General features: G+C 61.0%; 106 protein-coding genes (2 of these 106 only partly in view). 77 read left to right on the plus strand and 29 right to left on the minus strand.

Annotated features, from left to right (window positions below):
- The 3 genes from ribA to EKN07_RS01445 all read left to right on the plus strand — a co-directional run.
- Nucleotides 1–169 carry the end of a GTP cyclohydrolase II gene (gene ribA / locus EKN07_RS01435; RefSeq protein WP_126145483.1) on the plus strand. It extends 1,343 nt beyond the left edge of the window, so 169 of the gene's 1,512 nt are visible here — the last part of the coding sequence; the start codon falls outside the window, past its left edge; its stop codon occupies nt 167–169.
- The gene (gene ribH, locus EKN07_RS01440; protein ID WP_108715485.1) at nt 162–659 is read left to right on the plus strand and encodes a 6,7-dimethyl-8-ribityllumazine synthase; all 498 of its coding nucleotides are present in this window, start codon (nt 162–164) and stop codon (nt 657–659) included. Before ribA ends, ribH begins: the two co-directional genes overlap by 8 nt.
- A 285-nt stretch (nt 660–944) precedes the next feature.
- Nucleotides 945–1,226 carry a DUF1540 domain-containing protein gene (locus EKN07_RS01445; protein ID WP_108715486.1) on the plus strand — a complete coding sequence of 94 codons (282 nt, stop codon included), beginning with the start codon at nt 945–947 and terminating at the stop codon, nt 1,224–1,226.
- A 376-nt stretch (nt 1,227–1,602) separates the two neighbouring features.
- On the opposite strand, the gene EKN07_RS01450 is transcribed toward EKN07_RS01445, so the two are convergent.
- Nucleotides 1,603–2,580 carry a sugar-binding domain-containing protein gene (locus EKN07_RS01450; RefSeq protein WP_206435645.1) on the minus strand — a complete coding sequence of 326 codons (978 nt, stop codon included), beginning with the start codon at nt 2,578–2,580 and terminating at the stop codon, nt 1,603–1,605.
- Between the two features lie 192 nt (nt 2,581–2,772).
- Here EKN07_RS01450 and EKN07_RS01455 point away from each other — a divergent pair, with 192 nt between their 5' ends.
- From EKN07_RS01455 to EKN07_RS01480, 6 genes are all read left to right on the plus strand, one after another.
- Nucleotides 2,773–3,765, plus strand: a complete 993-nt coding sequence (locus EKN07_RS01455; protein ID WP_108715487.1) for a phosphotriesterase — start codon at nt 2,773–2,775, stop codon at nt 3,763–3,765.
- A gap of 1 nt (nt 3,766) precedes the next feature.
- Nucleotides 3,767–4,420: a 3-dehydro-L-gulonate-6-phosphate decarboxylase gene (locus EKN07_RS01460; RefSeq protein ID WP_108715488.1), complete on the plus strand. Its 654-nt coding sequence runs from the start codon at nt 3,767–3,769 to the stop codon at nt 4,418–4,420.
- Nucleotides 4,417–5,379 (plus strand): L-ribulose-5-phosphate 3-epimerase, encoded by a 963-nt coding sequence (locus EKN07_RS01465; protein WP_126145484.1) that lies wholly within the window; start codon nt 4,417–4,419, stop codon nt 5,377–5,379. Before EKN07_RS01460 ends, EKN07_RS01465 begins: the two co-directional genes overlap by 4 nt.
- Nucleotides 5,380–5,473: 94 nt before the next feature.
- Nucleotides 5,474–6,157: an L-ribulose-5-phosphate 4-epimerase gene (locus tag EKN07_RS01470; RefSeq protein WP_205647338.1), complete on the plus strand. Its 684-nt coding sequence runs from the start codon at nt 5,474–5,476 to the stop codon at nt 6,155–6,157.
- The gene (locus tag EKN07_RS01475; RefSeq protein ID WP_126145485.1) at nt 6,150–7,103 is read left to right on the plus strand and encodes a sugar kinase; all 954 of its coding nucleotides are present in this window, start codon (nt 6,150–6,152) and stop codon (nt 7,101–7,103) included. Before EKN07_RS01470 ends, EKN07_RS01475 begins: the two co-directional genes overlap by 8 nt.
- A gap of 187 nt (nt 7,104–7,290) precedes the next feature.
- Nucleotides 7,291–8,673, plus strand: coding sequence for an MFS transporter (locus tag EKN07_RS01480; protein ID WP_205647339.1), 1,383 nt, complete (start codon nt 7,291–7,293; stop codon nt 8,671–8,673).
- Between the two features lie 145 nt (nt 8,674–8,818).
- Here EKN07_RS01480 and EKN07_RS01485 read toward each other — a convergent pair whose 3' ends face one another.
- Nucleotides 8,819–9,673, minus strand: coding sequence for a hypothetical protein (locus EKN07_RS01485; RefSeq protein ID WP_126145486.1), 855 nt, complete (start codon nt 9,671–9,673; stop codon nt 8,819–8,821).
- Between the two features lie 235 nt (nt 9,674–9,908).
- On the opposite strand from EKN07_RS01485, the gene EKN07_RS01490 reads away from it, so the two are divergent.
- From EKN07_RS01490 to EKN07_RS01520, 7 genes are all read left to right on the plus strand, one after another.
- Entirely contained in the window at nt 9,909–10,274 is a 366-nt protein-coding gene (locus EKN07_RS01490; protein ID WP_108715493.1) for a cupin domain-containing protein, read from the plus strand.
- Nucleotides 10,267–11,115 (plus strand): class I SAM-dependent methyltransferase, encoded by an 849-nt coding sequence (locus EKN07_RS01495; protein ID WP_206435646.1) that lies wholly within the window; start codon nt 10,267–10,269, stop codon nt 11,113–11,115. Before EKN07_RS01490 ends, EKN07_RS01495 begins: the two co-directional genes overlap by 8 nt.
- 337 nt (nt 11,116–11,452) lie before the next feature.
- Nucleotides 11,453–11,722: a hypothetical protein gene (locus tag EKN07_RS01500; protein ID WP_108715495.1), complete on the plus strand. Its 270-nt coding sequence runs from the start codon at nt 11,453–11,455 to the stop codon at nt 11,720–11,722.
- A 242-nt stretch (nt 11,723–11,964) separates the two neighbouring features.
- Entirely contained in the window at nt 11,965–12,258 is a 294-nt protein-coding gene (locus EKN07_RS01505; protein WP_126145487.1) for a hypothetical protein, read from the plus strand.
- Complete coding sequence (locus EKN07_RS01510; RefSeq protein ID WP_126145488.1) at nt 12,255–12,518, plus strand: hypothetical protein; 264 nt, start codon at nt 12,255–12,257, stop codon at nt 12,516–12,518. Before EKN07_RS01505 ends, EKN07_RS01510 begins: the two co-directional genes overlap by 4 nt.
- Nucleotides 12,506–13,243, plus strand: coding sequence for a hypothetical protein (locus EKN07_RS01515; RefSeq protein ID WP_126145489.1), 738 nt, complete (start codon nt 12,506–12,508; stop codon nt 13,241–13,243). The genes EKN07_RS01510 and EKN07_RS01515 overlap by 13 nt, the downstream gene beginning before the upstream one ends.
- A gap of 78 nt (nt 13,244–13,321) precedes the next feature.
- Nucleotides 13,322–14,158 (plus strand): multicopper oxidase domain-containing protein, encoded by an 837-nt coding sequence (locus tag EKN07_RS01520; RefSeq protein ID WP_346426237.1) that lies wholly within the window; start codon nt 13,322–13,324, stop codon nt 14,156–14,158.
- 293 nt (nt 14,159–14,451) lie between these two features.
- On the opposite strand, the gene EKN07_RS01525 is transcribed toward EKN07_RS01520, so the two are convergent.
- The 6 genes from EKN07_RS01525 to deoD form a co-directional block, all read right to left on the minus strand.
- Nucleotides 14,452–15,342, minus strand: coding sequence for a MetQ/NlpA family ABC transporter substrate-binding protein (locus tag EKN07_RS01525; protein ID WP_108715500.1), 891 nt, complete (start codon nt 15,340–15,342; stop codon nt 14,452–14,454).
- Nucleotides 15,343–15,434: 92 nt separating this feature from the next.
- Nucleotides 15,435–16,145: a methionine ABC transporter permease gene (locus EKN07_RS01530; RefSeq protein WP_108715501.1), complete on the minus strand. Its 711-nt coding sequence runs from the start codon at nt 16,143–16,145 to the stop codon at nt 15,435–15,437.
- The gene (locus tag EKN07_RS01535; protein WP_126145490.1) at nt 16,142–17,155 is read right to left on the minus strand and encodes an ATP-binding cassette domain-containing protein; all 1,014 of its coding nucleotides are present in this window, start codon (nt 17,153–17,155) and stop codon (nt 16,142–16,144) included. The genes EKN07_RS01530 and EKN07_RS01535 overlap by 4 nt, the downstream gene beginning before the upstream one ends.
- 93 nt (nt 17,156–17,248) lie before the next feature.
- Nucleotides 17,249–17,497, minus strand: coding sequence for a hypothetical protein (locus EKN07_RS01540; protein WP_126145491.1), 249 nt, complete (start codon nt 17,495–17,497; stop codon nt 17,249–17,251).
- Between the two features lie 181 nt (nt 17,498–17,678).
- Nucleotides 17,679–18,368, minus strand: a complete 690-nt coding sequence (locus EKN07_RS01545) for a metal-dependent transcriptional regulator (protein ID WP_108715503.1) — start codon at nt 18,366–18,368, stop codon at nt 17,679–17,681.
- Between the two features lie 4 nt (nt 18,369–18,372).
- Complete coding sequence (gene deoD, locus EKN07_RS01550) at nt 18,373–19,080, minus strand: purine-nucleoside phosphorylase (RefSeq protein ID WP_108715504.1); 708 nt, start codon at nt 19,078–19,080, stop codon at nt 18,373–18,375.
- Between the two features lie 350 nt (nt 19,081–19,430).
- On the opposite strand from deoD, the gene EKN07_RS12760 reads away from it, so the two are divergent.
- From EKN07_RS12760 to EKN07_RS01565, 3 genes are read left to right on the plus strand one after another with little or no spacing between them, the layout of a single operon-like run.
- On the plus strand, nt 19,431–20,006 hold the full coding sequence (locus tag EKN07_RS12760) for a hypothetical protein (RefSeq protein WP_108715505.1): 576 nt from the start codon (nt 19,431–19,433) through the stop codon (nt 20,004–20,006).
- Complete coding sequence (locus EKN07_RS01560; protein WP_108715506.1) at nt 20,003–20,770, plus strand: HAD-IIB family hydrolase; 768 nt, start codon at nt 20,003–20,005, stop codon at nt 20,768–20,770. The genes EKN07_RS12760 and EKN07_RS01560 overlap by 4 nt, the downstream gene beginning before the upstream one ends.
- 24 nt (nt 20,771–20,794) lie before the next feature.
- On the plus strand, nt 20,795–21,502 hold the full coding sequence (locus EKN07_RS01565; RefSeq protein ID WP_126145492.1) for a vitamin K epoxide reductase family protein: 708 nt from the start codon (nt 20,795–20,797) through the stop codon (nt 21,500–21,502).
- A gap of 154 nt (nt 21,503–21,656) precedes the next feature.
- Here the strand turns inward: EKN07_RS01565 and EKN07_RS01570 are convergent, their stop codons facing one another.
- Genes EKN07_RS01570 through EKN07_RS01580 form a run of 3 tightly spaced genes read right to left on the minus strand, consistent with a single transcriptional unit; the run spans nt 21,657 to nt 24,777 of the window.
- The gene (locus EKN07_RS01570) at nt 21,657–22,604 is read right to left on the minus strand and encodes an ABC transporter ATP-binding protein (RefSeq protein ID WP_126145493.1); all 948 of its coding nucleotides are present in this window, start codon (nt 22,602–22,604) and stop codon (nt 21,657–21,659) included.
- Nucleotides 22,601–23,731, minus strand: a complete 1,131-nt coding sequence (locus EKN07_RS01575; RefSeq protein WP_241228097.1) for an iron chelate uptake ABC transporter family permease subunit — start codon at nt 23,729–23,731, stop codon at nt 22,601–22,603. Before EKN07_RS01575 ends, EKN07_RS01570 begins: the two co-directional genes overlap by 4 nt.
- Complete coding sequence (locus tag EKN07_RS01580; protein WP_206435647.1) at nt 23,728–24,777, minus strand: iron chelate uptake ABC transporter family permease subunit; 1,050 nt, start codon at nt 24,775–24,777, stop codon at nt 23,728–23,730. The genes EKN07_RS01575 and EKN07_RS01580 overlap by 4 nt, the downstream gene beginning before the upstream one ends.
- Nucleotides 24,778–24,969: 192 nt before the next feature.
- Here EKN07_RS01580 and EKN07_RS01585 point away from each other — a divergent pair, with 192 nt between their 5' ends.
- Together EKN07_RS01585 and EKN07_RS01590 are read left to right on the plus strand one after the other, a co-directional pair.
- On the plus strand, nt 24,970–25,992 hold the full coding sequence (locus tag EKN07_RS01585) for an iron-siderophore ABC transporter substrate-binding protein (protein ID WP_240611439.1): 1,023 nt from the start codon (nt 24,970–24,972) through the stop codon (nt 25,990–25,992).
- 151 nt (nt 25,993–26,143) lie between these two features.
- Nucleotides 26,144–27,130, plus strand: coding sequence for a siderophore-interacting protein (locus tag EKN07_RS01590; RefSeq protein WP_164505465.1), 987 nt, complete (start codon nt 26,144–26,146; stop codon nt 27,128–27,130).
- An 87-nt stretch (nt 27,131–27,217) separates the two neighbouring features.
- Here EKN07_RS01590 and EKN07_RS01595 read toward each other — a convergent pair whose 3' ends face one another.
- Complete coding sequence (locus tag EKN07_RS01595; RefSeq protein WP_126145494.1) at nt 27,218–27,658, minus strand: HIT family protein; 441 nt, start codon at nt 27,656–27,658, stop codon at nt 27,218–27,220.
- A gap of 200 nt (nt 27,659–27,858) precedes the next feature.
- Here EKN07_RS01595 and EKN07_RS01600 point away from each other — a divergent pair, with 200 nt between their 5' ends.
- From EKN07_RS01600 to EKN07_RS01630, 7 genes are all read left to right on the plus strand, one after another.
- Nucleotides 27,859–30,792, plus strand: coding sequence for a class I tRNA ligase family protein (locus EKN07_RS01600; protein ID WP_126145495.1), 2,934 nt, complete (start codon nt 27,859–27,861; stop codon nt 30,790–30,792).
- A gap of 379 nt (nt 30,793–31,171) precedes the next feature.
- Nucleotides 31,172–32,260: a helix-hairpin-helix domain-containing protein gene (locus tag EKN07_RS01605; protein ID WP_126145496.1), complete on the plus strand. Its 1,089-nt coding sequence runs from the start codon at nt 31,172–31,174 to the stop codon at nt 32,258–32,260.
- Between the two features lie 27 nt (nt 32,261–32,287).
- On the plus strand, nt 32,288–34,693 hold the full coding sequence (locus tag EKN07_RS01610; protein ID WP_126145497.1) for a ComEC/Rec2 family competence protein: 2,406 nt from the start codon (nt 32,288–32,290) through the stop codon (nt 34,691–34,693).
- 72 nt (nt 34,694–34,765) lie between these two features.
- Complete coding sequence (gene holA, locus EKN07_RS01615) at nt 34,766–35,764, plus strand: DNA polymerase III subunit delta (protein ID WP_126145498.1); 999 nt, start codon at nt 34,766–34,768, stop codon at nt 35,762–35,764.
- 310 nt (nt 35,765–36,074) lie between these two features.
- On the plus strand, nt 36,075–37,604 hold the full coding sequence (locus tag EKN07_RS01620) for a Re/Si-specific NAD(P)(+) transhydrogenase subunit alpha (protein WP_108715514.1): 1,530 nt from the start codon (nt 36,075–36,077) through the stop codon (nt 37,602–37,604).
- Nucleotides 37,605–37,608: 4 nt separating this feature from the next.
- Nucleotides 37,609–39,057, plus strand: coding sequence for a Re/Si-specific NAD(P)(+) transhydrogenase subunit beta (pntB, locus tag EKN07_RS01625; protein WP_108715515.1), 1,449 nt, complete (start codon nt 37,609–37,611; stop codon nt 39,055–39,057).
- 493 nt (nt 39,058–39,550) lie between these two features.
- Nucleotides 39,551–40,855, plus strand: coding sequence for a hypothetical protein (locus EKN07_RS01630; RefSeq protein ID WP_108715516.1), 1,305 nt, complete (start codon nt 39,551–39,553; stop codon nt 40,853–40,855).
- A 124-nt stretch (nt 40,856–40,979) separates the two neighbouring features.
- Here EKN07_RS01630 and rpsT read toward each other — a convergent pair whose 3' ends face one another.
- The 4 genes from rpsT to EKN07_RS01650 all read right to left on the minus strand — a co-directional run bounded on the left by rpsT (nt 40,980) and on the right by EKN07_RS01650 (nt 43,320).
- Nucleotides 40,980–41,246, minus strand: a complete 267-nt coding sequence (rpsT, locus tag EKN07_RS01635) for a 30S ribosomal protein S20 (protein ID WP_108715517.1) — start codon at nt 41,244–41,246, stop codon at nt 40,980–40,982.
- A gap of 155 nt (nt 41,247–41,401) precedes the next feature.
- The gene (locus EKN07_RS01640; RefSeq protein WP_205647342.1) at nt 41,402–42,016 is read right to left on the minus strand and encodes a type II toxin-antitoxin system PemK/MazF family toxin; all 615 of its coding nucleotides are present in this window, start codon (nt 42,014–42,016) and stop codon (nt 41,402–41,404) included.
- A gap of 31 nt (nt 42,017–42,047) precedes the next feature.
- The gene (locus tag EKN07_RS01645; protein ID WP_108716666.1) at nt 42,048–42,575 is read right to left on the minus strand and encodes a PH domain-containing protein; all 528 of its coding nucleotides are present in this window, start codon (nt 42,573–42,575) and stop codon (nt 42,048–42,050) included.
- 61 nt (nt 42,576–42,636) lie between these two features.
- Nucleotides 42,637–43,320: a hypothetical protein gene (locus EKN07_RS01650; RefSeq protein ID WP_126145499.1), complete on the minus strand. Its 684-nt coding sequence runs from the start codon at nt 43,318–43,320 to the stop codon at nt 42,637–42,639.
- 238 nt (nt 43,321–43,558) lie between these two features.
- Here EKN07_RS01650 and lepA point away from each other — a divergent pair, with 238 nt between their 5' ends.
- Genes lepA through hemW form a run of 3 tightly spaced genes read left to right on the plus strand, consistent with a single transcriptional unit; the run spans nt 43,559 to nt 47,726 of the window.
- Nucleotides 43,559–45,418 carry a translation elongation factor 4 gene (lepA, locus tag EKN07_RS01655; protein ID WP_126145500.1) on the plus strand — a complete coding sequence of 620 codons (1,860 nt, stop codon included), beginning with the start codon at nt 43,559–43,561 and terminating at the stop codon, nt 45,416–45,418.
- Nucleotides 45,415–46,461: a tRNA (guanosine(46)-N(7))-methyltransferase TrmB gene (locus EKN07_RS01660; protein WP_240611441.1), complete on the plus strand. Its 1,047-nt coding sequence runs from the start codon at nt 45,415–45,417 to the stop codon at nt 46,459–46,461. The genes lepA and EKN07_RS01660 overlap by 4 nt, the downstream gene beginning before the upstream one ends.
- The gene (gene hemW / locus EKN07_RS01665; RefSeq protein WP_108715521.1) at nt 46,461–47,726 is read left to right on the plus strand and encodes a radical SAM family heme chaperone HemW; all 1,266 of its coding nucleotides are present in this window, start codon (nt 46,461–46,463) and stop codon (nt 47,724–47,726) included. Before EKN07_RS01660 ends, hemW begins: the two co-directional genes overlap by 1 nt.
- A gap of 166 nt (nt 47,727–47,892) precedes the next feature.
- Here the strand turns inward: hemW and EKN07_RS01670 are convergent, their stop codons facing one another.
- The gene (locus EKN07_RS01670; RefSeq protein ID WP_108715522.1) at nt 47,893–49,038 is read right to left on the minus strand and encodes a hypothetical protein; all 1,146 of its coding nucleotides are present in this window, start codon (nt 49,036–49,038) and stop codon (nt 47,893–47,895) included.
- Nucleotides 49,039–49,249: 211 nt separating this feature from the next.
- Nucleotides 49,250–50,146 (minus strand): DUF3097 family protein, encoded by an 897-nt coding sequence (locus tag EKN07_RS01675; protein WP_108715523.1) that lies wholly within the window; start codon nt 50,144–50,146, stop codon nt 49,250–49,252.
- 261 nt (nt 50,147–50,407) lie between these two features.
- Between EKN07_RS01675 and hrcA the strand changes: the two genes are divergently transcribed.
- The 15 genes from hrcA to hisD all read left to right on the plus strand — a co-directional run bounded on the left by hrcA (nt 50,408) and on the right by hisD (nt 67,528).
- Nucleotides 50,408–51,424, plus strand: a complete 1,017-nt coding sequence (gene hrcA, locus EKN07_RS01680; protein WP_108715524.1) for a heat-inducible transcriptional repressor HrcA — start codon at nt 50,408–50,410, stop codon at nt 51,422–51,424.
- Nucleotides 51,425–51,446: 22 nt separating this feature from the next.
- Nucleotides 51,447–52,574 carry a molecular chaperone DnaJ gene (gene dnaJ / locus EKN07_RS01685; RefSeq protein ID WP_126145501.1) on the plus strand — a complete coding sequence of 376 codons (1,128 nt, stop codon included), beginning with the start codon at nt 51,447–51,449 and terminating at the stop codon, nt 52,572–52,574.
- The gene (locus EKN07_RS01690; protein ID WP_108715526.1) at nt 52,571–53,470 is read left to right on the plus strand and encodes a 16S rRNA (uracil(1498)-N(3))-methyltransferase; all 900 of its coding nucleotides are present in this window, start codon (nt 52,571–52,573) and stop codon (nt 53,468–53,470) included. Before dnaJ ends, EKN07_RS01690 begins: the two co-directional genes overlap by 4 nt.
- A gap of 286 nt (nt 53,471–53,756) precedes the next feature.
- Entirely contained in the window at nt 53,757–54,731 is a 975-nt protein-coding gene (locus EKN07_RS01695; RefSeq protein ID WP_240611469.1) for a PhoH family protein, read from the plus strand.
- Nucleotides 54,728–55,234: an rRNA maturation RNase YbeY gene (ybeY, locus tag EKN07_RS01700; protein ID WP_108715528.1), complete on the plus strand. Its 507-nt coding sequence runs from the start codon at nt 54,728–54,730 to the stop codon at nt 55,232–55,234. Before EKN07_RS01695 ends, ybeY begins: the two co-directional genes overlap by 4 nt.
- A 4-nt stretch (nt 55,235–55,238) precedes the next feature.
- Complete coding sequence (locus tag EKN07_RS01705; protein ID WP_108715529.1) at nt 55,239–56,495, plus strand: hemolysin family protein; 1,257 nt, start codon at nt 55,239–55,241, stop codon at nt 56,493–56,495.
- A complete protein-coding gene (era, locus tag EKN07_RS01710) occupies nt 56,492–57,424 on the plus strand; it encodes a GTPase Era (protein WP_108715530.1) in 933 nt (310 codons plus the stop codon). The genes EKN07_RS01705 and era overlap by 4 nt, the downstream gene beginning before the upstream one ends.
- Nucleotides 57,424–59,214, plus strand: coding sequence for an acyl-CoA thioester hydrolase/BAAT C-terminal domain-containing protein (locus tag EKN07_RS01715; protein ID WP_126145502.1), 1,791 nt, complete (start codon nt 57,424–57,426; stop codon nt 59,212–59,214). The genes era and EKN07_RS01715 overlap by 1 nt, the downstream gene beginning before the upstream one ends.
- A 26-nt stretch (nt 59,215–59,240) precedes the next feature.
- Entirely contained in the window at nt 59,241–60,218 is a 978-nt protein-coding gene (locus tag EKN07_RS01720; protein WP_126145503.1) for a protein phosphatase 2C domain-containing protein, read from the plus strand.
- Nucleotides 60,215–60,919, plus strand: coding sequence for a hypothetical protein (locus EKN07_RS01725; RefSeq protein WP_205647343.1), 705 nt, complete (start codon nt 60,215–60,217; stop codon nt 60,917–60,919). The genes EKN07_RS01720 and EKN07_RS01725 overlap by 4 nt, the downstream gene beginning before the upstream one ends.
- Nucleotides 60,916–62,637, plus strand: coding sequence for a serine/threonine-protein kinase (locus EKN07_RS01730; protein ID WP_126145504.1), 1,722 nt, complete (start codon nt 60,916–60,918; stop codon nt 62,635–62,637). Before EKN07_RS01725 ends, EKN07_RS01730 begins: the two co-directional genes overlap by 4 nt.
- Nucleotides 62,638–62,890: 253 nt before the next feature.
- The gene (gene leuA / locus EKN07_RS01735) at nt 62,891–64,648 is read left to right on the plus strand and encodes a 2-isopropylmalate synthase (RefSeq protein WP_126145505.1); all 1,758 of its coding nucleotides are present in this window, start codon (nt 62,891–62,893) and stop codon (nt 64,646–64,648) included.
- 21 nt (nt 64,649–64,669) lie between these two features.
- Complete coding sequence (recO, locus tag EKN07_RS01740) at nt 64,670–65,404, plus strand: DNA repair protein RecO (RefSeq protein ID WP_108715537.1); 735 nt, start codon at nt 64,670–64,672, stop codon at nt 65,402–65,404.
- Complete coding sequence (locus tag EKN07_RS01745) at nt 65,401–66,162, plus strand: isoprenyl transferase (RefSeq protein WP_108715538.1); 762 nt, start codon at nt 65,401–65,403, stop codon at nt 66,160–66,162. Before recO ends, EKN07_RS01745 begins: the two co-directional genes overlap by 4 nt.
- Before the next feature lie 49 nt (nt 66,163–66,211).
- The gene (gene hisD / locus EKN07_RS01750; protein ID WP_126145506.1) at nt 66,212–67,528 is read left to right on the plus strand and encodes a histidinol dehydrogenase; all 1,317 of its coding nucleotides are present in this window, start codon (nt 66,212–66,214) and stop codon (nt 67,526–67,528) included.
- 32 nt (nt 67,529–67,560) lie between these two features.
- Here the strand turns inward: hisD and EKN07_RS01755 are convergent, their stop codons facing one another.
- Nucleotides 67,561–68,325, minus strand: a complete 765-nt coding sequence (locus EKN07_RS01755) for a VIT family protein (protein WP_126145507.1) — start codon at nt 68,323–68,325, stop codon at nt 67,561–67,563.
- Between the two features lie 188 nt (nt 68,326–68,513).
- Between EKN07_RS01755 and EKN07_RS01760 the strand changes: the two genes are divergently transcribed.
- The 17 genes from EKN07_RS01760 (at nt 68,514) to EKN07_RS01840 (ending at nt 83,914) form a co-directional block, all read left to right on the plus strand.
- Entirely contained in the window at nt 68,514–69,374 is an 861-nt protein-coding gene (locus tag EKN07_RS01760; protein WP_126145508.1) for a universal stress protein, read from the plus strand.
- Nucleotides 69,375–69,470: 96 nt separating this feature from the next.
- On the plus strand, nt 69,471–70,589 hold the full coding sequence (locus EKN07_RS01765) for a histidinol-phosphate transaminase (protein ID WP_206435651.1): 1,119 nt from the start codon (nt 69,471–69,473) through the stop codon (nt 70,587–70,589).
- Entirely contained in the window at nt 70,589–71,194 is a 606-nt protein-coding gene (gene hisB / locus EKN07_RS01770; RefSeq protein WP_126145510.1) for an imidazoleglycerol-phosphate dehydratase HisB, read from the plus strand. The genes EKN07_RS01765 and hisB overlap by 1 nt, the downstream gene beginning before the upstream one ends.
- A gap of 41 nt (nt 71,195–71,235) precedes the next feature.
- Nucleotides 71,236–71,907 (plus strand): hypothetical protein, encoded by a 672-nt coding sequence (locus EKN07_RS01775; protein WP_126145511.1) that lies wholly within the window; start codon nt 71,236–71,238, stop codon nt 71,905–71,907.
- Between the two features lie 57 nt (nt 71,908–71,964).
- Complete coding sequence (gene hisH, locus EKN07_RS01780; protein WP_346426238.1) at nt 71,965–72,591, plus strand: imidazole glycerol phosphate synthase subunit HisH; 627 nt, start codon at nt 71,965–71,967, stop codon at nt 72,589–72,591.
- Nucleotides 72,592–72,711: 120 nt separating this feature from the next.
- Entirely contained in the window at nt 72,712–73,446 is a 735-nt protein-coding gene (priA, locus tag EKN07_RS01785) for a bifunctional 1-(5-phosphoribosyl)-5-((5-phosphoribosylamino)methylideneamino)imidazole-4-carboxamide isomerase/phosphoribosylanthranilate isomerase PriA (RefSeq protein ID WP_108715546.1), read from the plus strand.
- Nucleotides 73,446–74,183 (plus strand): SseB family protein, encoded by a 738-nt coding sequence (locus tag EKN07_RS01790; protein WP_108715547.1) that lies wholly within the window; start codon nt 73,446–73,448, stop codon nt 74,181–74,183. The genes priA and EKN07_RS01790 overlap by 1 nt, the downstream gene beginning before the upstream one ends.
- A 361-nt stretch (nt 74,184–74,544) precedes the next feature.
- Nucleotides 74,545–75,246, plus strand: a complete 702-nt coding sequence (gene infC, locus EKN07_RS01795; protein ID WP_108715548.1) for a translation initiation factor IF-3 — start codon at nt 74,545–74,547, stop codon at nt 75,244–75,246.
- Nucleotides 75,247–75,308: 62 nt separating this feature from the next.
- Nucleotides 75,309–75,503 carry a 50S ribosomal protein L35 gene (gene rpmI / locus EKN07_RS01800; protein WP_108715549.1) on the plus strand — a complete coding sequence of 65 codons (195 nt, stop codon included), beginning with the start codon at nt 75,309–75,311 and terminating at the stop codon, nt 75,501–75,503.
- Between the two features lie 19 nt (nt 75,504–75,522).
- Complete coding sequence (gene rplT / locus EKN07_RS01805; RefSeq protein WP_108715550.1) at nt 75,523–75,906, plus strand: 50S ribosomal protein L20; 384 nt, start codon at nt 75,523–75,525, stop codon at nt 75,904–75,906.
- A gap of 144 nt (nt 75,907–76,050) precedes the next feature.
- The gene (locus EKN07_RS01810) at nt 76,051–76,902 is read left to right on the plus strand and encodes an RNA methyltransferase (protein ID WP_108715551.1); all 852 of its coding nucleotides are present in this window, start codon (nt 76,051–76,053) and stop codon (nt 76,900–76,902) included.
- A gap of 137 nt (nt 76,903–77,039) precedes the next feature.
- A complete protein-coding gene (locus tag EKN07_RS01815) occupies nt 77,040–77,621 on the plus strand; it encodes a 2-oxoacid:acceptor oxidoreductase family protein (protein ID WP_108715552.1) in 582 nt (193 codons plus the stop codon).
- Nucleotides 77,614–78,870, plus strand: coding sequence for a pyruvate ferredoxin oxidoreductase (gene porA, locus EKN07_RS01820; RefSeq protein WP_108715553.1), 1,257 nt, complete (start codon nt 77,614–77,616; stop codon nt 78,868–78,870). The genes EKN07_RS01815 and porA overlap by 8 nt, the downstream gene beginning before the upstream one ends.
- Nucleotides 78,867–80,003, plus strand: a complete 1,137-nt coding sequence (locus EKN07_RS01825; protein WP_126145512.1) for a thiamine pyrophosphate-dependent enzyme — start codon at nt 78,867–78,869, stop codon at nt 80,001–80,003. Before porA ends, EKN07_RS01825 begins: the two co-directional genes overlap by 4 nt.
- Before the next feature lie 3 nt (nt 80,004–80,006).
- Nucleotides 80,007–81,665 (plus strand): NAD(P)-binding protein, encoded by a 1,659-nt coding sequence (locus tag EKN07_RS01830; protein WP_108715555.1) that lies wholly within the window; start codon nt 80,007–80,009, stop codon nt 81,663–81,665.
- Nucleotides 81,666–81,901: 236 nt separating this feature from the next.
- Nucleotides 81,902–82,717 (plus strand): GDSL-type esterase/lipase family protein, encoded by an 816-nt coding sequence (locus EKN07_RS01835; RefSeq protein ID WP_126145513.1) that lies wholly within the window; start codon nt 81,902–81,904, stop codon nt 82,715–82,717.
- 96 nt (nt 82,718–82,813) lie between these two features.
- Nucleotides 82,814–83,914 (plus strand): NADH:flavin oxidoreductase/NADH oxidase, encoded by a 1,101-nt coding sequence (locus EKN07_RS01840; RefSeq protein WP_108716668.1) that lies wholly within the window; start codon nt 82,814–82,816, stop codon nt 83,912–83,914.
- A 179-nt stretch (nt 83,915–84,093) separates the two neighbouring features.
- Here the strand turns inward: EKN07_RS01840 and EKN07_RS01845 are convergent, their stop codons facing one another.
- On the minus strand, nt 84,094–85,044 hold the full coding sequence (locus EKN07_RS01845; RefSeq protein WP_126145514.1) for a helix-turn-helix transcriptional regulator: 951 nt from the start codon (nt 85,042–85,044) through the stop codon (nt 84,094–84,096).
- Nucleotides 85,045–85,530: 486 nt separating this feature from the next.
- Between EKN07_RS01845 and argF the strand changes: the two genes are divergently transcribed.
- From argF to EKN07_RS01860, 3 genes are all read left to right on the plus strand, one after another.
- Nucleotides 85,531–86,526: an ornithine carbamoyltransferase gene (gene argF, locus EKN07_RS01850; protein ID WP_126145515.1), complete on the plus strand. Its 996-nt coding sequence runs from the start codon at nt 85,531–85,533 to the stop codon at nt 86,524–86,526.
- 10 nt (nt 86,527–86,536) lie between these two features.
- The gene (gene arcC, locus EKN07_RS01855) at nt 86,537–87,505 is read left to right on the plus strand and encodes a carbamate kinase (protein ID WP_126145516.1); all 969 of its coding nucleotides are present in this window, start codon (nt 86,537–86,539) and stop codon (nt 87,503–87,505) included.
- A gap of 218 nt (nt 87,506–87,723) precedes the next feature.
- Nucleotides 87,724–89,286: a YfcC family protein gene (locus tag EKN07_RS01860; protein ID WP_126145517.1), complete on the plus strand. Its 1,563-nt coding sequence runs from the start codon at nt 87,724–87,726 to the stop codon at nt 89,284–89,286.
- A gap of 213 nt (nt 89,287–89,499) precedes the next feature.
- Here EKN07_RS01860 and EKN07_RS01865 read toward each other — a convergent pair whose 3' ends face one another.
- On the minus strand, nt 89,500–89,793 hold the full coding sequence (locus tag EKN07_RS01865) for a hypothetical protein (protein WP_108715558.1): 294 nt from the start codon (nt 89,791–89,793) through the stop codon (nt 89,500–89,502).
- Between the two features lie 261 nt (nt 89,794–90,054).
- Nucleotides 90,055–90,957 carry a PfkB family carbohydrate kinase gene (locus EKN07_RS01870; RefSeq protein ID WP_108715559.1) on the minus strand — a complete coding sequence of 301 codons (903 nt, stop codon included), beginning with the start codon at nt 90,955–90,957 and terminating at the stop codon, nt 90,055–90,057.
- Nucleotides 90,958–91,220: 263 nt separating this feature from the next.
- Here EKN07_RS01870 and pheS point away from each other — a divergent pair, with 263 nt between their 5' ends.
- Nucleotides 91,221–92,327 carry a phenylalanine--tRNA ligase subunit alpha gene (gene pheS / locus EKN07_RS01875; protein ID WP_108715560.1) on the plus strand — a complete coding sequence of 369 codons (1,107 nt, stop codon included), beginning with the start codon at nt 91,221–91,223 and terminating at the stop codon, nt 92,325–92,327.
- Nucleotide 92,328: 1 nt separating this feature from the next.
- Nucleotides 92,329–94,929: a phenylalanine--tRNA ligase subunit beta gene (gene pheT, locus EKN07_RS01880; protein WP_108715561.1), complete on the plus strand. Its 2,601-nt coding sequence runs from the start codon at nt 92,329–92,331 to the stop codon at nt 94,927–94,929.
- Nucleotides 94,930–94,987: 58 nt separating this feature from the next.
- On the opposite strand, the gene EKN07_RS01885 is transcribed toward pheT, so the two are convergent.
- Together EKN07_RS01885 and EKN07_RS01890 are read right to left on the minus strand one after the other, a co-directional pair.
- Entirely contained in the window at nt 94,988–97,057 is a 2,070-nt protein-coding gene (locus EKN07_RS01885; RefSeq protein WP_240611445.1) for a DEAD/DEAH box helicase, read from the minus strand.
- Between the two features lie 337 nt (nt 97,058–97,394).
- Nucleotides 97,395–98,849, minus strand: coding sequence for an MFS transporter (locus tag EKN07_RS01890; protein ID WP_126145518.1), 1,455 nt, complete (start codon nt 98,847–98,849; stop codon nt 97,395–97,397).
- A gap of 125 nt (nt 98,850–98,974) precedes the next feature.
- On the opposite strand from EKN07_RS01890, the gene aspS reads away from it, so the two are divergent.
- Entirely contained in the window at nt 98,975–100,795 is a 1,821-nt protein-coding gene (aspS, locus tag EKN07_RS01895; RefSeq protein WP_126145519.1) for an aspartate--tRNA ligase, read from the plus strand.
- A 104-nt stretch (nt 100,796–100,899) separates the two neighbouring features.
- Nucleotides 100,900–101,172, plus strand: a complete 273-nt coding sequence (locus EKN07_RS01900) for a GlsB/YeaQ/YmgE family stress response membrane protein (protein ID WP_206435648.1) — start codon at nt 100,900–100,902, stop codon at nt 101,170–101,172.
- 84 nt (nt 101,173–101,256) lie between these two features.
- Here EKN07_RS01900 and EKN07_RS01905 read toward each other — a convergent pair whose 3' ends face one another.
- Both EKN07_RS01905 and EKN07_RS12450 read right to left on the minus strand, forming a co-directional pair.
- Nucleotides 101,257–101,550, minus strand: a complete 294-nt coding sequence (locus tag EKN07_RS01905) for a GNAT family N-acetyltransferase (protein ID WP_164546573.1) — start codon at nt 101,548–101,550, stop codon at nt 101,257–101,259.
- Nucleotides 101,528–101,686, minus strand: a complete 159-nt coding sequence (locus EKN07_RS12450) for a hypothetical protein (RefSeq protein ID WP_164546574.1) — start codon at nt 101,684–101,686, stop codon at nt 101,528–101,530. Before EKN07_RS12450 ends, EKN07_RS01905 begins: the two co-directional genes overlap by 23 nt.
- A 92-nt stretch (nt 101,687–101,778) precedes the next feature.
- Here EKN07_RS12450 and EKN07_RS01910 point away from each other — a divergent pair, with 92 nt between their 5' ends.
- Both EKN07_RS01910 and EKN07_RS01915 read left to right on the plus strand, forming a co-directional pair.
- Nucleotides 101,779–102,663 carry a GNAT family N-acetyltransferase gene (locus tag EKN07_RS01910; protein ID WP_126145521.1) on the plus strand — a complete coding sequence of 295 codons (885 nt, stop codon included), beginning with the start codon at nt 101,779–101,781 and terminating at the stop codon, nt 102,661–102,663.
- Between the two features lie 2 nt (nt 102,664–102,665).
- On the plus strand, nt 102,666–104,726 hold the full coding sequence (locus tag EKN07_RS01915; protein WP_241228098.1) for a M3 family metallopeptidase: 2,061 nt from the start codon (nt 102,666–102,668) through the stop codon (nt 104,724–104,726).
- A 212-nt stretch (nt 104,727–104,938) separates the two neighbouring features.
- On the opposite strand, the gene EKN07_RS13085 is transcribed toward EKN07_RS01915, so the two are convergent.
- Nucleotides 104,939–108,514: a S8 family serine peptidase gene (locus tag EKN07_RS13085; protein ID WP_126145522.1), complete on the minus strand. Its 3,576-nt coding sequence runs from the start codon at nt 108,512–108,514 to the stop codon at nt 104,939–104,941.
- Nucleotides 108,515–108,706: 192 nt separating this feature from the next.
- Here EKN07_RS13085 and EKN07_RS01925 point away from each other — a divergent pair, with 192 nt between their 5' ends.
- Nucleotides 108,707–109,093, plus strand: a complete 387-nt coding sequence (locus EKN07_RS01925; protein WP_108715568.1) for a hypothetical protein — start codon at nt 108,707–108,709, stop codon at nt 109,091–109,093.
- Between the two features lie 91 nt (nt 109,094–109,184).
- On the opposite strand, the gene EKN07_RS01930 is transcribed toward EKN07_RS01925, so the two are convergent.
- Nucleotides 109,185–110,123 (minus strand): aldo/keto reductase, encoded by a 939-nt coding sequence (locus EKN07_RS01930; protein ID WP_108715569.1) that lies wholly within the window; start codon nt 110,121–110,123, stop codon nt 109,185–109,187.
- Between the two features lie 87 nt (nt 110,124–110,210).
- Here EKN07_RS01930 and EKN07_RS01935 point away from each other — a divergent pair, with 87 nt between their 5' ends.
- The 4 genes from EKN07_RS01935 (at nt 110,211) to putP (ending at nt 114,638) form a co-directional block, all read left to right on the plus strand.
- Nucleotides 110,211–111,044 (plus strand): undecaprenyl-diphosphate phosphatase, encoded by an 834-nt coding sequence (locus EKN07_RS01935; RefSeq protein WP_108716669.1) that lies wholly within the window; start codon nt 110,211–110,213, stop codon nt 111,042–111,044.
- Nucleotides 111,045–111,097: 53 nt separating this feature from the next.
- Nucleotides 111,098–112,285, plus strand: coding sequence for a hypothetical protein (locus tag EKN07_RS01940; RefSeq protein ID WP_241228099.1), 1,188 nt, complete (start codon nt 111,098–111,100; stop codon nt 112,283–112,285).
- Nucleotides 112,275–112,988 carry an HAD family phosphatase gene (locus tag EKN07_RS01945; RefSeq protein ID WP_108715571.1) on the plus strand — a complete coding sequence of 238 codons (714 nt, stop codon included), beginning with the start codon at nt 112,275–112,277 and terminating at the stop codon, nt 112,986–112,988. The genes EKN07_RS01940 and EKN07_RS01945 overlap by 11 nt, the downstream gene beginning before the upstream one ends.
- Nucleotides 112,989–113,123: 135 nt before the next feature.
- Nucleotides 113,124–114,638, plus strand: a complete 1,515-nt coding sequence (putP, locus tag EKN07_RS01950) for a sodium/proline symporter PutP (RefSeq protein WP_126145524.1) — start codon at nt 113,124–113,126, stop codon at nt 114,636–114,638.
- A gap of 48 nt (nt 114,639–114,686) precedes the next feature.
- Here putP and EKN07_RS01955 read toward each other — a convergent pair whose 3' ends face one another.
- A protein-coding gene (locus EKN07_RS01955) for a PD-(D/E)XK nuclease family protein (protein ID WP_126145525.1) crosses the window boundary here: on the minus strand, nt 114,687–115,343 show its 3' portion. The gene runs 165 nt beyond the window's last position; only the last 657 of its 822 coding nucleotides appear in the window; its start codon lies off the right edge, out of view; the stop codon is at nt 114,687–114,689.

The raw sequence follows: 115,343 nt of genomic DNA on the forward strand, positions 1-115,343 counted from the left end.
CTTGACGAACAACCCGGACAAGGTGACGGGATTGCGCGACGCCGGTATCGACGTCGTTGGCGTCGTTCCGCTTGAGGTTCCCGCTCGCCCCGAAAACATCCGCTATCTGCAGACCAAACGTGATCGCATGCACCACCTGTTGCATGTGGAAGGAGTACAGAATGTCTAATCAAGGGATGCCGCAGACGGCTCTATCACCCAGTGATGGGCGGCATGCTGACGGTAGTGCGATCCGTCTGGCAATTGTTGCGGCACAGTGGCATAAGCAAGTGATGGACGGATTGTTGGCAGGAGCACTGCGAGCTGCGTCTGATGCCGACATTAGGGCCGACGTGATCCGGGTGCCGGGCAGTTTCGAACTGCCGTTGGCGGCGCAGGCGGCAGCGGCTCGGCACGACGCCGTGGTCACCTTGGGCGTGGTTATTCGCGGTGGAACACCCCACTTCGACTACGTCTGCGACGCCGCAACCATTGGGTTGACGAATGTGGCGCTGCAAGAGAGCACCCCCATTGGTTTTGGAGTGCTCACGTGTGACACCGTGGAGCAGGCGTTGGATCGCGCCGGACTGGAGAACTCCTCGGAGGATAAGGGCTATGAGGCGACTGTCGCAGCGCTGCAGATGGTGCGGGTATTGGATGAGGCCTCGCGGGACGCCTAGCTGCTTGGGGCGATGGCGTAGCTGGTCGGGCGGCTGGCGGCGCGGTTGCTCAGGCTGGTGGTGTAGCTGGGCGGGCTGGTAGTGCGGCGAACTATTGTGCGCGATTTTCCTTGTCTAATTCGGTGCTTGATTCCGCTTGATATGCCGTTTTGTGCGGCGCTCCGCGGTTTTGCTGTGGCGAGAACGTAAAGTCGGGGAGGATAACCTGCCTGGTCGTCGGACCGCGGTGGTCGTAGCGTCAAAGTGTCAGACGCGTGATTCCTGCTATCGAAAGGGGAAACGATCATGAGCATTCCCGCTCCCGTGACGACCTGTTCCGTGACCAGCTGCGCGTACAACAATGGTGGATGCTCAGCCTTCGCCATTACCGTGGCTGGTTCCGCAGCTCAGCCGAATTGCACCACTTTTGTGGCACTCGACGCCCGCGGAGGCCTTCCTTCTCCTAACGGTCAGGTCGGTGCCTGCCAGCGCCTCGAATGCGCATATAACGATGACCTCATGTGTACGGCCGAGGGCATCACCGTAGGTGGCGAGACCGCCTCCTGTATGTCCTTCACCGTGAGGTAAGCAGCGGTTCAAACAGTACTTGTGACCGGCAGTCGCACGTGGCGGCTGCCGGTCTTTCTGTTGTGCCGGTGCGGTTGGTGACCTGCTGGTGCGGTGGGGGTGGCGGAGGGATGACTACCTACTCGTGTGGTGAGTGGTTTGCCGGTGGTGCGGCCGCCTACCTGCTGGTCAGTGACCTGATGGTGCGCCGGGTGCCCTGATGATGCGGTGGGTAGTGTGCCGGAACAGTACACCGGTGGGCCGCGCTTGAGAACCAGTCGTCGGGTTGGAGGACGAACTCACATGCCAGGCCGATGCTGTTCTCCGGGTTTTCCGCCAAGCTCCGCATTATTCGCGGAAAACTGGGGATAACCCGGAGAATCGTGCGTTGTGCACGTCAGGCGGCGTCGTCAAGTGCCAGCACGGCATTGGCAGTGCGCATATCGGTGACGAGATGGCTCACGAGCCCGCCCCGCAGCGCCCCGAGAATGGCTGGCACCTTCTCCTCCCCCCAAGCGACGGCGATAACATCCGAGGAGTCGCGGATGCGGTCGAAGGGAACCCCGAGCAACCGACGGCATAGGTTGCCGTCGGTGTGCTGACCAGAGGCATTGAAGTGATGTCCGCCTATATGACCGACGGCCCCCATGCGCAGCAGTTCTGCAATTTCCGCCGAACCGTACCAGAGATCGAAGATTGCGCCGGCTCCTGCGCGTGTGGTGGCGCCGATGCCGGTCAAGATGATGTCGGCATGTGACGCCATCGAGATAGTCAGTGAGATGGTTGATTCGCGCCGCAGTGCCGAGGCTGCATGCGAGTCGTTGACATAAAGAGGCGCGGGAAGGATGCGGTAATTCCCGCCCAATACAGCGGCCAGGCGGCGGCACAGATCCGGGGAATCAACCATGTGGTTGTCTCGCGCTATGGCGCCAATGGCTTGTACCACGGTGACCTCGTGGTGTCGCGATGTGGGCAGCGCCGCAACGACTCCGGCGACCGCACGGCCATTTGTTACCGCGACGACGGAGTCTGGCTTGAGCATCGATAAGAGGAGTTCAGCGCCCAGGGAGAGGACGGGTGCCGTTGACTGCGGATCGGCGTCGTCGGCGAAGGCTACGTGGGCGCCCGCAAGGTTAAAGCGACTCACCAGTTGCTCTTCCGCCTCGACTGCGCGACTGAGCGGGTGCTGAACAGAAATGCGGACGACACCGCGCTCTCGCGCCTCCTGCAGCAGGCGCGAGATCTGCGGGCGAGAATAGCCGAGTTCGCGAGCGATATCGGCCTGTGAGGCGCCATCGACCCAATACCGTGTTGCAACCTTGAGGAGCAACTCGAGTCGACGTCGCTGCCTAGCCATCGCTATTGATGCACACATGTGTATATTTCCACTTCTTTTCGGAATCAAAGCGCAGAAAATCGGGGATTTATGCTGACGTGGTTAGCACAACGATAGCACAGATGTGCATTGTAGGTGTTCATTTCCGGCTTGCTCAGGGTGACAGTAGATGTGTCGCAGCCAGATGCGACAACCGCAAAGGACGCGGACCGACAAGTGAAAGGAAAGTCAATGACAATCGTGCGAACTATCGACGGCGATGTTGCACCGGAGACCTTGGGAGTTGTGAACGCCCACGATCATCTTATTCGCGTTGGTGCTGGAGAGGTTTACATCGACCCGGACCATCTACTTGACGACGTTGAAAAGGCTGCCCAAGAGGCCAGCTACTTCGTCGATGCGTCGAAGAACTGGGCGGGCGGTGGAACAGTCATCGACATGTGCCCGGCCTCATCCGGCCGTGATGTGCTCAAGCTTCGCCAAGTGTCAGCAAAGGTGCCCGATCTGCAAATCGTTGCTTCCACCGGATTCCACCAGCAGAAGGTATACCTCGAATGGCGGCAGAGCTGGGTGAACCAGTACACGGTCAACCAAATCGCCGATCTCTTGATCGCGGACATTGTTGAAGGCATTGACCGCTATGACTACATGGGTCCAATCGTGGAGCGAACGGATGTGAAGGCAGGTGTGATCAAGTGGGCAACCGCCTACGGCAAGATCACAGACTGGGAGGTGAAGACCGGCAAGGCCGTCGCCATTGCATCGAAGGAGACCGGGGCGCCAATCAACACCCACGTCACGGCCGGCACCTGCGGACCGGAACAGGCTCGTTTCCTGGTCAATGAGGGCGTGGCACCGGAGAAGATCGCCATCGGTCATATTCAGCGCAACTGGGATCCGTGGGTACAGGAGCAAATCACCAAGCTCGGCTGCTACGTGGAACTGGACGGCACCAACCGCATCAAGTACGTGCCGGATAACGCCCGGGTCAACCTGCTCAAGGTTCTCGGCGAGAAGGGATACGGCAAACAGATCCTGCTTGGCACCGATTCCGGCAAGGCCTCCTACCAAAAGGTTTATGGCTCGGTTTCCGGCGTGGACTATGACCCAGCAGTGTTCGCGCCGCGCCTGGTGGAGGACGAGGGCTTTGACCGTGGCTACGTGCAGGACCTACTGGTGAACAATGCGGCCACCTTCTTCGCCTGGGATCCGGTGAGGGGCTGACGTGACACCGCGCTTGCAAGTTGCACTGGATACTTACGATCTTCCCAGCGCTCTCGGTCCGCTGCAGAAGGCGGCGGATGAGATTGACATCATCGAATGTGGCACCATTCTCGTGCTTTGCGAGGGATACCATGCCGTGCGCATTGTTCGTGCCTTGTTCCCGGACAAGAAGATTCTGGCCGATGTGAGGATCGCCGAAGCCGGCGAGAAGATCTCACGCTTAGCCTTTGAGGCCGGGGCAGACATGGTCTCTTGCGTAGCCGGCGCATCGCTGACCACCATCCAGCAAGTCTGCAAAGTTGCCGCGGAATTCCACGGCGAGGTGCAGGTGGAACTGGCAGACGAATGGTTCGATGCCGACCGTGCCCGCAAATGGCGTGAGGCTGGCGTGGAACACGTCATTGTCAAGCGTTCCCGTGACCGGGAGGCGGCCGGTGACCTTTCCTGGAAACCGGAGGACATGGATCGCGTCGATGAACTGGCCGATATGGGATTCACCGTCACTATAACTGGCGGAGTTTCGGCCAAAGATCTTCCTGCCTTCGCCGACCGAATGGTGGGCATCGTCATCGCCGGCAGGTCCATTGTGGCGGCAGACAACCCCCAAGCCGCAGCCCACGAGCTGCGCACAACCATCGAACAGGTGTGGTCATGAGCCTCGCCGCGCAGAGCACGAAGGCAGAGCAACACCCTGCCGATGATCCGTTGCGCGATGGTGTAAGTCTCGGTATCTACGAAAAGGCGCTGATCTCGAACCCGTCTCGCGCGGGAGCATCCGCCAGCGAGGCACTGGGTTCAGTTCCGATCACCGGCGACGAGTGGCGTGCGTATTTCGAGCAAGTACCGGCAGCCGGCTTCTCGTTCCTCGACTTGTCAATCGATGAGTCAGCGGAACGTGAGGTGCGCCTGGATTGGGACGCGACGACATGCCGTGAAGTACGCCACGCGGCCGAATCGGTAGGAACAATGATCGGTGGAATCTGCCTGTCCGTCCATCGCAAGATTGCGCCAGGTAGTAGCGATCCGACGCTGCGGCGGCGCGCCCGGGAAGTGATGGCGCGCGGGCTGAAAGTGTGTCACGAACTGGGTGTAGGCGTGATCCAAATTGCCGGATACTACTGCTACTACGAGGATCCCAATCCGGACGCCGAACACTGGTACAAGCAAATGCTTGCCGATGCAGTTCCGTTGGCTGCACGCCTCGGCGTTGTCATGGGAATTGAGAACGTCGACGGCGCCGATGTCACCTCGATTTGCAAGGCGATGGAGTTCGTCTCCGCTATCGATTCGCCGTACCTGCAGGTGTATCCGGATCTGGGCAATATTGCTGAACAGGGCCTAGATCCGGCGACGGAACTGGCAGCGGGGCGTGGGCACATGGTGGCACTGCATGCCAAAGACGTTCGGTGCGGCGAGCCGCGACGGGTCGATATGGGTACCGGCATCGTGGACTGGGATCGCAGTTTCCAGCTCCTGCGCGAGCAGGGGTGGGTCGGCCGCCTGATGATCGAGATGTGGAACGACGACGCCCCGGACTCCGTCGACAAGGCTCGCATTGCCCGCGACTTCATCGCCGCGCGTGTGACCGCTAATGGAATGGCGGTGGTGCCGTGAAAACAGCTGCCACAGTGTAAGCAACGATCTCGCCACACCGTATGTGCGGCGGAGCCGAACTGCGGCGCATGCGCCGCGCAATACTAACCAAGAAATGAGGAAGATAATGCTTGAGGAACTCAAGGAAGAGGTCTGCGAAGGCAATCTTGAACTGCCCCGGCATGGCCTCGTTACGTGGACGAGCGGTAACCTCTCGGCCCGCGACGAAGAAACCGGACTAGTGGTCATCAAACCATCCGGAGTGCGGTACGAGAAGATGACACCCGCGGATATGGTGGTTGTAAATCTGGATGGGAAAGTCGTCGAGGGCGAGCGGGGCCCGTCGTCGGACACGGCTTCACATCTGTACGTCTACCGGCACCGTGAGGATGTACGGTCTGTCATTCACACTCACTCAAACTACGCGACGGCGTGGGCGGCAACCGGACAACCTATCCCGTGCGTGCTAACCGCGATGGCCGATGAATTCGGCGGGCCGGTGCCCTGCGGAGGGTACGCCTCGATTGGAACTGAACAGATAGGGGAGCAGATCATCGAGCACATTGGACACTCGCCCGCCATTCTGCTGGCGAAACACGGCGTGTTCACAATCGGGCCTTCAATAGAAAAGGCCATCCAGGCAGCCGTCATGGTGGAGGATGTCGCACATACCGTGTCCATCGCGATGCAGATCGGGACGATAGAACCTCTGCCGCAGGCCGACATTGACGAAAACTACGAACGATACAGCCACCGCTATGGAACGGCGGCCGCCTCACAAGGAGTAAGCCATGCCTAAATTCGATCTCACAACCATTGGTGAGGGGCAGATCCGCCTCACCTGTTTCAAAGGTGATCGTCTCGTCTCAGCCAACCAGTTGCGCATGAGCGCCGCGTGCTCCGAGGCGAATGTCGCCGGTCTGCTGTCACAGCTGGGGCGTAAGACCTCCTGGGCGTCGAAGCTACCCAGTGGCAGCCTCGCCACCCGCATCTTGCATGAGTACCGGAGTGTGGGTGTTGATGTCAGCAACGTGGTACTCGCGGAAGGGGGCCGCACCGCCCTCTACTTCATGGAACCGGGGGAGTATCCCATGCCCTCCCGCGTTACCTACGACCGTGAGCACACGCCCTTCCGCGATATTACGATTGACGACTTCGCCTGGGAGTCGATGCTGGACACCGAGCTCGTGTTCGTCACGGGTATCACGGCCGCACTGACACAGAGTACGGCAGATGTCATCACGTATTTCGTCGATCTGGCGTACGAGCGCGGCATCAAGATCGCGCTCGACGTCAACTACCGTTCGCTGCTGTGGACGGCGCAGCGGGCGCGTGAAGTTCTGGGACCGATTGCGCAGAAGTCGTCCATTCTCTTCTGCTCGCGCAAAGACGGTCAAATCGTCTTCCATGCCCAGGGTGAAGGAGTCGAGGTGTGCCGCGCTCTGCGCGACAAGTTCGGTGTGAAGACGGTTGTCTCTACCGATCAGATCGACGGCGTATACCTCTCCGACGAGGAACTGGGAGATCAGGTCTTCGAAGTCACCCAAGTTCCCGTCCTTGACCGGCCCGGGGCAGGCGACTCCTTCGTTGCCGGAGTGATCCACGGTTTTCTGCACGACGACGTCGTCCAGGGCATCCGTTACGGTCAGCGCACATCTGCTCATGCACTCACGCATTACGGAGACCTGACACGAGTCTCTGCGGCGGAACTGAGCATCCCAACCACGACGGATATCGTCCGTTAACTAGACCCGAATGCGTCGGCCGCGCGCATCGGCTGTCGTGTTGTGCCATGCGACGGCCGACGGTTCGGGATTCACACCCCGGCGAAGAGTATGGCGAAGCGCGCCTTCGGATGGGGGTCGTCCGCAGTGCCTGGCCTTCCACCACGCACTCGCTGACAGTCCTTCGACTTGAGATTGGCTACAACTTATGGCTACTACTATGCAGGCTCCCGCGGGAGCAACAGCTGCAGAACAAATTGACAATCATCGACTAACGGGACATCAGAAGTCCCTTATTGGTATGGCGATCGTCGGGAATGTGTCGGAGTTTTTCGATATGTTCCTCATTGGCTTCATCGTCAACCTTCTTATCGAGACACCGGGATGGAACCTGACAGGATTCCATTCGGGCGTGATTTTGGCAGGTGCGGGTTTGGGCACAGTGCTGGGTTCGATTACCTGGGGGCGCCTGGCCGACATCTTCGGCCGTAAGCACGCCTTCATCTCCTGCATCATTGTGTTGGTCGTCTTTACGGCCGCATCGGCCTTCACCCCCGTCAACGGTTGGATTCTTCTGACAATTCTGCGCACGGGTGTTGGATTCGGCGTTGGTGGTCTGAACATCACTTCCGTGCCCTTCGTCCAGGAATTCGTTCCTGCCAAGCAACGTGGGCTGCTGGCCGGACTGACAAGCGTTTTCATTCCGGCGGGTATCTTCCTCGGCGGCCTTGTCACCAAGTATTTTGGCGATACGCTGGGCTGGCGTGGCTTAATTGCGGTCGGCTGCATACCGATCATCCTGCTCGCTTGGGCGCGTTTCATACCCGAGTCGCCTCGTTTCCTGCAGTCGCGCGGACGTGAGAAGGAGGCCAAGGAGGCCTACGCTTGGGCGATGGAGATTCCGGTGGAGCAGGTGGCGGACCTGCCGGAGATCAAGGAGTCCTCGTCGGCGTCTTACTCGGTTATCTTCCAGAGGTATCCAAAGCAGTTGCTCGTTGTGGCAACCGGTTCCTTCTGCTTCATCCTCGGCTCCTTCACCGTTCAGTCCTGGGGTCAGACTCTGCTCGGTCAGTCCTTCAAGTTCGATACCGGCATGGTCGCTACGCTGTTCATGTTCGTTTCCCTCGGCGATCTGCTCGGACGCCTTGGGTCGGCGTGGATCTCCGACAAAATCGGAAGGCGCTGGACCATGTTCGGCTGCGGCATGATTGGCGCTATCGGTGCCCTGATAGCAGCCTTTTCGACGCGGATGGTGGATGGTGACAACGTTGGCAACGCCGGCTATGTCTTCTTCGCGGGAATCTTCATCATCATGATGTTCGGCGACGGCGCTTTTGGCATACTCAATGCCTTCGGTGGCGAGCAGTTTCCGACGGAGGCACGTTCGACCGGCCTCGGATTGGGCTACGGCATCGGAGCCATTGCCAAGGTGGTGGGTCCCTACTTCGTGGGTGCGTTGATTGGTTCGGCAGAACTTTCGGCCGAAGTCGTGTTCGTACCGTTCACCATCTTCGCGGCGCTACTCTTCCTCGGCGGCATTATCTATCTGTTTGCAAAGGAGACGAAGGGCGTCTCCCTGGAGGACGTGTAGCTCCGCGGAGCACCGTGTCGCAATTGAGACATTAGGGTGGCTGCGCGTATGAAGTGACAAATGAGACTGGGACCCCGCATTGCGGGGTCCCAGCTCCGTTATCCCGGCGCATGTCAGGCGCGCATAGTGCGGTGCCGGGACACGTCTACAGCGCGGCAAGTGCCTCGGCGAGTTCTACGCTCGTCTCAACTTGCTGCGGAAAGGGTACGAAACCGGTGAGGGCTTCGTCGTCGTCGATACGCATAAGAGTGAGGCCGGTGCGGTCGATATCCAGGCAGAGAACTGCTGGAGCGGACATTTCAACATTGATATGCACGGGTTGGCGAGACATCAGGGCGCCGGAGATCTCCCGTCGACGCATGGCTTGGAACAGTAATGTGGGAATTGTGCAGTTGAGAGCACTGATCCGTTCGAGAGCGGTCAGTTCGCCATACGGTGAGTTGAATAGCGCACCGGGGCAGGGCGGTTTTTGGCATCTCTGGCGATGAATGTCTGCAATGGCGGCGAGGCTGACCGGTGTGACACCTCCTGCGTCGTGAAGCAAGACCCGCGTACCCTCTAAGCGTGCGGTCCGGGCCTGGGGAGCGGTTGCGATCTCGGCAACGCGCGACGGGAGGAAGCTGCTGTAGAGCAGGTCGAGGATTTCGTCGCGTTCAAGCCACTGTGCGGTTGCCAACGCGTGAACTGCGCAAGCTGTGATTTGCACGCTGGGGTCTGGGGCCTGCTTTTCAATGGATAGGCGCACGTCCATCGGTTCGTCGCTACACAGATCGGTGAGGGATGCATCGTCCGCTGCTGTCGCCGCGATATAGACGCTGCCATCGGCACCCAAGCCATGCGCGAGGGAGGAGATGGTAACAATTGGGCCCACGTGGTAGGCGACGAGGGTGGCCTTCCCCGCTCCGGCTAGAAGACGCTGGGCAATTGACAGGCTGCGGGCTTCCCACACGTGGGTGCATACCGCGCTGCGGTCGGGCGAGAGCGTCAGATCAGGATTCACCGCTCAGCCCTCGCTCGCATTCGAGTAGTCTCCATAGGGTAAGGCTAGCCTGACTGGGTAGGGTGCCGTCAAGGCGTCGCACGAATTTGGTCATGAAGAGTAGCTTTCCTGTACTCTATGGAAGAATTAACACGGAAAACACCGCGTTTAGCCGGTAGGGCAGGCGTATTGGTTGTGTGGTGAATCGCAGCGGATTGTCTCCGCGTCGGTTTGTCGCGAGTTCAAAGGAGGGGATATGGCAAAACGTACACCGGTCGCCGAGGCCAGTCTTCACGGCAATATAGCCGCGGAGGTTCCGGTTGTCAGGGAGTCGACGACGTCGCGGGTGGTTCTGGACAACCGCCTGCTGCGAGTGGTCGAGTTTACCTTCGATGCGGGCGAATTACTCACGGAACACTCTTCGCCTCGCGCGGTGGTCGTCCAGCTGCTGGAAGGCGAGATGAGTTTCTCGTTGGAAGGGGAGCAGCGAACGCTTCATCCCGCCGACGTTGTTTACCTCGCGCCCGGAGCCAAGCATGCGCTGGTTGCCAAGACTGCGTGCCGGATGAGTCTGGTCATGGTGGATGTCACCGAGGTGCCGGAAGAGGTTCTTCATGGCTGAGGCCGAAGCTGATCACAAACTGCAAGGGCATTGGCTGCTGGCGTCTCTCGGGAAGAGGGTGCTGCGCCCGGGTGGGCTGGGGTTGACCCGCAGACTGTTGAGTGCGGCGGCTCTGGGTGGCAATGACAGAATCGTGGAGTTCGGTCCGGGTGTCGGCAAGACGGCAACCTTGTTGCTTGAGGCGCATCCTGCCTCATATGTGGGTGTCGATCCGAATCCGGAGGGTCGTCGGCAACTGGAAGCCGTGCTCGCCTGGCACTCCAACGCGCAGATCGTGGTTGCGGACGCCGCCGAGACGGGACTGCCGGACGGAAGTGCGGATCTCGTTCTGGGAGAAGCGATGCTCACCATGTGCGGGCCGGAGGACAAGGCTGCGATTGTCGGTGAGGCCGCGCGCATACTGGCTCCCGGAGGTCGCTACGCCATCCACGAGCTAGCACTGACCGATACTGCGCCCGACCCGGAACCGTCGACGGATCGGGGTGAAACAGGGCGTGCCATCTCGCGTGAGATCAAGGTGGGGGCGCGTCCCCTGAAGATTCAGGCGTGGAAGAAGCTTCTGGAGAACGCGGGGCTGACCGTTGAATGGTCGGGGACCGCACCCATGCACCTGCTCGAACCATCGCGGCTGGTTGCCGACGAAGGAATTCGCGGTGCTGCGCGCTTTGCCTGGCGCCTCATGCATCGGCCCGAAGCGCGAAAGCGAGTGTTTGCCATGCGGCGCAGCTTCCGCGCCCACGGGGATGACCTGATAGCGGTGGCAATCGTGGCGCGAAAGGTGCAAGTGAAGGCAGAGGCGGGGGATACCGCTGGGGACGCGGCCGCGGCGCGTCGAGAGTAGGCATCGCCAGTAGCGGCAGCGCTTGTTGGCGTCGCGTGGGTTCGGGACGGTTGCAAGGTCGAAGTTCTTCAGTGGCGACCGGGCTTCCCACGCGACGCCAATGTACGGCTGCGAGAGCTCGGCCGCCCCGATCAGAGCGCGGTGTGGGTAATGCGGACGATCCGGTGCTTGGGGCCGCTCAATGGCAGGTTCTGAGCGTGGAGTTCCTCGGGCATGATGATTCTCCTTTGCTGTGACGTTACGAGGGTGGACGATAACTTCCTAATTTATACGATTAGAGCCGTGAAAAAACAATAGCGTGGGCTATCACTCCTGCGCCCACGGAAGTATCCTTCTCGTGACCGCCGCCGTCATTGGACTGGGCGGTTTGGCTGCGAGACTCACGCGCCTGGGAGTGTGGAGTTCTGTTACCGGTGCTCGCCTGGCCGACCATCACGGCACCCTTGTTCTCGGGTTCGTCGGTATCCTAGCCGCTCTGGAAGCGGCGAAGGCGCGCTGGGGGTACGCGGCGCCGGAGGATATCGCACTGTGGTGGGTGGCCTTCGTGGTGCTGCTACTGGTCGGCGCTATAGAGCATGCGTTGCACGACGACGAGCGCGCGTTTTGAGGTACCCTGGCCGTGCTCGTAGCAACGGCATGGTCCGCCATCGCCGCAAGTGGGACGCGGGCCCTGGGAGCCTGTCTGCTTGCCCTGGTCGGCTTGGCTCTTGTCGGCAACCGCCGCGCGCTCGGTGCCGAGTCCCCTCCTTCACCCGGAGAGACAATCTCAGCCGCACAGAGAGGCCACACACCGCCACGCTCACAACACCTCGCAGCGTAACGCTCGGTATCCTCAGCGGCTATCTGCGGGTGACGGTTGCGGCGGGGGTGCTGCTGTTATCCGATGACTGGCGCACCGGATATGACATAGTCATTCAGGTGATCATGCTCGGTTTCCTCGGCTCTATGATTCTGGCCAGGGTTCCCGACGCCGCGTTGACCAGAAGAATCCTGGTGCCGCTGCTGCTACTCGACGGCGGGGTGAGTATCCGAATCATTGGGGCCCTCACGGGATCGGTGGGTGCCATGCGCGAAGGAGTCATAGCCGCCGCTTTCGGATTCCTCGCCATTCTCGTTATCGCCGTACGTCAGGAGAACGTATGAAGCTGCCTGGCGCACGCTGGCATCGAGTCACCTGGGTGGTCACCAGAATCGGGATCGTTATGTTGGTCGCAGCACTTGCGGCACAAAGCGTGCTGCCCACTCCGCGTTGGTACCTCATCCATGTGGCAGGCCTTGGTGTTATCAGTAGTTCTATTCTCATATGGACGTGGCATTTCGCCGACGCCCTCACCCGGCGCAAACAGTCGCAGGCACGTCGGCTCATCCGGCTGGGGATGCTGGGGTCGGGATGGTGCTCCTAGCGGTTGCGCTCGGCATCAGCGGCCCCCAGGGCGCGTTTTGCGCGTTGGTGGGTGCGGCCCGGATTCTCAGCGGTTTCACATGGCACGTGCTCGCGCTGCGGCGTGCACTGCGTTCCAAGTTCGCCAGTGCTGGGGCGGTGACACTGCGCTGCCACTTCGCGGGAGCTACCCAGTTCGTTTTCGGTGCTTTGCTGGGACTCATCATGACAATTGATGTCATCGAGCGGCAGTGGGCAGTGGCGTGGTGGCCGGTGCTCTATTCGCATCATGATGGCATGGCCATCGCGCATGCCGCTGCCATGGCCATCGGATTTGTCGGGATGACGGTGCTGGGTACGCTTGTGACCTTCGGGCCCACCGTGGCCCGCACCAGAATGGCACCGGGCGGCATACACCAGGCGGTGCGCCTCATGCCATGGTTGGTGGGCGCCATCGTCGTCGCAGCACTCGCCGCCGTGCTCGGGTTTCCCCGCGTTACCGGGCTCGGAGTGCTCCTGTGGGTTGTGATGGGAGCCGGGGAGTTCTCCTTCTGGTCCTATCGGCCTGGAGGGGTTCCATGCTTGCCGTGGGCGACGGCTGGTTCATGGGTGCGGGGATCTGCTGGATGGAGCTCGCGGCGCTGCTGTGGGGCTGGCAACTCCCTAATGCAGATAGCGCAGCAGCTGCGCGAAACGTGGCGGGTGGCGCATACGCGCTTCTCCTGGCGGCGGGCGCCTTGCAACTGATCCTCGGCTCGCTGACGTACCTATTGCCCGTGGTTCTCGGCGGTGGCCCGGCACGTGTGCGGGCAACGATTGAACGCATTGAACCGAGCGCGGGAGGAGGAGCGTGAGGTTGCTCCCGGACGCACACAGACAACTTGGACCTTCAACGGCACTACTCCCGGCCCGATACTGCGCGGCAGGGTCGGCGACACTTTCGTCATTGCCTTGACCAACAGCGGTTCGATGGGCCATTCGATCAATTTTCATGCGGGCGACGTTTCCCCCGATGACAATATGCGTACTATCGACCCGGGAGAGTCCCTTAGCTACACCTTCACGGCGAAGCGAGTCGAGATTTGGTTGTATCACTGCTCAACTGCGCCCATAAGCGTACATATCGCCAATGGAATGTTCGGTGCCGTCATTATTGACACGGAGGAGGGGTTGGATGAGGTCGATGAAGAATACGTTCTGATTCAATCGGAGCAGTATTGGTCCGATGGCCTGAACGTCGGCACCGATGCCACGAAGGTGGTAGCGGTCCAGCCCGATGTTGTGAACTTCAACGGCTACCCGTTCCAGTATGACCACGCGCCGCTGCGGGCTGCGACCGGTGATCGAGTGCGAATATGGGTGTTGGATGCCGGGCCGAATCTCGATTTTGCTTTCCATATTGTCGGAACACAGTTCGACACTGTGTGGTCGGAAGGATCGTATTCCCTGCGCCGCAGATGTTCGAATGACGCCGCGCTCACCGGTGTTGATTGCGATCCGCAGGTGGGAGGAGACTCGGCGGCTCAGGTGTTGCCGCTACAAGCAGCGCAGGGAGGATTCATTGAGTTCGTTCCCGTGGAGGCCGGACACTACTCGATTGTCAACCACGCGATGAGTTATGCGGAACGCGGCGCACACGGAACTCTTGAAGTCACCGATTGAGCGGGTGGCGTAGGTGATGGACTGACCGACACATGTCCTCGTTGTAGTACTGGCAACTCCGCAGGCGGGTGCCGTAAGTGATGGATTGACCGCGAACACATGGTGGGGCAGTCAGGCGTGCCGCCTGGGCCTCGTGCGGCAATGGTCGTTGTGTACGGAACCGTCGGCGCGGTGCGCGTCCCCCGCTTTGCACCGCTGCCGGGAGCGGCGGCTGTGAACGTAAAGGTGGGTGAGAGCCTATGCGCTCCCACCCACCCGGATGTTGTAACAAGCCGTCTTAGAGACTCCTAGAGCTAGAAGGCGGGGATAACCTCGCCATTGGGCCAAGTCTCCTCGATGTACTGTGCGACCTCATCGGAATGCAGAAGCTCGTCCAGCTTCTGAACCGCTGCCTTGGTCTGGTCATCGGTATTGGCATTCCACGCCAAGATATTCGCGTACGGGTTGTCAGCACCGGCCTCCAGGTACAAAGCGTCTGTGGAGGGCTCGAGACCATTTTGCAGGGCGTAGTTGCCGTTGACGATTCCGATATCGTAATCGGGTAGAAGCTTCGGCACCGACGGCGCATCGGCTTCCTTGAACTGCAGATTCTTCGGGTTGGAGGCCAGATCGTAGATCGTTGGCGACTCAACATCCTCCAGTTCAATCAGATCGTTGTCCACCAGCAGCTGGAGGGCACGGGCTTGGTTGGACGGATCGTTGGTGATAACCACAGTGGCACCATCCTTGAGGTCCTTCAGGTCGGTTATCTTCTCGGAGTAGATTCCATACGGTTCGATATGGATGCCATCACCGTGCTCGAAGTCGTAGCCCTCGTCCGCCTCTTGGGCCTCCAGATAGGGCAGATGCTGGAAGTAATTGGCATCGATATCGCCATTGTTCAAGGCTACGTTCGGCTGCACGTAATCCTGGTACTCCACCACTTCGATGTTAATCCCGGCATCGGCAGCGAGATTCTCCTGCACATAGTCAAGGATCAACTTATGCGGGGTAGGGGAGGCTCCAACGGTGATGGTGACGGGGCCATCTGCGGTGGAGTCGGCAGCGGTGGTATTGCCAGAAGTGCTGGTAGATGTATCGCTGGACTCATTCGTTCGCTCGTTGGAATCGTTCGAGGAGCCGCAACCGGTGAGAGCCAGTGCTCCTACACCGAGAATAGCGGCAAAGGATCGAATGCGTTTCATGGGTCTTCTCTTTCCAAAGATGTTGTGATTGCGTGTTATTTCAGATATGTGCAGTGATGCTGTGGCTTCGTGGGTTCCCGGCTGGCAGTGCCTCAGCGGTGATCTACCAGCCGGCTGAGCATGTCACCACACATCTGGACAATGGCAACAATGGCCACGATGACGATGACCACAATGGTGACAACATCGACATTGGAGTTGTAGTAGCCCTGGTTGACCGCGAGAGAGCCAAGGCCCCCGCCTCCGATCGATCCGGCCATGGCGGAGTATCCGATCAGGGTGATGATGAGGATCGTGACGGACTGGATTAGCGCCGGCATGGCTTCACGCACCAGTACCCCGCCCAAGATACGCATGCGCGAGGCACCCATCATGAGTGCGGCCTCAACCTTGCCGGACTCCACGCCGGAGAGATTCGATTCAACGAGGCGGGCAAAATACGGAATTGCCGAAACCGCCAGTGGCACTGCGGCGCCGCGCCAACCGGAAGACGTTTGCACGATGAAGCGTGTGACGGGAATCATCCAGAACATGAGGATGATGAAGGGAATCGCGCGTCCCAGGTTCACGGCGAGCCCGAGGACTTGGTTGACGGGCCGGTTGGGAAGCAGTCCATGAGGTCGTGTGGCCGTGAGGATAACTCCGAGTAAGAGGCCGATGACGATGGATACAAGAGCTGAAGTGGAGACCATCAGGAGGGTCTCCTTCACGGCGCTTCCGAGCTGTTGTTGGATTGCCGGACTGTTGAACCAGGTGCGGTCATTATCCGCAGCGATGACGGCGAGATGGGCAAGGTAACTCATAACACCGCCACCTCCTGCTGCAGAACTGCGCTGACACCTGGTAGCTCTTGGAGCGAGGCCATTGCCCGTCGAGCCTCCGCCGTCGGCACGGTCAAAGACAGCCGGGCGACCTGTGTTGCACCGATAGTTTCGAACACTCCGGCGCCGATGTCTGCCCCGAGTGTGGCGGCATGAGTCATCACACGCGATCCGGTCGGTTCGCCGGGGTGAGAAGTGAAGGAGACGTCAATTACCGCCTGACCGTCGACTGGGTCGACCGCTGGAGGTGGAATGATCCGCAGCCCCAGTGGCGAGTTAACGTCAGCGACAATGTCGGCGACGGATCCCGATTCCACCACACGGCCGTGATCCAGTAGCGTCACCGAATCGCATATGCGCCGCACAACGGACATTTCATGCGTAATGATGAGGACCGTCACGCCATACTGATCACGAACCGACTTGAGCAGGTCGAGGATTTGGTTCGTTGTCTCCGTATCCAGCGCCGAGGTCGGCTCATCGCACAGGAGTACCGAAGGGGAGTCCGCCATGGCGCGTGCGATGCCGACACGCTGGCGCTGGCCTCCGGAAAGCTGGGATGGGAAGGAACTGGCACGGTCTGTAAGCCCCACCAGCGCGAGCATCTCTTCCACGCGCTCGCGGATAGCGGCGCGTGACTGCCACTGGGAAGACGCGGAGGTTATTTTCAGCGGGTAGGCAATATTCCCGGCGGCGGTGCGTGAATCAAGCAGGTTACCGCCTTGGAACACCATACCGATGGAACGCCGCACATCGCGTAGAGCGGTGGGTGCCAGAGTGGTCAGGTCGATGTCATTGAACAGGATGCGGCCGGATGTGGGCCGTTCCAGTGCCGTGAGGCAGCGAATCAGGGTGGACTTGCCGGCTCCGGATTCTCCGACGATGGCGTGGATATCGCCGTCCGGCACGGTCAGAGAAATGCCATCAAGCGCCATGACGTCGTCCTGTCCGCGGCGCGGATAGACTTTCACGACGTCTTGAAACTCGATCATATTCCCTCCATCGATCGTGGCGGAAGCACCCGTCGAGCGGGTTGCTGCAGTGTCGTTGAGCCACGTCTCTCAGCTGCTCTTGATGAACGGCTACTAGAAAACCACGATGACGGGGTGTTGCGCAACACGGGCCACGTTGTGAGCAGAAATTGCGCGATGAGCGAAGGTGTGACCCGTATTTCGGGCACCCGTCTGCGCAGTGCCGCGGCGCGGGGGGAGGCGGGAAAGCAGGGTCGGTCGAGGCACCCACTTGGTCGACGACGGTCGGAGCCGCAGGTTCTCCGGACCGTAGCCGAGCAGGGCGGCGTTTGTGAGGAAGAAGGTGTCGGAGGCCCCTGTCATGATGGAGGCATGAACATTGACTGTGTCTGGCTGGAGCGCGACAACGCCATACTTGGCAGGCCGCAGGCGATATATGCCTGTGAGCTGCGATTCATGCCTTTCCGTTGCTGGGTCTTCGTGTGAGCACTACGCGGCTCCGGCGTCATGCGGTACAGGTCTTGCGGCAGGGGCACCTGCAGGATCAGTGCGCGGCGTCGCGGTCAACCGCAACCAGGACAACCTGTGCGGCGTTCAAAGCTACGTCGAACTCCCGGTCGGAAACCGTCACCCGAACAATTCCGACCCCGCGCCGTACCCCGGTCACGCGCAGTCGCGTGCCGGGGACGACTCCAAGTTCATCGAGGTAGACGAGCACGTCGGAATCGGTGTCTGAGACTCGCTCGACTCTGCCGCCCTCCCCGACGGCCAGATCGCACAAAGGTATCTGTTCGTCGGGCGCGGCGACGGCGTCAGGAATCTCACCACTGGGCAGGGGAATGATATCGCCGTGTGGATCACGTTGCGGATGCCCGAGCGCCGCATCCAGACGCTCGATGAAAAGGTCGGAGACGGCGTGCTCCAACTGTTCTGCTTCGGCGTTGACCTCGTCCCAGGAGTAGCCGAACAGTTGCACGAGGCCTGTCTCCAGCACCCGGTGGATTCGCACCATGCGGGCAGCCTGCTTTCGCCCTTCATCCGTTAACGAGATGGCTCCATACGGTGCATGCCGCACGAGGCCCCGGGAAACAAGTCGGCTCACGCCTTCCGAGACCGTTGACGGAGATAGACCGAGTGCGCGGGCCAACTCTCCCGAGGTGGCGGGGTGATCCTGCCACTCCTCGAGCTTCCAAATGGCCCGGAGATAATCCTCGTTAGACGCCGTAAGACCCATGAAATCAGCTCAGAGCTGCGGCGACAGCGAGAGACAACGCGGTCTGGAACTTCGTTTCGCGATCTTCTGCGCTCATATCCTTGGAGGGATCAAGCAGATGATCGGAGACCGTCAGGACCGCCAGTGCCTCCTTGTGAAGCTGGGCAGCCAGCCCGTAAAGCGCCGCCGCCTCCATCTCGACGCCGAGTGTGCCCAGTTCCGCCAGGCGCTGCACTTGCTCGGGAGGATTGTCGTAGAAGCGGTCGCGGGAGACAACGGGGGCGACCTTGACGCTGGCGTCGTCGCCAGCGGCGTCGACGGCTGCCTTCAGCAGGTTCCACGATGCAGTGGCGGAAAAGTGGATTCCCGGGCAGAGGGCGTCATTGAGCGAGGAATCCGTATGCGCGCCGATTGCGACGACGACGTCGCCGGGCTCAACGTCCGGAGAGAGTCCGCCGCAGGTGCCGACGCGGATAATGCGCTCAACACCGAAGAAACGGTAGAGCTCCGTGGCGTAAATGGATAAAGATGGCTGTCCCATCCCGGAGGCCATAATCGATAGCGGCTTGCCTTGGTAGGTACCGGTGTAGCCTCCTATGCCGCGCACATCCGTCACTTTACGGGCGTCGGGCATAAGCTGCGCGGCCATGCGCTCGGCGCGGCGGGGATCGCCTGGCATGAGGACAGCGGGGGCGAAATCCCCGGGTTCGGCGGAAATATGCGGCGTGGACATGTTTCTCCTCTCGGCTGGTGGCCGTGATCAAGCGACGCGAGCCCGGTGCTCGCGCCGTTCAGCAACACACTGATATGACGACCAGTGTAATGGAGGCCACGCACAGAAGGGGAACGCGCGGATGAGTTCGTGTGGCCGATGCTGCTAGGGTAAGGACGGTCGCTTTGCTGCGGCAGCGTCTAGCGCGGGTCATTGAAAGCCGTGAAGACTCTCACAACAGCATCCAAATTGTTGTCAAATCGGCTCAAAGTACGGGATGCTCGGCAGGAGGATTCGCAATTCGCGCGGGAATGCCGTGAGAATAAGGCGGACACAGGAATACGCGCTCGCGTATCCGGAAAGGAAAAGTAATGTCTCAGCCGTCCACCCCGGAAAATCAGCAGAATAACCCCCAGGCATACACCGACCAGCAGTATGCACAGGGGTACCAGAACCAGGCGTGGGCCCCGTCCGCTTACTCCGCTCCGGCGGCCGGCCAGCCGGGCGCCGATCCGAACATTTACGGTCAGCCGCAGCCCGGCTACGACCAGGGGTATGCCTACGGCCAGCCTGCTTATGGCGTTGCCGCTCCGCAGCCGACTCGTAGCACTGGTGGCTTCGCTGGCCTGTTCTCCACGAACTTCAAGGTGCGAGTCTCCAGCTCGATTGCCGGGATTGTGCAGCTATTCGCCTTGATTGCTGGCGGCATCGTCGTCGTAAAAGAACTGTTCACCTTCATTCGGGTTGCAACCAACGACGGCGCAGTGTATGGAGGGGCGAGCGCTCTCGCCATTTTGGAGGAGCTGTTCCAGTTCGCCTACGTCTTGGGAGTGGTTGTGGTCGCGCTCGGACTCGTCCGCGCCATTCTGGAAATCGCCGTGAAGGCGGACCAGGACGCCACCAAGGTTGAAGCTGAAGCCGCGCAGGCATCACAACCGCAGGCATGAGCCAACTGTACTCGCTGGTCGCTTTCGACCTAGACGATACACTTGCTCCCTCAAAGTCGCCGCTACCCGATCGGATGGCGGCGGCTTTGCGTGGACTGCTTGATGTGACGCAGGTCTGCGTCATCTCCGGTGGTCAGTTCGGACAATTCGAATCGCAGGTGCTCGCACATCTGGACGCCGGCGAACAGCAGCTCGGCGCACTGCATCTCATGCCCACGTGCGGCACCCGCTACCTTGTGCACCGCGATGGACGGTGGCAGACGGTATATGCCCGTGATCTGAGCAACGAGGAACGCGCAGAGGCTCGGGCCGCCGTTGAGGAAGAGGCCCGGCGGCTTGGACTATGGGAAGAACACACCTGGGGTCCTATTTTGGAAGACCGTGGTTCGCAGATCACCTTCTCCGCTCTCGGCCAGCAGGCGCCTCTGGAAGCGAAGAAGGCATGGGATCCCGATGGCGGCAAAAAGGAGCGGCTGCGCGCCGCCGTCGCCGAACGTCTGCCCGGTCTGGAGGTACGTTCCGGTGGGTCTACCTCAGTGGACATCACCAGGCGGGGCGTCGATAAGGCATACGGGATCGCCGAACTTTCACGGCATACCGGTATTCCCATCGAAGATATGCTGTTCGTTGGAGACAGGCTCGACGAAGGCGGCAATGACTTCCCCGTGATCCGCCTGGGGATTCCCACCCACGCGGTCACGGACTGGGAAGATACCGCGGCATTTGTGGAAGGCTATGTAGCTGCAGCGCACACTACCGTGTGATAACTGCGGAACTTGGAGGCTGTTGTGTCTAGTGGCGACGAACGCACGGGCGACGGCGTGCTTGCGCAGATGAGCGACGCTGAAGTGGAGGGTTACCTGACCGGGCTGCAGCGGCGGAAGCAGGCGTTGCCCACCGCGGAGCAGGAGGATGGCGGGGCAACGCGCGGATTCGCGCTTCTCATGCTTACCGCTGGAATATTCGGCATGTACGCCTCGGTTTTGCTTATCCGCACCGAGAAGCAGCATCTGCTGGACCCGGCGTCGCAACTGGCCTGCGATATCAACCCGTTGATCGGCTGCGGTAGCTTCCTGGACTCGCCGCAAAACCAACTCTTCTTCGGGATTTCCAACGCGGTATACGGGCTAGCCTTCTTCGCCGGTATTGTCGCTCTGGCACTCGTTCTGCTGTCGGGCGGGCGCCTCGGCAGGTGGCTTTGGCAGGCTCTTTGCCTAGCGATGGTTCTCGCTGCCGCGTGGCTCGTATGGTTTCAGTACCAGTCCTTCGTGGTAGAGAGAGCGCTCTGCCCATATTGCCTGCTTACCTGGTTCGCTACCATTCCGTTGATCGTGCACACATGGGCCAGGTCCGTGCAGGCGGGTCATGTACCCGCTCCCGATGCACTCCGCCGTTTCTTGGTCCACGGCCGGTGGTACATCACCATCGGCGTTTACCTAGTGATCGTCTTGATCGCGGTTGTACGCTTCTGGGACCAGTGGGCGATGGTGTTCTAAACGTCGTTCGGCGGAGGCGTGACCCTGCCCCGATGGGCTCAGTGGTCTTCCAAGTTCTGTGCAAACCGGGTTATCTGTGTTATTCCCATGTCCCCGGCGGTCGCGTCCAAAAGGTCCATCGCACGCGCGACTTGGTGCGTACAGTCTTGACCGGTCACCGCCTCGGCACCACCAGCGGTCCGCCGGTGACCGGGTCTTCGATAACAACACAACTGAGGCCGAAGACGGCCTCAATACGCTCCGGCGTCATAACCGCGTGCGGGTCTCCCTCGGCAACCACGACTCCTTCCTTCATCACGATCAGATGCGACGCATACCGAGCGGCCTGATTCAGGTCATGCAGTACGGCAACGAGGGTCGTTCCTTCTCTATTCAGGCGAGTGAACAGCTCCAGCAGTTCCACTTGGTGGCCGATGTCCAGATACGTCGTCGGTTCGTCAAGAAGGAGCAAGGGGGTCTCTTGCGCCAAGGCCATGGCAGCCCACACGCGCTGGCGCTGGCCACCGGAGAGTTCGCCCACGGCGCGCTCGGCGAGTTCCTCCACGTTCGTTGCTCGCATGGCACGCTGCACCGCCGCGGCGTCGTCGCGCGTACTCTGGCGAAACACACCCTGGTGTGGGTAGCGACCGCGCGCCACAAGGTCCGCGACGGTGATCCCTTCGGGTGCTATGGCGCTCTGCGGTAGAAGCCCGATGTGCCGCGCCAGCGCCTTGGGCTTGAGCCCGGCGATTGATCGTCCATCGAGGTACACCGCGCCTTGGTCAGGCCGCAGCAGTCGAACAAGACCGCGCAGCAGCGTTGACTTGCCGCAACCATTGGGCCCGATGATCACGGTGAAGGAGCCATCGGGAATCTCCACCTTGAGATCGCGGGCGACGATGCGGCCGTCGTACCCCAGGCTCAGCTGCTCCGTGCGCAGGCGCCCGGTAGGAGTGGTTTCCGATGTGCGCAGTGTCGCGTGAGGGGAAAGTGGTGCAGTGGGAGGCGCCGCAGCGGCAGGCGAGGGAACGGAGGAATTCGAACGCGACGCTGCCGCATTAGCGGAGCGTGGTGTGGGTGGCCGTCCATTGAGATGATCGCCATGGTCCGGAGAGATCGTCATGCGCGCGACTCCATTATCAAAAGAACGAAAAGGTACATTCCGCCGAAGATCACGGTGATCATGCCGGCAGGAAGTGGATTACCACCGATGTGCTGAGCGATGACATCGGCCCCCAGCAACAATAGTGAGCCGAGTAGGGCCGAGTGAAGCAGGGGAATGCCCGGAAGCCCGGCTAATCGTTTGGCGATCTGCGGCGCGGCAAGGGCCACGAAGGCGATAGGGCCGGCGGCAGCGGTGACCAATGCTGCGAGCAGCACGCCCAGGCCCAGGATGGCGAGGCGTGCCCGCTCCACACGCAGCCCGTGGGCAGCGGCGGCGTCGTCGCCCAATTCCAACTGCCGCAGCGGGCGCCGCGCCGCCGCAATAAGCGGTGCGGTCAAGGCGACAGTCAGCACAGCTGGGACCACGTCACCCCAGGTCGTGAGGCTCAGTGTGCCCGTTCCCCAAATGGCCGCTCCCATGGCGACTTCGTCCCGTGCACGCAAGATCAGCCAGGAATTCACCCCAGAGAGTGCTGCGGTGACTCCGATTCCTACGATGACGAGCCGGAATCCCTGCACTCCGCGCCGATAGGCGAGTAGATAGACGACGATGGCGGTTACGAAGCCGCCGAGCAAAGCCCCGGCCGTCGTCGAGGCGAGAACCGATGCTCCCAGATTTGAGGCCGCTAAGGTGGAACCGGGCAACACCAGGCGCACGGCAAGCACACCGGTATACGCTCCCGTTGAAAAGCCGATGATATCCGGCGAACCAAGCGGATTGCGGGTCAGGGTTTGGAAGAGGGCGCCCGAAATGCCCAAGCAGGCACCGAAGACGATGGCGGCAACGATACGCGGCAGGCGCCACTGCAGGACAACCGTTGAATCGAAACCCGCCCGGCCGGTCAGCGCCCGCAGAACCTCTCCGACGGATAGCGGGTAGTCACCCAGGCAGAGCGCGATGACCGCGACCGCCACCAGCAGCACAGCAACGGCGACGACGCACAGGCGTGATCGTAACGCCACGCGTGGGCGCCGCGAGTACGCCGCCTTAGCATGTGCGGCGGGGTGCGGTGGGCGATGCATCGAACTCGCCGACGTTGCGGGCTGGGAATCGGAAGCGTCAATCCGCGGGTACCTCACCGTCATAGTGCCAGCGCCTTTCTGCGTCGCACCAAGGCCACGAGCACCGGGCCGCCGAGGAAGGAGAGGACGATTCCCACTGGCATTTCTCCGGGGGAGACAGCGATTCGGGCGGCAATATCGGCAAAAATGGTGATAATCGGTCCCCATATCAGACAACATGCTATGATCCACCGTTGATCCTGCCCGGTGAGCCACCGGGCTACATGAGGCACCATGAGGCCGACAAATGAAATGGGGCCGACGAGTGCGGTGGCGCCGCCGGCGAGGAAGGTAATCGCCGCCACCGCCAGAAGGCGGGTACGCCACACGGAGGTGCCCAAGGCTGATGCCATTTCTTCGCCCAGTGCCAGGGCATTAAGTGACTTTCCGAGTACGAGAGCGATAACTGCGCCGGTGAGCATGATAAGTACAACCGGCAGGCAGGAGGTGAGGTTCCGATCAACGAATGTGCCGACTTCCCACACCTTGATGGTGTTGAAGGTGCGCGGGCTAGCGATGCGCAGCCCGGAGACGATTCCGGACAGAATGGCTCCGAGTGCTACTCCGGCAAGGAGTAGGCGAACCGGATCGACACTGCCGCGCGCCGCTCCACCCACCAATGCCACAGCCAGTGTGGCAGCCAAAGCACCGGCGAGGGCGAACCATACATATAGCGACGGCCGAGTGATTCCCAGCAGGCCTACTGCCAGTGCCACAGCGAATGAAGAACCGGAGGTCACCCCGAGGATGCCGGGATCGGCCAGCGGGTTGCGGGTGAGAGTCTGGATGAGCGCTCCCGCGACGGCAAGGGCGCCGCCAACGAGAATTGTCAGAGCGGTTCGCGGCACGCGCAGTTCCAATATTGCATGGGCGTCGGCGCGGGGCACTTCATCACCGAAAAGAGCCGCGATTACGGTGGCAGGTGGTACAGGCCTGCTGCCGATCACCAAGGAGGCCAGTGCGGCGACGGCGAGAATTGCAAGGCCACCGACAAGTGCGAAGACGCGGCGGTTACGCAGCGTCGCCGCATTGCTGGTAGAGAATGGTGATCGATGCATCTGCAGTCCCATCGTCTCCTTTCCACATGCGACACTAGTATTGCGGCTGCGATTAGGGTAGCCTAACTGGATGGGATGGTGTTGGAAATGGACGACATCGTTCGCCCTCGGCACCAACCGCTAGCCGCGACACACGTTCGCCGGGCCGTGGCGGCACAGGCGAACTGACAGCATATTGACGCATAACCGAAGGGAACCACAAACGTGAAGAGACCAAGAATTCGTCGTGTTATGGCCGTGGCCGCCGCTGTTGCGTTGGCTCTGGTCGGCTGCGGTAACGATGACGCACAGGACACGACGTCGTCGAACTCGGCAGCGAATACGGACGTGAGTGTGCAGTCCGACGCATTTCCGGCAACAATCGAAACGAAGTTCGGTGAGGTCACCGTTGAAGAGATGCCCGAGCGTGTGGTTGCGCTCGGCTGGGGTGATGCGGAAGTTGCACTCGCCTTCGATGTGCAACCGGTGGGTGCTGCCGATTGGCTTGCATTCGGCGGAGACGGCGTCGGCCCGTGGGCCGAGGGCCTCTACAACGAGTCCCCGCAGATCCTCGGTACACTCGAACTCTCCTACGAGGAAGTTGCCGCCCTCGAACCGGATCTCATTTTGGACGTGCGCAGTTCGGGCGACGAGGAGCGCTACGAGAGATTGTCCTCCATTGCCCCGACGATCGGTGTCAGCAAGGACGGCGACAATTACCTGACCTCTTCCGCGGATCAGGTCCGCATGATCGGGGCGGCCCTCGGCCAGCCGGAGAAGGCGGAGGAGTTGCTTGAGGAAGTTGACGAGGCCTTCGCGGCGGCGCGCAGTGAGTACCCGCACTGGGATGGCAAAACCGTTACGGTTGCCACACGCACGTCGGAGGGATGGGGCGCCTACCTCGACGACGCACGTGTGCATTTCATGGAGAACCTCGGATTCGCACAGAACCCGCAGATCGACGCCCTGGCATCGACGTCGGAGAACGGCTGGTCGGTTTCCGTCTCCAGTGAACAACTCGACCTCTTCGATGCCGACCTCATTGTCGCCTTCCCGATCTATATCGACAGTTCGGAGATTACCGGAGATGCGGGTTGGCAGGCGATTCCTGCGGTGGAGGACGGCCGTGTACTTGTTATTGAGGATGAGCTCTCCAGCGCCTATTCGCTGGGCACCCCAGCGGCGACCCTCTACGCGATTGAACAGATGGCGCCATTGATCGACCAGGCGACGGAAGGCAACGACTGATAGTCGGTGGCCGCTCCGCCACTTGCGGAAGCACGGACAGTGCAAGTGCTGAAGGTAAGGAGAACCACAAGTGCCGAAAGTACGGAGAATCAAGCGCGTAGAGCTTAGAGCATTCGGATAGCAGATCGCCGGCATGCAGGAAGGAGGCGGAATGCGCCAAGAACTATCATCCACACGGCCTATAAGGCCGACGCGTGCTTCGGTGCAGCTGCTGCGCGTAGCGGACAGCAGGCGTATTTCGCCCACCTTCCAGCGGCTCTCTTTCGCTCCGCACGAGGAGAGCTTCAATGAAGAGTTCGACTTCTTGGGTTTTGACCAGTGGTTTCGATTCTTCTTCTGGCCGCCGCTGCAAGAGAGAATGGAGCGCCGCGCGCAGACCGTCGGGCCGGTGGCGGGCAAACGCGGATCGGTTCGCGCGGACAGTCCTGCCATTCCCGCCTATAGCGCGAATGCCCGGGCAGGCAGAGGCAGTACCGCCTACGGGCCGCGTCGGCCCGGTCTGCCGCCTTTACCCTGGGGAGCCGCAGATGGGTGGTATCAGCGCTACCGCGCTCTGCCGGCGAAGAATCGGCCGACGGTGCGCAATTACACCATTCGTGATGCTCGCCGTATATCCGGCACCTGGTATATCGATGTGGACTTCGCGATCCACCGCGCCCCTGACGGTCAGATTGAAGGGCGAGCTGCACGATGGGCGCGCCGAGCACAACGCGGTGAACTGGTGGGATTCCTCGACCAGGGCCGCATCTTTCGTTTCGATGGCGCCAAGGGACCGCTTCTTTTGGTCTCCGATGAGACGGGCCTACCCGGAATTGAGGGGATAGCGCGTTCGCTGCACGCGGGCGGTCACGTACCCGAAACCACGGCGATTATCGAGGTGCCAACCAGTGAAGATCGACGTGACATTTGGCTCGACGACGTGCTGTGGACAACGCGTCCTCGTGGGCAGGAAGTGGGCCAGAGCCTTCTCGCCCTACTAGACCATATGCCCCTGAGCGGGTTCGAAGGAGCGTACATCGTCGGGGAAGCGTCCTTTGCACTGGCCGTGCGCAACCGTTGCCTAGACGCGGGAATGCCGCGCGAGAATATTGACTTTTGCGGCTACTGGCGCAAGGCCCAGTCGGCTGACTTCGAATAGAGAATCTGCTTGAATGGAGGATCAGCCCAGCCGGAGCAAGACGCACGACCCAGATACCGGAGCAAACACGCACAACCGGAATGAGCGTCAGGTCAGCGAGTGAATACTGGCAGGCACGAACTCGTCCCAGCCGGTCGCCCGTAGCCCTTCGCGCACACGCTCCACCCCTGCATCCAGTTCCTCGCCGGATAAACCGCGGCGGGCGCGAGCGAATTGGATATCGGCTTCCGACAGGGCCGGGATCACATGTAGGTGCACGTGGGGCACTTCCAGCCCGGCAATAATGACCATGGCGCGGGTTCCGGGAAACGCCTGTTCTTGGGCGCGGCCAATCCGCTGGGCGACAAGGGCCAAATGGGCGAATGTCTCATCCGGCAACTCCGTGAAGCGCGATACCTCCTGCCGGGGAACGACGAGCATATGCCCATCGGCAATCGGCTCGTGAGTGCCGAACACTGCACATACCTCATCGGCGTAAGCAAAACGGCCCGGGATATTTCCGGCGATGATTTCCGTAAACACACTCATACGTTGATCCTAGACCGTGGGTGCACGTGCGCAACACGGGTTGTCCAGGCTGATGGCGTTGTGGCACGGTGGGTTCGTTAACGGATCCGAACGGCTATGGGCGGCTCATCCGGCAACAGTATGAGCAATCTAGCTGGAACGCAGGCAGGGTGGCGGGCCGCGGTGCGCTAGTCTTTTCTAGTACCGATTGAAGGAGAGTAATGAGCGTACAGGCCGATAGTGCTGAGAACACCCCATTTCGCTATACCGCACGGCTGGCCAATGATATCGAAGAGCGCTGGCAGGAGCGGTGGGATACCGAGGGCACCTTCTACGCGGCGAATCCCGTCGGAGAGCTGTCCAACGGTGAGGTCCCGGCGGAGAAATTCTTCATTCTCGACATGTTCCCGTACCCTTCGGGCCGTGGACTACACGTCGGTCACCCCTTGGGTTACATCGCCACCGACACCGTCGCGCGCTACCAGCGTATGAAGGGCAAGAACGTTCTCTACACGATGGGCTACGACGCCTTTGGTCTTCCGGCGGAGCAGTACGCGGTGCAGACGGGGCAACATCCACGCATCACCACCGAGCAGAACGTGGCAAACATGCGTCGACAGCTGCATCGAATCGGCCTGTCACATGACACACGCCGTTCTTTCGCCACCATCGACGAAGATTATGTGCGCTGGACACAGTGGATTTTCCTGCAGATATTCAACTCCTGGTTCGATCCGCAGGCCGAGTGCCGCGACGGACGTGGAAAGGGAGCCGCTCGTCCCATTTCCGAGTTATGGGAGAAGCTGGCATCCGGCGACGTCGCCGTGCCGGATGGGCGCGACTGGTCCACGTTGACGAAGGCCGAACAGCTAAAAGTGCTCGATTCCTTCCGGCTCGCTTACGTATCCGAGGCGCCCGTCAATTGGTGCCCCGGCTTGGGTACGGTGCTGGCGAATGAGGAGGTCACTGCCGAAGGCCGATCAGAGCGTGGCAACTTCCCCGTCTTCAAGCGGAACCTGCGGCAGTGGATGATGCGCATCACCGCTTACGCCGACCGTTTGGTGGAGGATCTTGACACCATCGACTGGCCGGAAAAAGTGCGTCTCATGCAGCGTAACTGGATCGGTCGCTCCGATGGTGCGACCGTGCGTTTCGAGGTTCCGGGTGCCGATCCCACGGAGTTGGATGTTTACACCACACGTCCAGACACACTCTTCGGCGCAACTTTCATGGTGGTGGCACCGGAGCATCCTATTCTCGGTGGTTCGATGCCGGGCGCGTCTGACGACGCGGCGAAGCTCGCCGTGCCGAACAGTTGGCCGGAGGGCACCCGCCAGGCGTGGACTGCGGGGTCCGCAAGTCCGGTTGAAGCCGTGGCCGCATATCGCGCCCAGGCCGCTTCCAAATCCGAAGTGGAGCGGGCCGACGAGGGCCGGTCGAAGACGGGAGTCTTCTCCGGGCTGTTCGGTATCAATCCGGTTAATGGAAAGCCGATTCCGATCTTCGTGGCGGACTACGTGCTGATGGGATACGGTACCGGCGCAATCATGGCGGTACCGGCGCACGATCAACGCGATTGGGACTTCGCGCATGCCTACGACCTTGACATCATCCGCACCATCGGCCCGGCCGACGATCCGTACGGTCCGGACCTGGATGAAGGCGCCTACGTGGACGACGGCGTCGCCGTTGATTCCGCCAATGAAGACATCAGCCTGAACGGGCTGGACAAGGATGCCGCGAAGGCCACAATGACGGCGTGGTTGGAGTCGATCGGGAAAGGCTCCGCCACGGTTACCTACCGCCTGCGTGACTGGCTGTTCTCCCGCCAGCGGTACTGGGGTGAGCCGTTCCCGGTGGTGTGGGACGATGAGGGGAACGTGCACGCGCTCCCGGAATCCGCGCTGCCGGTCGAGCTGCCGGAAGTCACCGACTATTCGCCGCGTACCTACGACGCCGACGATGCCGACTCCATGCCGGAGCCGCCGTTGGGACGTGCTCACGAATGGACGGAGATTGAGCTGGACCTCGGCGACGGCGTGAAGACCTATCACCGCGATACGAATACGATGCCGCAGTGGGCGGGATCGTGCTGGTACGAGTTGCGCTATCTCGATCCGGACAACGACGAGGCCTTCTGCGCCCCGGAGAACGAGAAGTACTGGATGGGACCGCGACGGGAGGCGGGTAACACCTCTGGCGGGGCGGATCTCTATGTTGGTGGTGTGGAGCATGCCGTGCTGCATCTGCTCTACGCGCGTTTCTGGCACAAGGTACTATTCGACCTCGGTTATGTCAGTTCATCCGAGCCCTTCCACAAGCTGTTTAACCAGGGTTATGTGCAGGCGTATGCCTATACCGACTCGCGTGGCCAGTATGTTCCGGCGGATGAAGTCGAGGAGACCCTTGGCGACGACGGCGAGCCGCGCTTCACCTGGCAGGGGCAGCCGGTCAACCGCGAATACGGCAAGATGGGCAAGTCCCTGAAGAACGTTGTTACGCCGGATGCGATGTGTGAGGAATATGGAGCGGACACATTCCGCCTGTATGAAATGTCGATGGGACCACTCGATATGTCGCGACCGTGGGAAACGCGCGCCGTCGTCGGCTCCCAGCGCTTCCTGCAGCGGCTGTGGCGTAACGTAATCGACGAGGAGACCGGAGAGGTCATTGTCGGTGAGGAGGCGCCCTCGGCCGAGACGGCCCGTCTGCTGGCGCGTACCATCGCCGATGTGACCGCTGAGTACGACGGTATGCGCATCAACACGGCGATTGCGAAGATGATTGTGCTGAACAATCATCTGACGGGGCTCGCTACGGTACCGCGGGTGGCAGCGGAGGCCCTGGTGCTGATGCTGGCACCGGTGGCGCCTCATATCGCTGAGGAATTGTGGGCTCGGTTGGGCCACGGAGAATCCTTGGCGCGTGAGCCATTCCCGGTGGTGACGGACGAGTCGTTGCTGGTTGACGATACGGTCACCTGCGTCGTTCAGGTCAAGGGTAAGGTCCGTGATCGCCTCGAGGTTCCGGCGGACATCGCCGAGGATGAGCTTGAGAAACTCGCGCTCGCCTCCGAAAAGGTGCAGAAGTACCTCGACGGCGCACCGCGCAAGGTGATTATCCGCGCGCCGAAGCTGGTCAATATCGTCCCGTAACGGGAGTGCCCGTCGCTCTTGCAGGAGATCTCGCCGGTGTACAGGGTGAACCTGGGCGGGCCGGGTGTGACCGGACCGCCTGGGGATCATCCCGGTGTTCGGGGCGAGTCGCATCCCGCCGCGAGAAGAGCGGCCGCCCCGATGCGGCGGTGGGCTTGCTTTCGGTGGCACCGGTGACATGCCGACCACGCGGACTGCCGCCCAGTGCGTCTTGCTCTCGACGCCATGGGTCAAATGCCGACCGCGTAGTCTGCTCGAAGTGTGGCGGTGGGCCTCCCACGAGGGCCCTGATATCTCCACAGGCTGCGTTGTGTCGTTCTGATCCACAGGAGTGTGCGCGGGCCTCGCCCAGTAGAAGGCGGGACGGCAAGATCGACGTATGCGACAGCCACCTCCTCGATCAATTGTTCCCCCTCGGCTCCCACGCCGAGGGTATTCCGCCGACGGCGAGGTACGGTACTCCGCCGATGCGAGCGGTGCGTCTTCTCGCGCACGGGATCCGTCCTCGCGCGGCGATGAGCACCCGCATCCGGGGGACTTCAGCACATCTGAGGTGCCGGATACGGATGCAGCTAGGCAGTGGAATGCGGTGTCGGAGCACGGCGAGGAATGGTTGGAGCCATCTGAACCGGGCCTGCCGAGGCGGCGAGGGCGGCACAGCGCTGCCAGCGCGCCAAGGCAGAATGCTCGCCCAGTCTCCGGCCCAGACCGCGGCGCACAGCGCAGCCTGGCCAGCCTAGCACTTGCATCCGGGACGGGTGAGGGCATTGCCGCACTGGCCGAGGGCCGCAGCAGGCCGCGCTGGAGGCTTGAAGGGGCGGCGTTACGCGCCCTGGTGGTCGCCCTGCTACTCGCTCTTCTCTGCACTGTGGCATGGTTGTCATCCCAGCAGCCTTCTACCTCCGCAACTGGTACCGGAGCATTACCGCAGGTGAGCACATCGGCAGGGGGTGGGCCATCGCCTGCGATGGTCGCACCTCCTGCGTCCACGCCGCAGTCCTCTGGCAACTTCACAACTGGTTCCGACCAGTCCGTTGTGCATATCTCGGGTGCCGTGACAAGCCCCGGGGTCTACACGGTGCCGACCAATTCGCGCGTAAACGACGTCGTCCAAATGGCCGGCGGGATGACACAGGATGCGGACCAAGCGGCCATCAACCTGGCGGCGCCGATCAGGGACGGGGACCACGTACATATTGCCGCCGTCGGAGAGACGCCTGTTCCGGCTGCGGGTGGTTCCGGAGAACAGATACAGTCCGGGCAGGCGGGTGGGTCCGGTCTGGTCAATATCAACACGGCCACTACGTCTGAGTTGCAGGAATTGCCGGGGATTGGCCCGGTGCTGGCCGATGCGATTGTGGCATGGAGGGAAGAAAACGGCGGTTTCTCGGCCCCGGAGGAACTCATGGAGGTTTCGGGAATCGGCCAAGCCACCTTTGAGAAGTTACGTGATCACGTGGTGGTGTGAAGGAAATGGTCGAGAAGGTGGCGCAGCATGTGCCCGTTATGCACCATCGCTGCGGCGCATAGCTCTTACGCGGAGGCGCCAGGTGCGCAGAAACGGCGGCTCCCCATGCAGGATCTGCGGCTTGTACCGATTGCGGTCGGCGCCTTGGCCGGTGCGCCGTGCGGCCTGCGCCTTCCGCTTTCCAGCGGTGCCGCGCGAGCCGCATTGGCCCTTATCGCGGTGCTTGGACTTGTGGCCATAGTGGCCACAAAAGGTGCAGCACGAAGCGAGATCTCCACCGGAAGAGCCTGCATCACCGTCGTGTTGCTCACCGGAGCGGTGACCAGTACATCCTGGATCATCAGCGCTTATCGCGCCGAGCTCGCCCACCCGGCAATTGTGGTTCGTGCAGCCCAGGAGCATCGGAGAGTAAGTATCGAAGGGACCATCGCGAGCCGCGTCTCATCCGCAACCGGCCCCTGGGACGACGGCGAATGCACCGCGGATGTCAGCCTGAAACGGGTCACCATTCGCTCCATAGTGTACCCCGTCTCCGAACAGGCCCGTGTGGTGGTTATCGGAGTGCCATGCGAGGCGATGACTGGTCAAGATCTGCGAGCGGTAGGGCCGCTCTCAACGGTCGAGGGGACTCGACGGCAGGTGGCGCGCCTACGTTCTTCGGACGCGGTGCTCAGCGGTGAGGGGCGTATGCGCGAAGCATTCGCACTGCGCGTCAAGGCAGCATTGGGCGATCTTCTGGCGGACAAGCCGACGCCGGTGCGCCAGCTCGTACCCGGCGTGGTGCTCGGCGACCGAGCACAGATGGACGCCAGTTTGCGTGACGCTATGCAAGTTGTCCAACTATCGCATCTCACGGCCGTCTCCGGTGCGCATGTTGCCGTCATAACCGGCACCTTTATCGCAATTCTCGGGAGGAGGAGGGCCGTCCTCAGCGCGGTTCTCAGCATGTTGGCGTTGTGTGGCCTCGTGATCCTGGTCGGAGGTCAGGCATCAGTGGTTCGCGCCGCACTGATGTCCGCACTCATATTTGTGGCGCTGGCGCTGGAGCGCCCTGCACAGGCTGTGGCAGCACTGTGCGTCTCCGTGATAGTTGGGGTACTTCTCAATCCGTGGTTGGCGACGAGCTACGGATTTCTCTTGTCGACAAGCGCGACGGCCGGCATTGTACTGGCGGGCAGTCCATTGGCCGCGTGGTTGGCCGAGCGCATACCGCGCCTGGTAGCGGAGGCAATCGCCATTCCACTGACCGCGCAACTGGCATGCCTGCCGGTCCTTCTTCTATTTGCCGACAGCGGGTCGATATGGGGCGTTGTCGCGAACTGCCTGGTGGCGCCGGTTGTAGCGCCGCTGACGATCAGTGGAATGGCGTCGGCCCTGCTCGCCGTCTTCGTTCCCGCGCTGGCCTCACTGATCCTGCTTCCGGCGCAGATGGCGAGTTGGTGGATCTGGCAGATTGCTACCTGCCTGGCCGGGTGGCCAGGCTCGGGTGTTCCACTGTGGATGGCGAGCCTCGGCAGCGTCCTGATAGTGGCTGGAGTGATGGGCTTAGTTCTCATCCTGCGGGGTGATTGGTGCGGGCGCCGTGGAGGAGGAGGTTCGCGTGTCGCCCTGGCAGTGGTAGTTCTGGGGGCTCTCGCGATCTGCATCCTAGTCGGTCAGCGGCGTACCCCCGGTGGGATTCCGTCCGATTGGACCGTCGTGCAGTGCGATGTGGGCCAAGGGTCGGGGCTTATAGCACGCAGTCACGGCAGGACACTCATGATTGATGTCGGACCTGAGACTGACGCAGCTGCGCAGTGTCTCAAGCAAGCCGACGTCGAACATCTTGATCTGCTGGTGCTGTCACACGCCCACAGTGATCATATCGGCGGGTTAGCGGCAGTACTCGACCAGGCCGAAGTTGAACAGGTATGGGTGTCGCCCAATACCGAACCCGCTGCGAATAGTGCGTGGGCGTTGCGGCAGTTGGAAGAAGCGGGAGTGCCGGTGTACACGGCCTCTGCCGGGACGCAATTGGAAGGAACGGATGGCATGGTGGCAGCCGCTGTGCTGTGGCCGCGTACGACGCGAGGAGGTGGGGAAGAGGCAGCCAACCACCAGTCGATTGCACTCTGGATCGACGCGGTGGGTGGAGTGCTTGTTCTCTCGGACATGGACGAGTCCGCGCAGTCGACTCTAGCGAGGGACGCACCCGTGGTGACAACGGTTGTCGTTGCCCACCACGGTAGCGCCGACCAGTCGGCGCGTTTAGCTGATGTGCTCTCTGCACGTCTGGCGTTGGTGTCGGTGGGGGAGAACAGTTATGGGCACCCATCGCAGCGAGTTCTTGAACTCTACGCGGAAAGCGACATTTATAGCACCAAAGACTGCGGAACGATCACGCTGGATGCCCGCGGTGGTGTTGGCTCGGCCTGTAGTGCGCCGATCGGCTGAGCGCATCCGGCCTGGCCACCTTTGGGATCGACGCGTCGTGCCGCGGCGGAGGTTCGTGGGATACTTGCATACATGGCAGCACGCGCACGCCGCCCGAGTGGGCCACGCTGGGACCAGTTAGAGTTGGCACCGGTTGTTTTACTGACCGTGGGAGAACCAGCTCTTGGGGATCGCGCCCTCGCGCGTTTGAGTGCATTGGCACGCGCCCGAACTCCTAGTGTCGAGATCACGAAACTCGACGCGGCGGCATACGAGGCGGGGGCGCTGGCGCAACTGACGAGCCCGTCACTATTCGGCGAGGATCGGATGATCGTGGTCCCGAATATGGAGAAGATGTCCGACGCCTTCTCGGCAGATGCCTTGAATTACCTCGACTCACCGGAGCCCGACGTCGTTCTGGTTGTACGACACAACGGGGGCAACCGCGGTAGGAAGCTGCTCACCGCGATCACGGCCGGAGGTTTTCAACACAGCGATATTCCGCAGGTAAAGAACGATGCTGAGAAAGCCGAACTGGTGCGTAGTGAGGCTCGGCGGGCGCGTCGTCGTATGACCGAAGGTGCGGCACACGATCTCGTCGATGCACTCGGACGAGATATCCGCGAGCTTCTCGCGGCGGTTACGCAGCTCTTGGAAGATATCGACGGCACGATTGACGAGACCGCGGTGCACGAATACTACCGCGGCCGAATCGAGGCCACGCCCTTCGCCGTGGCAGATGCCGTTGTCGCCGGTCAACACGGGCACGCCATCGCGCTCGCTCGGCATGCGATGGTTACTGGCACCGCTCCGGTTCCAATTGTTGCCGCGATCGCCACGAAACTCCGCTCCATGGCCCTGGTCCTCGCAATGCGCGGGCAGGCGCGCCCCGGCGAGGTGCGGCTAGCACCCTGGCAAATCGATAGGGCAAAAAAGGATCTGCGCGGGTGGAGCGGTGAGGCCCTCGCGCAAGCAATCCTCGTTGTGGCACAGGCTGATGCGGAAGTAAAAGGAGCTTCGCGTGATGCCGCATTCGCGCTAGAGCGCGCAATCTTGCGGATTGGGGAGGCACGGCGAAACTCAGCACGATGACTCGTGGCGGATTCTGCGGGTCTCGATCTTTACTCTGATCGGAAGTCAGAGAACTGCCCTGTTTTCCGATGGCCAACGGTGCGAACACCAGCGGAGAAAACGGGGTGAATAATATCAGAAGCGTTGCCGACGTTTTGTCACAGGCGCATTGACGCAGCACTGTGAGTTGCCCGTGCTCATAGTGTGTTCCATAGGCGGCAATCCGGTAGGAATGCTGTTTATGTGGGACCTAAAGACTAAGATTGAGGCATGTGGGATTCACGACACCGTCGACATGATTCCACGCATAGAGGAATAACGAGGAGGCAAGGTGCAAATAGGAGTGCCGAAGGAGCCCAGCGAAGGGCAGACTCTCGTCGCCGCCAGCCCCGATACTGTTGGTAAGCTCATCAAATTGGGTTACCAGGTCTGCGTTGAGACGGGCGCCGGTGTGGCGGCGAGTTATCTCGACCAGCAGTATCAGGCGGTCGGAGCAGAGATCGTTGATCGAGATCGTGCCTGGGCTGCGGATATTGTGACATGTCTCGACGCGCCGCCAGACGGCGAGTTGGCGCTGATGCGAGAGGGAGCAACACTGATCGCCCGCCTGGATCCTGGCTCCCATCCGGAGCGTCTGGAGAAGTTCAGCCAGCGGGGCATCACAGCTCTCTCAATCGACGCGGTTCCCCGCATTTCGCGCGCGCAATCGATGGACGTGCGATCATCAATGGCGAATATCGGCGGCTACCGTGCCGTTATCGAGGCCGCGAATCGATTCGGGCGGTTGTTCACCGGTCAGGTGACGGCTGCCGGCAAGGTTCCGCCCGCCACCGTGTACGTGATCGGCGTGGGAGTTGCCGGGTTGTCGGCAATTGGGACGGCTAACTCGCTCGGTGCCATCGTCAAGGCCACGGACGTGCGGCCGGAAACTGCTGAGCAGGTCCATTCGATGGGTGGAGAATTCGTCGCAATTCCAGTTCAACAGGAATCAACCGACGGTTATGCGAAGGCGATGACTGCGGACCAGGAACAACTCGCCATGAAGGTGTACGCCGAGCAAGCCGCCTCCTCGGATATTGTCATCACCACTGCAGCGATCCCCGGTCGCGCGGCGCCGCGCCTGCTGACGGCACAGGCTATCGCCGCGATGAAGCCCGGCTCGGTGATCGTGGATATGGCTGCCTCCTCCGGTGGGAACTGTGAGCTCACCGTGCCGGGGGAAGTGGTGCAAACAGACAATGGTGTGACCATCATTGGCTACCTGGATCTGCCACGGCGACTTCCCGGGCAGGCCTCTCAGCTCTACGGCCAGAACATCGTGAACTTCTTCAAGTTGGCGACCCCGCAACGCGATGGTCAGCTCACCTTGGACGAGGACGACGTCGTCGTCCGCTCGATGACGGTGACGCTCAACGGTCATATCATGTGGCCACCGCCTCCGGTTAAGGTATCGGCGGCGCCGCCGCCCACTCCGAAGCAGGAAGAAGTGGCCGCCCCCGAACCGGAGCCGGAGAAACCGGCATGGCGAAGGTGGTGGTGGCGGATCGCTGCCGCCGCCGTGCTCGTGTGGCTGATTCTCACTGCTCCATTTGGTATGCGCAGCCACTTCATTGTGTTCGCCTTGGCGATAGTGGTCGGGTTCTATGTGATTACTAATGTCACGCATTCGCTGCACACCCCGCTGATGTCCGTGACCAACGCGATTTCCGGCATTATTGTCGTCGGTGCGATCCAGCAAATCGGATCGAGCAGTGCGGCGATTACAGTGCTTGCCTTCATCGCCATGTCGGTTGCGTTTATCAATGTGTTCGGTGGTTTCACGGTGACACACCGCATGCTCAAGATGTTCAGGAGGAGCTGAGATAATGTACTCGAACTCAATTCTGACAGTGGGATACGTAAGCGATGCTGCCGGTCGCTTCGATGCGTTGGCATCTATTGTTGCCGCACTCCTCTTCATCCTCGCGCTGGCGGGCCTGTCGCGGCAGACCACCGCGCAGCGCGGCAATATCCTTGGCATCGTTGGTATGGTGCTTGCGCTGATTGCCACGATCTGGGTGGCGATTGACATCAGTGGCGGCAACCAGACCAGGGCTATTCTCCTTATTATTGCGGCGATGCTGATCGGCGCAGCCATTGGGGTATGGCGGGCCGTCAAGGTTGAGATGACGGGTATGCCGGAACTGATCGCCATGCTCCACTCCTTCGTGGGTCTGGCCGCCGTCATAGTCGGCTACAACTCCTTCCTGGAAACCCCCGGGTCAGACGCTCCCACAAATGCCTTCCATATGGGTGAGGTCGGCTTAGCGGTTTTCATCGGAGCGGTGACCTTCACAGGTTCGATTGTTGCCTTCCTGAAGCTGTCCGCGAAGATATCGTCACGGCCATTGACTCTTCCGGGCCGCAACATCCTTAATCTGTGCGCGGTAATCGCTTCGCTGGCGTTGATCATTTGGCTTGCCCACACACGCTCGGTCGGTTCCGGCCTTATTCCGCTGATTATTCTGACCATAGTGGCGTTGCTTCTCGGGGCACATCTGGTGTTGGCTATCGGTGGCGGCGATATGCCGGTTGTCATTTCAATGTTGAACTCGTACTCGGGGTGGGCAGCTGCGATGGCCGGCTTCACGCTCGAGAACGATCTGCTCATCATCACCGGTGCCTTGGTCGGATCCTCGGGTGCGTATCTCTCCTACATCATGTGCCAAGCGATGAATCGCTCCTTCGTTTCGGTTATCCTCGGCGGCTTCGGCTCCACGGGTGCTCCCGCAGCCGAGCATGATTACGGCGAGCATCGAGAGACGACGGCGGCCGATGCGGCCCAGCTGCTCAAGGACGCCTCGTCTGTGATTATCACCCCTGGCTATGGCATGGCCGTGGCACATGCGCAGTACCCGGTGGCAGATCTCACCGCCAGGCTGCGCGCCGCAGGGGTCGACGTTCGCTTCGGTATCCACCCCGTAGCCGGGCGTCTTCCTGGGCATATGAATGTGCTGCTGGCGGAGGCGAAGGTTCCTTACGACATTGTTCTGGAGCTCGATGAGATCAACGACGACTTCGCGGATACAGACGTCGTTCTGGTGATTGGTGCGAATGACACCGTGAACCCGGCGGCTGCCGAAGAGCCGGGTTCGCCCATCGCGGGCATGCCGGTGCTGCATGTCTGGGAGGCCCGCAACGTCATCGTGTTCAAGCGTTCGATGGGCAATGCCGGATATGCGGGTGTGCAAAACCCGCTGTTCTTCCGCGAGAACACGCAGATGCTGCTAGGTGATGCGAAGAATACGGTGGAGGAGATCATCTCTGTTCTCTAGATTTATACCCCGATGTGTCGCGAAGCTCTGCTGTCTTGCTTGCTTCGGATGCTCGTAGTGACGGATGCCTCGCAGTTGTGGACTGTGGGGCATCCGTTGTTACAGCGTGCTTCTGGTGAATAACGCGGCGGTGGCGGGCACGGATTATCTTTCGCCCGAAGCCGCACAATCTCCGGATTTTCCTCTCCTTTCCGGGTAATTCACGGAGACCTGCCGAAAACTCGGAGAGAATAGAGCGGCGCAGCAAGCGGCAGTACTAGCGCCATCCGCAGTCGGGAGTTGACCGCCATTGGTCCCCTGACCGCAGCAAGGTTAGCACTTTCACACGTCACAAGTCCCACGAGATTGATAATCGTTCTCAGCTTCGGATATGCTTGGTGAGCTGGTTCGCACGAGGCTGGATTCGTGCGGCAGAGGGTATACATCGAAGATTGATCGCTGCCGCCCGCAGCAGACAGAATGGGAGGCCGCGATCTTAGGAAGGAAGAGCCATATGACTAGGCGTTATCGTCGCGCGCTGCCATGCGTCGTGGCTGCGCTATTCGCCTTGGGAGCCTGCACCTCAGCTAATCCAGGCGCGAATGCCACGGGCAGTAACACAGCGATGACAGATGCCGACCACGATCATGACCACGATCACGACCACGACAGTGATGCGGACGTCACGGAAATCGGGGGAGCCCGGGCACGCATTGCGCTTTCATACGAGGGTGGGCTGATGGTCGTTGACACCTCCGACTCCTCAGTTGTGGCGGATCTGCCGATAGACGGGTACAGTCGGCTCAATGCGGCAGGAGACGGGCGGAATGTACTGGTATCCACGACGGGCGGTTGGGCAGTGCTAGACGCGGGTACATTCACGGTGCCGCATGGGGACCATACGCACTCCTTCATTACGGATCCCGTACTTACTGATGTGGTTATCAAGGGCAAGGAACCCGGACATGTGGTGTATCACGCCGGACGCACCTCGGCCTGGGCGGATGGAGACGGTAAGGGCACGTTCTTCGAGACTGAATCGCTTACCGGTGTGGATGAGACTGACGAACTCGCTGGGGTGTGGGAGTACGAAGCTGCCGCACCACATCATGGCGTCGCAGTTCCACTCGGTGACAAGACAGCGTTGGTCTCGGTCGGAACTGAAGAAGGCCGTACGGGTGCACAGTACGTTGTTGACGGCAAGGTGAGTGCTGAAAGCAGCGAGTGCCCGGGACTGCACGGAGCTGAAGGACTGGATGATGGCGCAGTTGCCGGTTGTGAGAACGGCGCGCTGATTCTGCGCGATGGCACTTTCTCAAAGGCAACAGCTCCCGATGAGTACGGCCGTATTGGCAATCTACGGACCACCGAAGGGTCGCCGATTGCGGTGGGCGACTACAAGACTGATCCGGAGGGCGGCATTGGCCTGAAGCAGATTTCTCTCATTAATACCACTGATGCAACATTGCGGACCGTTGATACCGGCTCCACATACACGTGGCGTGGCCTCGCGCGCGGTTTCGACGGTTCAGCCCTTGTAATGGGAACTGACGGCGCACTGCGTGTGATCAATGCCGAGACGGGTGAAATCACGCGGACAATTCCCGTTATCGACGAGTGGCAGGTGCCAGAGGACTGGCATGCTGCACACCCCGCTATCGCGGAACATGAAGGTTTCGTTTATGTGACCGACCCGGCGACGAATACGCTGCACACAGTGGACTACACCAAGGGTGAGGTGGTCTCGAGTACCAAGCTGCCCAAGGCACCTATCGAAATTGCCGTTGCCACCGGAGAAGCTCCGGAGGAGGCACGGTAAATTTCGCCTCTGATGCGCGATACAGAAGGGGGACGACAAGCGGTCGTCCCCCTTCGTAATTCTCCGCGTCCAACCAAGCCCTGTGCGGCATGGCAAGGCGTGGCGGCGGTAGATGACGTGTGCGTCAGGCGCTTATGCTGTTGACCCGACGCGCAAGCTTCGACTTGCGATTCGCGGCCTGATTCTTGTGAATGACTCCTTTGGACACGGCCTTGTCGAGCTTCCGGGCGGCGGCACGATAAGCGGCCTGAGCGGTTTCAACATCTCCCGCTTCGACAGCCTCACGTGTTTTACGCACGTAGGTCTTCAGCTCCGACTTAACGGCCTGATTGCGCAGGCGCCTCTTCTCATTCGTGAGAATGCGCTTCTTTTGCGACTTGATATTTGCCACTTGCTACTCTTTCAATCCAATCGCCGACAGCGATATGTACATGGTCGGTGAGGGATACGCCGTCGGCGGACTGGAGCGTGGGGTGCTCGTGGAAAGCCTACGACTGGACCACCACCCGACCAGGTGTGAAGTCCAAGGAGAAACTTTACCAGAACTTAAGCGTGCAGCTTCCGTAAAGCGGCGACGACTTGTGTGAAGCGCGCTTCATCAAGCCGAGCTCCTTCCCGTCGCATCTGCCCGGGATCAACGCACAGCACACGGTCGATACGTGCCTCTGAGGCACGGCCCTTGGAATCCCACGCTCCAGAACCAATATCGACCCAGTAGCGCCCCGCACTCGCCTCCTGAGCGGCGTCGCGGTCGTGATCCTTGCTGGTGAGCTGGGCGAAGACGATCCGTCCCGCAACGACGGCGAGTACAAGAACCGGTCGGTCCTTGCCCTGCGTACAGTCCTCCTGGTAGGGCACCCACGTCCAGACAACCTCGCCGGGATCCGGCCGATTATTCGCATGAGGAGCGTATGTGAAGGTGGGCAGCCCGAGCGCGTCGACGTCGTACTCCATCGGAATCTGACCGGGACCGGGCAGGTCCTGTACTCGTCGTACTACCGGTGTGGGGGTGGCGGTTTCGGCTCCAGCTCTTGGGCGAACCAAAACCCGGCCTGTCGGCCCCTCCGAGTTGTTGGAAGAGGACGGGCGCGCATTGCGGGTGCTGGATGCGCTACGCGCGAGACGTGTGAGAAGTGCGGCTACGCCGTCTAGAACTCCCATGCTATGACCGTCTTTCGGTGAACTGTCGCATCTAGTAGTCCGACTCCGCATCCCGGGTGCGGCCGTTGCCGACGCCATCGGCGGGTGAGTCGAACAGCAACTCGGTGAGCTGCACGTGCAACGCCTCAACCTTCGGAACGTCTCGCAACTGCAGCGGATCGGAAGCGGAGGACTGCAGGATGAGCGTGCCGCAACCGAAGAAGCGATCAATCATGTCATGTTCGTAGGCAACATTGGAGATACGGCTTAGCGGCAGATCGTGACCGGTCTTGGTGAAAACACCCTTGCGGGTGATAAGCCGCCGATTCGTCACCGTGTACGTGCTCGTCATCCAGTTCATCCACGGCCAGACGAAGACGATGATGAGAAGAACCACAGCAACTGCGGCAATGGCGATTGTGGCCCAATGCGGCAAGCTATCCGGTAGCGTGAGCGCCAGGACGGCGACGACGATGATGAGCACGGCGGCGACGATATTGGGGAAGAGTCGCTTGACGTGTTCGCGGGTCTGAAGAATGACGTGCTCGTCCTGACCGAGCAGTTTCCGAGAAAGAGCCATAGCGCCATCGTGCCACAAGTCGGGCGGCGAGGGCGCCATTACTCATGTGCCGATTGCCTCGTTACAGAAGCGCGAAGGCTGCGAGTATCAGCAGGAAGAATCCAAGCGGAAGGCCAATGACCGCTACCAGTCCCGATACGAGTGTGATACGCAGGTCGTCCTTGAGGTACGGTGCGTTCACAAGCCCGCCGACAGCCGCGACGGCGGAGCGCTGCGCCGCTTCCACCCGAGGCAGCCAGGTATCGCGTAGATCTTGCGCCTCCAGCATTGCGTCGTGGCGAAGTTGTCGCTGCTGCGCAGCGTCTGCGGTGTCCACATGTGAATATGTTCTCCCCTCCGATGTATCGGTGGGGCGGGAACTTGTAAAGGTTGTTCCGTCCTGATTGAGGATAACGCCGTGACTTTCGGCGGGGTTATGGCCCTGGTAGGTTTCCGAATAGTCGAGACGCACCTGGCCCGTGTCACCGACCATCGTGCGCATTCGGTCCATGACCCACTTGTCCACGGCCTTCTCGAGGCGGCGGCGTCGCCACGCAAACAATGCGGTAGCGACGCCGAAGAGAAGGCCGCCGATCAGAACTATGTAACCGAGAAAACTGCCGCTGCGACGGACGAGAGCGCCGCCGCTGATAAGCAGCAGCAGTTGTAGCACCAGGCCGATGCGTGCAACAGCCTGGCCGGGTAGACGTGTTAACTGTTCAATAACGGGGACGATGTCTTTAAGACTTCCGAAAAGACCGAACATAACTACAGCATGGCACAGGTCTAGGCCCGAAGCGGTGCTGTTTTGCCAAGGGCACAGCGGTCGGTGAAAAGAGCATGCGACGCAAGGATGTTGGGGCTACGACGGCTCTCCAGCGTGGCGCAATGGTGGCGCAACCGTCGTACTGCGGCAGTGGTTCGGATGGAGTTGCCGGGTGCCGCGGATCGCCCCCTTGACGTAACCCCCTACAATAGACGGAGTCCATCTGAGAAGGAGTACTGTGCCCGCCTCGACTAGCGCAGAGTTGAACGATATCCGGCCGGCAGCCACGCCGCCGGAGTTGATCCGTAACTTCTGCATCATTGCGCATATCGATCATGGCAAATCCACACTGGCCGACCGCATGTTGCAACTCACCGGCATCGTGGATGAGAGGCTGATGCGCGACCAGTACCTGGATCGCATGGATATTGAACGTGAGCGTGGCATCACCATCAAATCGCAGGCGGTGCGGCTGCCGTGGACCGTGGACGGGCAGGCGCACGCGCTGAATATGATTGACACGCCCGGGCATGTGGACTTCTCCTATGAGGTGAACCGTTCACTGGCGGCGTGTGAGGGAGCGATTCTGCTGGTGGACGCCACTCAGGGCATCGAAGCGCAGACCCTGGCGAACCTGTACATGGCCTTGGACAATGACCTGGCCATTATCCCGGTACTCAACAAAATCGACCTACCGTCGGCGCAGCCCGAGAAATACAAGCAAGAGCTGGTATCTCTACTCGGCGTCGATGCCGAGCAGTGCCTGGCCGTTTCGGGAAAGACCGGGGAGGGTGTGGAAGAGCTTCTTGACAGGATCGTCGCGGAGGTTCCCGCACCGGCCGGTGAGATAACCGGCAGTGCACGCGCCATGATTTTCGACTCCGTGTACGACACATACCGCGGAGTCATCACCTATGTGCGCGTGAAAGATGGGCAGTTATCGCCCCGTGAGCGAATCCAGATGATGTCGACGGCGGCGGTGCACGAACTCCTCGAAATCGGTGTGATCTCCCCGGAGCCGACACCCTCGGAAGGACTGGCGGCCGGTGAGGTCGGCTACCTGATCACCGGCGTGAAAGACGTCCGGCAATCGCGGGTTGGCGACACGGTGACCGGCGCCTCGGACCCCGCGACGCAACCCTTGGACGGTTATCAGGATCCCAAGCCGATGGTGTTCTCCGGCATCTACCCGATTGACGGCTCCGACTATCCGGACCTTCGTGACGCGCTGGATAAACTCAAGCTCAACGATTCGGCGCTGTCATACGAGCCGGAGAACTCGGTGGCGCTCGGTTTCGGATTTCGATGTGGTTTTCTCGGCATGCTTCATCTGGAGATCATTCGCGAGCGCATCGAGCGTGAGTTCGGCATTGACATCATCGCCACTGCTCCCTCGGTGGTATACCGGGTTGTCACTGAAGCAGGCGGGGAGGTCACAGTGACCAACCCGTCTGAATTCCCAGAGGGAAAGGTCTCGCATATCTACGAACCTTCGGTACGCGCAACGATCTTGAGCCCGAGCGACTACACGGGGACCCTGATGGAATTGTGTCAACAGCGGCGCGGAAGACTGTTGGGAATGGAATATCTCTCGTCCGACCGCTTGGAGTTGCGCTATCGCCTGCCGCTGGCAGAGATTGTCACCGATTTCTTCGATCAGCTGAAGAGCCGCACGAAGGGCTACGCATCACTGGACTACGACGTCGACGAGGAGCAGGAGGCGGATCTGGTCAAGGTCGATATCCTGCTCAACCACGAAACAGTGGACGCCTTCTCGGCAATCGTGCACCGGGATAAGGCCTACTCCTACGGCGTGGAGATGACCAAAAAGCTCAAGAGTCTTATTCCGCGCCAGCAATTCGAGATCCCGGTACAAGCGGCGATCGGAAGCCGCATTATTGCCCGGGAAACGATCAAGGCGGTTCGCAAGGATGTGCTTGCCAAGTGTTATGGCGGCGACATCACGCGCAAACGAAAATTGCTTGAAAGACAAAAAGAGGGCAAGAAGCGGATGAAGTCGATCGGGAGGGTCGATGTGCCGCAAGAAGCATTCGTGGCAGCGCTGACCTCCGATGCGCCGACAGGAAAGCAACGATGAGCGGCAAAGAAACCGAGCCAAAGTTATTCGGTGCGACGGGTTCGGATAAGGAACAACCGTGCGGCGATGGGCATGCAACGCCCGATGGTACTGCTTCCTCTTCCATGCTGTGGGTGCCCGGTGCGGCGACTGCCGTGGAGCGGACACAGAACGATAACACGCGAGACAAACCGGCAGCGGCAAAGCCGCATATGCCCGGGCAGCAGCCAACACGAATCCGCTCCTTTTCACGCCGGGGCGGACGAATGGCCCGACCCTTCGCGCAAATTGTCGAGCGCCATGCCAGTGAATACCTGCTCGACCTGCCGCGCGGCGCCACGCCGACGACGATCAAAACGCATGCGCGCTGTGACCTGAACGAGGTTTTTGGGCGGCAGGCTCTCTTGGCCGTCGAGATCGGACCTGGCTCGGGGGAACACATGGTTGCTTTCGCCGGTGCGCATCCGGATTGGAACGTGCTTGCAATCGAAGCGTGGCATCCGGGCGTTGCGCGATGCATGGCGCGTGCGGTGAAGGAAGACGTGCACAATATTCGCCTCCTGGAGGCCGACGCAGCTCAGGCGCTCCCGGTGCTTTTCGGCCTGCGGGCCGCGGCATACGATGATCCGCGTGAGAGCACAGTTCCGCGTGGTGTTGACGCGGCGCATCCGAACGCGGGCAATCCGCGGGCACAGGAAGTGTGGACCTTTTTCCCCGACCCGTGGCGTAAGGCTCGCCACCACAAACGACGCCTGGTGGCCGAACCGTTCGCGGCGGTTGTCGCCGATGCCTTGGTACCGGGGGGATTCTGGCGGCTCGCGACCGACTGGGACGATTACGCCTGGCAGATGCGAGATACCGTTGAGTCGGAGCGGCTTCTGCGAAACGTTCACGCCGGTGAGCGCCCCGACCCGGCAGATCCGCAGCCCGCGCGCGGCGGATTTGCCCCGCGCTGGCAGGAACGCCCGCTGACCCGTTTTGAAAGGCGGGGGCAGGAAGCCGGCCGTCATGTTCATGACCTCGTGGCGCAGCGGGTGAGCAATTCGAGGCAGGCGGGTGTCTAGTGCCCTCCCTGCCGGAAGGCGAAGCTGCGCCGCTCGATGGTCGCCTGCCACAGCCGGATGTCAGCGGGGGATTCTCCGCATACGTCCATATTCCCTTTTGTGCGGTGCGGTGCGGGTATTGCGATTTCAACACCTACAGCAATCTTCACCTGGGTCCGGGCGCGCAGCCGGAAGACTTTCCCGCCAGTCTGCGCGGAGAAATCGACCTGAGTCGCCGCGTGCTTGAGTGGCAGGCGAACAGCGCACAGGCGGGTCAACGCGGCGGTCCCTCAGCGGTGGGTGGGGCCACGGCGCTACGCTCGCGTGGCGATGGGCTGCTGCGCACCGTGTTCTTCGGTGGTGGCACTCCAACGCTTCTAGACGCTCAGGCGCTCGTAGATGTGCTCGACATGTTGCGCGAAAACTTCGGCCTCGTGTGCGGAGCAGAGGTTACCACCGAAGCCAACCCCGAATCGGTGACCAGAGACTCCATACGACGACTCGCCGACGGCGGCTTCACCCGGATCTCCTTCGGTATGCAGTCTGCCGTTCCCCACGTGCTGCGCACGCTGGATCGGTGGCACACACCCGGCCAGGTCGGTAAGGCCGTCACGTGGGCGCAGGAGGCTGGTTTAGATGTCTCCGTCGATCTGATTTATGGCACGCCGGGGGAGACGGAAGCCGATTGGCGCGCCTCGCTGGCCGCGGCCGTTGCGATGGGTCCCAGCCACATCAGCGCCTACGCGCTCACCGTGGAGCCCGATACCCGAATGGGTGGACGCATCCGGCGCGGTGAAATCGCAGCGCCCGACCCGGATCGGCAGGCAGCGTTCTATGAAATAGCCGACCATGAACTGGCGGCAGCCCACTATGGCTGGTACGAGATCTCGAACTGGGCGCAGCCCGGTCATGCTTCACGGCATAATCTGGCCTACTGGACCGGTGGGAACTGGTGGGGATACGGACCGGGTGCGCATTCCTTCATCGGCGGGACGCGTTTCTGGAACGTCAAACACCCGCTGGCCTATGCGCAGCGCGTCGCGGCGGGGCAGAGTCCCTCGGCGGCCCGGGAAACGCTCACAGAGCGGGAACAGCGTGAGGAAGCGATCATGTTGGGCATTCGCCTGGCGGAAGGAATCGCCGTGCCGCAGGGGACCGAATCTGCGGTGGTGGCGGGCCTGATCGCCGACGGGTTGGTTGATCCAAGATCGGCTTTGCGTGGTAGGTTGCGCCTGACACTGCGTGGGCGCCTGTTGGCGGACACCGTGACCCGCGCACTGTGGTGAGCTTGGTGTTCCGCGTGTGTCATGTTCCCTACGGGGCGCATCTGGTTACTGGCGTCGTGTTGAGTGGGACACTGGGGCGCGTTGGCACAAAGTGCTGAGCGGCGTTGCGACGCGAACAGTGTGGGACAAGTCTCTGCGCAGTGATGTCAATCCTTGGGAGTGGTTGTCACGCCGGATCGGTGGCGGCGCAACGCTGCGAACGGCGCGCCAAATAGGCCTCTCGCCGCTCAAAAATGGCCGAGAATTCCTGCCCAGCCTCATCTAGGAACTGGCTCCGCCCCGCTGAACTGGTCAGGGCGCTAATTGAGTAGTTGAGGCCGGCCAGTAGCGCCACCATGGCACTTGTACGTAGGAGGGTGCTAGTGATGACGAAGGGGTCATTTCCAATGACGAAGACGTACACGATACGGGGATCGAGTTGCCAGGTGTCATAGAGGTCAGTACCGATAACCGCTGTACCGAAGGCGACGTAGACGAGATAGGTGGCCAGGGTGAGAATCACGACCTGCAGGGCTTGCCGCAGGGCCAGAAGCGAGAGAAGGTTGGCATGTTGTGCCCGGGAAAGAGAGTCACCACCGGGAATGCTCTGTTCAAGGAGACGGGCGAGGCGCGGCGTGCCGAGCACCAGCACCAGTACGGCGAAACCGCCGATTACACATGCGAGGAGTATAAAGCGGCGGGTGGTCAGTTGCTCGTTGAGCTGCCAGACCTCCTGGTTGATGAAAATGATGATGGTGAAGAGGAAGACGGCGGACATCTGCCGGATAACTGCCGTCATTTGGACAAGAAGATCGCGAAGGACACGGCCCAGGGCGCCGAGCAGGCTGGGGATAAGACCCCAGCCAATTACGCCAACCACGCCGAAGCAGACCACCGTGTTGAACACCAGATGTCGCAGCGCGTGAGCAGGGCCGTCATCGGCAACGAGCTTGACCAGCGATGGAATAAGGATGAAAACGGCCGCAGACCACCAGCCGACGCGACGCGGCAGGGCGAAAGGACGGCGCCCCCGACGCATATTGGACAGAACCCAGGTAAGTGCTACCAGTAGTGCCGTGCCACAGGCGATGGCCGAAGCGGCTAACGGGGTCCATGAAGTGAGAATGCCTTTGGCAATCTGGACAATGAAAATAACGGTCAGGGTGGGCAGTGCCCGTGTGAGAACATCTTCCGTGGCGGAATAGTCCTCGATGAGGAGCGGGAGACCCTGCCGTCTGAAGTAACGCTCGTCGTCGGCAAGCGAAGGATCCTCGTTCTTGTGGCTGGCGGCGTTCTTGTGGCTGGCGGCGTTCTTGTGGCTGGCGGCGCTCATTATGCTCCCTGGCGATTCATTCCTATCGGAATATGATGGCAGAAATCTTTCCCGCAATCACGGCGGGCCGACGAGGCCGCTGCGGGCCACTGCGGATTATCGGCGTCGAGTGTGCCAGCACTCACGATATCCGTGCAATGGGACTACGGAGCCGTCGCGAATAACTGGTCCCCTCCTGCCACACGGCGCCATGAGCCACACCGCGCGTCGCCTACACGGTGCCGACCGCCGTGACGAAGTCGATGAGCTCCTCCATACGTGCCAGCAGTCCGGGTTCCAGATCCTTGTAGGAGCGCACCGAGGCGAGGATGCGTGCCCAGCCCCGCCCGATATCCTCCTGCGATGCATGCGGCCACCCGAGGCGGCGCAGCGTTCCCCGCTTGATATCCTCACTGCGGGGCACATCTGGCCAACGCTCAATACCGACGGCCCGTGGAGTCACTGCCTGCCACACGTCCACATAGGGATGTCCGAGCACCAGAACTCCCGGCAGGTAGGCTACCCGTTGCGCAATTCGATACTCCTTCGTACCGGGCAGAAAGTGGTCGACGAGTGCGCCCGCCCGCCGCTGCTCGCTGGGGGAGAAGTCGGCCACAACCTCTTCCAGGTGGTCCACCCCTGCCAGTTCTTCGACGACGACGCCCTCTAAGGCCAAATCTTCGCCCCAGACTTTTGCCACTAGTTCGGCGTCGTGCTTACCCTCCACCCAAATCCTGGATTCGCGTGCCATTCGGGCCCGGGCTACGACGTGTAGGGAACCGGAGGCAGTCAGCGTATGCCCGGCGACCCGGCGCCTCCCGTCGGGCTGCGTGGCGGTGGGAGGTGGAACCAGTTCGACGGGGAAACCATCGATCCAATACCCCCGCCCCATGGGAAATGACCGGCGTTGCCCGTGCCTGTCCTCCAGCTCGAACCTCCACGCGCCGGCAACCCTGCCCACGCTCACGATCTCACCCACGAAACCGCTTTGCACGTCCTCAATGACCAGCCCGAGCTCGGAGACGGTACGCCGCGATGCGGGATGCTGAGCGAACTTGCCGTAGCGATGCGGATCGTGTGTGAGAACGTCGGCGCCGTAACGGTCCAGCGGGCGTCTCCTGCCGCCCATTTGTGTACCGTCGGCACGGCTTGTTCGCGTTTGTGTACTGGAGGCATGGCTTGCACGCGGTACAGCGGTGCCGTTGGCACTACCGCCTTGATCAGAAGGGATGGGTCGACGGCGGCCGACGGGATTGCTGTTTCGCCCGAAGCGATGATCATGGTCAGAACTCACTCCCACAGGGTAGGCGCCGGAAGCATCCGGGCGTAGAATTGGCACTCAGGCGCGTCGAGTGCTACCGTGCCGAGATTCCCGGCGGGAGGAGGCCACATGGGGAACGAAGAACGCCGCACGAAGGTTTTGGAGGCCATTGTGCGCGATTACGTTTCTACGCGGGAGCCGGTCGGGTCGCGAACCCTTGTGGACCGGCATCATCTCGGAGTGTCACCGGCGACGATCCGCAACGACATGGCCGCCTTGGAGGAGGCCGGCCTTCTGCAGCAACCTCACACCTCGGCAGGCCGGATTCCTACCGATCAGGGGTATCGGGCATTTGTCGATTCTCTTGACGCCATCAAGCCTCTCTCGGTGCCGGAGCGCCGTGCCATTGAGAAGCTGCTGGACGGTGCCGTCGACCTGGATGATGTTGTTTTCCGGGCGGTCCGGTTGCTGGCGCAGATCACCCATCAAGTCGCTCTGGTACAGTACCCGTCTCTTCACCGTATCGCGCTACGTCACATCGAGCTGATTCCCGCCGGGCAACGGCACGCCCTTCTCGTGATCATCACCGACGCCGGTCGTGTTGAGCAGCGCACACTTGGATTCGAAAGCGTTGTGACGGCGGAAGAACTCGAAGAACTTGCGGCGGCGCTCAACAGCGTATGCGCGGGAAAGCAGCTCTCCGAACTGGCGGAGGCCGCCGACACGGTTATTGAGGGTCGCCCACAACACATGCAGGACATCGCGGCGATTCTCGTCGCAGTGGTCAGGCAGGCCCTGAGCGCGGAAGGTGAGGAACGTGTAGCGCTGGCCGGAACCGCGAATCTGTCGCGCCATGCGGTGGACTTCGCCCGCTCCATCGAGCCGGTCTTGGAAACGCTCGAGGAACAGGTTATTCTGATGCGGTTGCTTACCACGATGCAGGACGGTGTGTCCGTGTCCATCGGCAAAGAGAACTTCCACGAGGGCCTCGCCGAGGCCTCCGTGGTTTCCTCCACCTATGATGTCGATGACCGATCCGTGGCTCGGGTGGGCGTCGTCGGACCTACCCGCATGGACTATCCGGGCACGATGGCTGCGGTGTATGCCGTGGCGCGCTATCTTTCTGAGATACTCTCAGCCAAGTAGAAAGAACACAAGAAGAGAAACTGTGGCAGATTATTACGACACCCTGGGTGTACCGCGTAATGCAACCCAAGACGAGATCAAGAAGGCTTACCGGAAGCTCGCGCGCCAGTTGCATCCCGACGTCGCGGGCCCGGACAAGGCGGAGGAATTCAAAGCCGTCAACGAAGCCTACGACGTGCTCTCGGACGAGGAGCAGCGTCGCCTCTATGACATCGGTGGTGAGAGTGCGCTGCATGGTGGAGCCGGTGCGGGTGGAGGATTCGGCGCCTTCCAAGATATTTTCGACACCTTTTTCGGTGGCATGGGTGGCATGGGTGCTTCGCGCGGCCCAGCGCCGCGAGGACGCCGCGGGCAGGACGCTCTCGTCATGCTGGAACTGGAACTCGAAGAGGTCGTCTTCGGAGTACAGAAGGATATCGTGCATACGTTACTGGCGGAGTGCCCGGTGTGCCACGGCAGTTGCACTGCGCCGGGTACATCACCGGTGACGTGCAACGATTGTGGTGGCACGGGTGTGGTGCAGCGAGTGACGAATTCCTTCCTCGGGCAGATGGTTTCGCAGTCGCCCTGTCCAACGTGCCGCGGCCACGGCACTGTAATCACCACGCCATGCCAGGAATGCGCGGGTGAGGGCCGAGTTCGTGCCACGAAAACAATCCCGATTCAGGTGCCTGCAGGTGTGGAGGACGGCATGCGTCTGCGTCTGGAGGGCCAGGGCGACGCCGGAGCGGAAGGCGGGCCGACCGGTGATCTCTTCGCCGAGATACGGGTAAAACAGCACCCTGTGTTCCAGCGTGAGGGCGATGACCTGCTGTGTGAGCTCCAGGTGGCAATGACCACGGCGGCACTTGGCGCAACCGTCAGTATCGACACACTTGACGGAATGCGTGACATCGATATTCCGGTTGGTGCGCAGTCCGGGCACACCATCACGTTGAACGGACTCGGGGTCGGCCGTCTCCACCGCAGCGGACGCGGCAACCTGAAGGTCTCACTGGCAGTTGTCACACCGAACAAGTTGGATGACGCACAACGTGACCTGTTGGAACGGCTTGCGCAGTTGCGCGGTGAAGAACAGCCGAGCGCGCGATTTGTGCAACAGGGTTCCTCGTTGTTCTCCAAGTTGCGGGATCGATTCGCCGGCCGATGACTGCTCCCGTGTATATCCGTGAGGAGCTTGCGGCCTTGCAGCCCGGTGACAGGATCTGTTTGGACGGCGAAGAGGGCAGACATGCCGCGACCGTTCGGCGCACCCGCAGCGCAGAACGGCTTGACCTCGTTGACGGGCGAGGGACGCGTGCGCGGTGCGTCGTCGTTGCTGTATCGAAACAGCTGCAGCTAGAGGTGGAGGAGGTGGCGGCCGAACCGGCCCCGGCGCCCGAGATCACGCTTGTACAAGCGCTTGCCAAAGGCGGCCGTGACGAGCAGGCCGTCGAGACATGTACCGAATATGGGGTGGCTCATGTCGTTCCGTGGTATGCCGAGCGTTGCATCGCCTCATGGCGTGGCAAGGAGGCGAAAGGAAGGGAGCGATGGCAGGCAACTGCTCGCGCTGCGATGAAACAGTCGCGGCGCTCGTGGCTCCCCGATGTTGCTCCAGTCCATACGACGGCGCAACTCACGGCCCAAGTAGAGAACGCCGTGGCCAGAGGTGCCTTGGTGCTCACATGCCACGAAGAGGCATCGGATTCCGCCACGGCCGTGTTACGGCGGTGGGCTGCGTCCACTGGCCGCAGTGCCCGGCATCCCCACCCGGCGGATGCAGGAGGTGACGCCGCGGAAACCTGCGGGCGCGGGCAGGCAGAGGCATCGGCTGCGGCATACCGCTGCTTGCGGAACGAAGCCGCTTGCGGCGCAGACGGGGACGGTGCCGTGTGGTTCCTTGTCGGTCCGGAGGGTGGACTTACGGCCCCCGAAGTAAGCGCCCTGCAGAGCGCGGGTGCGCAGACAGTTCTGCTTTCCGGCAGTGTGCTTAGATCGGCAAGCGCGGGCGCTTACGCCATCGCACTGCTGCACGGAGTGTTGGCGGAATATGACAGCCGCTGAGCTGACGAGGTGGCCGTGGCGCAGAAGAGAGCTCGAGTAACGGTGTGGAGGAGGACTGAGGTGGGCGCGAAGCAATTCGGGACCGGTGACTCCACGCGGGCCAGGGAATTTACGCATGTACAATTCACGGCGCGTAGACTAGGGAAAACGTTCGCATAGATGAGAGACAATGAGACAAGACTCTTCAGATTCGCCCGTGGTGAATGAACAGCTTGAGCGAGAGGCCGGCCATCAGGGTGCCCGGGATGATGCGGAGCGTGTCATCCTCGTTCCACAACACGTACCGATGATTGACCTGCTGGGGCACCGCGACGAAGTTCTGCGCGTTCTCGAACGAGGCATCGCCCCGGCAACAATCCATGTGCGCGACCATCAGATCACGCTGGCCGGGCCGCCCGCCGCCGTAACGCTGGCAGAGACGCTGGTGGGGGAGTTGATCGACGTCGCTGGCGACGGGGAGCATCTGACTGCGGATGCGGTGGAACGTGCGGTTGCCATAGCACGTGCGGGCATTGCCAAACCAACCGAGCTGCTCACCACGGATGTGCTCTCCGCCCGCGGGCATACGATTCGCCCAAAGACATTGGGGCAGAAGGCATACGTCGATGCCATCGATGAGAACGCGATCACCTTCGGTATCGGACCGGCGGGAACAGGTAAGACGTATTTGGCAATGGCGAAGGCCGTGGTGGCGCTGCAGAGTCACGCCGTCTCCCGGATTATTCTTACTCGGCCAGCAGTGGAGGCGGGAGAGTCACTCGGTTTCCTGCCCGGATCGTTGTCGGAGAAGATCAACCCATACTTGCGTCCGCTCTATGACGCCATGTACGAGATGCTCGACCCGGACACGATTCCCAAGCTGATGGCAGCCGGAACCATCGAGGTCGCACCACTTGCCTACATGCGTGGACGGACTTTGAATGATTCTTTCATCGTTCTGGACGAGGCGCAGAACACCACCCCGGAGCAAATGAAGATGTTCCTCACGCGGTTGGGATTCGGCTCGAAAATGGTGGTCACCGGCGATATAACTCAGGTGGACCTGCCAGGTCGCACAACATCGGGGCTTGTGCTGGTCCGGCGTATCCTGCGCGATGTGCCGGGTATCCGATTTGTCGAACTCGGTTCGGCAGACGTCGTCCGGCACCGGTTGGTCGCGGAGATTATTGATGCTTATGCGAGATGGGATGAGTCCAATCGTGAGCGTTCCACGTGGCGATCACGGCACGTCTCCGCACCGGATTTCGAGGAGTACGAATGAGCATTGAGGTCAACGACGAATCTGGATTCACGCCGGCGCCGGGACTGGAGGAGATCACGCGGCTTGCGGTCTATGTGCTCGACCAGATGCGGGTTCATCCCCAGGCAGAACTCAATGTACTTCTGGTAGATGAGGCCGCCATGGAACGCCTGCACATTGAGTGGATGGACCTGGAAGGGCCAACGGATGTGTTGTCCTTCCCCATGGATGAACTGCGCCCCGCACCGGTTAACGAGGAGCCGCGTGAGGGTGTGCTCGGGGATATCGTGGTGTGCCCACAGGTGGCCGCCAGGCAGGCGCTGGCTGTCGGCCATTCCACGGCGGAGGAGATCCTGCTACTTGTGACGCATGGCATTTTGCATTTGCTCGGTTATGACCACGCGGATGATGCATCAAAACAAGAGATGTTCGAGCTGCAACGGCTGCTGCTTTTGACATTCTTGGCGCAGCGGCGCGGCCCCGGCGACCCGCCGGTCAAAGCTCCCGAGCCCACGGAGAATTGAGCCCATGGCGGAAGTGCTATTAGGCGCCGTTGCGCTGCTCAGTGCCTGCGGTGCGGGTGTCTGTACGGCAGTCACGACGGCGCTGGGCCGAGTCACTCGAGCGGAAATCTCCGAGTCGCAGTCGTTGGGGCAGGCGGGGGTGCGCATTATGTACGCTGTGACTCACCGGGCAGCGGCCACAGCGGGGTTAGCGGCGGTGCGCTTCATTCTGACATGCGCATACGCCTTATGCGTGACACTCCTCGTCTTGGAGTTCGTTACGCCTACATGGGAGGCAATTGCGATTGTCCTCGCCACCACTGTGCTGGTCTCCCTCCTCCTTGCTCTCATATCGCCGATTGCTCGCGGGGCGCGCGAACCGTTGCGCGTTGTCAGGATGTTCTCCTTAGGAACAGCGCTTATCACCGCCATATTCTCGGTACTCGTTCGGGAGCGTGAGCCCACGCCGGAAGAGTCGGAGCAGTTGCACGAGGATCAACTGGCACGCATGGTGGACCGGGTCTCGGAGTCAGAGGCGCTCGATGACGAGGATCGGGAGTTGCTGCAATCGGTTTTCGATCTCGGAACCACCCTGGTGCGTGAAGTGATGGTGCCACGCACTGACATGGTGACGATCCATGCCGATCAGCCATTGGATAAGGTGATCTCACTTTTCACACGTTCCGGATATTCACGTGTTCCGGTGGTGGGTGAGAACGTCGACGACGTGCGCGGTGTGGTCTATCTGAAAGACGTGATGCGCCGAATTCATCATCGCAACGACATTGATGATCTCGTTGTCGCCGACGTCATGCGACAGCCGGTGTTCGTTCCCGAGACGAAGGTCGTCGACGAGCTCATGAGGGAAATGCAGGCCGACCAGGTGCATATCGCACTCGTCGTTGACGAGTATGGCGGAATTGCGGGACTCGTTACCATTGAGGACCTCGTGGAGGAGTTGGTCGGCGAAATCGCCGATGAACATGACCAGGCGGAGCCGGAGGTCGAGGATCTCGGCGACGGCGTCTACCGCGTGCCGGCGCGTCTTCCAATTGACGAGCTGGGTGATCTATTCGGGGTTAGCCTGGAAGACGACGACGTCGATACGGCGGGCGGGTTATTGGCAAAGAGTATCGGGCGCGTGCCCATTGCCGGTGCCGAGACGAACATCGGTGATGTTCATTTGGCTGCTGAGCGCTTCGTGGGACGGCGTCGCAGACTGGCAACTATTATTGCAACGCGTATCGTTGCCGAGCAGCCGGATGCGGAAGGGAAAGCATGAGTGAACTCATCACTGACTGGCCGGAGGATTTCCGCGCCGGTTTCGCCTGTATTGTCGGTCGGCCCAATGCCGGAAAGTCAACGTTGACCAACGCCCTCGTCGGCCAGAAAGTTGCCATCACATCTGCCCGACCAGAGACGACGCGTCGGGTTATACGCGCCGTCGTCAACGACTCGTCCGGTCAGGTGGTCCTCGTCGATACGCCCGGACTGCACCGGCCACGCACTCTGCTTGGAGAACGACTCAATGACATGGTTCGGGAGTCATTAGCGGACGTGGAGGTGGTTGTGCTCTGCCTTCCTGCCAACGAGCAGATTGGACCGGGAGATCGATTTTTGCTCGACCTCGTACGGCAAACCCGCGCGAGCATCGTTGCCGCCGTAACGAAAAGCGACCTGGCGGGGCCCGAGGCACTGGCGGAGCATCTGCTAGCAGTCGATGAGATGGCCGACTTTGATGAGATCGTACCTGTAAGTGCCGTCAGTGGTGAGCAGGTAAATGTTCTGCGCGAACTCCTCATTATGCGCATGCCCCTATCGCCTCCGCTGTATCCGCTCGATGCGGTCACCGACGAATCGGAGGAGACGCTTATCGCCGAGCTGATCCGAGAAGCAGCTTTGGAAGAGTTGCGGGACGAGCTGCCACACTCATTGGCGGTCACCATTGAGGAGATGCAGGAGGAGTCGGCCGCACCCGGCGCGCCGGACCAGCGGCCATTGGTGCGCATTCACGCAAACCTACACGTAGAGCGCGATTCTCAGAAGGGAATTGTCATTGGGAGGCGCGGCGCCCGCTTGGCACAGATAGGACGGGATGCCCGCTCCGGCATCGAACGTTTACTCGGCACGCGCGTCTACCTTGCAACGCACGTCAAAGTGACTAAAGATTGGCAACGTGACCCGAAGAAATTGGGACGGCTGGGCTTTTAATGGCTGAGGGCAGGCGCAATTCCTCCGAAGAGGCGGAAAGCAGCCGCGCCACGGTCCCCGATTCGACGTCGGTACAAGTAAGGGAAACGGTAGAGAAGTCGATTGATCCTACCGAAGCGGCACAGCGTAGCCTCTCGACCGCACCATCTGGAACGAGCGTGCCCCCCGATGAGCCTGTGCACTCCGATGACCTCGTACCATCGGGCGGGGTCACTGGCCGACGACGCGGCTTCGTGCGCCGGTTCTCCAACCGGCATCCTCGCCTGACGAGCTGGGCACTGTTCGTATTGATTCTGGGCATATGGGGAGTCTGGGCCGGTCCCGGATGGAACCCGCAACCCATGCGCGCCATGATTGTGCCGGAGACATCGGACACGACTATCACCACAACCACGCCGACTGCCGAGATCGGAACCTACACCGTTGAGACGAGCGTCGTCGACGTCACGATGCGTGACGGTACCACCGTGCCGGCAACGGTGAAGAGGCCGGTGGGAGTAGAAGGGCTCGCACCGGGCGTTGTCCTCGTGCACGGGACGGGCACGGCCTCTTACCGAAGTTTTGTCCTGGAGAGTGAACAGATCGCTTCTACCGGCATCGTCACACTGGTACCGGAGAAGCGGATAGACAACTACACCACGACACATCGCGATTATGAGGCGCTGGCGAGGGATTACGAGGACGCCTACGACTATTTGCTGTCCTTGGATGAGGTCGATCCGCACCGCTCCGGGCTCTATGGCGTCTCCGAAGGTTGCTTCGTTGCCCCTATAGTGGCGGTGACCAAGACTGAGGGCGTCAGTTTCGTTGTTCTCGTATCGGCTCCTGTTTTACCGATACGACAGCAGGGGGCGCTGGCGGCCGACAACTATCTGCGCAATCTTGGTGCCCCTATCCAGATAATCAATGCGATTCCGAGACTGATTGGACAGGATTTCGGCGACAATGTCTTTGATTACATTGACTTCGACGTGTCTGTGTACCAGCAGCAGATGACGATGCCGGTGCTCATGCTGTATGGCACGGGCGATATGTCCATGCCGACGGTACAGGGGCCGTTGGAGATGCGTGAGGACCTCGCTGTCGCCAATAACACCCACTTGACGGTGAGGTATTACGCGGATGCCGACCACGGCCTGAAGGTGGCGGGAACACTCCTTACCGAGGCCATGCGAGACACCGCAGATTGGATCAATGGCATGCCGGACACCGCGGCGGCCCTGCCGCAGGTGGCGGGCGCACAGCCGAAGCAGGACTATGTGGCCGGTGACGTTGGTCGCACCCACTGGTTCGCATCCGGCCAGGCGGCTGTGATCATCTTAGTGGTCGGTGTGGCACTGACAGCGGTCGGCGCACTGCTGGGGCTGATCGGCAGGCTCCGCATTGCTGGGCGGCGACTTGCCGATACCGGCGGATGCGGCGGTACCGTCTATCTTGCATCAATCGCTGTTGTGACGGCGTGGGTAGCGATTGTCGCCTATGTGGTAGCTGTGGCGACGCTGGCTACCTCCTACCAACAGAACAGGTGGATCGTGCAGGGCGGATGGCTGGCGGTGCAACTCTTGGCGCTTGCCTCTGCCTGGTGCGTAGTTCGTGTGCATTACGCCTGGCGGGAGGCGCGGTATCGTGATCGCTCGCACGCTCCGCAGCATGCAGCGAAGGGAGACAGACGAAAAGAGCACGGGCAAATCAACGCCTTGGGTCAGGCGGTTATCGCGGTGAGTTTAATCGGCCAAGTAACTCTTATCGTTGCATTGGCCTATTGGGGTCCCTTCCCAGCGTTGTTCTAGCCGGGTTCGCAGGTCAGAGCGTATGCATGGATCCGGCGCCAGGCCTTGTACATTTCTCCTTCCGGCCGCGCGCCGGGTTGGGGAAGGAAGATATGCCGGTCACTGTTGCTGGGCGGCACTCGTCGGAAATGGTGCTATCGCGTAGAGTTGATCCCATGGTCTTGAGCCTGAGTAGTGCCGGCGTCACCGACGTCGGGCGCGTACGCAGCCGTAACGAGGACCGCTATCTACTCCACCAGAACCTGGTGGCCGTCGCGGACGGGATGGGCGGACACCTTGTCGGTGACAAAGCCGCCGAGATGGTAATCGCGGCGCTGGCCGCAGTTGATTGGGCGGAGCTCACCACGGATACCGAGCGGGTCGCGTTGCTGGGTCGGCAACTCACCGGCGCCCGGAAGTCGATTGTCGAGATGGTGGAAGGGGATATTAGGGAGACCACTGAAACGCGAATCGGTGCACAGCCGGGTGCCGGTACCACCCTGGCCGGTGTCTTATATTGCCAGGAGGAACCCGATGGCACGGTTCCCTCCATTGCGACCGGTTCCTCTGCGGACGATAACCGGCTCGACGGTCACTGGCTGGTGTTCCATATCGGTGATTCGCGTGTGTATTTGTGGCGGCAGGGTGAATTGGTGCGCCTGACCAAGGATCATTCGCTGGTGCAGGAGCTGGTTGACTGCGGTGAACTCACGGAGGCGGAGGCACATCGTCATCCGCGTCGACATGTGATCACACGGGCAATCGGGATTTACGATGCTCCGGAATCCGACGACGATCCAGATCCGGAAGTCGGGTATCTGCCAACGGTCCCGGGCGACGTACTGCTCGTATGCTCCGATGGGTTGACCGATACCCTCACCGACAGCCAGATCACTGCGGTTATTGAGGACCTGTCCGGCGACTCCTTGGAAGCTCTCGTCTTCGCACTACGCGATGTGGCCGTCTCGCACGGAGGGCGTGACAATGTCACGGTTGTGACACTGGGGAGTGTCGATTCATTATGAGTTTGGCGTTGGAGTTCTGCGGAGAGTGGTTCCATATTGATCCGGCCGAATCCTTCCTCATCGGCAGGGAGGGACAGCTGGAACTGGGCGATAATCAGTACCTGCACCGGCGTTTCCTGCTCATCACCTTCCAGGACGGCATGTGGTGGATCGACAATATAGGGTCCCGCCTATCGGCCACGCTGGCAGATAAGGACGGAGTGACGCAGGCCTTCCTGCAGGCGGGCGGGCGTCTCCCGCTTGTGTACGCGGAGACAACGCTCCTGTTCACCGCCGGTCCTACGACCTATGAGATGCGCCTGGTCAATGATCAGCCGACGTATGCTCCCTCCGCCGTGGCGGAGACCTCAGACTCAGGCGAAACAACTATCGGTCCGGTGTCACTGACGCCATCGCAGCAGCTTCTCGTTCTGGCCCTGGCCGAACCCCTGCTGAACGGGCGTGGTACAACGGCGTCGATCCCATCCTCACAGGCGGCAGCGGATCGGTTGGGGTGGCCATTGACGCGTTTCAACCGCAAACTCGATCATGTCTGTGACAAGCTCACCCGGCACGGCGTGCGAGGCTTGCACGGAGGCCCGGACAAGCTCGCTGTTAATCGGCGTGCCCGCCTTGTTGAGCACGCGGTGGCGACTCGGCTCGTCTGCGCCGACGACCTTTACAAGCTGGAGGACCCGTCGTCGTACGATGACGCACAGTGACACGGGATAACAGCAAAATGGATAATTCGCGCGAATGGGCAGATGTCGTTGTGAGATGGGGAGGCGCGGCGACTTCCGATAGGGCGGCAAGCGGCGAGGGAATGATCGCCGATTTACCCGTCTTCCTGCTGGCCGACCCGGACAATGAGACCCCGCTCGCCCGTGAAGCCACTTGGATGATGATCGACGCCTTTCAGGCTTTACGCTACGCACATCCGGGAGGTCCCAGTGTGCAGGCGGTGCATGACGTATGGCGGGATGTGCTGCGCGGTATCCAACGGCGCACGGCTGAGGCGACCATTTATGGCGTCGACCAGGAGAGCATCATCGAGCCGGAAATCGCAGGTCTCATCGCAACGAAGATCAACGAGGTGCCGATGTGGATCGCGGTCAGTTCGGGCGGGGTCGGCCTCCTGGAGAACAGCGACGACGGCGTGGCCCGGGTGCCGGAACGTGACGATGTGGGCTATGACCTTCCAGGCTACCTGTGGACCATGCCGATTCGTGCCGGACAGCGTTTCGTACTTGCTTCCAAGACATTGTTGGCGGCCATGACTCTGACGCGTATGCACGCGGTCATCTCGCAGCTGCCACGCGCCGAGCGGGCAGCTGCGACACTGGTTGCCCAGCCGTCTCCCTTCCCGTCTCCCGAACAAGCCGCAATTGTGGTCGACGTGCTGACTCCACAGGAGGCTGTCGGCCTCGCGTCGCCTCCGACCCTGGACGCGGCGGATGTCAGTGGGGCACCGGATGCATCGGAACAAGACGCGAATCTGGATCCACGTATCACCGGGAGTTGGGGTCTTGAGGCTCTCGGCGTCGATTCACTGCGCGGTGGCCGACACGGACGCCGTTCCCACTCCGCCCCGCCGGAAATAGATGATTTTCGGTTTGTGTCCTACCTGGGATCCGGAGGCTTCTCGGATGTCTATCTGTACGAGGAGCAATTGCCGAAGCGGATGGTCGCGATCAAGGTGCTCTCGCGCCGTTCCCTTGGTGAGGGTGGAACATCACAGTTCCGCGACGAGGTGGATCTGATGGCGCAACTGTCCGGTCATCCCTCGGTGGTCTCGATTCACGATGCTGATATTGCCCGCTCCGGGCAGCCGTATGTTGTGATGCAGTACTGTCCACTGCCGTCATTGGCGGAACGGCTCGCCACCGGTCCGTTGGAAGCGGCGGACGCGATCAAGATGGGAGTGCAGATAGCCGGTGCGGTGCACACCGCACATGTGATCGGTATTGCCCACCATGACCTAAAACCAGCGAACGTACTGTACTCGGCCTTCGGGCGCCCGTTGCTGGGGGACTTCGGTATTGCGACCCTGGTGGGGGCCTCCAGTCGGGAGGTAATGGGGGCATCGCTGCCGTGGGCGGCTCCGGAGGTACTTAACAATCAGGATGCGGGGATTGAAGCGGATGTCTACTCGCTGGCTGCAACCGTGTACACGGCATTGGTGGGCCATGCGCCATTCCGTGTGGAGGGGCAACTGACGCGGCGTGAATATATTGAACGAGTTCTGAGCTCGGAGCCGACCGATATAGAGCTCGACATGCCCGAACCGGCGTATTCGACCCTGCAGCGCGTCTTACGGGAGGCAATGGCGCGTAACCCGCACCGACGTACCGCCTCCGCGGCCGCGTTTGGACGCGGCCTGCAGCAGGTGCAAGTGCAGCTCGGACTCCAACCGACCGACCTTGAGATTCCGGGTGTGTGACGAGCCGACGACATCGCCAACCGTGCTGGAGATCGTGCCGGGGGAGAGACTCCTGGCGCGTCAAGCGAGTTGGCGCTTCAGCGCGGACGTCCACATTCTGGCGTTGCGACTGGACATCCGCCCTCGAGGCTCTAAGGTAAAACCATGAGCGCGGCATTGCTCCTGCTTCCCAGCCGCGACGGGATCCGCTAGACCGGCACCCCGCCGCGGGTATCACCTTGCCGGTCGCCCACCACTTGCTTCAGGAGCAGAGATGAAGACCGAAGGATTCCATAATCAGCAGACGGCGACCACAATGCCCATTGGGAAGTACCGCAGCTTCCTCGATGTTAACCCGGTGTGTCTACCGGATAGGCAGTGGCCGGACAAAAGGATCACGAAGGCGCCGCGCTGGCTGTCAACGGATCTGCGTGACGGCAACCAGGCGCTTATCGAGCCGATGGATCCCGCGCGCAAGCGGATGATGTTCGAGCTGCTGGTGAAGATGGGATTTAAAGAGATTGAGGTAGGCTTTCCCGCTGCATCCCAGGCGGATCTGGACTTCTGCCGCTGGCTCGTGGAGGAGAGCGCGGTACCAGAGGATGTCACGATCTCGGTGTTGACACAGTCCCGCCCGGAGATCATTCATAAGACGATTGACGCCTTGCAAGGGCTGCCGCGGGCGACCGTGCATCTCTACAATGCGACGTCGCCCGTGTTCCGCCGCGTCGTTTTTCATAATGACCGGGAGGCCACGAAGCAGCTTGCCGTGTCCGGAACACAGGAAATCGTTGCCTATATGGAGAAGGTGCTCGGCGACGACATGGTTGCCGGATTCGAGTATTCGCCGGAAATCTTCGTTGATACCGAACTCGATTTCGCCCTGGAGGTATGCGAGGCGGTGATGGATGTGTGGCAGCCCGCGGCTGATCGGGAGATCGTACTGAATCTGCCGACGACGGTGGAGCGCTGTACCCCGAATGTTTACGCCGACCAGATCGAGTACATGAGTCGAAATCTATCGCGGCGTGAGTACATCGCACTGTCGGCGCATAACCATAACGACCGTGGTACGGGGATTGCGACGGCGGAGTTGGCCATGCTGGCAGGTGCTGACCGCATCGAGGGGTGCCTGTTCGGGCAGGGCGAGCGTACCGGCAATGTGGACCTGGTGACAATGGCCTTGAACCTTTTCAGCCAGGGTGTTGATCCGCAACTGGACCTATCCGATATCGACCGCGTGCGGCGTACCGTCGAGCACTGCACTTCCATGGATGTGCCGCCGCGCACGCCCTATGGGGGCGACCTGGTGTATACCTCGTTCTCTGGTTCGCATCAGGATGCGATTAAGAAGGGATTCGCCGACCGGCAGGAGCGGGTTGCGGACGCGGGCGGAGATGAGCTGGCGGTGCCGTGGGAGGTTCCCTATCTGCCGATTGACCCGAAAGATGTCGGTCGCACCTATGAGGCGGTGGTGCGGGTCAATTCGCAGTCCGGCAAGGGCGGCGTCGCCTATCTCATGTCAACGACACGGCATTTCGATCTGCCGCGCCGCATGCAGATTGAGCTGTCCCGAATCGTGCAGCGTTATACCGACCAGTACGGCGGAGAGGTGACGGCCGACGACTTGTGGCAGATCTTCGCCGATGAGTACCTTCCCTTTACCTCCGCACAGGGCTTGAAACCGTGGGGGCGTTTCCGGCTGCTAGCGACGACGGTGACGGCCGGGGACGAGGGTGAACAATCCGTGCTCACAGCCACCATCGCAGACGGCGATGAGGAGCACACGCTGGCGTCACGCGGCAACGGCCCCATTGATGCCTTCGTCAGCGCGCTGTCGCAGTTGGGCATCGAGGTGCGGGTGCTCGACTACGCCGAGCATGCATTATCGGAGGGCGGCGACGCAACGGCGGCGGCTTACGTGGAGTGCGAGGTCAACGGTCAGGTCCTGTGGGGCTGTGGAGTTGACCCATCCACCATGCGCGCTAGTTTCAAAGCCGTTATCTCGGCCGTCAATCGCGCTCTGCGTTGACCGGTGTGAGAGAATAATGCGGTGAGACTGTACCGGGATGAGGCGCTTGTGCTACGCACCCATGATTTGGGGGAAGCAGATCGCATTATCACCCTGCTGACACGTGCCCATGGGCGCGTGCGCGGCGTGGCGAAGGGCGTACGCCGCACTAAGTCTCGTTTCGGGGCGCGTCTAGAGCCGTTCTCCATGGTTGACGTGCAGTTGTACCAAGGGCGTAGTCTCGATGTTATCACCGAAGCTGCAACGCTTAATCCTTTCGGACGTGCTATCGCTCCGGACTATGAGTCATACACCGCCGCCAACGCCATGGCAGAGGTGGCGGAGCGGCTTACGCCGGAAGAAGGGCAGGAGGATGAGGAGCAGTATTTGCTGCTTCTAGGCGCGGTGCATTCGTTGGCGGTCAAAGCGCATGATCCCGCCCTGATTCTTGATTCATATTTGCTGCGCGCCATGGCTCTGTCCGGCTGGGCAGTGGCAATCTGGGATTGTGCCCGTTGTGGAAGAGACGAAGGACTGCGCTCCTTCCACGTGGCATCGGGCGGAATGGTATGTGACAACTGTGCACCGCGTGGTTCCGCGCATCCATCGCCCGCCACGGTCGAACTGCTCGGGGCTTTGCTATCGGGTGACTGGCCCGTGGCAGAGGCTGCCGACCAGCCGACGCGGCGCGAGTCCACTAGCCTGATTTCCGCTTACCTGCAGTGGCATATTGAACGGCAGGTGCGGTCGCTACGGCTGGTTGAACCGGCATCATGATCTCGCCGCCACCGCATCCCTCCGGAGCGCGCCCGCCGCAGTTGCCGGTGCTTCCGGAACACGTCGCCGTCGTTATGGACGGCAACGGACGATGGGCGAACGCGCGCGGTCTGCCACGAACCGAGGGGCATCGCGTTGGTGAGGCAATGCTTATGGATGTGATTGCCGGCGCCGTCGAGATAGGAATCAAGGAACTGTCGGCGTACGCATTTTCCACCGAAAACTGGAAACGGTCACCATCCGAAGTACGCTTCATCATGGGGTTCACCCGGCAGGTGCTTCGCGCGCAGCGCGACGAGCTGAACTCGTGGGGCGTGCGCGTGCGCTGGGTGGGCCGAACACCCCGCCTATGGAAGTCGGTACTTTCCGAACTGCGGATCGCAGAAGAAATGACCGCCGCAAACGATGTTCTGACGTTGAATATGTGCATCAACTACGGCGGACGGGCGGAAATCACCGATGCGGCGCGTGCCATTGCGGCAGAGGCCGCAGTGGGGCGACTGCATCCGGAGCGAATCACCGAGCGCACTATCGCCCGCCATTTGTACGCGCCGCATATGCGAGACGTCGATCTGTTCATCCGCACCGGCGGGGAACAGCGCATATCGAACTTCCTGATGTGGGAATCGGCCTATGCCGAACTCTATTTCTCCGATCTGGCGTGGCCGGACTTTGATCGCCGCGAGTTGTGGCGTGCCTGCCAGGCCTACGCCGAGCGGGATCGGCGCTTCGGGGGAGCAGTCGATAAAGTTCAATAGGCGTGGACCGCGCTGCGGTGTGAGTGTCGGACATTTTAGAATCGTCACCATGCTGCAGACAATCGACTTGCGTGGCTCACGCCCGGACAGTCAGGACCTCGCCTCTCGTCTTCCGCGGGCGGAGGTAGACGTCGACAAGGCGCTGGAGGCCGTGCATCCGCTGATCGACGACGTGCGCGCACGCGGTCAGGTGGCACTGCTTGAATTGGCGGAGCGTTTTGACGGCGTGCGACCGGAGAACCTGCGGGTACCCCAAGCGGCCCTGGAGGCCGACCTCGCGAACCTTTCGCCGCAGCTACGCCAGGCCTTGGAAATCTCGATTGCGCACAACCGGGCCGGGCACGCTGCCCAGCTTCCCGTTGAACGCGAAACGGAGATCGTCTCGGGCGGCGTCGTGCGGCAACGGTGGGTGCCGATGAGAAGAGTCGGACTATACGTTCCCGGTGGCTTGGCCGTCTATCCATCTTCCGTGATAATGAATGCAGTTGCGGCACAGGTGGCCGGTGTCGGTCAGATTGCTCTTGCCTCTCCGCCACAGGCGGACCATGGAGGCTTACCACATCCAACGATTCTGGCCGCATGCCGACTTCTAGGTATCGATGAGGTATACGCCGTTGGTGGTGCTCAGGCGATTGCCATGTTCGCCTACGGGGTGGACGGGTTATGCGAAGGTGTCGATGTGATTACGGGACCCGGCAATATCTACGTGGCGGCAGCGAAACGTGCGGTGCGCGGCGTCGTAGGAATTGACGCTGAGGCGGGAACCACCGAAATCGCCATCGTCGCCGATAGGACTGCGAACCCCGACTATGTCGCGGCCGACCTCGTATCGCAGGCGGAACATGATCCGGCAGCGGCATCGGTTCTTATTACGGATTCGCCAGAACTGGCAGCAGCCGTTGATAGCAGGTGCGAGGCGAGGGCGGCCGCGACGAAGCATACGCAGCGGGTAGAAACAGCCCTGCGCGGTCCGCAGTCGGGGATTGTGCTGGTCGACGATGTGGACGCCGCTATCGCCGTCGCGAATGCGTATGCGGCCGAACATCTGGAGATTCACACTGCTCAGGCAGCAGACGATGCGGCGCGTATTCACAATGCGGGCGCGATTTTTGTCGGTCCTTACAACCCGGTTCCGCTGGGCGACTATATGGCCGGGTCGAACCATGTTCTACCAACGGGCGGTACCGCTCGTTTCTCCGCGGGACTCAACGTGCACGCCTTCCTCAAATCGGTGCAGGAGATCGAGTACTCCCGCGAGGCTATGACAGCCCTGTACGGACCGTTGCAAGCGCTGGCACACGACGAAGACCTTCCGGCACACGCCGAGGCTCTCGCGGCGCGTCTTCCGGGCGATAGCGCCGACTAGCCCGCAGTCGCCAATTCATTCGCAGTCACCGGTCAAAAGCAGGCCGCCACAAGCGCTCCGATTGAGTAGGTGACGCCCATCGCGAGCAGACCGCCGCATATGTTACGCAGCACCGCCGGGCGTTTCGGTGCGCCTCCCAGATGAGCCGAGACCGATCCGGTTATCGCGAGGGCGCAGGTGACGGCGACCACGGTGACGGGCACTGCGATGCGGGTTGGCGCGGCGAGGATCGCGACGAAGGGGATAAGTGCGCCAAGGATGAAGGAGAACATCGAGGCGAAGGCGGCGTGCCAGGGATTGGCGAGACTGTTCGGGTCAATGCCGAGTTCAAGGCGTGCGTGGGCGGCCAGGGCGTCACGCCGCGTCAGTTGTTCCGCCATTTCATGAGCCAGGCGCTCGTCGACACCCTGTTCCTCGATTAAACCGGCCAGCTCGTTCAGTTCTCCTTCGGGATCGGCGGCCAATTCTGCGCTCTCTTTGGCCAGTTCGGACCGCTCGGTATCGCGTTGTGTGGAGACGGAGACATATTCGCCCGCTGCCATGGATAGGGCACCGGCTATGACACCTGCCAGGCCGGAGGCCAGTAACGCCGATCCGGTGAGAGCGGCACCCGAAACACCGACAACGATGCCGGCGGTCGAGACAATCCCATCATTTGCTCCCAGGACGCCGGCGCGCAGCCAATTCAGACGGCTGGCAACCGTGCTCGACGGCGACTCCTCCTGCGCAGGTAGCGCGGCTTGTTCCGCCGGGACCGCGCCCCGCCGTCTTCTGCGCCGTACCGATAGGGCGGTCATAGCTGTAGCGTATGCCTACATCTTGACTGAATCCAGTAAGGCTGGGCCTCCTAACCAGCTGGATATAGCCTTGAAAGGTAGGTTTTACGGCAGCGCCGACGGCGGCATGCGCGTAAAATGTGACGCGAGGGGCCAACGGTGACGCCTTGCGATGCGCAAGCACGGATGGCCCGTTGTGTGAGGTCGTTATGGCTGATGTCTATCCCGTTGTCGTCGGAACGGACGGCTCGGCGCACGCGGCAGTGGCGGAAGCGGCAGCTGCGGCGGACGCACGGCGGCGTGGTCTGCCGTTACGGCTCGTTTACTCTTTCGCTCCACTCTACGGTTTTGCTGGCCTCGATCCTACGCCCCCGGAGAATGTTCTTGAGGCATGCCAGGAAATCATTGATCGTGAGATAGATGGGCTACGCGAACACTATCCGGATCTGGAGATCAGCGGCGAGGTATTGGTTCAAGACCCTGCGGTTGCCCTCGTAAAGGAAACGGAAAGCGCGGATATTCTATATGTCGGCGCCCGCGGGCTGGGTGCCATTCGGCGCTTTCTCCTCGGATCCGTATCGAATAAGGTGGCGGCTTACGGGAAATGTCCCGTTGTGGTAGTACGCCACGCCCCGGTCAACGAAAACGGTCCGGTCGTCGTGGGCATGGACCCGGATGAGGGTTCCCCCGCGGCGATCGATTTCGCATACCGCCAAGCTCGGGCCCGCGGCGTGGCACTGCGTGTGATTCAGGCCCGGCAACACGCAGCGGCGAATGTCAATCGGGTACCGGAAGGTGCACTGCGCGAAGCGATCCGCAGCGGTGTTGCGAGCTTGGAGTCTAGCGGCAAGGAAGCCTTCAATAGCTTTGATGCTGACTACCCGGATGTACATGCCACGCTGGACATTGTCTCCGGCCACGCGGTAGATGCCCTCTTGGCCGCGTCCGAAGACGCCAGCCTGCTGGTCGTGGGCAATCATGGCCGCAACGCTCTGGCGATGCTCGGTTCAGTCAGTTCCGGTGTTCTGCATGGCGGGGCAGCGGTAGTGGCGGTGGTGCCGGCTGAATAAGGACGGCTGTGTTCCGACAGTGGCGGAACGTCCGGCAAGCGCGAGTTTGCACGCTGGACGTTTCGCCGCCCGGCCTCAAAATATCCGTAGTCTTGGATTGTGACACGACTTCCTATCCGTGCGGAATTTGCCGATGAGGCTCCTTACGGTGCGCCGCAACTCGACGTCCCGGTGACGCTGAACGTCAATGAAAACCCGTATCCGCCCGACGCGGATCTTCTCGCTGACATTGCCGCTGCTGCCCGCGACGCGGCGTTACGTCTGAATCGCTACCCGGATCGTGACTTCATGGCGTTGCGGCAGGACCTGGCGGATTATCTGGCGGAGGAGTCCGGTGTTCGTGTTTCGGCGGCGCAGATCTGGGCGGCGAACGGCTCCAACGAGGTTATGCTGCACCTGCTGCAGGCCTTCGCCGGACCGGGGCGTTGTGTTCTTTCTTTTACGCCGACGTACTCCATGTACCCGGAGTACGCACGGGATACCTTCTCGCGGTGGGTTGTGGGACCGCGGCGGGAGGATTTCACCATTGATGTGAATTCTGCCCGGCAGACCATTACGAGGGAACGACCCGCAGTGATACTTCTGGCCAGCCCGAATAATCCGACGGGCACGGCATTGAGCCGTAGCGAATTGGAGGGGATCCTCGACGCCGCAGTGGCTAGTGGCCCGGACGACGGCGGTTCCGAGCAAGCGTCCAGCCTTGTCGTGGTTGACGAGGCCTACGCCGAGTTTCGGCGAGACGGGGCCCCTTCGGCGATGGAATTGCTGGCGCAGTATCCGTATATGGTGGTGACGCGGACGATGTCGAAGGCGTTTGGTGCGGCGGGGCTGCGTCTGGGATATCTAGCTGCTAGCCAGGAGGTGGTTGACGCGGTGACCGTGGTGCGCCTGCCCTACCACCTGTCGGCGGTGACACAGGCCGTGGCGCGCGCCGCGTTGGCGCATCGGGCCCCACTGCGCCGACAGGTGGCGGAAATACGCGTGGCTCGCGATGCCTTGGCACAGGAGTTGCGCGTTCGCGGACTGCGTGTTGCGCCGTCGGATGCCAACTATATTCTGTTTGGAACCTTCCCTGATCGGCATGCGGTGTGGCAAGCTCTACTTGAACGCGGTGTGCTGATCCGCGAAGTCGGCCCGGAAGGGTGGCTGCGTGTCAGTATTGGCACCCCGGAAGAGAACGCTGCCTTCCTGGCGGCGCTGGGAGAGGCAATGTAATGGGAGAACAACGAGTTGGCCGCATTGAGCGGGAGACCTCAGAAAGTAGGATCCGGCTCGAGCTGAACCTCGATGGGCACGGGGAGTCCGACATCGCAACCGGAGTGCCGTTCTATGACCATATGCTCACGGCGCTGTCACGGCACTCCCTTATTGATCTCTCGGTACATGCGGAAGGTGACATCGCGGTGGATGTGCACCACACGGTTGAAGATACCGCCATTTGTTTCGGTGAAGCACTGCGGCAGGCGTTGGGCGACAAACGAGGAATTCGGCGCTTCGGCGACGCCCTGGTGCCACTTGACGAGGCGCTCGCTCGCGCCGTTGTGGATATCTCTGGGCGACCGTACCTGGTTCACGACGGCGAACCGGAAGGCCAGCAGTATCACTTGATTGGCGGGCACTTCACGGGGGCGATGACTCGCCACGTGTTCGAGGCCATTGCCTTTCACTCTGGCATCTGCCTGCACCTTGACGTGCTGCGCGGCCGCGACCCGCACCACATCGTAGAAGCACAATTCAAGGCATTTGCGCGGGCGTTGCGAGGCGCGGTCGAATACGATCCACGCGTATCGGGCATTCCCTCCACGAAGGGTGCGCTCTAAGGCGGATCCAGGATCCGCAATGCAAGAAAGGACGAATACCGGTGGGCACCAAGATCAAGCGCTATGTCATCTTGACGCCGTTCGACCAGGCAGAGGTGGTGGCGGGCATCGCCTCGTTGCAACACCTCGATGTTGCGGTGGTTCCGACCTCCTCCGGTGCGCTGGTGGTACGCGAATTGCCTGTGCCGCAGTACGACGAGTGGGACATCCGCAATATTCTCGGACCCGACGACGCGGACCTGGAGGAGTTGGCGGCCTCGGGTGAGCCCGCCGATAATGCGCCGGCAGTAGCCGCCTTTTTCTCTCGTCTCTCGAAGTACGGCGTCGTGCTGCTTGACGTGAATCTGGACGACGGCGATGGCTTCGACGCCGGCGTAGCGGGAACCGTGCGCGCTTGGCGCTACCAGGCGGGCGAACCGGGGGAGGAGATTTCGGCCGGATTGTTGCTCAACTCCGCCGAACCACTGCTGGAGAAGATCATCCTCGGACAGGAGAAACCGGAAGATCACGGCGGTATTTTCGCCCGCGACGTCACACCAACCATGCTGACAAAGCTGGCGGCGCGGCGTCGCAGCGCCAGTGGCGGAAAAAAGGGACGAGAAGAGCAATCGGATGACTCCGATCACACCGATTCCAGCGGAGACGGACCGCAGGAAGCAAGTGAGCCTGCCGAGGCGCACAACCCGCAAACGGAGCGAGAAGAGGATGACTAAGAGTGTCGCTGCGGGCAGGCATTCGGCTGACGGCTGTGGGCCGCTAGAATGTCCGGCGTGAAGAAGATTGCTGTTCTTGCTGCGGGCACGGGCAATGTGCGTTCCGTTGTTCGCGCGGTGGAACACGTGGGCGCTGATGTCGAACTCACGGCGGACCCCGATGTGGTGATGGCCGCAGACGGCCTCATCGTTCCCGGTGTGGGCGCCTTCGCCGCAGTGATGGAGAAACTGCGTGGCGTTGGCGCGCACCGCCTTATTGAGCGGCGTGTAGCGGGAGGACGGGGCGTTCTCGGAATATGCGTGGGACTGCAGGTGATGTTCACGCGCAGCACGGAACGCGGTGAACACGAAGGTTTGGGCCAGTGGCCCGGGTCAGTGGACCGCCTTCCGGCACGAATCGTTCCCCATATGGGCTGGTCACCGGTGGATGTGGCAGAAGGGTCCCGCCTCTTCTCCGGGGTGGAGGATCAGCGCTTCTATTTCGTTCATTCATACGCGGTCCAGGAAGATCCCGGAGCGCAGATGAGCGATGCCCTTGCCAGACCGAACGTCACCTGGGCGGAACATGGCGCCCGCTTCGTTGCGGCGGTGGAAGATGGCCCGCTTTGCGCTACACAGTTTCACCCGGAGAAGTCGAGTGAGGCGGGCGCGGTGTTGTTGCGGAATTGGCTGGGAACCTTGTGATGTTCTGGTGCGGTGGTGGTTCGCCTGCGGCACCAGCAGCGGTGGACCGAACCGATTCATGGATCAGACGCACTGAATGCATGCGGTGAATGCGCCGAGAAGCGATGAGGAGTTAACGACATGATTGATAGTCTCCAACTTTTGCCCGCGGTTGATGTTGTCGGCGGACAGGCAGTTCGACTGGTGCAAGGCGAGGCCGGTACCGAGCAGAGCTACGGGGACCCAGCCGAAGCGGTGGCGACTTTTCTCGCCGAGGGAGCAACCTGGATACATCTAGTCGACCTCGACGCCGCTTTTGGGCGTGGATCGAACCACGAGCTACTCGCCGATATAGTGGCAAGCACGCCGTGCCAGGTGGAGCTCTCCGGTGGTATCCGTGACGATGCGTCGCTTGAGCGCGCGCTGGCTGCGGGTGCCGCCCGCGTCAACCTGGGAACCGCAGCCTTGGAGGATCCGGAATGGACCGCCGGTGTGATCGGGAAGTACGGCGCACGGATAGCCGTGGGCCTGGACGTGCGCGGAGAAACTCTTGCTGCGCGCGGCTGGACCAAGGAGGGGGGCAATCTGTGGGAGGTGCTGGAACGGCTCGACGGCGCCGGCTGCTCGCGGTACGTTGTAACCGATGTGGCGCGCGATGGCATGTTGAGCGGACCTAATACCGGCCTTCTCGCCGCCGTGGCGGGCCGTACCAGCGCACCGGTGGTAGCCTCCGGAGGAGTCTCGTCATTGGATGATTTACGGGCGCTGCGCGAGTTGGTTCCTTTGGGAGTCGATAGCGCCATTGTGGGCAAGGCGCTGTATGCGGGAGCCTTCACACTCTCCGAGGCGATTGCCGTGGCGGGGGAGCAGAACTGATGGATCCGCAGCGACTGCTGCAGCCGAATGCCTTCGCGGAAGACGACGGCACCGAACAGGCCGTGTTTACCCAGGCTCTCGCAATCGCAAACCCCATGCGGCGGCACGAGGCAGTGGTAGCGGCGCTGACCACGGGCCGCGTTCTCCTCGCGGTGCAGGCGCATCCACACCCCGGGCACGCTACCGTGGCGGCTATTGGTAGGCACGTTGCGGGAGGCGAAGAGTCCGGGCCGAGCGGCGAAATTAGTAATGTCACATCGAACCTGCGAGTAGACGGTCCGGGTGGGCGACCCGCGTTCGCGGTGTTCTCCTCGGCCGATCAGGTGGGGGCATTTGATTCCGCAGCGCGGCCGCTGCCTTTGGGTGGGAAGACCGCCGCGGCGCGGGCTCTTGCCACAGGTGGCATGCTGGTAGTGAATCCTGGTGATGAACAGGAATTCGTCGGTCGGAGCGCCTTGGCCGCTATTTCCGCCGCAGAACCCTGGTTAGCGCCATGGAACGATACCGACATCGCGACGCGAATTGGCCAGTCGGTGCGTGATTGCGAGCTTGTACGTGGACTCAGTATTTCCATGCGTCGCGGAGGAGTCACATTGGTACTGCTGCATATGGCGCAGCGAGCCGAACGTGCCGCAGCCGCAGATGCCGTGGTGCGGGCAAGTCAGGCTATCGCCCATGACGAGTATCTTCGCGCCCGCCTCGATGCCGTTGAAGTCGTACCCGTGCGTGACATTTGAGGCCCCGCGTCGAAACTGTGCAGGCGGCTGTTGCTTTCGCTGCTACCAGGGCCCAGGCAGGCGAATGCGGGGTGAAACGCGACGATGTCGAGGGCTGCGGACCCTCGAGACACTGTGTGGCCGGGTGGCCAGTGTGTGCAAAGCGACACGAAAAAAGGCCTATTTGAGGCCTGGTGGCCGGTCGTCGCCGCCGTCAAGCTGGTATAGTATTTGGCGACCAACCGGCCAAGCGGCCGGAATGCAAGTGGAGTACTCCCACCTGGGTGGCCCTCTGGGTACCGGGTTACATGGTAGGCAGCTCTTGGCAGCCGGTTCCTGGGGTGTTCTGCGCGCATCAAAGTCCAGGAACTGAGGAGCAGTTATCAACAACGAACCACGGGTCAATGAGAGAATCCGCGTCGACAAGGTGCGCCTTGTCGGCCCCGGCGGTGAGCAAGTCGGCGTCGTCCGGGTGGATGATGCTCTTCGTCTCGCGCAGGAAGCCGGATTGGATCTCGTTGAGGTGGCACCGAACTCCAACCCGCCCGTTGCCAAGCTCATGGACTACGGAAAGTTCAAGTATGAGGCTGCGCAGAAGGCACGTGAAGCGCGCCGGAATCAGTCAAATACGGTGATCAAGTCGATTCGCATCGGCCTGAAGATTGACGAGAATGACTACCGCACAAAAAAGAGCCAGGCGGAGCGATTTCTTGCGGGCGGCGACAAGGTGAAATTCGACCTGCGCTTCAAAGGGCGGGAACAGTCGCGCCCGGAGTTGGGTGTTAAGCTGCTGCGAGGCATGGCGGACGAGCTGGCGGAGATTTCTACCGTTGAGGCAGCTCCGCGCGCCGACGGCCGATACATGTCAATGGTGCTCGCACCGTTACGAAAGAAGTCCGAGGCGAAGTCGGACCAGCGGCGTCGTCGGGAGGCGCAACGTGAGAACCGGCGTGCACGCGACGCCGAGCGAGCACAGCGCCAGCAGGAAAAGGCCGCGGAGGCCAGTGAGTCTCCGGCGGCGCAGGACGCCGAGGCCAAGGCGGCGCCCGCTGCCAAGCCGAAGCCATCCGCACCCGGCGCCTGATACTTCTTTTTGTTGCCAAATAGACGCCGCACCGCTATGTGCGGCCTGATCGAGGGGCTGATATGCCGAAGAATAAGACGCACTCCGGTGCGAAGAAGCGTTTCCGCGTGACGGGAAGTGGGAAGCTTATGCGCCAGCAGGCCAATAAGCGGCATCTGTTGGAGCACAAGTCGTCGCGCCGAACCCGTCGCCTGTCAAAGGACCAGGCGGTCGCTAACGCGAACCTGAAGCAAGTCAACACCCTGCTGGGCCGCTGAGGCGGAAGGAGATTTAGACATGGCACGAGTCAAGCGCGCAGTCAACGCGCATAAGAAGCGTCGCACCACCCTGGACAGGGCGTCGGGGTACCGGGGCCAGCGTTCCCGCTTGTATCGCAAGGCCAAGGAGCAGGTCACGCACTCCATGGTGTATAACTACCGTGATCGCAAGGCCCGCAAGAGCGAATTCCGCAAGCTGTGGATCACGCGTATCAATGCCGGTGTGCGCGCGGAGGGCATGACATACAACCGCTTCATCCAGGGCTTGAGCCTGGCGGGTATCGAGGTTGATCGGCGCCAACTGGCTGAGATGGCGGTGAACGATCCGGTGGCTTTCAAGGCGGTTGTGGAAAAGGCGCGGCAGGCGTTGCCCACCGATGTCAACGCACCGAAGTCGGCGTAACACGATGTCGTATGACGGGAGGACTCGCGTGGGTCCTCCCGTTTTGCTGTCATCGCTATTGCGTGTGCGCGAGGCATCGACGCCGTAGACGTTGATCTGTTCGGCACGCACGTGCCGTTCGTTGGTCATTGAAAGGGGGCGGCTGTGAACACGCCGCGTATTAAGGAAGCGTCGCGAACTCAGTTGCAGCGCGCACAGCGCTTGCATCGGCGTGAACAGCGGGAAAAGCATGGGCAGGCGCTTGTTGAGGGGCCGCAGGCGGTCCGTGAGCTTCTGAGCTGGCAGGTGCAGACAGTGCGTGATGTGTACGCGACCAACGAGGCATTGGAGCGCCATCCCGATATTCGCGCGCTGATCGCGGCCAAAGGGGTCTGGACGCATGTGCTTGATGCCGCCGCTATGCGAGACCTGTCCGGCGACGGTCAAGGATTGGTCGCCGTTGCCCGCATACCACAGCGGCGGGAAGCGAGCACCCTGATGCGCGGAGCGCAGCTTGTTATCGCGGTTGCCGAGCTCTCTGATCCGGGTAATCTGGGGACAATCGTGCGCACGGCCGATGCGGTTGGGGCGGCTGCGGTTCTGATAGGAAAGGGGAGCGCCGAACTTTATTCCCCCAAGGCGATCCGTTCGACGGCGGGATCGGTGTTTCATGTGCCGTGTGTGACAGGCCTGGAGTTCGCCGACATGGTGCGTCTCGCGCACGACGCGGGATTGCAGTGCTTAGCGGCAGATGGAGCGGGCGAATGGGAGCTGCAAGCACTGGTCAATGCGGCCTGGGAGAAGCAGGTGCTCGGCACATGGTTCGATGGTCCCGATTTAACGCGTCCGACCATGTGGATTTTAGGGAATGAAGCGCACGGCTTCGCCGGGCAGTCGACGGAAATGGTGGATGCCCGTGTTTCAATTCCCCTGCAAGGACAGGCGGAATCGTTGAATGTATCGATGGCAGGTGCCATCTGCGCGTATACGAGTCTATTCGCCCAGAATGCCGGATGAACAGGAATCACACCCCTAGGCCTTAGGTCCCAGTTTTGAGCAAATTAAACGCACGTCTTTTTTTGTGAAAATCCCTGCTCGGCGCAAGGTCGAAGGTAACTGATTGCGATTTGGGATGTTCGGCCTATGGTGAAGATATGGTCGAAATACGAATCCACGGTCGGGGCGGACAGGGTGTGGTGACCGCCTCCGACATGGTGGCAATGGCAGCTTTCGCGGAGGGCCATCACGCGCAAGCGTTTCCGTCCTTCGGATCCGAGCGCACTGGCGCGCCGGTGGTCGCCTACAGCCGTATCCGCGATGAGGAGATACGCACGCGTGAACCGGTGCTGAATCCAGATGTCATTATCGTGCAGGATCCCACCCTCCTGCCGATCCTCGATGTTTTTGCCGGCTTGACGCCGGAGGGATACGCCCTGGTGAATTCGGCGAAGTCGCCGGAGGAACTTGGTTTCGCCGACGTGGCGCGGTCACGGCCGGTGGGGCACGTCATGTCTATTCCGGCCACGGATATTGCGCGCGAGCACACCGGACGAACGGTGCCGAACGCCGTCCTACTGGGCGCCATGGCCGCGCTTACCGGGCTGATCACGCTTGATTCGGTTGCCGCGGCGATCCGCAATCGGTTCCCGGGAAGCGTGGGCGAGAAGAACGTTGCCGCCGCAACCGCGGCTTATGAACTCGTCCTGGAGAAGAAGGGAGAGGCTGTTCATGCTTGAGCAAATCGAGGGATCGAAGGCAATCGCGCATACCGTGGCGCGTTGCCATCCAGAGGTCGTATCGGCCTACCCCATCTCACCTCAGACGCATATCGTTGAAGAAGTCTCGCGTATGGTCAAAACAGGCGAGCTGAGTGGATGCGAATACGTCAATGTCGAGTCCGAGTTCGCGGCAATGTCCGCCTGCATCGGAGCCTCCGCAGCGGGGGCTCGCACCTACACCGCGACGGCGTCGCAGGGCCTGCTGTTCATGGTGGAGGCCGTTTACAATGCCTCCGGCCTCGGCCTGCCCATCGTGATGACGGTCGCCAACCGTGCGATCGGCGGTCCGATCAACATCTGGAACGACCAGTCGGATACCATGTCGCAGCGCGACTCCGGCTGGCTGCAGCTCTACGCGATGGATAATCAAGAAGCCGCAGACCTGCACGTCCAGGCCTTCAAGCTCGCCGAGGAACTCTCTCTTCCGATTATGGTGTGCATGGACGGTTTCATCCTCACGCATGCCGTTGAACAGGTGAACCTTCCCGAAGAAGATCAGATCGCGCGCTTCCTGCCGCCTTTTGAACCGCGACAGTTGCTTGATCCCAGTGATCCGATCTCCATTGGTGCGATGGTAGGCCCGGAGGCCTTCACCGAGGTGAAATACCTCGGGCATATCAAGCAGTTGGAGGCACTGGACCGTATTCCGGAGATTCAGAGTGAGTTCCAGCAGATCTTCGGACGCGATTCCGGCGGTCTGCTTCACTCCTATCGGACGGAGGACGCGGAAACCATCGTCCTGTGCCTGGGCTCGATCACCGGCACGATCCGCGATGTCGTGGACGCGCGGCGCGAACGGGGCGATAAGATCGGCGTCGTTTCGCTGGTTGCCTTCCGTCCCTTCCCGACGGCGGCCGTTCACGATGCGCTGGACGGAGCCAAGCGTGTTCTCGTCGTCGAGAAAGCGTTCTCCAGCGGGATTGGAGGCATTGTTGCCGCACACGTACGTGGCGCATTGGAAGGCAGCGACATTCGGATCTACGAACTAATCGCCGGGCTTGGTGGACGCGATGTCACCCAGCCGTCGTTGAACGACTACTTCGACAAGGCCGAGAAAGACGCCGTCGAACGGCTGACCTTCCTTGACCTGCAAACCGATATTGTCAAGCGCGAACTGGAGCGCCAGGAGGCCAACCGCCGCTCGGGTGCATCTCCGGAGAATATCGTGCGTGACGTAACACGAAAGATGATGGAAGGTGCGCAATGAGTAACGATACAACGGCTGCCAGCGTTCCTCCGGAGCTCACTGAAAAGCGCTATATCCGTGGGAACCCCGGGGCGGCAGACGTGCCCGAAACACAGATTCCGGCACGTGAACACGTCAAGTTCTATCAGGTCGGTTCCTTCGCCGTCGGCAACAGACTGGTACCGGAGGAGCTACGTTCCTTTCAGTCGGAGAAAGACCGTGCGAATTCGCTGACATCGGGTCATCGCGCCTGCCAGGGCTGCGGCGAGGCGCTCGGTGCACGATACGCGATTGACACTGCAATGAAGGCCACGGGTGACAAGGTCATAGCGGTTAACGCTACCGGTTGCCTGGAAGTGTTCTCGACGCCATACCCGAACAGTGCGTGGAATTTGCCGTGGATTCATTCCCTGTTCGGCAATGCCCCGGCAGTGGCTTCCGGTGTGCAGGCGGCCCTGAAGGCCAAGGGGTGTGAAGACATCCGTGTAATCGCGCAGGGCGGCGACGGCGGTACCGTCGATATCGGAATTGGCGCGCTGTCGGGCATGTTCGAGCGTAACGACGATGTGCTTTACATCTGCTACGACAACGAGGCCTATATGAACACCGGCGTGCAACGGTCCGGTGCGACGCCGCCGACGGCGCGCACCGCGACAACCCAGCCCGTGGGTCCCGAGCCGGGTAACGACTGGGGCCAGGGCAAATTCATGCCACGTATCGCGATGGCACATGAAATACCTTATGTGGCAACGGCAACGGTTGCTGATCTGCGCGATCTCGAATACAAGGTGAACAAGGCTATGCAGTACCGCGGTGCGCGCTATATTCATGTGCTCGTTCCCTGCCCGCTGGGCTGGGGTACCGCCTCGAATATCACGGTTAAGATCGCGCGTTTGGCGACGCAATCTGGCCTGTTCCCCGTTTTTGAAGCGGAGTACGGTGAGCTCGTCTCCTCCGCGAAGATCCGCAGACCGGTTCCGGTGGAGGAGTACCTGCGCCCGCAGCGGCGCTTCGCGCATCTGTTCAAGAAGAATGCGGATCGCGCGGTTATTGCCCGGCTGCAGGAGTTGGCGGATCGCAATATTCGCCGATACGACCTCATTGATGAAGATCAGTTGGACGAATTCGTCAAGACGCCGGAAGAGGAGGGCTGAGCAATGACGACTGAAACCCACGGAAAGCCGCTCCCGTTCGCCATCACCCTAGGAAAGGGAACATCGGACACGAACCTGACCGGCTCGTGGCGTACCGAGCGACCGGTTTATGTGGATCTTCTACCGCCGTGCAACAAGGCGTGCCCGGCCGGGGAAAACATCCAGCAGTGGCTCTCACGCGCAGAAGAGGGCGATTATGAAGCCGCCTGGCGTGAAATAATGGTGAATAATCCACTGCCCGCCGTTATGGGCCGAGTGTGCTACCACGAGTGTCAAACTGCCTGCAACCGTGCGCAGGTCGACGAAGCCGTTGGCATCAACGCCGTTGAACGTTTCCTCGGTGATACCGCGATAACACAGGGCTGGACCGTCGAGCCGGTTAATGAACCGAGTGGCAAGACGGTGCTGGTTGTCGGAGCAGGGCCGTCCGGGCTTTCGGCGGCCTATCATCTGGCACGGCTCGGGCACAGGGTGACGGTTCGTGACGCCGGAGAGAAGCCCGGCGGCATGATGCGTTACGGCATCCCGGCATATCGCCTGCCGCGTGACATTCTTGACGCGGAGATCGCCCGGATCGAGAACATGGGCGTCACCTTCGAAATGGGCACCTCAGTTGATTCACTCAACGCTGCGCTCAAGGATTTCGACGCTGTCTTTTTGGCGGTCGGCGCGCAGGTGAGTCGACACACGGAGATTCCGGCCGGGACTGCGGCCAAGGTGATGGACGCCGTGACCATGCTGCGCGATATCGAGGTCGAGGGCGAAGCGGCAGAGGACGCCGCCAAGCCACTGCTTGGACGGCGGGTGGTTGTCTACGGCGGCGGAAACACGGCGATCGACGCCGCACGTTCCGCGAAGAGGCTCGGCGCGAGTGACTCGGTGATTGTCTATCGGCGCACTCGCGACCGCATGCCTGCCCATGACTCCGAGGTCGTCGAGGCGGAAGAGGAAGGCATCACGATGCGGTGGCTGGCCACCATCAAGCATATCGACGAGGGTGAGCTACTCATCGAGAAGATGGAATTGGACGAGAACGGTTTCCCGCAGCCGACCGGCGAATTCACGAAGCTGGAAGCGGACTCGGTGGTAATGGCCCTCGGGCAGGAGTCCGATCTCGGCCTGCTCACTGGCGTGTCGGGGATTGAGGTCGAACGCGGTGTTGTTTCCGTGGACAAGCATATGATGACCGGCCATAAGGGCCTCTTCGCCGGTGGCGACATGGTGCCATCGCAGAAGAATGTCACCGTCGCTATTGGCCACGGAAAGAAGGCGGCCCGCAATATCGATGCCTATCTGCGCGGGGCGGAGTATGAACCGGCGCCAAAGCACGGCGATGCGACCCTGGACCGGATGGAGACGTGGTACTACACGGATGCGCCGCATCAGGTACGCGCCAAACTAGCCGGGGCACGGCGTTCCTCAACCTTCGACGAGGTTGTGGAGGGATTGGACGAGTCCTCCGCCCTGTTTGAAGCGCGGCGTTGCATGAGCTGCGGCAACTGCTTCGGCTGTGACAACTGCTTCGGCGTGTGCCCGGACAATGCGATCACCAAGATCAAGCCCGGGGAGTACGAGTTCAAGTACGACTACTGCAAGGGTTGCGGCGTGTGTGCCGAGGAGTGCCCCTGCGGTGCGATTTCCATGGTGCCGGAGGAGATCTAAGCCGCCGCATCAGGCACGCGATTGGGGTGACCGGGAGTCCGACCATGATCGGCCCCGGTCACTGCCACGCTCCGGGGCCACGTTACAGGTGGGAGGAGGGCGTTTCGATCTACGCACGCGGCGCTGCTACGGCGTGTAACTGCTCGGTAAGCGACACTCCTGCACGCGGAGCGAGGTACGCCGCGCCGTTACGCTTGTCCTATGCGTGCGAAGCTACTGAGGAGTAGCTTAAAGATGTGAACACTACCGTACGGAATCTGACAGGTGTAGGCGTCTCCGTTGCCGCAGCGGGTATCTATCGCAACGCGAAAGCGGTTGCCAAACAGAACCCGGTGTTCCGGCGGTATTGGGAGAACCACCTCATCACAACGCTCCGGCTTCTCGACGCCGCTGCTCGGGCGGACAAGGAGCTACCGCTGATCTACGTGGCGCTGGGCGATTCGGCAGCGCAGGGCTTGGGCGCAGATCGGCTCGAAGACGGCTATGTGCCGCGTATCGCGGCGGGTTTGCAGCGGGCGACCGGGCGCCCGGTCGCTCTGCTGAATATCTCGCTATCGGGTGGGACCGCAGCCTCCGTGTTGGGAACGCAGTTGCCGCAACTAGCCGGGTTGACAATAGGTTCCGCTGCGCTGCGTCCGGATATCGTCACCCTCGATATCGGTGGTAACGATGTCGGCGTCGCCGGGTTGACACCGGAGGATTTCGGCAATGCGATGGATCAGATTGCACGCGCGCTGCCCCAACCGAGTTTCATTGCCGATATCCCAACGTTCAAACCGTTGCGGACGCAAGAGCGCGCATCGCAGCTCTCGGCGGAGTTAACGCGTGCGGCGAAGGCACACGGGTGTAGCGTCATTGAATTGGAGGCTCTCTCCAACAGCTTCTCCGTGTGGGAATACATGACGAAGTACCACGCGGCAGACATGTTCCACCCGAATACACCGTGGTACCAGCGCTGGTCGCAAATGTTCATGGACGCGATTAGTGAGCGGCTCGACTTACCCCGCGTGGATATGGATACCGTGGCGGATTGGAAGCCGTGGCGAGGATAGAAACAGACCCGCCGAGCAGGAGCAGAACCGGCACGGAGCCGTCGGTGGTGAAGGATTCCGTCGGCAGTGGGAAGCACATACATACAGGAGAAGAACGTGGCAAGACTCTTTGAGCCCATCACATTGCGGGGTATCACCATCCGCAACAGACTGTGGTTGCCGCCTATGTGTCAGTACAGCGCCGACCCTGAAGGCGGTGATGCTGCACGGCCCAACGCATGGCACCTGCAGCACTACGCCGCACGATCAGTAGGCGGTTTCGGCATGATTATCGTCGAGGCGACTGCGGTCAACCGGCAGGGGAGGATTTCGCCGTACTGCCTCTCACTCGGAGATGAGGCGGACGTTGCAGCCTTTGCTCGGCTGGCAGACACAATCCGGGTGGGTGGCGCTACCCCTGCGATCCAGCTCAATCATGCCGGACGAAAAGCCTCGGGTCCGCCTGGATGGGAACGATCCTTGCCGGAGGATTCGCTACTGGCGTGGCAGACTGTTGCGCCATCAGCGGTGCCTTTTTCCACGCATGGCCCGCGACCACAGGAATTATCAGAGGCACAGATTGAGGACCTCATCGCGCAGTTTGGGCGCTCGGCGCAGCTGGCTGTTGCGGCCGGATTTGACGTTATTGAGCTGCATGCTGCGCACGGCTACCTCATCCATCAATTCCTCTCTCCGATGTCGAACCGGCGGGAGGACCGGTGGGGTGGAAGCTTTGAGAACCGCACCCGCTTCTTATTGGCGGTGATTGACGCTGTGCGAGCTGTCACTGCCGATACACCGCTGATCGTGCGGCTCTCTGCCAGTGACTGGCTCGAATTCGGCCAAGAATCGGACGAAGTAGGACACCCGGGCTGGACGCTCGCAGAGTCAGTTGAGCTCGCATGCACGGGCGCGGAGCATGGGGTTGACTTCTGGGACATTTCCAGTGCAGGAAACGTACCGTTCGCGCCGCCGCAGGTCACGCCGGGATATCAGGTTCCATTCGCGCAGAGAATCCGCTGCGAGGCGCGAGTGCCAACCAGTGCTGTCGGTCTTATTGGTAGCGCGGGGCAGGCCGAGCAGATTCTCGTCACCGGGCAGGCCGACGCGGTTGAAGTGGGCCGAGTGGCATTGCACGATCCCTATGTTGCAAACCGCTGGCATGCGGAACTTGACCGCGACGCAACAGTCTGGCCCTTGCAGTATCAACGGGGGTAGGTTCATGTGCAGGGAAGGTGGGATGGGGCAACTTTGCTCAGGTGCACTTGGTCCTGACTGTGGGCTGTCCGTGTTGCGCGTACTAGCGACTGCGTGACGGGATTGGAAGGAATGGGAATATGCCAGTCGTTTGTGCAGAGTGGCTCGGCGGGAATTCGCGGAACCGGAACTGGGAGATTTCAGCTGGAATGCCAGAAGCGGCGCGTGAGATCAGCGCGGTTGCTGCAGCCAGACTTGCGTAGAATGTTATGAACGTGGACCTTCACAGTGCTAAGCGCTAGGAAGAGAGTGTCCGCGATTGTGCGGTTATCGTGCCCCAAGAGAATGAGGCAGAGCACTTCAATCTCCCGCGGTGAAAGGTTGTAATGGCTGCCGAAGGAAGTGGCACTTTCGCAGATGAAGGTACTGCGCCGATCATTTTGCGCGTAGCGGGGCGGCTGCTCGTACCGAAGATGTAGGGCACGGTAGACCCGGCGCCATGCATGTGCGGCACAACAGAGTAAGAGAGCGTTCTCAGCGAAGTTTCGTTCGGGAAGAAACGGAAGTGGAGAGCCACTTTCCCAGTCGTGGATTAGTTGGAAGTACACGTTCCAGACAATAGTCCCGACTACACAAATCCAGACTGCAAGATATAGGCGGCAGTGCTGACGCATGTGTGCGCGTTCCGCAGGATCTTCAGATACTGCGTAGCAAAGAGCGAGATACGTGAGTAATGCGATGATCGACAGACTGCGCATGCTGAAAAAAGTGAACTCCATCCATCGTCCACCGGGTACGAGTAAGAGTGCGGCGAGACTTCCACATGCAAACACGAGCGGCGGCGCGATGGCAATTCTGTGGTCTTTGCCGAGGAAGTTGGCAACTACAAGCCAAAAGAAGGTAAGCAGACAAGACCCCAGAGCTACTGACTCAACCGGACTGTTGATTTCGTAGATACAGCTGACCTTGCGATGGGGGAGGACAAAATCCGTGCGGAATACGAGCGCGACGTCTAAGAAGTAGAGAGCGAAGGCAGCGGCTGCCCAACCATAGGTCTGGCGATGTGTGACCACAAAGGCCGCGAGGCACCCAGCCGCAGCAGCTATTGAGATGAGTAACACTGCGAGCGTGTAGTAGTACAGAGCGATCACGGCGGTAACTCTTCTGGGCGCGAGACGAGCGACGGTGCCCACTCGGATCAAGTGGGATGCGGTACGTGAACCGCGCGTACTAATGATCCGACGATAACCCAACCCGGGTCACGATTCGTATCCGATCACTAGATGCGGAGGTTCTCGTATTGCTTCGCCTTATCATACCGCGAGCAGGAAGGGTGAAGGGCGCCAAGATGTGGACCATTTGGCCCTTGCTGACTCAGCGTCGGTACAGATTGGAGGACGTGGGACGAGCGGTGGGAAGAATCGTTCAAATCGCGCACTTCTATTCCTGGGTGTAGGGCGGATGTAGTGGCATTAGACCCTAGTGGAGAAAACACTGGCCGCGGCTAGACCTTGAAACGTGGCAGAACTCACAATGAGAGTGGAGCTAGTGACAGTACGTGTCACATCGGGCGACCTACGACCAGATCACGGTGGCCCTATCTGCTAGTACAACAACACCCAATGGAGGGGATTGCAATGCCGATAAGTCTCAGTGGACGCAGTTTTCTCAAGCTCCTTGACTTCGGACCCGACGAGATCCAGTACCTCATCGACCTGGCAAGAGGTTTCAAAGATTTGAAACGTACTGGAACTCCGCACAGATATCTGGCGGGGAAGAATATTGTTCTTCTCTTTGAAAAGACATCAACGCGCACGCGTTGTGCCTTTGAAGTGGCAGCAATGGATCTCGGGATGGGAGTGACCTACCTTGATCCGGGGAGCTCACAGATGGGAATGAAGGAATCAATAGAGGATACTGCACGCGTCCTCGGACGCATGTATGACGGTATCGAGTATCGAGGTTTTGGGCAGGACATTGTGGAGGACCTCGCGGTCAACGCAGGTGTGCCCGTGTGGAATGGATTAACCACTGAGTTTCACCCCACCCAAATGATTGCGGACATGTTGACGGTCCATGAGAACTTTCCTCAGGGAATTCGCGGCCTAAAACTCGTCTTCCTTGGAGATGCGCGAAACAATGTTGCGAACTCTCTTATGGTGGCATGCGCAAAGCTGGGCTTGCACTTCGTGGCCTGCGGACCGAACCAGCAGATGCCCGAGGATGAGCTTGTGAGGCAATGCCGCGAGATTGCCAGCGATACTGGCGGAACTATCACTCTTAGCGAGGATATAGATGCTTCCTGCGTTGATGCCCACGTTGTCTACACGGATATATGGCTATCCATGGGGGAGGACGATGAACTGTGGGCAGAACGTATCCGTCTGCTTGAGCCTTATCGTGTGACCGAACGGGTGATGAGTATGGCTCATCCGAGCGGCATCTTCTTACACTGCCTCCCATCATTCCATGACACCAAAACAACCATTGGTGCCCAAGTGGCGGAGAAGTTTGGCTTGGGGGAGATGGAAGTAGAGGACGCGGTGTTCGAGTCTAAACAGTCGCGGGTTTTCGACCAGGCAGAAAACCGCATGCATACGATCAAAGCCGTCATGTACGCGACGTTGTCTTAGAGGTGCAAGCATGTCAAAACAACAGACAATGGTTGTCGCCCTTGGAGGCAATGCGTTGGGCAGAACTCCGGAAGAACAATTGGCGTTGATTCGTGACGCTGCACGGGCGATTGCGGATTTCATAGCTGCCGACAACGAGGTTATCGTCACACATGGGAATGGGCCACAGGTCGGCATGATCAAAGTTGCTACCGACGTGTCGGCTGCTCATGATGGCGGAACGCCTTACATCCCGTTCGCTGAGTGTGGCGCGATGTCGCAAGGCTACATCGGCTACCACCTTCAGCAGGCAGTGGACGAAGAGCTGAAACGACGCGGCAAGCAGGTTCAGTGTGTCGCGCTGGTGACTCAAACGGTTGTTGACGCGCAAGACCCTGCCTTCGCCAATCCGACGAAGCCCGTCGGAGCCTTCTTTTCCGAGGAACAGGCACGTGTGCTCATGCGGGAAACCGGCAATACCTACGTTGAGGATGCCGGACGCGGATGGCGTTGGGTAGTTGCCTCGCCGCAGCCAATCCGGATTGTCGAGACACCGCTCGTCAAGGCACTAGTTGCGACAGGGAATGTCGTCGTTGCTTCCGGAGGGGGAGGGATACCGGTTATAGACGGTGAAACCGGATTACGCGGCGTGGCCGCAGTGATTGACAAGGACCGTTCGGCAGCGATTCTCGCTGGGGATGTTGATGCAGATATGCTCGTTATCCTCACCGCCGTTGACCGTGTGTGTCTTGACTACAACACGCCAGAGTGCCGGGAAATCGACGTAATGACGGTCTCCGAAGCCCGCAGGTATGCAGCTGCGGGACAGTTCGCCGAAGGGTCGATGCTGCCAAAGGTTGAGGCGTGTATCAACTTCGTAGAGAACCGTCCGCAGGCGCGGGCTCTAATTACGTCTCTACGACGAGCGAGTGAGGCCTTGCTCGGCGAAACCGGTACCCTCATCGTCGCGGATGGCTCCGCTCCAAACGAACGTTCATAAGGGCACTCGGCGGAGCAGGGTCGCGATGGCTCCGCCGAGTTATCCTCTCTGCTCCCGAAACATATGGGTGGCATCGGGCGATGGAGTCTCCAGATCGCGATACGCGAAGAGGTGGCTCCTTAGCCTTCCACATACCGTCTGAAGCGCCCGCCAACCGGTTCGTACGTTGTGGCGTTTCTGTATGACGAGCAGCTTTCACACATGGAAAGGGAAGACCAGTGTCAACGCAAACAACTGAAGAAGCGCCGACTGTCCGGAAACGCAAGCTCACATTCCCTTCGGCTTTCACCATCCTTTTTGCTCTAACGATTCTCGCCGTGGCCGCTACCTGGTTCATTCCGGCCGGATCATATTCGAAACTCGCATACGATGCGGATAGCGATACTCTCACCGTCACGGATCCACATGACGAGGTGACTACGTTACCTGCAACTCAGGAGAGCTTGGATCAACTCGGTGTAACCATCGACATCTCGCAGTTTACCTCTGGAGCACTGAACCGCGCGGTCTCGGTACCGGGCAGTTACGAGAGTCTTGAACAGAAACCTGCAGGTATCGGAGACATCACGAGTTCGATGGTCCACGGAACGATCGAGGCCGCAGACATTATTGTCTTCATTCTTGTGCTCGGTGGCCTTATCGGGGTAGTGCGGGCCACTGGAGCCTTTGAATCGGGACTCATCGCCTTAACAAAACGTACCAAGGGGCGGGAGTTCCTGCTCGTGTTCTTCGTGTCCATCCTCATGGTTCTGGGTGGGACCTCCTGTGGATTGGAAGAAGAGGCGGTTGCCTTCTATCCGATCCTCGTACCTATTTTCCTCGCTATGGGATACGACTCGATTATCTGTGTCGGTGCTATCTTCTTGGCAGGCTCAATGGGAACTACTTTCTCCACCATCAACCCGTTCTCCGTGGTGATTGCCTCGAATGCCGCTGGTATTCCCTTTACTCAAGGCATCGAGTGGCGCGCTGGCGGCTGTGTAGTAGGCTGCGCCGTCGTCGTGGCGTACCTGTACTGGTACGCCCGGAGGTTGAAGAAGGATCCGGCCTTCTCCTACACCTACGAGGACAGAGATGCTTTCAACCGGAGATGGAAACTTAGTGGGGACATCAATGATGCGACTGGTTTCACCTGGCAGAAGAAGGTTATCCTCCTCTTGTTTGTATCGGCCTTTTTCATAATGGTGTGGGGGGTCATGTCACAAGGATGGTGGTTTCCCACCATGGCGGCGTCATTCCTCGCCATCACGATTATCTGCATGCTGCTAGCGATGACGGGTAGGGGCAGACTGCGAGAAAAGGAACTTGTTGACGCTTTCTGTGACGGAGCATCGAGTCTTGTTGCAGTGTCTTTAATCATTGGTCTAGCCCGAGGCATCAACTTGGTGATGAATGAAGGGAGAATCTCCGACACCCTGCTCCATTCCGCTTCGAACCTGGTCGAAGATATGAGTGGACCGTTGTTCATCATCATGATGATGCTGGTGTTCTTTGTGCTCGGTTTTGTCGTTCCCTCATCCTCGGGATTGGCGGTACTATCGATGCCTATCTTCGCGCCTCTGGCCGACACCGTGGACATTGATCGATTCATCGTGGTGTGTGCTTATCAGTGGGGTCAGTACGCGATGTTGTTCCTGGCACCGACCGGGCTGGTTATGGCGACTTTGCAGATGCTCGACATGAAATTCTCCCATTGGCTGCGCTTCGTCTGGCCGATGGTCGTCTTCGTGCTTTTGTTCGGCGGGGTGCTCCTTGTAGCGCAAGTGTTCATCTACGCTTGACCGCGAGCGGGACGACTTATTAGCGAGAAGCGCGTCGCGCAATCTAGAAAGGAGCGCCTTGATCCCTCGCGCTGGGCGCACAACTGGCCCTGACTGTCTGTGATGCGACCAGCGCGAGGCGGCAGACTGGGTGGTGTGTTCCCTGCGGAATCAGAGACTTACTACAAGACGTATTCCTCGTACTGCTCATGCCGGGTAGGGCAATACGGTCTCCTAATTCCCGCTGGAGAGACGTTCGGCGACCTTGCCTTTTACATTGACGAAGGTGTCGCGGGCCCTGGAGCCGACGGTTGACGCGGTGCTTTTCAACTGCTGCCCAGCTTGACAGGCGGCCTTCTTAGCCTTGGCGATCCGTTCTTTGTTTTCAGGCTCGTCGAGCTTCTGCTGTACCGTTGTGGCGACACTCCTGGCAGTTTGCGCGGTAGTGTCGGCGAGTTGCTTCGCCTTGTTGGTCGCGGTGTTTGCAAATTGCTTCGCCTTGTTGGCAAGAGAGTCGTTGTCAGCCATCGTTACGGCGCCTCCTTAGTTGTGCCTCCACGGTGCCAATTCCATCGCAGCGGCGGTCACGATCTCCGTCCTATATACGCATACTACCCCGCGAACGTCGACGGCGGACGGGGATAAGTGCAGGCTGAGGCGGAGTCAGCTGTCGGCGCAAGGGCACAGTCGTCAGCGTCGGCCGGGCGCAGAAGGCGTGTGTGTGAGCGTAACGACACCACGGTCCGCTTGGCGTACCGGTGTGCGGGGCGCCGGGCGCGATCTGCGCGCCTATTCTGGCGTGACCGTGCGGGGAGTGCCGACCGACGACGTATGCGAGCCGCGTGACTCATTGGTGAGCGCCCAGCCAATGGCACCCAGACCGCGGACCGAGCGGCTGGCAATGTCGATGGCACCGGATAGCGCCTGCAGTTCGCTTTGCCCCGCGGCAAGGGCAGCTGTGAATGCCCCGTGCAACGCATCGCCCGCACCTAGCGTGTCGACGACCTGCGTCGCGGGTACGTGCGGTACGGACAGTGAATAATACTTCCCACCGACAATGGCTTCCACCGGTTCGTTCCCGTTCGAGCGTGCCGCCAGAGTCATTCCGCGCCAGGCGAGCATTTCCAGGAGTTGATCCTCGGCTCCGGGCAGGACGAAGTCGGCGGAGAAGATTCCGTGTGAGACATAGGGGAGAAGAGCAACGGTTCCGTCTTTGTATGATCCGCCGTCGAAAACCACCGGAATACCGAGCTGCTGCGCAGTGCGCGCCAGGGGCAGTTGTACATCGGGAAGGTGTCCGTCGATAAGCAGAGCCGCAGCGTTATCAAGAACATCGGCAGATGGGAAAGTATGGCTGCGTCCACTGCTATTCGTTGATATAACCGTACGGTCGCCGCAGGCATCGATGGCGACGGCGGATATCGCCGGGTCCCCATCGCTTGCCAGGTCGATAGTGTGGACACCGCAGTCGTTGAGCCAACTCAAAGCCATCGTGCCGAAGACACCAGTGCCTATGGGTGAGATGAGTGTGGGCTCCGCACCCAGAATGGCGGCTATACGGGCTGCATTCGCTGCCGGCCCTCCCACATCGAGAAGGGCACCGTTTGCCACGACCTTCTCGTTGGCCGCTGGTACATGCTCAACATTTTGGATGAGGTCGATGGTCGTCAGACCACAGAAGACGGTTCGCATGGCACTAGCCTAGTTGCAGCCCAGGCGCTCGGGCAGGCGGCTGACGGTCGTGTTGCCCAGTCGGGTTTGCGTGGTTGCACGGACCTGCCGGCTGTGGCGTGGTTGGGAGCTGTAGACGCCTACTGATCTCACAGGCCGGGAACTGCCTATGGCAGGACTCGGCACTAGCATGGTGCGAGCAGCGTATTACACGCGATGCGGGCAGTCGGGCGCGGCTTGTGGCAATTGACTACACTTGGAACGGACCCAAGGGAAAGGCATGTATGTCTGATATCGAGCTCAGCCCCCTAGACGAGGAGGGCATTACGCGCGCTGTGGAGGAGGCGCGGAAAGCCTTCGCCACTGCGACGACGCTGGAGGAACTGAAGTCGGCTCGGCTTGCCCACAGTGGCGACAATGCGCCAATCACCCACGCAAACATGCTGATCCGCAACTTGGATAAGGCTGATCGGCCGGTGGCGGGTCGGCTGATGGGAGCGGCGCGGAAGGCAGTGCAGGAGGCTTTAGCGCAGGCGACGCAGCGGCTTGAGGATGAAGCAGCTGCACGAGCGATTGCGGAAGAACGTGTTGATGTCACGCTACCGACAGGCCGTGCTCCGCGCGGAGCACGGCATCCGTTGACTGTGCTGATGGAGGATATCGCTGACTTCTTCGTCGGTATGGGATGGGAGATCGCCGAAGGGCCGGAGATGGAACATGAGTGGTTCAACTTTGATGCTCTGAACTTTGGCCCGGATCATCCGGCGCGGCAGATGCAGGATACCTTTTACGTTGATGGAGTCGCCCGCATCGGCGCGGAAGCGGGAGATTCCTCTAGGCCGTCCGCGCAGGAAGCGAGCGGGCTCATCCTGCGTACTCACACATCTCCCGTCCAGGCACACGCGCTGCTGGAACGCGGTGTTCCGCTCTATATCGCGTGCCCGGGCAAGGTGTTTCGCACCGATGCACTGGATGCCACGCACACACCTGTCTTCCACCAGGTCGAAGGTCTTGCCGTCGATAAAGGGCTGACCATGGCCCATCTGAAGGGCACCCTGGACCATTTTGTTCGGACGATGTTCGGCCCGGATGCTCGCACGCGCCTGCGGCCGTCTTTCTTTCCCTTCACCGAACCATCGGCGGAGTTGGATCTGTGGTTCCCGCAGAAAAGGGGTGGCGCCGGTTGGATCGAATGGGGCGGTTGCGGCATGGTCAACCCGAATGTGCTCCGTAACGTCGGCGTCGACCCCGATGTCTACTCGGGCTTTGCCTTTGGTATGGGTATTGAACGAACACTGATGCTGCGCCACGGCATCGCCGATATGCGCGACATGGTTGAAGGCGACGTGCGATTCTCACTTCAGTTCGGCACGACGGGAAGGGGAAACTGAGATGCCGCTTATTCCGATTGGTTGGCTTGGCGCTCATGTTGAGCTGCCGGAAGATCTGACGCCGCAGCAGCTCGCCGCCTCACTGGTGCGCGTCGGTTTGGAGGAAGAAGCCATTCACCCGGCGGAGGTTACTGGTCCCGTCGTCGTCGGGCGCGTGCTAACCCGGCAGGCGAAGGAACAGTCGAACGGCAAAGTGATCAACTACTGCCGTGTCGATGTGGGAGTTCATAACGACAGCCCCGGCACCGGGAAGGAGCCGAGTGAGCTGCCCTCACGGGGCATAATCTGTGGTGCGCACAACTTTGATGCCGGGGACTACGTGGTGGTATCGCTGCCGGGTGCGGTTTTACCCGGTGGGTTTAAGATCTCCGCTCGCAAGACCTACGGGCATATTTCGGACGGGATGATCTGTTCGGCCCGTGAGCTGGGCATTGGCGAGGATCACGCTGGGATCATCGTACTGGCGAAGGCCGACGACGCCGCCGCGATTGCGGCATTGCCCGAGCCTGGCAGCGACGCTCTGCCGTTGCTCGGCGTCGCGGGCGAAACGCTCGAAATCAACATCACACCCGACCGCGGCTATTGCTTTTCCATGCGCGGGGTGGCACGCGAGTACCACCACGCCACGGGTGCAGTCTTCACTGATCCGGGCCTGGCGGAGAATCTGCCGACACCGCTTCCTGCTGCCAACCCCGACGGTTTCCCGGTTGTGGTGGAAGATGACGCACCGATCCATGGTCGGCCTGGATGTGATCGTTTTGTCACACGGGTGGTGCGCGGTGTCGACCCGCAGGCCCAATCCCCGAAGTGGATGCGGGACCGGCTGACGCAGGCGGGGATGCGTCCGATCTCACTGATCGTTGATGCGACGAACTACGTCATGTTGGATCTCGGTCAACCGTTGCACGCGTATGACCTTGACACGGTCGTAGGCCCGCTTGTGGTGCGGCGTGCACGGGACGACGAGCACCTGGTCACCCTCGACGATGTGGACCGCGCGCTCGACCCGGAGGATCTACTCATAACCGATTGTTCCGGAGGGCATGGTGCGCGGGTGCTCGGCCTGGCGGGAACCATGGGCGGCGCTGATACGGAAATTGCTTCCGCAACGACCAATGTGCTCATTGAGGCGGCCCATTTTGACGCCGTGTCCGTTGCCCGCACTGCCCGGCGTCATAAGCTTCCCAGTGAGGCTTCGAAGCGCTTTGAACGGGAGGTCGATCCACTGGTGGCACCTGTGGCCGCGCAGGCCGTGGTTGACATTCTTGTGCAGTACGGCGGCGGCGTGGCGGGCACCGAGGTCACCGACTACTGTGAGATCACACTGCCGGAGGTGATCGAATTTCCCCTGTCCGAGGTCGAGCGCCTCACCGGCTTACGAGTCGACGCCGAGCGTATCGTCACGATCCTCGCCGACATCGGCTGTACCGTCGCCGCAGGAGCTTCGCCGGGCGTCGTTACCGTTACGCCACCGAGCTGGCGGCCGGACCTTGTTGCTCCGGCAGACTATGTGGAAGAAGTGGCACGCATTATCGGCTACGACAATATTGACAGCCTGTTGCCACAAGCCGTTGTCGGCCGGGGTCTGACCACAAAGCAACGCCAACGCCGCGATATTATGCGCGCACTGGCCGAGCAGGGGTGGGTACAGAGTCTCTCATATCCCTTCATTTCTACCGCTAGCATCGACAAACAGGGCATTTCCGAGGACGATACCAGGCGCCTTGCCATACGGTTGAAGAATCCGTTACAGGAAGAGGCGCCGTATATGCGCACATCCTTGCTGGACTCTTTGCTGGACACGGCCCGGCTCAATGTTTCTCGCAGCAATCCGGTAGTTGCCGTGTGCGAGGACGGAGTTGTGACTCATCCGCTTGACTTGGGGCAGGCCGAGCAGCCCGGCGTCGGCGAACGGCCGAGCGATGCGCAAATCGCTACGCTGTTGGAGGCGATTCCCCGCCAGCCGCATCATATTGCGGGTGTGGCCTGTGGGCCGGCCACCGAAGAAAAGACGGGGTTACAGGCGATTGTTTGGGACTGGCGTGATGCAATCGAAGCGGTCAAGACCGCTGCCCGCACCATTGGTGTGGAGTTGGCCGTGAGCGCCGACGAGCGTGCTCCTTGGCATCCCGGACGATGCGCCAAATTGACTCTCAGTGGCGATGCGAATTCCGACGCTGTGATCGGATGGGCGGGAGAACTCGCACCCGCTGCATGCAAGGCATTTGAGCTGCCGACACGGTCCATTGCCTTTGAGCTGGATGCCGATGCGCTGTGCGCGGGCCGTGGCAGTGCAGAGGTACAGGTGGAGCGGATCTTTACGAATCCTGTGGCGAAGGAGGATATTGCTCTTGTCGTTGATGAGGGCGTCACCGCCGCCGAGCTTGAGGCGACGATCCGCGCTGCGGCCGGAGAGTATCTGGAGGACGTACGACTCTTTGACGTCTACACCGGCGAACAGGTCCCGGACGGCAAGAAGTCGTTGGCCTTTGCGCTTCGACTTCGCGCGGACCATACGCTTAGCGCCGAGGAGACCGCACGCGTGCGTAAACGCGTTATCAAACAGGCGGAAAAGCGTTTCAACGCCGAATTGAGGGCGTAAGTCGCGCTGCGTAAGGAAGAGGGCCGGGCAGTTTCTTGCCCGGCCCTCTTGCTATTCGTTAGTAGTCACGCTGATTGTTGCGGTTACCTCCGGACCGCTTGCCGTAACCGCGCCCGGCGGAGGAACTGCGGCGCCCGTAGCCGACTCGATCATCGCGGTAGGAGGAACCACGCGTAGAGCGACCGTTACCGCCGGCACGAGAGCGATCCGTGCGCGAATATCCGCCTCTCTCATAGCGACGATCCTTATCTCCGAAGCGTGTGCGCCCCCGGCCCGCCTGGTCGCCGCCACGGGAGCGGAATCCGGTACGGTCTTCGCGGCGGCGGTTACCGCGGTCTCTACCGCCTTCGCGCCGGTCGCTACGTCCCGCATCATCACCGTGGCGCGTATCCGAATGACGCGGACCGGTATCCTCGGTGATGCGCAACTCACGCCCGGAAACGCGCGCCTGCGCGATGCGGCGCCGTGCTTCGGGGGAGAGGGGAACACCGATTTCGACCAGCGAGAAGGTGGGGAAGATGTCAATATGCCCCAGATCGGAACCGGAAATCCCACCTTCACCGGTAATCGCGCCGACGATTGCCCCGGGTTTCACGCGATCCTTGTGACCGACTTCCACACGGTAACGTACCGCGTTTTCCAGTGTGGGCTGCGAACGCCGCTCCTTGCGCTCCCACCCACGGCTTCGTTCGGGTTCTCGGACCGTGAGACTTTCGGGTTCCTCGTCAGCCGCTGGTCCCGGATCGCGCACGCCGATGGCCAGAAGTGCCAGGATCAGATCGTCGCGGCTGAAAGGTTCTGGTGCGGTGGACTCGCGTTCATCAAACTGCTCCATGACCTCGCGGTATACGCCGAGCCGACCGTTCGCGAAGCGCTGCCGCGCCTTATCGAGCAGCTTGTAGGCGCGAAGTTTGGACACCTCGGCGGCGGTGGGCAGTTCCACCTGCTCCATATGTGAAGACGTCTGCTTTTCAATACGGCGCAGACGCGCTCTTTCCTTCGGCGTGACAAAGGTAAGTGACTCACCGGTGCGCCCCGCGCGGCCGGTACGGCCAATGCGATGAACATATGTATCCGTCTCACGCGGAACATCAAAGTTCACAACGAGTCCGATTCGGTCCACATCAAGACCGCGTGCGGCGACGTCGGTTGCGACGAGCACGTCAAGTGTCCCGTCGCGCAGGCGCGCGACGAGCCGCTCCCGGTCACGCTGTGCAACATCACCGGAGAGAGCAGCGGTGGAGACGCCGCGCGCTCCCAGCTCAATGGCCAGGTCTTCAGCGGTGGCCCGAGTTCGCACAAAAACAAGTGCAGCGTCCGCCTCGGAAACGGCTAGGACTCGAGCCAGGGCACCAATTTTGTGGCGCTGGGGCACAACCGCGAAGGTCTGGTGCACGGTGGCCACGGTGGAGGCCGGGCGGGAGATCGTCACTTCGACCGGTTCTCTGAGATGCCGCTCGGCAACGCGCCGGATCGGCGGCGGCATGGTGGCGGAGAAGAGAGCCGAGATACGCTCGGACGGTAGGGCCCCGGCTATGCTCTCCACGTCTTCGGCAAAGCCCATGCGCAGCATTTCGTCGGCTTCGTCGAGAACAAAGTAGCCAACCCCGTCCAGTTGCAATGCGCCGCGGTCCATGAGGTCCATAATCCGGCCGGGAGTGCCGACCACAACCTGTGCCCCGTTCTCCAGCGCCCGCAGTTGCGGGCCGTAGGGCGCACCGCCGTAGACCGCCACTACTTCGACATTTCGGGAATGAGCGGCGAAGGACTCCACCGCCTCCGCACCTTGCATGGCAAGCTCGCGGGTGGGCGCGAGGACGAGAGCCTGCACCCGCTCGGACTCAGGATCGATATGCGCCAGTAGCGGTAGTGCGAAGGCCGCCGTCTTTCCGGTACCGGTTTGCGCCACACCGACGACGTCGCGTCCGGCCATGAGAGGGGGAATCGCCTTTGCTTGAATGGCAGTCGGAGAAAGGAAACCGCGATCGGTCACGGCGGCGAGCAGATCCTCTGGCAGATCGAGGTCGGCGAAGGAAAGATCGGTGGAATTAATATCATCGGCGCTAGTGGCTGGGGAGTCGACGTCGTCGACCGGCACGCCCGCGGGCACCGTTAATGGCTCAGACATGTACATACCTGTGGTTGCTGGTCCAGCGCGCGCCACGAAGCAGACACTGCGCGCCTGCCGCACACACTCTTGACACATCCACGGCAGAAAGGCTGGGGGCGCGAATGCGCCTCGTAGATTCTAGCTGGTCGCATGCGGCTACCGCCGCAGTGTGCCGGTGAAATAGGGCACGCGGGATCGAAGGTGACGCTGCTTGTAGCCGTCTCGTATTCGCGCAGCTAGTTTGGCGTGGGCGGCCTGCACGGTGGCTGAGAGTGTGGTTGGGTTAACAAGCGGAAACTAGAGAAAGCCAGAGGCGTCGCCGTGGGCGCCGAAGAGGAATCGGGGCAAGCCCCGTCTATTGCTCGTGGTCGGCAGCGAGAGACGCGCGCTGCTGCGCCTCCTCCCGTGAGCCGGGATGTGGTTGAACGCGCCGCGCAACCATAACTGCCATAAGCATGACAAGTGCGATGCCACCAAATACAGTGGCAAATGCCGCAGACTCCTGCGGCATGACGAGGGCAAAGGCGATTCCGCCAATTGCCACACAGAAAGCCGACCCCAGGGTATCGGCCAACTGCAGCGCCGAGCTTGTGCGCCCCTGATTCTCCGGTGTAGTCAGGGAGAGGCCGTGCACCGTCATCGCCGGGTAAGACAGGCCGATTCCCAGACCGGATATGGTCCATCCGGCAAGGACGACCAGTCCGGTTACCTCGGGGAAGCTACCCGGGAGGACAACAAGGATGCCGAAAAGCTGGATGAAAGCTCCAGTCACTGCGAGTCTGCGTCGTCCGGAGAAGGAGGTGATTCGGCCCTGGATTGCAGAGCCGATGGCCCAGGTGACCGAACCGACGGTAAGGATCAGACCGGCCTGGGCGGGGTTCCAGCCGTGGACGTCTTGCAGGAGGAGCGGCAAAAAGGCTTCGATCCCAATGAAACTCCCGTTGATCAACCCGCGCAGCAACACTGTTGATGCCAAGCCGCGGCGCGATATAAAGGTGCCGAGCGGCAATAGTGGCTGGATGGAGACGAAGGCAATCACAGTGGCCAGGGCAATGACGGTTATCAGCCAGGCGGAAAAGGAATCGGACGGCGTGCCGGATACAGCTTGGAGTACGCCGACGGCAATGCCGGCGATTAACGCGGGCATGGCGCTTCGCCGCAGCTCTGAGCGCGTAGTGGGTGTGGTCTCGTACGGAATTGTGCGGGTTGACATGACCAGTGAAGGAGCGGCCAGCAAGAGCACCGCCGGTACCACTCCGAAAACAATACGCCAGGAGGCGTGTTGGACGATAAATCCCGCCACAGCGGGACCGACAATCGCGGGTACTACCCAGGCAGCGGCAAAGGCGGCGAAAAAACCCGGCTGACGAGACGGGCGCACGTTGTAGCCCACCATGGTGTACAGCGGAACGACGACGAGCCCTCCGCCCAAACCCTGAATGGCTCGGCCCAGGATGAGGACGTAGGCGTTGGGCGCGATGGTGCACACGAGGAGACCCGTGAACAGAGCGGCGACGCCGGTGTAGAGGCATGACTGCGGACTCTTTGTATCGGACCACGGCCCCGCCAGCGCGGTGGTAATGAGCTGCCCTGCCATGGGAACGCCCATCGCCAGGGCGTAGAGATTCTTGCTGTCGAGCGAACGCATGACGGTTGGCATGGCAGTCGCAACGGCGATAGCCTCGAAGGCGACTACGGTGATTAGTCCTACGGCCAGAACCCGTAGGCTCCACTCCTGCCGTCGGTTCAAATAGTTCCGCGGTCCCTCGTCGCGTGTAACGCTCACCCGTGCCTCCTCAATACGTGCCAATCGGCTATTCTCGCAGAAGCTTGGGCGCGAGCGCTACCATGGTCGAGCGGCTGTCGCCCGTCTCGCGGTGGCCGGGCACCCGCTCGTCTCGCGGGTGCGAACATACAACAGAAAGAGGTAACAGCGTGCTGCGTACGCATAACGCCGGCTCCCTACGGGCCGCCGACATCGGCTCCACCGTCACACTCGCCGGATGGGTGGACCGGCGCCGCGATCACGGCGGGATTGCTTTTATCGACCTGCGAGATGCCTCCGGTATCGCACAGGTAACCATCCGCGAAGAGGTCGCCCACGAATTGCGTAGCGAATACTGCCTGCAGGTGATGGGCGTGGTGCGTGAGCGACCCGAGGGTAACGCCAATGCCGCCCTGGCCACCGGTGACATCGAGGTTGAAGCCGACACCGTCAATGTCCTCAACCCCAGTGCACCGTTGCCATTCCAGGTGTCGGACCACGCCGAAGGCGCCAGTGACGTCAGCGAGGAGGTGCGCCTGAAGTACCGCTACGTTGACTTGCGCCGCAGTAGTGAACAACATGCGCTCAGGCTGCGGGCAAAGGTGAACCAGGCGGCGCGGCGTGTGCTCGATGCGGAGGATTTCGTAGAGGTGGAAACGCCCACCTTGACTCGATCTACTCCCGAAGGGGCGCGCGATTTTCTGGTGCCCGCGCGACTGAATCCAGGAACCTGGTATGCGCTTCCGCAGTCGCCACAGCTTTTCAAACAATTGCTCATGGTGGCCGGAATGGAACGGTACTACCAGATCGCCCGCTGTTACCGCGACGAAGACTTCCGCGCGGATCGACAGCCGGAATTCACCCAGTTGGACGTTGAGATGTCCTTCGTCGAGCAAGACGATGTCATCGCCGTCGCGGAGAAGGTCCTGCAGGAAGTTTGGGCACAGATCGGATACGAACTGGTCACCCCGGTCCCTCGTATCACATACGCCGATGCGATGGCCCGGTTCGGCTCCGACAAGCCGGACCTACGTTTCGGATGCGAACTGGTGGATCTGACGGAGTTCTTCCGCGACACGCCATTCCGCGTGTTCCAGAACCCCTATGTTGGTGCCGTCGTCATGCCCGGAGGCGCCTCCCAGCCGCGGCGTACCTTCGATAAGTGGCAGGAGTGGGCCAAGGCGCGAGGAGCCCGTGGCCTCGCATATGTGACCATTGCCCAGGACGGCACGCTCGGCGGTCCGGTTGCGAAAAATATCTCGGATGCCGAGCGGGCGGGGCTGGCCGAGGCCACCGGGGCGCAGCCCGGAGACTGCATTTTCTTTGCGGCCGGTGAACCGACCGCTTCACGTGAACTTCTTGGAGCTGCGCGCCTGGAGATCGGTCGGCGCTGCGGCCTGATTGATCCGAATGCTTGGGCGTTCACCTGGGTCGTCGACGCTCCGCTGTTTAAGCCGGCGGCGCAGGCGCAGGCGGAAGGCGATGTGGCACTTGGCTCAGCATGGACGGCCGTGCACCATGCGTTCACCTCGCCGAAGCCGGAGTGCATGAAGACTTTTGATACGGATCCCGCTAGCGCACTCGCCTACGCCTACGACATTGTCTGCAATGGCAACGAAATCGGTGGCGGCTCCATCCGTATTCATCGGCAGGACGTCCAGGAGCGCGTCTTCCAGGTTATGGGTCTGAGTGAGGAGGATGCGCAGGAGAAATTCGGCTTCCTGCTCAATGCGTTCAAATTCGGAGCGCCGCCCCACGGTGGAATCGCCTTCGGCTGGGATCGTATCGTTGCACTCTTGTGCGGTGCACCATCCATTCGGGATGTCATCGCCTTCCCAAAGATCGGTGCCGGCTGGGATCCGCTGACCGATGCCCCGGCGCCGATCACTGCCACGCAGCGTAAAGAGGCGGGTGTCGATGCAAAGCCGAAGAAGCGAGGTCTCCAAGCGAACGCTGTTAGCGATCCGTCTACCAGCGAAAACGCCTCATGAAGCGGCAGTAATCGCCTATAATATGTGACGTGGGCCACTGTAACCACACAGCCGCCTTGTACTACGGCTGACGGTGGTCCACGACAACAGAAAGGGCAATAGACATGCTGACCGTTATCTCATGGTTAATTGTTGGATTGCTGGCAGGAGCGTTGGCGCGGCTCCTGATGCCGGGCGACCAGGGCAGTGGCTGGATTGGAGCCATCTGTCTGGGCATCGTTGGTGCCATCGTGGGAGGTTTTCTCTGGGGCCTCATTGGAGGCAAAGGGGTCGAGCAGGTATTGAACGACCCGTGGTCCCTGGGATCATTTCTCATAGCGGTTGTCGGCGCGATTCTGTTCTCTTTTGTGTGGCGCGCGCTCACGCGAAAGAGGTAGCGTCATAGGGCGGTGGGGCACCCGGCGAACCGGGTGCCCCACCCTTTTGTTCATGTCCGATTCAGCCCTTACAGGTTCCCGTGGCTACCCGCGCAAAAGGCAGCGGACTGCGGCGGATTCGGCGGACCCAAGTCCGCTGCGAGCATAGAATGCGAGAGTTTTGGCGTCGTCGTCTGTGATCAGCACGAATTGCCGCACGTGCGCGAAACGGTCGAGAGCGTCATTCAGGAGGCGCGTTCCTACGCCTTGCCCCTGTAGTTCCGGCACTACGAGCAGGTCTTGGACGTAGGCGATGGAGACGTCGTCGCCGACCACTCGCACCAAGCCCGCAAGGGTGTCATCCCGCCAAGCGGTTTCACACCACAGTGAGTTCGTCACCGCTTGATATAGTTTCTCCGGGCTCTGTGTAGGCATCCCATCCCACGCTGGAATACAGGGGGAGAAGTTCATGAATTCGCGGCCGAATCTCGTTGTCGTAGCGGACTTTTGAGATGTCTCTTTTCGATTCGGTCATTCAAATACTCTCACTTCCGCCGTTGCTGGCAGTGTCGCTTCTTGCGCCTATGATACTGACATGCGTGAATCAGGGAGGAAAGGAGGCTTGCGGTGAAGTCGTCGCACACGGATCTGTGGGAAGTAACCGACTCCTACGGACCTGCCGCGGAGAAGCTCCGGGGCACGTCCTCGATATTCTGGCGTCTTCATATGGCCGATTGGCTTCACGCGGCTCCCGAACGGGGTTTTGATGTGCTGTGGAATGTCGATGAGGAGGAAGCGGCCATCCTCATGGTGGCAGAGCCGGTTGCAACGGGCGAGCACGCTGCGGAGCATTCGGATCCTACGGCTGGTAGTACACAGGTCGCCTTCCGCCTCTTTGCGCAGGGCGAGGAGCATGCCGTAGCCACGCAACTGGAGCGCCACGGCGATCTTCCGCGCCCAGATTGGGCATTGGTATCCGACGGCATTCAAAAGGTGATATCGACGCGGGTGCGAAGCTGGTTGCCTTCCCACTGGGGTAATGAGTGGGATGCCTATTGGACGACGACGCCTGTTGCCGCCCGCAGCGGTGAGGAGCGCGTAGAAGTGGTCAACGATGTCCAAGAGGTGGTAGAGCTGCTCATAGTCGCGAACCCGACAACCGACGCGTTACGTGATCCCGATGGACACCGCTGGTGGGGACTGCGCGACGACGACGGCGCGCTGGTATCGGTAGTAGGGGTACACGACCGACGTGATATGGACGGTCGGCCCGTCGCCGCATTGTCAGGCCTCGGCACGTTTCCGACTGCACGCGGAGGCGGCTTCGGCGGGGCGCTGATGGCCGGTGCGACACGCCGCGAACTTACGAACCACGACATTGTGAGTTTCGGTATGTGGTCAGGGAATGACCGCGCCCGGCACCTGTACGAGCGGCTCGGGTATCGGCACGCCGGTAGGCAAGTCATGGCTTCCAGCCAGCCCTTCCCGGCCCACGGAGCGCCTAGAATCTGATCGTGCTAGTTGATGAACTACCCGATTTCACGTCGATAACGCCCGCTGGTCTCGCGGCGCGTATTCGCGAGCAACTGACCGCCTGCGCCCGAGAACTGGAGCGCATCGCATCGCAAACAGAACACGCCACGGTGGAGAACACACTGGTTCCCTTTGAACTCGGTGACGCCGAACTTAGGGCAGACTTGGGTCTGCTGTGGACATACTCCGGATCGGTGGGCGGAAGTCAGTGGGAGGCTGTGGAAGCTGAACTCAGTGCGCCCCTGGCGCGGTACGAAGATGCGCGCTACCAGGATCCGCAGCTCTTCCAACGCTTCGAGGTGCTTGCGGGGTCCGAGACCGATGAACAGACCGCACGCACGATCAGCGAACACTTGAAACGCTTCCGTGCCAGCGGTGCGCATTTGCCTGCGGAGCCTCGGCAGCGATTGCGAGAGATCAACGCGCGGCTGGCGGTGCTGGAGACCGAATTCAACCAACGTGTTGTGCGCAGTTCACTGGTGGGCGCCGTGCCATTCAGCGAGGCGGATATCCGCGGCCTCACCGATAATCAGCGTGCCGGGCTCGCGGCTGACGCCGCTGCGCATCCCGAGCTGGCGGACGGTCATCCATTTCTCGCCGTGTTGCGTGCACCGACTCAACAGCCACTGCTGACAAACCTGGACAGTGCCGCAGCCCGAGCGCGGCTGTTGGAGGCGGCACTGGCGCGGGGTGACGGTCATGATCCCAAATCGGATACGCGCCATATTGTGCTGGAGACGGCACGCTTGCGCGCGGAGAAGGCAGAGTTACTCGGCTACGCGGATTACGCCGCATACGTCGCCGCTGCGAGCACCGCCGGGTCTTCGCGGGCCATTGACGCATTCCTGACATCCTTGGTTGAACCGGCACGCAGGAATGTGGAGGCCGAGCGTGAGGCGCTGGTGGCCGAATACCGTGCAGATGGTGCGGAGTGGGAAGTCACTCAGGGCGTATCCGGCGGATTTACCGCAGCGGATTGGGCCTACGAACGGGCGCGGAGTCGTAGGGAGAAGACAGCCATCGACGAGGCAGACCTTTCACCCTATTTCGAACTTTGGAACGTGATCGAGAACGGGGTTTTCTTCGCCGCGAATCGCCTCTACGGGCTGGAATTCGTCCCGCGCCCCGAATTACGCGGCTATGCGCCCGACATGCGAGTGTGGGAGGTCCGCGACGCGGACGGCCAGGTGTTGGGTCTTTTCCTCGGCGACTATTACGCGCGTGCCGGAAAGGCCGGGGGAGCATGGATGCATTCTTTGCAGGACCGTTCCCGCCGTGGTCACCACCATGCGATCATCTGCAACAACCTCAATATCACACGGCCGCCCGCGGGAGAACCGACCCTGCTGACATGGGATGAGGTGACCACGTGTTTCCACGAGTTCGGCCACGCCTTGCACGGCTTTCTGAGTGACGTCGAATGGCCCTCGACGGCCGGCACTGCAGTCCCGCGCGACTTCGTCGAATATCCTTCGCAGGTCAACGAAGTGTGGGCGGCGCACCCTCAGGTACTTGCCTCCTATGCCCGGCACGTTGAAACCGGAGCAGCCCTCCCGACGTCGTTCGCCGCCTATCTGCGCAGCGAGGGCGACGGTGAGGATGGTTTCGCCATATCGGAGATGCTGCAGGCGGTGCTTCTCGATCAAGCGTGGCACCGGCTGCGAATCAAAGATGTTCCCACACAGGATGCAGCGGTTACCGAGTTTGAAAGGCAAGCTCTGCAAGCCACCGGCATGGGAACACCGTTGATACCACCGCGCTATCGCTCCACGTACTACAAGCATATTTTCGGTAGCGACTACAGTGCCGGATACTACTCCTACCTGTGGTCCGAAGCACTGGATGCGGATACGGTTGATTGGCTACGCACGGAAGGAGCCAATGGCGACGACGGCGGCCTGAATCGACGGGCGGGTGAGCGGTTGCGCGCCTGTGTGCTCTCACGCGGAAACTCGCGTGACCCGATGGAGGGATTCCGCCAGTTGCGTGGCCGCGACGTTGATACAAGGGCCCTGTTGCGACGGCGCAATCTAGAGAGGTGATACCCAGTGGCGACGGCGCGAAGCAACAGATGTGTACGTGTGCCCAGCGCCGTCGCGTCCGGTCTTCGTTGCGCACCACCATGTGGCATTGCTCTGCGGGGCGGTGGTGGCCTTCGGTTGGTCTATAAACGCCTATCGGAATAGGAGAGGGGCCCGCGGCACGTGCCGCGGGCCCCTCTTGATGTGTCTAGCTCCCGGGGGAGTTGGACAGACTAGGGAAGTAGCACCAGGGTATCGACGCCGTCACCGTCCCAGTCACCAACCGCAACCGTCCCGGTGGCGCTTCCCACCGTGTACGTTGCGTCAGCATTGCCGCCGCGCAGCGAGTTGGTCAGGAAGTAGGTGTCGCCGCGGCGCACCGCGAAGGTATCTTTCCCGTCGCCATCCCAATCGCCTACCAGGAGTGCATCGGCAGAGCGTCCGTATGCAAAAGACGTCTCTGCGGCGCCGGCTCGTAGGGTGTTGTTGACGAAGAAGACGTTGCCGCGGCGGACCGCGAGGGTGTCCTTACCGTCGCCGTCCCAGTCACCGACAAGCACCTCGTCGCCGCTGCGTCCGAAGGTGAAAGTGGTGTCCGCGTTGCCGCCAGCCAGGGTGTTGGCAATATAGAAGGTGTTGCCGCGACGTACTGCGAGGGTGTCCTTGCCGTCGCCGTCCCAGTCACCGACAAGCACCTCGTCGCCGACACGCCCGTAATGGAAGGACGAGCTCGTCAGGCCGTCGGAGCTGGTCCCGCCTGCGGTATCGAATCCGTCCGAGTAGGCGAACTTGTTGCCATTGCGGAACATGAAGGTATCAACGCCATCGCCGTCCCAGTCACCGACAAGTACAACTCCCGCAGCAAGGGGGCCGACCAGGGTCGACGCATCCGAGTCCCAGCTGTTCATCAGTGTGGCACGCGGCTCGGCCGGCTCAGGCTGATCGGTCGGTTCCGCATTCGGATCGGAGCGGACAACGAATGCGGGGCTGGTCCACGTTTCGTTGTTTTCGCCGTTTTGTGCTTGCCCGAGGCCCTTGGTGACCGTCACTTCGAGGATGTACCGGCCATCGGGCACGTCGAGAGCAGTATCCGTATTGGCCGAGTCGTAGTACGTGCCATCCCACAGATACATGGCCGTGCCGGAGTTCGCTCCCGCGCCATCGGAATGGTAGACGGAGCCGTATTCGGAGACCGGATCGCCCTTCGAACCGTCGGCATTGGCATGGTAGGCCTGAATGTCGAACATGCTCACCGGATTCTCCAGGTGCAAGGCAACAATCGGTACGTCGCCGTCGGCCATGGTGTAAACCGCGTCCGCATCCTCCAAGCGATACTCCGCATCGGAATCCATGCACTCCTGACCGAAGAAGAGCCCGTTGGGGCACGCGGTCAGTCGCGCGAGAGTGGGCTGCTGGAATAGCAGTCGATCCTCGGGGATACCGGCCTGGGCCAGCGTGGCGGAGGAGTAGACGTCACCGTAGGTCCACGTGCTATGTAAGAATTCGAGATCGGTCTCGTAATCGCCCTTCAAACCGGCGAATGGCACCTGGCGTACCGTATTATCCGAACCGCTGAGCACAACGTAGCCGCCGTAAATGGCTCCCGCCGGCAAGTCATACTGTGCACCGGTGGCAGTACTGGCAAAGTGTGTCGGCTCGTCAATAGTGACCTCAACCGTCCGAGTCGCTCCAGCCGGCACGGTCACGGTATCCGCGGAGAATGTGACCTGCGGGTCGAATCCCACCAGGCTGAAGAAGTAACGGTTCGGCCCCCACGTACCTGCCGGGGTCGTGTCGGCACTGAGCGTGTACACGACCTCCTCATCGGAGCGGTTCGTGATGGTCAGCGTCGTTGGTTCGTTGGAATCCGAATCACCCAGGGAGATCTTCGACGGCGTAATGGTGGAGGGCAGCGATTTCACCCCGGCACCACGGTTGGAGGTAACAGCCGCGACGGCATCGGGAACGTCAATCAGTCCCGCGCCCTGGCGATGAATTGCCTCTTTCGCTTCAACTACGCCGGTGTTGTCGGCGAGCTCAAGCGGATTCGCAGTGTTTTGCAGTACTGTCCGCACCTGGTCCGGGCTGACGGCCGGATTGGCCTGCAGGACGAGGGCTGCCGCGCCGGCCGTATGTGGTGCCGCCATCGACGTTCCACCCAAAGTCGCAAAGCCGGAACCATCGCCGTCGGGAGCATCGAGCGGATAGGCGGAATAGATGTTTCCACCCGGTGCCAACACATCTGGCTTCAAGGTCAGGTCAGCAGCGAGTCCGTAGGAAGAGAAGCTAGAGATCTGACCACCGGCAGGGTCTTCGGAAGCCGTGGTCTGATCCGTCCAGGTGATACTGGCATCGCCTGCGGCGGCCAAGGCTTCCAGCGCAGCACCTTGCTCCTGCGTGATCGTGACAACCGGGATAGTGATCGGCGGATCACCCGCAACCGTGGCATTGATGGTGCCCGCTTGGTTGTTGTAAATGATAACAGCGGCAGCTCCGTCGGCCTGCGCGGCAGCAGCCTTGTCATAGAAGGTTGAGGTGCCGCGTGAGACGAGGACGGCTTTGCCAGTGAAGGAATCATCGCCAATCGATACGGCTCCTGTCTTCTGGCCGTCGGGGTAGACAGCCAGCTCAAAAGTCCCGCTCTTCGGCGCAGTCGGGGCATTGCTAGCGGAAAGATATCCGTAGACCTGTCCGTCGGCGGCTTGGAAGGAGGGTAGCGTGATAAAGGTGTTATCGACGGAGCCCACCGAGATAACCTTACTCGCTACGGACGGAGCCCCACCGGAGAAGATGCCGCGCTCTCCCGAATTACCCTGTGAAACGGTAACAACGATGCCTGCGTCGGCCATATTGTTGGCCGCCACCGCGGTCGGATAATTCGGCCACGTCTGGAAGGAAGCACCGATGGACATATTCACAACATCCATACCATCTTTTGCGGCGCGTTCCATCGCCTGCAGCATGATGTCGGAATCGGTTGAGCCATCGCAACCGAAGACGCGGTACGCACCGAGGAGCGCGTCGGGGGCGACGCCCTTTAGCTCGGAAGCGGTGTCATCTCCAGCGGCAATACCAGCCACATGGGTTCCGTGACCGCCACAGTCGTCGGGATCCTCATCCGGTTGGGGAGTCGGATCGTAGTTCGCATCGGAGGTATCCGAGTTGAATGAATCACCGACGAAGTCGTAGCCGGCCACCACTTTAGGTGTCGGGAAGGTCGATTCACCGGACACACCGGTACCACCGAAAACCGTGTTGTCATAGTCGATGCCCGAGTCGATGATGCCAATCTTGACGCCCTGACCGGTGAGTCCCAACTCGTTTTGGGCCACGGAGGCCCCCGTGAGGTCCCGCGCGCTAAACATATCCGGCGAGGCGGTGAAATCGGGGGTTTCGTCCGGGCGTTCGACGACGAGAACGGGATAAACACCCGTCACGTTAGAAGCCTTGGTAATCTCGTCGAGGCCCTCCGCAGTGGCTGTGACCGTGAGTCCATTCCACGTCTGGTCGAAGGAGTTCTGAATCTCGACTTCGTCGTCGGAAACTTGCCGATCAAATGTTTGTTGTTGCTTGCTGATCGTAGTGCTAGATCCACCGGCGAGCACCGGGTCTGCACTCAGCTCAACAAACCACTTGCCCGTAAAGCCGCTTGTCTGATGTGCGGTGTCAAGTAGTTGATCGGCCTTAGGCAGGTCCGCGGGGACCTCGTCGTGATCGGCGTAAACAGGTGCGGCGGCACCGGCACCGAGAGCGGCGGTAGCCACTAGGACCGTACCGATGCGCCATCTCCTTGAGGAGTATTTCGTCATGTGTGATTCCCTTCGTCTGGGTACCGTCCGCACGTGGACGGACGGTGTTGGACAATTTTCACACCGTGAACGCAATCATGCACGGTCGGCTTTCATGGTGGACAAGCTTGCTTTGACGATCAGCATTTCGACTCTGGCGTGAAAGGCGGATTAAGTGTGGCCTTACAACGTGGTGGGCGCTAGGCTGAACCTATGGCTACCGACCCGCGCGAAGCATTCGACCGACTCATTGGGGCACTCGAAGCATTTCATCAGGCGGCAGTAACGGCACAGGACCCTGGCGCACCCAGTGTGATCGAGGCGAGCGAGCTGCTTGTGAATGCCTACACCCTGTACGACGATTTCCTCTTCACCCAGTGTGGCGTTGAAGCGCCATTGGACGTATACAGCACAGAGGAAGATGTGACGGACGAGTTCGACGACGATCTTGACGCCGGTGAACGCTTCACCGACCTCGACGACGAGGATTATGAGGATGACCTCGACTACGAGGACGACCTCGACGATGATTATGAGGATGACGACGTCGACGAGGCAACCGACGATCCGGAGTATGACGACGATCTCGACGACGAGTAGGTGACTGACCATGCGTGCCGCCCGGCCCCGGTGCGCACTCGGCCTGCCGGGGCGCTGCCGGACACGACGGCGTCGACTGCTTCACGCCGACCTATTGCGTGACGTCGTCGAGCGCTTCGGCCACGAGGAAGGGCAGATCCTCAATCGCGCCGAGAACGGAAGTCAGCTGGGAAGCGGTCCGCGCTCCGAGCAGGGCACTGGCAACCTGAGGGCGACCGAGGACCCAGCCGAGCGCAACGTCAGCGGGAGTGCGTCCAAGTCCATCGGCGGCCCGTGTCAACGCCTCGACGATGCGGCGCGGCCTCTCCTCGAGGTACGGATCGACGAAAGCGGCAAGGTGCTCCGACGCGGCGCGGGAGGTCGGAGGAATCGAGTGGCGGTACTTGCCCGTGAGAACGCCCCGGCCCAGCGGAGAGTTGGCAAAGAGTCCCATGCCCATATGCCCGCACATGGGAACGACCTCGGCCTCGCAGGAACGTTCCAGCAGGGAGTATTCCGTTTCGATCACAATAAGCGCAGGTAACTTCCGCTCGGCAAGCAACTGCTGCAGGGCGGCAGCCCGCCATGCCGGGTACCCCATTAGCCCGATGTACCGAACCTGCCCAGAAGCTACAAGCCCGCTCAAGCCTGCCGCCGTCTCCTCGTCCGGTGCCAGGGGATCGGGCGCGGCCAATAGAAGAATATCGAGGTAGTCAGTGCCCAGGCGGGCAAGGGATTCGGCCACCGAGTCACGAATGGCTCCCAGTCCAGCGCCGAAACGCGGGCCGGCAGGAGTGGAGCGGAAGCCCGCCCGCGAGCAGATAACGAGCCGTTCACGCGGGAATCTTTCGGCCAGAAGTGTTCCGATCAGGGCCTCAGAGGCACCTTGTCCGAAAGCGGGGGAGGTATCCAGTAAAGATCCGCCCGCGTCTAGGAGCACGCGCAGCTGCTCCTGTGCCTCTGCCTCGTCGGTATCCCGTCCCCACGTCAGTGTTCCGAGTCCTACCTCACCGACGACTAGACCACTACGTCCTACTGCGCGTTCTCTCATAATGCGAAGCCTAGTGCACCATGGCACCTTACACGGTTAAGTGAGCCTTCTTCGTCAACATCATGTGTAACCGCTATGCTGGCCCGCGTGGGAATTATCGAAGCGCTCATACTGGGCAGTGTTCAAGGCCTAACCGAATTCCTGCCGATCTCATCATCGGCACACGTTCGTATTGTCGGTGATCTCTTTGGCTGGGGTGACCCGGGAGCCGCCTTCACCGCCATCATCCAAATCGGCACTGAATTGGCGGTTATCTGCTACTTCCGCCGCGATATTGCACGAATCATCTCCAAATGGTTCCGATCACTACCGCTGCGCTGGCGCAATCCCGTGGCGCAGAGCGACCCGGACGTACGCATGGGATGGGTGGTTATCGTCGGCACCATACCGATAGCCGTCCTCGGACTGCTCTTCCAGGACACCATCGAGTCGAAACTGCGCAACCTGTACTTGGTGGCGGCGGTATTGGCCGGATTTGCCATTTTGCTCGGACTGGCAGACCGTTTCTCACGCCGCTCGAAGACCTTGACCGATATCACCTTGCGCGACGGGCTGCTTCTGGGGTGCGGTCAAGCACTGGCCCTAATCCCCGGTGTGTCACGGTCGGGTGGCACCATCACCGTTGGACTGCTACTCGGCTACACACGCGAAGCGGCGGCCCGCGTGTCCTTCCTCCTTGCAATTCCAGCGATTCTCGCCTCCGGCTTCTTCCAACTGTTCAAGTCCTCCGGGCAGGGGACCCTCGATCTCGGCCCGACACTGCTTGCGGCAGCAGTTGCCTTCGCCGTGGGCTATGCCGTGATCGTTTGGTTCCTTAAACTGGTATCGACCAGGTCATACATTGGCTTCGTAATCTATCGGATAGTGCTGGCGGCTGTTGTGGTGGCGCTGCTGGCAGCCGGAACATTGGCGGTGTACTAATGCAAACGTGGGCGGTATCCGTTCCGGCTTCTTTACCGGGGTCGGCTCCCGAGATGAGCTTGTACGACAGTTCTTCGGACAGTTTTCGATCCATTGCTGCGCGGCAGCCACGCCTGTTTGCATGTGGCATCACGCCATATGATGCAACGCACCTTGGCCATGCCTTCACTTACGTGAGTATTGACACGCTATTACGGCTGTGGCATGCCGCAGGTGCGGAGGTGAGATACGCGCAGAACGTCACCGACATCGACGATCCCCTTTTCGAGCGGGCACGTGATACCGGTGTCGACTGGCGCGAACTCGCCGATCAGGAAATTGCGCTGTTCCGTGAGGATATGCATGCCCTGGGGGTGCTGCCTCCCGACGCTTGGGTGGCCGTCTCGGAGAAGCTTGACGATCTCGAGCGTGTGGTGCGTGATCTCGAGGCACGAGGGTTGGCCTACCGCGTGCCCGGTGCGGGGGATACGGAGGATATTTACGCCGATCTTTCGGCAGATTCGCGCTTCGTCTCGGCCCCGGTTTTCCGCGACCTGGATCTGGAGAAGACTTTCGACGCGCACGGCGGCGATAGCACACGATCCGGCAAGCGACACCCACTCGACCCGCAACTGTGGAAGGGCGTGCGTGGGGAGGACTTTCGGCCTTCGGGCGGTGCACCGGGAGACTGGAGGCCCGGTTGGCATATCGAGTGCGCGCTGATCGCTCGCGACGAACTCGGGGAATCGATCACGGTGCAGGCCGGCGGATCGGACCTGTTGTTCCCACACCACGAGATGAGTGAGTCACATCTGCGTGCACTGACAGCGGGCAACGGTCAGGTGAGTGTGCATATGCATGTCGGTATGGTCGGTTACGCGGGCGAGAAAATGTCGAAGTCGCTTGGAAATCTCGTCCTTGTATCACAGTTGCGCGCCCGCGGCGTCGACCCGCGGGTAATCCGTCTGTGCCTGCTGGCGCATCATTACCGGGAAGACTGGGAGTATACGGACGACGAGCTGTCCACAGCGCACACCCGCTTGCAGCTATGGGAGCGGGCATTGCGCATGTCGTCGGCCCTTCCCGACGACGAGACTTCACAAGCGGTGGTTCGGCGGGTATGGGAGGCCCTCGCTACGGACCTGAATTCGCCGGAGGCACTGCGCACTATAGATCGGTGGGCGGAAAACCCGACGGGTGGGGTGGCCGTAGAATCAGCGATTACGACATTACTCGGAGTGGAGTTTCCCCGTGCCGCGTGATAGCAACCTTCCCTCGGCCGTTCTCTTCGACATGGATGGCACGTTAACCGACTCGGAGAAGTGGTGGTACGCGGCGGAGCGAGACATTCTCGGTGCACTCGGGGTCACCTGGACCGAGGAACGTGCGCGCACGACCATCGGTGCTCCCTTGGAATGGGTGTGCGCCAAGGTCATCCGTGAAGATGGCCTGGAAGCCTCGGCACAGAAACTGGCCGCCGATATGAGCCGCAGAGTGTGTGAGGTTGCGCGAACCTCTGGTGTTATTTGGCGCCCGGGTGCTTACGAGCTGCTCGAACTCTGTGTTCGGCTCGGCATTCCAACGGCGCTTGTCACATCCTCCTTCCAGGAGTTGGCGGACGTTATTCGCGAGAGTGCTCCACGTGGATCGCTGACGGTCAGTGTTGCGAGCGACAGCGAGGTCGCGGGTAAGCCCTCGGCGCAGCCGTACCTGTTGGCTGCGCAACGGCTCGACGTCGCAGCCGACGATTGCGTCATCTTTGAGGACTCCGTCTTTGGGGTCCGTTCGGCCATGGCGGCTCGGTCACATGCCGTCGCGGTGCCCTTCCTGGTAGAGATCCCCTCCTGGCCCCTTCTACTGCGCGTCAACAGTCTGCAGGAGGTCGGCGAGTCGGAGTTGCGTGCTTTTATGTCGGCACCACTCCCAGCAGGAGACCCGCTTCTTTCCCCACGCGGAAACGATTGAGCTGAGCAACTTAAGGGATCGAGCGTTGGCTCGCATCGCGGTGGATTTGCGGCTGCCCATTTGACGGCCTCGCGCCCGAGGGGGAAGGCTCGGCCGGTAGTCTACGGTTTGCAGTGTCAGTTCCGAGGGGGCCCAATGAGTGATTCCACCTTTCAAGCAATAGCCATGATCATCTATTTCGTGGCGATGATTGTGATCGGCTGGTGGGCTTACGGGCGTACCGACGATATGGACGACTATATGCTTGCAGGGCGGGGCTTGAACCCGGCGGTCGCAGCACTGAGCGCGGGTGCTTCCGATATGAGCGGTTGGCTGCTTATGGGGTTGCCGGGAGCACTGTATGCCAGCGGTTTGATCGAACTGTGGATAGCAATCGGATTGACTATAGGTGCCTGGCTGAACTGGCGCTATGTCGCCCCGCGTCTGCGCACGTACACCGAAGTCGCGCGGAACTCAATCACCGTCCCGAGTTTCTTCGACAATCGTCTGCATGACTCCCGCCACCTGCTGCGCTGGGCGTCCGGCCTGATCATCCTGGTGTACTTCACCTTCTATGTATCCGCGAATATGGTGTCAGGCGGCAAATTCTTCGAGTCATCCTTCGGCCTGGATTATCGGCTCGGCGTGACGCTGGTGGCGGGCATTACCGTCATTTACACCTTGGTTGGCGGCTTCCTCGCAGTCTCCTACACGGACTTCGTGCAGGGCATCATGATGGTGAGTGCGCTGATCATGGTGCCCGTGGTGGGCATTATCCACGTCGGCGGTTGGGGTGCTGTGGTCAACACCGTCAGTAAGGTGGATCCGGGATATTGGACGATGTTGGGTGGCGGCGCCTCCGTGTTGGGAATCGTTTCCGCGCTCGGATGGGGCTTGGGGTACTTCGGTCAACCGCATATCATCGTGCGTTTCATGGCAATCAGGACACCCGGCGAGGCGAAGGCGGGGCGGCGGATCGGCATTGGATGGATGCTGCTCGCAGTCATTGGGGCGGCTTTTACTGCCATTGTTGGAGTTGCCGTTTACCAACATGACAAGGGCGAACTCGCCGATTCGGAAGCGGTGTTCATCGCCCTGGGCCAGTTGCTTTTTCACCCGGTGATCGCCGGCTTCATGCTGGCCGCAATTCTGGCAGCGATTATGTCCACGATCGCCTCGCAGTTACTGGTGACGTCATCGGCACTGGTGGAAGACCTCTACCGGTCGATCACCCATAAGAACCCATCGACTAATCGTCTCGTTATGTACTCACGCATGGCGGTACTCGGTGTTGCAGTGGTCGCCGCGGTCATGGCGTGGGAGCGCAACAACACCATTTTGGCTCTGGTGGCCTTCGCCTGGGCCGGCTTCGGAGCCTCGTTCGGTCCTACAGTCCTGCTCAGCCTTTATTGGAAGAAGCTGACCTCCGCCGGAGCGGCAGCCGGTATGGTGACCGGTGCGGTACTGGTGATGATATGGGGCAATATCTCCGGCGGACCGGGCAATATTTTTGACCTTTATGAGATAGTCCCCGGCTTCGTCGGCAATCTGTTGGCCGCCGGGTGCGTTTCACGTTTGGGAACGCCACCTCCCGAGGTGGAAGAGGAGTTCGACGCCGCGGTTGCTGCCTTGAGCGAGGACCGGGTGCCGTCCGGGGAGGGCGGAGCGTGATGCGGGGGCACGCGCGATGCATGACTGTTTCGCACTAGTTGCGGTGCGCTAGCTATGGGCGGTGCGCAGGTGACTGGCACCTTCCGCATTCATCTGCGGTGGCATGCCGCCGAAGGCGGGGCAGAATTCCTTGAAATGGCACCAGTCGCACAGACGGCTGGTACGCGGCTCAAATTCTCCGGTGTCGAGACGCTCTTCGATTGCCGACCAGACCGAATCCAATTCCTGTGCCAGCGAGTCGACATCTTCGGCGACCGGATCGTAGGTGAGCGTGCGCCCATCCTTCAGAAAGATCAGCTGTGTGCGCACCGGAAGCGTGCCACGTGATAAGTAGAGCGCCGCCGCGTAGAAACGCATCTGGAAAATTGCGCCGTCCTGGAAACGCGGCGCCGGTGATTTGCCCGTCTTATAATCGACGACGCGCAGTGCACCATCGGCAGCCCGGTCAACGCGGTCGATAATCCCGCGGATGGCGAGGCCGGACTTCAAACGGGCGTTGACAAAGGTCTCACGCGCCGCAGGCTCAAGAAAACTCGGTGTTTCCATCCGGAAATAGTTGCCCACGAGCACGCTCGCCGATTCCAACCATTCCTGCCGCTGGCGGTCTGATTCGAAGAGTTCGGCGTCGACGGGGCGTTTTTCGAGATGTTGCTGCCAACACGAGTGGAGAAGCTGCTGCGCGGTCTCTTCGGTACGGTCCCTGGC

Origin of the sequence: Actinobaculum sp. 352, from assembly GCF_003957265.1 — a bacterium.
In the GTDB taxonomy this organism is placed as follows: domain Bacteria; phylum Actinomycetota; class Actinomycetes; order Actinomycetales; family Actinomycetaceae; genus Asp313.

What these genes read in the sequence shown, in the direction of transcription:
- EKN07_RS01725 (WP_205647343.1), top strand. Translation starts at nt 60,215, where the DNA reads ATGAGTTTGGCGTTGGAGTTCTGCGGAGAGTGGTTCCATATTGATCCG.
- pntB (WP_108715515.1), top strand. Translation starts at nt 37,609, where the DNA reads ATGTACTCGAACTCAATTCTGACAGTGGGATACGTAAGCGATGCTGCC.
- EKN07_RS01595 (WP_126145494.1), bottom strand. Translation starts at nt 27,658, where the DNA reads ATGAGTGTGTTTACGGAAATCATCGCCGGAAATATCCCGGGCCGTTTT.
- EKN07_RS12760 (WP_108715505.1), top strand. Translation starts at nt 19,431, where the DNA reads ATGTCTCAGCCGTCCACCCCGGAAAATCAGCAGAATAACCCCCAGGCA.
- EKN07_RS01495 (WP_206435646.1), top strand. Translation starts at nt 10,267, where the DNA reads ATGGCTGAGGCCGAAGCTGATCACAAACTGCAAGGGCATTGGCTGCTG.
- EKN07_RS01630 (WP_108715516.1), top strand. Translation starts at nt 39,551, where the DNA reads ATGACTAGGCGTTATCGTCGCGCGCTGCCATGCGTCGTGGCTGCGCTA.
- EKN07_RS01870 (WP_108715559.1), bottom strand. Translation starts at nt 90,957, where the DNA reads ATGCGAACCGTCTTCTGTGGTCTGACGACCATCGACCTCATCCAAAAT.
- leuA (WP_126145505.1), top strand. Translation starts at nt 62,891, where the DNA reads ATGAAGACCGAAGGATTCCATAATCAGCAGACGGCGACCACAATGCCC.
- EKN07_RS01545 (WP_108715503.1), bottom strand. Translation starts at nt 18,368, where the DNA reads ATGGGTCTTACGGCGTCTAACGAGGATTATCTCCGGGCCATTTGGAAG.
- holA (WP_126145498.1), top strand. Translation starts at nt 34,766, where the DNA reads ATGGCAGCACGCGCACGCCGCCCGAGTGGGCCACGCTGGGACCAGTTA.
- EKN07_RS01760 (WP_126145508.1), top strand. Translation starts at nt 68,514, where the DNA reads ATGGCTGATGTCTATCCCGTTGTCGTCGGAACGGACGGCTCGGCGCAC.
- EKN07_RS01900 (WP_206435648.1), top strand. Translation starts at nt 100,900, where the DNA reads ATGCTGACCGTTATCTCATGGTTAATTGTTGGATTGCTGGCAGGAGCG.
- EKN07_RS01670 (WP_108715522.1), bottom strand. Translation starts at nt 49,038, where the DNA reads ATGAGCGCCGCCAGCCACAAGAACGCCGCCAGCCACAAGAACGCCGCC.
- pheS (WP_108715560.1), top strand. Translation starts at nt 91,221, where the DNA reads ATGTCTGATATCGAGCTCAGCCCCCTAGACGAGGAGGGCATTACGCGC.
- EKN07_RS01830 (WP_108715555.1), top strand. Translation starts at nt 80,007, where the DNA reads ATGACGACTGAAACCCACGGAAAGCCGCTCCCGTTCGCCATCACCCTA.
- EKN07_RS01645 (WP_108716666.1), bottom strand. Translation starts at nt 42,575, where the DNA reads ATGGCTCTTTCTCGGAAACTGCTCGGTCAGGACGAGCACGTCATTCTT.
- EKN07_RS01705 (WP_108715529.1), top strand. Translation starts at nt 55,239, where the DNA reads ATGGCGGAAGTGCTATTAGGCGCCGTTGCGCTGCTCAGTGCCTGCGGT.
- EKN07_RS01930 (WP_108715569.1), bottom strand. Translation starts at nt 110,123, where the DNA reads ATGAGAGAACGCGCAGTAGGACGTAGTGGTCTAGTCGTCGGTGAGGTA.
- EKN07_RS01465 (WP_126145484.1), top strand. Translation starts at nt 4,417, where the DNA reads ATGAGCCTCGCCGCGCAGAGCACGAAGGCAGAGCAACACCCTGCCGAT.
- EKN07_RS01745 (WP_108715538.1), top strand. Translation starts at nt 65,401, where the DNA reads ATGATCTCGCCGCCACCGCATCCCTCCGGAGCGCGCCCGCCGCAGTTG.
- era (WP_108715530.1), top strand. Translation starts at nt 56,492, where the DNA reads ATGAGTGAACTCATCACTGACTGGCCGGAGGATTTCCGCGCCGGTTTC.
- EKN07_RS01480 (WP_205647339.1), top strand. Translation starts at nt 7,291, where the DNA reads ATGGCTACTACTATGCAGGCTCCCGCGGGAGCAACAGCTGCAGAACAA.
- EKN07_RS01570 (WP_126145493.1), bottom strand. Translation starts at nt 22,604, where the DNA reads ATGACGATCTCTCCGGACCATGGCGATCATCTCAATGGACGGCCACCC.
- EKN07_RS01455 (WP_108715487.1), top strand. Translation starts at nt 2,773, where the DNA reads ATGACAATCGTGCGAACTATCGACGGCGATGTTGCACCGGAGACCTTG.
- putP (WP_126145524.1), top strand. Translation starts at nt 113,124, where the DNA reads ATGAGTGATTCCACCTTTCAAGCAATAGCCATGATCATCTATTTCGTG.
- EKN07_RS01815 (WP_108715552.1), top strand. Translation starts at nt 77,040, where the DNA reads ATGGTCGAAATACGAATCCACGGTCGGGGCGGACAGGGTGTGGTGACC.
- EKN07_RS01865 (WP_108715558.1), bottom strand. Translation starts at nt 89,793, where the DNA reads ATGGCTGACAACGACTCTCTTGCCAACAAGGCGAAGCAATTTGCAAAC.
- rpmI (WP_108715549.1), top strand. Translation starts at nt 75,309, where the DNA reads ATGCCGAAGAATAAGACGCACTCCGGTGCGAAGAAGCGTTTCCGCGTG.
- hrcA (WP_108715524.1), top strand. Translation starts at nt 50,408, where the DNA reads ATGGGGAACGAAGAACGCCGCACGAAGGTTTTGGAGGCCATTGTGCGC.
- EKN07_RS01575 (WP_241228097.1), bottom strand. Translation starts at nt 23,731, where the DNA reads ATGACGGTGAGGTACCCGCGGATTGACGCTTCCGATTCCCAGCCCGCA.
- EKN07_RS01695 (WP_240611469.1), top strand. Translation starts at nt 53,757, where the DNA reads ATGATTGACCTGCTGGGGCACCGCGACGAAGTTCTGCGCGTTCTCGAA.
- EKN07_RS01755 (WP_126145507.1), bottom strand. Translation starts at nt 68,325, where the DNA reads ATGACCGCCCTATCGGTACGGCGCAGAAGACGGCGGGGCGCGGTCCCG.
- EKN07_RS01610 (WP_126145497.1), top strand. Translation starts at nt 32,288, where the DNA reads ATGTGCCCGTTATGCACCATCGCTGCGGCGCATAGCTCTTACGCGGAG.
- EKN07_RS01515 (WP_126145489.1), top strand. Translation starts at nt 12,506, where the DNA reads ATGGTGCTCCTAGCGGTTGCGCTCGGCATCAGCGGCCCCCAGGGCGCG.
- EKN07_RS01640 (WP_205647342.1), bottom strand. Translation starts at nt 42,016, where the DNA reads ATGGGAGTTCTAGACGGCGTAGCCGCACTTCTCACACGTCTCGCGCGT.
- EKN07_RS01510 (WP_126145488.1), top strand. Translation starts at nt 12,255, where the DNA reads ATGAAGCTGCCTGGCGCACGCTGGCATCGAGTCACCTGGGTGGTCACC.
- EKN07_RS01590 (WP_164505465.1), top strand. Translation starts at nt 26,144, where the DNA reads ATGCGCCAAGAACTATCATCCACACGGCCTATAAGGCCGACGCGTGCT.
- EKN07_RS12450 (WP_164546574.1), bottom strand. Translation starts at nt 101,686, where the DNA reads ATGACCGAATCGAAAAGAGACATCTCAAAAGTCCGCTACGACAACGAG.
- priA (WP_108715546.1), top strand. Translation starts at nt 72,712, where the DNA reads ATGATTGATAGTCTCCAACTTTTGCCCGCGGTTGATGTTGTCGGCGGA.
- EKN07_RS01715 (WP_126145502.1), top strand. Translation starts at nt 57,424, where the DNA reads ATGGCTGAGGGCAGGCGCAATTCCTCCGAAGAGGCGGAAAGCAGCCGC.
- deoD (WP_108715504.1), bottom strand. Translation starts at nt 19,080, where the DNA reads ATGTCCACGCCGCATATTTCCGCCGAACCCGGGGATTTCGCCCCCGCT.
- EKN07_RS01660 (WP_240611441.1), top strand. Translation starts at nt 45,415, where the DNA reads ATGAGCGGCAAAGAAACCGAGCCAAAGTTATTCGGTGCGACGGGTTCG.
- rplT (WP_108715550.1), top strand. Translation starts at nt 75,523, where the DNA reads ATGGCACGAGTCAAGCGCGCAGTCAACGCGCATAAGAAGCGTCGCACC.
- EKN07_RS01790 (WP_108715547.1), top strand. Translation starts at nt 73,446, where the DNA reads ATGGATCCGCAGCGACTGCTGCAGCCGAATGCCTTCGCGGAAGACGAC.
- EKN07_RS01535 (WP_126145490.1), bottom strand. Translation starts at nt 17,155, where the DNA reads ATGATCGAGTTTCAAGACGTCGTGAAAGTCTATCCGCGCCGCGGACAG.
- EKN07_RS13085 (WP_126145522.1), bottom strand. Translation starts at nt 108,514, where the DNA reads ATGACGAAATACTCCTCAAGGAGATGGCGCATCGGTACGGTCCTAGTG.
- EKN07_RS01825 (WP_126145512.1), top strand. Translation starts at nt 78,867, where the DNA reads ATGAGTAACGATACAACGGCTGCCAGCGTTCCTCCGGAGCTCACTGAA.
- EKN07_RS01605 (WP_126145496.1), top strand. Translation starts at nt 31,172, where the DNA reads ATGCGACAGCCACCTCCTCGATCAATTGTTCCCCCTCGGCTCCCACGC.
- EKN07_RS01885 (WP_240611445.1), bottom strand. Translation starts at nt 97,057, where the DNA reads ATGTCTGAGCCATTAACGGTGCCCGCGGGCGTGCCGGTCGACGACGTC.
- EKN07_RS01445 (WP_108715486.1), top strand. Translation starts at nt 945, where the DNA reads ATGAGCATTCCCGCTCCCGTGACGACCTGTTCCGTGACCAGCTGCGCG.
- ybeY (WP_108715528.1), top strand. Translation starts at nt 54,728, where the DNA reads ATGAGCATTGAGGTCAACGACGAATCTGGATTCACGCCGGCGCCGGGA.
- EKN07_RS01600 (WP_126145495.1), top strand. Translation starts at nt 27,859, where the DNA reads ATGAGCGTACAGGCCGATAGTGCTGAGAACACCCCATTTCGCTATACC.
- EKN07_RS01475 (WP_126145485.1), top strand. Translation starts at nt 6,150, where the DNA reads ATGCCTAAATTCGATCTCACAACCATTGGTGAGGGGCAGATCCGCCTC.
- EKN07_RS01470 (WP_205647338.1), top strand. Translation starts at nt 5,474, where the DNA reads ATGAGGAAGATAATGCTTGAGGAACTCAAGGAAGAGGTCTGCGAAGGC.
- hisB (WP_126145510.1), top strand. Translation starts at nt 70,589, where the DNA reads ATGGGAGAACAACGAGTTGGCCGCATTGAGCGGGAGACCTCAGAAAGT.
- EKN07_RS01450 (WP_206435645.1), bottom strand. Translation starts at nt 2,580, where the DNA reads ATGTGTGCATCAATAGCGATGGCTAGGCAGCGACGTCGACTCGAGTTG.
- EKN07_RS01530 (WP_108715501.1), bottom strand. Translation starts at nt 16,145, where the DNA reads ATGAGTTACCTTGCCCATCTCGCCGTCATCGCTGCGGATAATGACCGC.
- EKN07_RS01490 (WP_108715493.1), top strand. Translation starts at nt 9,909, where the DNA reads ATGGCAAAACGTACACCGGTCGCCGAGGCCAGTCTTCACGGCAATATA.
- EKN07_RS01925 (WP_108715568.1), top strand. Translation starts at nt 108,707, where the DNA reads ATGGCTACCGACCCGCGCGAAGCATTCGACCGACTCATTGGGGCACTC.
- hisD (WP_126145506.1), top strand. Translation starts at nt 66,212, where the DNA reads ATGCTGCAGACAATCGACTTGCGTGGCTCACGCCCGGACAGTCAGGAC.
- EKN07_RS01560 (WP_108715506.1), top strand. Translation starts at nt 20,003, where the DNA reads ATGAGCCAACTGTACTCGCTGGTCGCTTTCGACCTAGACGATACACTT.
- ribH (WP_108715485.1), top strand. Translation starts at nt 162, where the DNA reads ATGTCTAATCAAGGGATGCCGCAGACGGCTCTATCACCCAGTGATGGG.
- EKN07_RS01720 (WP_126145503.1), top strand. Translation starts at nt 59,241, where the DNA reads ATGGATCCGGCGCCAGGCCTTGTACATTTCTCCTTCCGGCCGCGCGCC.
- EKN07_RS01650 (WP_126145499.1), bottom strand. Translation starts at nt 43,320, where the DNA reads ATGTTCGGTCTTTTCGGAAGTCTTAAAGACATCGTCCCCGTTATTGAA.
- porA (WP_108715553.1), top strand. Translation starts at nt 77,614, where the DNA reads ATGCTTGAGCAAATCGAGGGATCGAAGGCAATCGCGCATACCGTGGCG.
- EKN07_RS01580 (WP_206435647.1), bottom strand. Translation starts at nt 24,777, where the DNA reads ATGGGACTGCAGATGCATCGATCACCATTCTCTACCAGCAATGCGGCG.
- arcC (WP_126145516.1), top strand. Translation starts at nt 86,537, where the DNA reads ATGTCAAAACAACAGACAATGGTTGTCGCCCTTGGAGGCAATGCGTTG.
- EKN07_RS01690 (WP_108715526.1), top strand. Translation starts at nt 52,571, where the DNA reads ATGACTGCTCCCGTGTATATCCGTGAGGAGCTTGCGGCCTTGCAGCCC.
- pheT (WP_108715561.1), top strand. Translation starts at nt 92,329, where the DNA reads ATGCCGCTTATTCCGATTGGTTGGCTTGGCGCTCATGTTGAGCTGCCG.
- EKN07_RS01525 (WP_108715500.1), bottom strand. Translation starts at nt 15,342, where the DNA reads ATGAAACGCATTCGATCCTTTGCCGCTATTCTCGGTGTAGGAGCACTG.
- EKN07_RS01540 (WP_126145491.1), bottom strand. Translation starts at nt 17,497, where the DNA reads ATGACAGGGGCCTCCGACACCTTCTTCCTCACAAACGCCGCCCTGCTC.
- EKN07_RS01940 (WP_241228099.1), top strand. Translation starts at nt 111,098, where the DNA reads ATGAGCTTGTACGACAGTTCTTCGGACAGTTTTCGATCCATTGCTGCG.
- argF (WP_126145515.1), top strand. Translation starts at nt 85,531, where the DNA reads ATGCCGATAAGTCTCAGTGGACGCAGTTTTCTCAAGCTCCTTGACTTC.
- EKN07_RS01675 (WP_108715523.1), bottom strand. Translation starts at nt 50,146, where the DNA reads ATGGGCGGCAGGAGACGCCCGCTGGACCGTTACGGCGCCGACGTTCTC.